Source organism: Novosphingobium sp. SG919 (assembly GCF_012932495.1).
GTDB classification, from domain to species: domain Bacteria; phylum Pseudomonadota; class Alphaproteobacteria; order Sphingomonadales; family Sphingomonadaceae; genus Novosphingobium; species Novosphingobium rhizosphaerae.
In genome coordinates, this window is record NZ_JABCNG010000001.1 from 1,262,629 (window position 1) to 1,376,926 (window position 114,298).

A 114,298-nucleotide genomic window follows, 5' to 3' on the forward strand; every position below is an offset into this window, starting at 1 on the left:
AGCGCGGCCAGCGCACGGGCGATCGCTGCCGGTTCGCGCGCGGCGATGCGGCCCGCAGCCGGCGCCGTCACCACTTCGCGCGCGCCACCGATATCGGGGATAACCAGCGGGGTGCCGCAGGCCAGCGCCTCGATCCACACGTTGGCCAGTCCCTCGCGCTCGGATGGCAAGACCACCGCGCTTGCCCCCGCCATCAGCACGGGGATGAAATCGTGGCCCAGTCCGCCCAGGAAATAGACGCGGTGTGCCACGTCGAGCTGGCGCGTCAGCGCGCGCAAGGCTGCTTCATCGGGGCCGGTGCCGGCCAGGGCCAGGGCAATGCCTTCCATGCCCGGCTCGGCCAGGGCGCGGATTGCCAGCGCCTGGCCCTTGATGCCGATCAGCGCGCCCACGCAGGCAACCAGCGGCCCGGCCGGCGGCAGGTGAAAGCGTTCGGTCAGGATCGCGCGGGCCGCCGCGCGAGGGCGGGGATGGAATCGCCCACGATCGAGCCCGGTATAGTGCACCGTGATCTTGTCTTCGGGCAGGCCCAGGTCGGCCATGTCGTCGGCCAGGGCCTGCGACACGCTGAGCAGCGCGCCTGCGCCCTGCGCGGCCGATGCCATCTGGCGCAGGGCTGCAGGGCGCTTGCCCCACACATGGATGTCGGAACCACGCGCCTTGATCGCAAACGGCAGGCCCAATGCGCGGGCAATCCGCGCCGCGGCGGGCCCATCGGGATAGAAGAACTGGGCGTCCACCATGTCGAACGGCTGCTCGGCATGGAGCCGCCGTACCAGCGGCAGGACTGCGCGCGCGATCAGCGCCGGGTTGAAGCGGCCCGAAAGCGCCGGAACCAGCGGAAAGCGCGGGTGATAGACCGGCACGCCGCTGCGCCGCTCCATCGGGGGAATCGTGCGCAACTGGGCATAGCTGCGCGGCAGCAGCAGGCCGGGCAAGGGCGGCAGGCCGATCGGGTTGATCACCGTCACTTCCCAGTCCGGCCGCGCCGCCAGCGCTTCCATCTGGCGGGCCACGAAACGCCCGAATCCCGGCCTGATCGAGGCGGGATAGAGGGTAGACAGGCTAAGCAGGCGCAACGTCATACCCCAGACCTAGCGTGAAAATGCTGCAAGTGCGAGGGCGTGCGTGTCGGATCGGGCAAAACGAAGCCGATCTGCCGTTGCGCCGGGAATGCCCGTCGATCAGAGCGTGCGCACCAGCACCTCGGCCACGGCGATCCACGCCGGGCGATCGATCACCAGTTGGCGCTGGCCCGGGCCCGGCGGCAACAGCGCCACGCGCCCGTCGCGATGGTCGATCATGCGGCCAAAGGCAAAGCGCCCGCCCGGCCGGGGAGCCAGGATGTCGCGGTTGAGCCCGCGCCCGATGTCGGCCGCGTCCAGCCGGCGCAACCACACCTGGTCGCCCGCACGCCAATCGCCGGCGCTGGCTTCCACGGCGAGGGCCAGCAACCCTTCGCGGCCCAGCAGCGTGTCGGGCAGTTGGGCAGGAACGGGGCTGGCAAGTGGCTCGGTTCCCGCAGGCGTCAGCCGCGCCACCAACTGGGCCTGGCTATCGTCTCCGGCGCGAACCAACAGCTCGGGATCGATGCCCAGCGCCGCGCCAATGCGGTTCATCCATTTGAGCGAGAGAGAGCGCGTGCCGGTTTCCAGGCGACCAATGGTCTGCGCCGTGGTCGGCGGCGCGCAACGCGCGGCCACATCGGCCAGCGTGAGCCCCTTTTGCCTGCGAATTTCGCGAATGCGGTTGATCATCGGGGAAGGCCCACAGCTACAGGCATCAGGTCTTGTTCTTTCTTACCCGTAATTTGCATGGCAGGGCAAGCATCCTTGCATAATTGTTCGCGTGGATTGTCATTCGTCGATCGAAATCGCGATTTGGTCGATCGCCGGTACATTTTCATTGTGGCCGGATGGGCCCCGTGGCACCTCGTCGCATCTGAAACAATCATACCGGGGAGCGACCCATTTGATGATGCACGGTTTGGAACGACGCGCTTTCCTTTCGCTGACGGGCGGGGCCATGGCCGGAACCTGGCTCTCCGGCCTGCCAACCGCGGCCTTTGCGCAAGATACTGATGACACAGCATTTGTATCCCTGCTAGACCGCATTTTCTGGTCGAGCCTGCTGATCGAGCCGGAACGCGCCACGGGCCTGGGGCTCGATAACGGGCCACGCGCCGCGCTGCGGCACCGCCTCGATGGCGCCGGGGCTGGCGCGCGCGAAGCGAGCCTGGCGTTTTACCGCGATGCCCGGGCTGCCGTTTCGGCGGTCGATCCGGCGGGCTTGAGCACCGCCGGCAAGCGCAATCGCGCTATCGTCCTGCACCGGTTGGGTGAGCAATTGGCCGGCGCGCCGTTCGATATCGACGATCCGCAGACCCCGTTCACCGTGGACCAGCAGCGCGGCGCCTATTTTTCGGTGCCCGATTTCCTCGACAACCAGCATCCGATCGAAACGCTCGACGATGCGCATGCCTATCTCGATCGCCTGGCCGCCTTCGCCCTGGTGCTCGACGACCAGACCTCCGAAGTGGCGCGCCAGGCTGGCCTTGGCCGCATCGCTCCGGCCTGGGCAATCGATCTCGCGCTCGGCCAGATGGGCAAGCTGCGCAGCCCCGCGCCGGGTGAAAGCGGGCTGGTCACCTCGCTGGTTCGCCGCACCCGCGAAAAGGGCCTGGGCGGCGATTGGCAGGCCAGTGCCACGGCGATCGTCAAGGACAAGGTCTATCCCGCGCTCGACCGGCAGATCGCCTTGCACCGGCGCTTGCGTGGCAAGTCTGCGCCGGGCGATGGGGTGTGGCGCCTCAAGCGCGGCGATGACATCTACGCCGCCGCGCTGGCCAGCGCCACCACCACCACGCTCAGCCCCGAAGCGGTGCACAAGATGGGGCTGGACCAGGTGGCCGATATCACGGCCCAGCTTGATGAAGTGCTCAAGGCCGCCGGCCACACCACCGGCACCGTGGGGCAACGCCTGGCCGCGCTCAACCGCGCAAGCGACCAGCTCTATCCCGATACCGCCCAGGGCCGTACCGACCTGATCGCCGGGTTGAACAAGGGCGTCGCCGCGATGCGGGCGAAACTACCGCGCGCCTTTGCCGACATTCCCAACGACCCGCTGGTGATTCGCGCCGTGCCCACCGAGATCCAGGATGGCGCGCCCAATGGCTATTACAACAGCGCGCCGCTCGATGGCTCGCGCCCGGCGATCTACTGGATCAACCTCAAATCGGTGAACGATTGGCCGAAATACACGCTGCCCTCGCTCACCTATCACGAAGGCATTCCTGGCCACCATCTCCAGGGTGGCTATGCCCAGGGCGGCGGGCAGCTTCCTTGGATCCTGCGCGACTACTTCATCTCCGCCTATGGCGAGGGCTGGGCACTCTATGCCGAGCAGCTGGGCGACGAGTTGGGCGGTTACGAAGGGATCGAGCGCGCCGGCTATCTCCAGTCGTTCCTGTTCCGCGCCGTGCGCCTGGTGGTGGACACCGGCATTCACCACTATCGCTGGAGCCGTGAAAAGGCGACGGCCTACATGGTGGAGAAGACCGGCTTCACCCAGGGGCGCAGCCAGCGCGAGATCGAGCGCTATTGCACGATGATCGGTCAGGCCTGCAGCTACAAGATCGGCCACACCGCCTGGGTCGCCAATCGCAAGAAGGCGCAGGCTGCGCTGGGCGACAAGTTCAGCCTGCCCTGGTTCCACGCCGTGCTCAAGGAAGGCTCGATGCCGCTTTCCATGTTGGAAGCGCGGATTGACGAGCGCATTGCCGAGCGCCTGCGCAGCGCCTGATCCCGGATCGCGGCGGGGGCTGCCGGTGCTGCCCCCGCCACGGCTTCAGGCAAATTGGTTGACGATCTGGCCGCTGGCGCCATTGCCGGCCTGGCTTTGGCCGCCCACGGCATAGGTATCCTGGTCTTGTCCCTGGCGCAGGTTGTGCAGGAACGCCTTGAGCGCGGACAGCTTGCCGTCGCCAGCACTGTTACTGTCGCTGTCCTGGCCGCCGGTGCTGCTGCCGCTGCTGGTGCTCGACACCGTCGACGTGTCGCTGACATTATAGACCGTGGGCTGGGCATCGATGTAGTCGGGAATGCCATCGCCGTCGCTGTCGGTGGTGGTATCGGAACTGCTGCTGTCGGCCCCGCCAGCGCCGCCGCCGCCGCGCGGGCCACCGGCCGGTGCGGACGATCCGCTCTCCGCTGTGGGCGCCGAGGCAGTGCCATTGGCCTGGTTGCCATCCTGGCCGCCCGGCCCTGCGGCAAAAAACGCTTTCAGTTCGTCGGCCTGGTCCTGGCTCAGCGTGCCATCCTTGACTTGCTGGTCGATCAACCCGTTGACCCGATCCTTCATCTGCTTGGGATCGAGCGTCGTGCCGGTCTGGTTGCTGGCGCCCGATTGCAGCGAACTGTCGATCTTGTCGAGCGCCGTCTCGATCGCGCTGGCGTCGGTCTGGCTCAGCACGCCGGCCTTGACGGCGGCGGTGATGTCTTCATCCATGCGGCTGCGCGGAGAGGGGCGCGGGCTGGCGCCGGCGGTGGAAAGGGCGGATATGGTGGACATCGGCGGAGTTCCCCTGTGGATACCCTGCCACTCTAACCGTGATTGTCTCCCATCGCCTTGCCGGGGGAATAGTCCTGGCTGCTTATGCCGCGAGCGGGCAAAGCAAACCATTGCTTCATCACAATTGCGCTTTGTTTCAGCCCTCGGCCTGCTCGGCCAGTTCCAGCCAGCGCTCCTCGGCCGCTTCCTTTTCGGCGCGCGCCTTGGCAATCGCGTCGGTCAGCGCGGCAAAGCGCTTGGGATCGCGGGTATAGAGCGCGGGATCGGCAAGCGCGGCCTCGTCGCGCGTGATGGCCGCGTCCAGTTCCTCGATCCGCTTGGGCAGCAATTCGTAGTCGCGCTGGTCCTTGTAGGTCAGCTTGGCTTTGCGCGTCGGCGGGGGAGGGGGCGGCGGTGCGGCCTCGGCCGCCTTGCTGGCGCCCACCTTGGGCTGGGCCGCCAGGCGCGCCTTGCGCTGGCGTTCCCAGTCGGCATAGCCGCCGACGACGATATCGACCTTGCCCGAACCGTCCATGCCCAGGGTGATGTTCACCGTGCGATCGAGGAAGTCGCGGTCGTGGCTCACGATCAGCACGGTGCCGTCGTAATCGCCGATCACTTCCTGCAACAGGTCCAGCGTTTCCAGGTCAAGGTCGTTGGTCGGCTCGTCGAGCACCAGCAGGTTCGACGTGCGGGCAAATTCGCGCGCCAGCAAAAGGCGCGAGCGTTCGCCGCCCGAAAGCGTGCCCACGCGCGCTTCCACCAGGCCGGGATCGAACAGGAAGTCCTTGAGATAGCCGTGAATGTGCTTGCGGACCCCGCGCACGTCGATCCAGTCGCCGCCTTCGGCCAGCACGTCGCGCACGCGCTTCTCCGGCGCCATCAGGCTGCGCTGCTGGTCGATCACCACCTCGCTCAGCGTCTGGGCCAAAGTCACCGTGCCTTCGTCGGGGGCCAGTTCGCCGGTCAGGATTTTCAGCAGCGTGGTCTTGCCCGCGCCGTTGGAGCCGACCAGTCCGATGCGATCGCCGCGCTGGATGCGCAGCGAAAAGTCCTTGATGATCGTGCGCTCGCCAAAGCGCTTGGTCACGTGGTCGGCCACGATCACCGACTTGGTCTTGCTGTCGTCGCTGGCGATGGCCAGCTTGGCGGCGCCTTGCGGCCCGGTCATCGCCGCGCGTTCGGCGCGCATTTCGTGCAGCTTTTCCAGCCGGCCCATGTTGCGCTTGCGCCGCGCGGTCACCCCGCGGTGCAGCCAGTGTTCCTCGATCTTGAGCTTGGCATCGAGCTTGTCGGCCGCGCGCGCTTCCTCGGCATGGACTTGTTCCATCCAGGCGTCATAGCCGCCAAAGCCCACTTCCTTGCGGCGCAGGCTGCCCCGGTCGAGCCACAGCGTGGCCCGCGTCAGCCGCGTCAGGAAGGTTCGGTCGTGGCTGATCACCACGAAGGCGCCGTTGAAGCGTTGCAGCCAGTCTTCCAGCCATTCGATCGCGGCGAGGTCGAGGTGGTTGGTCGGCTCGTCAAGCAGCAGCACGTCAGGGTCTTGCGCCAGCGCGCGGGCCAGCGCCGCGCGGCGCCGCTCCCCGCCCGAAGCGCTGTCGGCCTGGCGCGACAGGTCGATGCCCAACTGGTCGGCAATCGCTTCCACTTCGTGGGTTTCAGGGGCATCGGACCCGTGCAGCGCGAAATCGCGTAGGGTGGCAAAGCCCTTGAAGAACGGGTCCTGTTCCAGCGTCACTACGCGCGCGCCGGGCTGTACCGAACGCTTGCCCTTGTCGGCATCGATCGTGCCGGCAATCAGCTTGAGCAGGGTGCTCTTGCCCGCGCCGTTGCGCCCGATCAGGGCGAGCCGGTCACGCGGGGCGATCTGGATGTCCAGGTCCTGGAAAAGCCAGCCGGTGCCCTGATGCAGGCCCAGCCCTTCCCAACTCAAAATCGGTGCTGCCATAGGGGGCTGCGCTTAGCGGCCCATCTGCCACAGGTCCACCTGAACCTGCCGAAACCGCGCTATTCACAACTTGTTCAATAGGATTGTTGCAGGCAGAAGAAGTGATGATGCTCCGCCGCCTTCTTCTTGCTGCCGCCAGTGTGCTGGCGCTGGCTGCCACTGCGCCGCCGGCGTTGGCCCAGATTCGCAACGAACAGGACCGTGCCCGCCAGGACCTGGCGGCCGGCCATGTCCGCTCCCTGCGCGAGATCGAGGCGCGGGTGCTACCCATGATGCGCGGCGCGCAATACCTTGGCCCGGAATACGATCCGCAGGCGCGCGCCTATCGCCTCAAGTTCATTCGCGAAGGCCGCGTGGTGTTCGTCGATGTCGATGGCCGCACCGGCCAGGTGATGGGCGAATCGCGCTGAATGGCGGGGAAACGGCAGGGAGCGGGAACCGTTTCTTGACCGTTCAGGTTCCTGCCGTCATCTAGCCACCATCCAAGCACGTGTGCGCTGCCCGGTTTGACGGCTGCGCCAGAAGGGGCCAATTGCCATGCGTATCCTGATCGTCGAGGACGAACCGACCCTGGGGCGGCAGCTCAAGTCCACGCTCGAACAGAACGGCTATGCCGTGGACCTGTCCACCGATGGCGAGGACGGGCACTTCCTGGGGTCGACCGAAGACTATGATGCAGTGATCCTCGATCTGGGCCTGCCCGAGATCGACGGGCTGACCGTGCTGGGCATGTGGCGCAAGGAAGGCCGCAAGTTCCCCGTGCTGGTGCTCACCGCACGTGACAGCTGGTCGGACAAGGTGGCCGGGCTCGATGCCGGGGCCGATGACTATCTGGCCAAGCCGTTCCAGACCGAGGAACTCATCGCCCGCCTGCGCGCGCTGATTCGCCGCGCTTCGGGCAATTCCTCGTCCGAACTGATCGCGGGCGACGTGCGCCTCGATACCCGTTCGGGCCGCGTCACGCTGAAGGGCGAGCCGGTCAAGCTCACGGCGCAGGAATACAAGCTCTTGTCCTACCTCCTCCACCACAAGGGCAAGGTGGTGAGCCGCACCGAACTGATCGAGCATATCTACGATCAGGATTTCGACCGCGATTCCAACACGATCGAGGTGTTCGTCACGCGCATCCGCAAGAAGCTGGGTGCCGATGTGATCACCACCATCCGGGGCCTGGGCTACAGCCTCGACGATCCGGCAGCCGTGCGCGGCTGATAGGCCAGTGAACCGGCTGGCCCGCCTCCTGCTGCGGCTGGGCTTCGGGCGCCACCGCGCCGAAGCCGCCGCCGCCACGGCAGGCGGGCGCCAGCACACCGGCTCGCTGTCGCGGCGCATGCTGCTGATCGCGTTTGCGTGGGTCACCGTGCTGTTGCTGGGCGGCGGTATCGCGCTCGATCGCACATTGACTGGTCTTGTTACCCGCAATTTCGACGACCAGCTGGGCTACATGCTCACGGCGATGGTCGCCTCGGCCGAAATCGGCCCCGATGGCGAAGTGTTCTTCAACCGGCCCCTGGGCGATCAGCGCTTCCTTGAGCCCAACAGCGGGCTCTATTGGCAGATTTCGGGGCAGGGGCACGACGATTTCCCCTCGCGCTCGCTGTGGGACCGCACGCTCAAGCTGCGCGGCGACCATGTCGATACCGCGCCGCACATCTATGATTCCAACCAGTTCGGCAATGGCGAGCGGCTGCGCATGATCGAGCGCTCGGTGATCCTGCCGGGCAGCAACACGCTCTGGCAGTTTTCCGTGGCGGCGAGCAGGGGCGAGCTCGACGCCCAGATCAGCCGCATCCGTTCGATCCTGGTCTGGTCGTTCCTGGTGCTGGGCATGGGCCTGTTCATCATGGCCGGCTTGCAGACCTACTACGGGCTTGGCCCGCTGCGCCGCGTGCGCCGGGCGATTGCCGCGATGCGCGATGGCGGCGCGGCCCGCGTGAACGAGCCGCTGCCGCTCGAAGTCCAGCCGCTGGTGGAGGAAATCAACCTCCTGCTCGCCCATTCGGAAAAGCAGGCCGAAGAAGCGCGCACCCATGCCGGCAATCTGGCGCACGCGCTGAAAACCCCGCTGACCGTGGTGATGAACGCGGCGACGGCGCACGCCTCTGATCTTTCCGATACGGTGATCCGCGAAGCGGCGGTCATGCGCCGCCAGGTTGATCACCACCTTGCCCGCGCCCGCGCCGTGGGCCGCCGCGCCACCGGCCTTTCGCGCGCCACCGTGTGGGAAAGCGCCGATGCCGTGGTCCGCGCCGTTACCCGGCTCTATCCCCAGGTGCGGTTCGACCTTGATGGCAATCGCGACGCTGGCGTGGCGATCGAGCGCCAGGACCTTGACGAAATCCTCGGCAACCTGGTGGAAAATGCGGCCAAGTATGGCGGCGGCTCGGTGTTCATCACCATTGATGCGGTGCTTACCGATCCCCGCTTCTGCGACATCTGGGTGGAGGATGACGGCATGGGCATCCCCGAAGCCGAACGCGAACGCATCTTTGACCGCGGCGCCCGGCTCGATACCGGCAAGCCCGGCACGGGCCTGGGCCTGGCCATCGTGCGCGACGTGGCCGAACTCTATGGCGGCGCAGTGACACTGGGGGAAAGCGAAGACCTCGGCGGCCTCCTCACCACGCTACGCCTGCCGCGCGCGAAATAAGGATCCTCCCTCCGCAAAGCGGGGGGAGGGGGACCGCCCGCGCAGCGGGTGGTGGAAGGGGGGATCGCCTACTCTCCACGCTCCCGCGGATGCGCATTGCGATAGGCATCCAGCAAAGTCGCCGCATCCACCCGCGTGTAGATCTGCGTGGAAGACAGGCTCGCATGCCCCAGCAGTTCCTGCAGACTGCGCAAGTCCGCCCCGGCGCCCAGCAGGTGCGTGGCAAAGCTGTGGCGCAGCGCGTGCGGTGTGGCCGTGGCCGGCAGGCCCAACGCCACACGCGCGCGGGCCATCGCGCGCTGCACCATGCCGGGGGAAAGCGGGCCGCCCTTGGCCCCGCGAAACAGTGGTTCGTCGCGCGCCAGGCGCCAGGGCACTTGGCCGGCATAGTCGGCCACCGCCTCGCGCACCACGGGCAGCAGGGCGATCACGCGCTGGCGCCCGCCCTTGCCGGTCACGGTCAGCCGCTCGCCCAGGGGCAGCACACTGGCGGGCAGGGCCAGCGCTTCGGCAATGCGCAGGCCCGCGCCATAGAGCAGCAGCAACACGGCCCGGTCGCGCGCGGCGATCCACGGTGCGGCCTCTTCCGAAACCATTTCGGCCAGGGCCACGGCATCGTCGGGCGAGATCGGTCGGGGCAGGCCTTTCTTCACGCGTGGACCGCGCAGGCGGGGTGGCGCGGCATCGGGCAATCCGGCCTGCGCGCGGGCGAATGCAAGGAACGCCTTGAGCGCGGAAAGCTCCCGCGCGGCAGAGGTGTTGACCAATCCATCGGCCCGCCGCTCGGCCAGGTGCTGGCGCAGGCGCGGCGCGTCTAGCCGGGCAAGGCTGGCCCAGTCCTGACCGGGCGGCAAGGCGTCAAGCAGGCGTACCGCCGTCTTGTGATAGGCGCGCACCGTGTGGGGGGAGCGGCGCAGCGAGAGCGCCAGATGATCGTGCCAGGCGATGAGCAGGCCGGCCCTGTCGATGGCGCTTTCCATGGCCGGTCAGGCGACCAGGTCTGCCGGCACCAATTCGGCCAGCAAGGCATCGAGCAGCGGCATCCCCGCCTCGGTCACCACCAGCCGGGTGCCGGTTTCGCGCAGCAGGCCATTGCGGCCGTGAAACGCGCGCTTGGCCGGATCGATCAGCAGCGCTTCGGGCAGGCCGAAACGGGTGGCCAGCGCGCCCACGTCCACCCCTTCGGCCAGGCGCAGGCCCATAAGCAGCGCTTCGCTGGTCTGTTCGCTGCGGCCCAGCGCGCGTTCCTCCGCCAGGCCATGGCCTTGCTGCGCCACCGCGCGCAGATAGTTTTCGGGCTTCTTGTGGCGCACCGTGGCGGTGTGCAGCCGCCGGCCGTGGGCACCAGGCCCGATGCCGGCATAGTCGCCATAGCGCCAATAGGTCAGATTGTGGCGGCTTTCCTCGCCGGGCCGGGCGTGGTTGCTGATTTCATAGGCAGGCAAGCCGGCCGCGTTCATCCGCTCGCGTGTCAGCGCGAAGAGATCGCCGGCGGCATCGTCATCCAGCGGGGTGAAGCGCCCCTCACGCACCAGCGTGGCAAAGCGCGTGCCGGGTTCGATCGTCAACTGGTACAGCGACATATGACCGGTGCCGAGCGCCAGCGCGCGGTCCAGTTCGGCCAGCCAGCTTTCGGGCGTGTGGCCGGGGCGGGCATAGATCAGGTCGAACGTCACCCGCGCGAAATGGCGCTGCGCCACGTCTAGCGCGGCCAGCCCCTCGGCCGCATCGTGCAGGCGGCCCAGGAAATGCAGCGTCTCGTCGTCCAGCGCCTGGAGCCCAAGCGACACGCGGTTGATGCCAGCACCTGCCAGCGCGGCAAAATTGGCCGCTTCGACCGAGGATGGATTGGCTTCCAGCGTGATCTCGATGCTGTCGGACAGGCGCCAGTGCTGCCCGGCTGCCTCGATCAGCCGCGCCACCAGCGCGGGCGGCATCAACGAGGGCGTGCCGCCGCCGAAAAAGATCGAGGTCAACTCCCGCCCCGGCAACAGCGCCGCCTCGTGTGCCATGTCTGCCAGCAAGGCGGCTTCCCATGCGGCCATGTCGGTCTTGGCGCGGACATGGCTGTTGAAGTCGCAATAGGGGCACTTGGCGAGGCAGAACGGCCAATGGATGTAGAGGGCGAGTGGGGGCATTTTTACTCCAGATAGGGTTGTTTCAGGCTTCCACCACCCCCCGACCCCCTCCTCTGAAGAGGAGGGGGAGTAGTCGGCTTCCAAAGCCCCCTCCTCTTTAGAGGAGGGGGTTGGGGGTGGTGCGAACCCTAAAGCAACCTACCCCGCAAACTGCGCGGCGACCAGCTTGGCAAAGGCCCGCGCGCGATGGCTCACCGCGTTCTTCTGCGCGGGGTCGATCTCGGCAAAGGTTTGCGTCCCACCCTCCGGTACGAACACCGGGTCATAGCCAAAGCCCAGCGTGCCGCGCGGCGGCCAGGTCAGCGTGCCGTCGATCCGCCCTTCAAAGGTCTGCGCCTCGCCATCGGGCCAGGCCAGTGCCAGCATCGAGGTGAACCAGGCGTCGCGCGGCGCATCGGGGCCAAGCTGGGCCAGCTTGCCCTCCACTTTGCCCATCGCCATGTACCAATCGCGCCCGGGGCCGCCTTCCAGCGGGCTCGCTTCGGCCCAATCGGCGGTATAGACCCCCGGCGCGCCGCCCAGTGCCGCCACGCTCAGCCCGGAATCGTCCGACAGCGCCGGAAGGTTGGCGGCCTTGGCGGCGGCATGCGCCTTGATCAGCGCGTTTTCGGCAAAGGTTGTGCCGGTCTCGTCCGGTTCGGGCAGGCCCAGTTCCCCGGCCGACAGGCATTCCATGCCATAGGGCGCCAGCAAGGCCTGCATTTCCTTGAGCTTGCCCTTGTTGTGCGTGGCGATCACCAGCTTGCCGGGGGTGAGCTTGCGTGTCACCGCGCGACGGCCTTTTCCTGGGCGGCAAAGATGTCGTTGCAGCCCAGGCGCGCCAGACGCAGCAGGCGCAGTAGCGCTTCTTCGTCATAGGTCGCGCCTTCGGCGGTCGCCTGCACTTCGGCGATATGGCCGCCTTCGATCAGCACGAAGTTGGCGTCGGCATCGGCCGAGCTGTCTTCGATGTAATCCAGGTCGAGCACCGGGGTGCCCTTGACGATGCCGCAGGAAATCGCCGCCACCTTGCGCGTCAGCGGATCCTCGGCAATCGCGCCGGCATCCATCAGCTTCTGCACCGCCAGGCGCAGCGCCACCCAGGCACCGGAAATCGACGCGGTGCGGGTGCCGCCATCGGCCTGGATCACGTCGCAATCCAGGGTGATCTGGCGTTCGCCCAGCTTCTTGAGATCGGTCACGGCGCGCAAGGAGCGGCCGATCAGGCGCTGGATTTCCTGGGTGCGGCCCGATTGCTTACCCTTGGCCGCTTCGCGGCTGCCGCGGGTGTGGGTGGCGCGGGGCAGCATCGAATATTCCGCCGTCACCCAGCCTTCGCCCTTGCCGCGCAGGAAGGGCGGCACGCGTTCTTCGACCGAAGCGGTGACCAGCACCTTGGTATCGCCAAAGCCGATGAGGACGGAACCCTCGGCATGCTTGGTGAAATTGGTCTCGATAGTGATCGCCCGCATCTGATCGGCGGCGCGGCCGGAAGGACGCATGTAGAAATTCCTTGATGGTGGGTGCCTGAATTGGGCGCTGCCTTGGCCGATTGCGTGGCCAGTCGCAAGCAAATCCCTCCCGCAAGCAAATCCCTTGAGCCCCGGGCCAATGCTTCTACATAAGGGCGCGGTATGCATGGTCCCACGCTCACCGAACTGTCCAATCGCGCGCGCGACATTTTCCGTCTGGTCGTGGAAGGCTATATCGCGTCGGGCCAACCCGTCGGGTCCAAGACGCTGGCCGGCAGTGGCAGCGTCAATCTCTCGCCAGCCTCGATCCGCTCGGTGCTGCAGGAACTGCAGGATGCCGGGCTGCTTGCCGCGCCCCATACCAGCGCCGGACGCATGCCCACCGAAATGGGCCTGCGCTTGTTCGTCGACGGGATCATGCAAGTGGCCGAACCTTCGGCGGCCGAGCGTGCCCAAATCGAGCGCGGGCTGGAACGCAGCCGCGCGGGCGGCGGCACGATCGAGGCGGCCTTGGCTGCGGCCACCACAGCGCTCTCCGATCTTTCTGCCGGGGCGGCGGTGATCATGGTGCCCCGCCGCGAACCGCGCCTGGTGCAGCTTTCCTTCGTGCCGCTCTCGCCGTTGCGGGCGCTGGCCGTGCTGGTGGCCGAAGACGGCGCGATCGAGAACCGCGTGATCGACCTGCCGGCGCCGATCGCGCCGTTCGTGCTCGATCAGGCTTCCAACTATCTCACCGCGCGGCTGGCCGGGCGCACGCTGGGCGAGGCGGTCAGCGCCATTCGCGACGAGATCGCGGGCGGACGCAGCGCGCTCGATGCGGCGAGCGCGGATCTGGTGCAGCGCGGGTTGGCCGTGTGGAGCATGGACGCGGCGCAGCGCCCGGTCCTGGTGGTGCGCGGGCAGGCCAACCTGCTCGATGAAACCGCGCTGGGCGATATCGAGCGCGTGCGGCAATTGCTGGACGAGCTGGAAAGCGCCGAGGCGATTGCCGGCGTTCTCGATGCCGCGCGCGAGGCGCAGGCCACGCGCATTTTCATCGGCAGCGAGAACCGCCTGTTCTCGCTCTCGGGTTCCTCGGTCATCGCCTCGCCCTGGCGCGATGGCGAAGGCCGGGTGGTCGGCGTGGTCGGCGTGATCGGCCCAACGCGGTTGAATTATGCGCGCGTCGTCCCCATGGTGGATTTCACGGCCCAATCCTTGGGCAAACTTATCGGACAAGACGGATTTTCACGCAAATGAGCGATAACGAGACGCGCCCCCATGACGCCGAAGTCGAAGCCGAACTGGCCGGCGTGCCTGATGATCTGAAGGACGCGGGCGCTCCTTCGGCCGATCATGCGGCCGAACTGGCCGCCCTGCGCGAATCGCTGGAAGTCGCCAAGCAGGACGTGCTTTACGCCAAGGCCGAAACCCAGAACGTGCGCCGCCGCATGGAAAAGGACATTGCCGACGCGCGCGCCTATGCCGCCACCAGCTTTGCCCGCGATATCCTTTCGGTGGCCGACAACCTTGCCCGCGCGCTGGAATCGATCCCGGCTGACTTGCGCGAGGATGAGAAGTTCAAGAACCTGGTGACCGGGCTTGAGGCCACTGGCCGCGAGATCGAAAAGGTCTTTGGCAACCACGGCATCAGCCGCATCGCCGCACGCGGCCTGCCGCTCGACCCGCATCAGCACCAGGCGATGATGGAAGTGCCCTCGGCCGAGCATGAACCCGGCACCGTGGTGCAGGAACTCCAGGCCGGCTACACCATCAAGGACCGCCTGCTGCGTCCGGCGATGGTCGTGGTCGCCAAGAAGCCGGATTGACCCGACAGGTCGCTCCAGGCCTCGCCTCAGACAAAAGCCCCCGCCTCGGAACAGGTGGGGGCTTTTCGTTTCGACGCCTGATCTCGCTTGCCAGCAACACGCTAACACGGAACCAAACCTGCCCCTCCATCGTAACCTCTCGTGACAACGGGAGGCACATGGAGGATTTCTCATGGGTAGGAAGTTCCTGATTCCCGCTTCGATGGCTCTGGCGGCGCTTTCGCTGGCCGGGTGCGCGCGCAACTATGCGGGCGAAGGTGGTTTGGCTGGTGCCGGCGTTGGCGCGGCGGTGGCCGGTGTTTCCGGCGGCAATATCGGCACGGGCGCGGCCATCGGCGGCGCGGTGGGCGCGGCGGCCGGCTCGCAGGTCAAGAAGGATTGCTGGCGAACCGACGCCGACGGGCGCAACTACCGCGTCTGCTGATCAGAATGGCAGCACTGCCCGATAGGCTGGCAAGGGCGGCCGATCGGGCAGTTGCGCGCCTTGCTGCAACAAGAAGGCATGGCGCACGATTTCGGCCTGCTGTTCCAGGCCATAGCGGGCAAATCGCTTGCCCGGTTCCAGCCGATACTCATAGCGGCAGAACGGATGCCGCCGCAAAGGCAGGAAAATGCCTTGTTGCCATTGCCATACGTGGCAAAGCTCATGAATGAGCAAGCCCTGCAGGCTCAACCGTTCGTGCGAAAAGTCGGCTGACCAGAAATCGGCGCGCGGGTGAAAATGAATATGCCCGGCCGGCGCCATGACCACGTTGGTTTTCTGGAACGGCCACCAGCGCCGCCGGCGCAACTCCACGCGCGGCCAGTCTATGGCATCGCGAAAGATGCTGCGCCCCAGCGCCACTTCCCCGGCCGTGAGCGGGCGGGCATGCATCGCCGCCACGCGCCGCCCTCACATATGGTCCATGTGTCCCATGTCGCCCGCGGCTTCGGCGCCGCCGGGGCCCACCACCTTGGCCTTGGTAGTCGCCTTGTCGCCATTGTCGAGCGTGATCGTCAATTCGGTCACGCCGCCCGCCTTGAGGCTGGGCGCAAGGTCGAACAGCATGACATGGTTGCCACCCGGCTTGAATTCCACGCTCTTGCCCGATTGCAATGCGACCGTCTGCAAGGGTGACATCTGCATCATGCCATCCTTCATCGCGCTTTCGTGCATTTCCGCGCGGCCAGCGCCATCCACATGCACCGCCACCAGTTGGCGGTCAGGGCCGCTGCCCTGGGCCACGGTGAAATAGGCGACGCCGGGATTGCCGGCCACGGCGGGCAGTTGCACGGTGGCGTCGGTCAGCGTGGTGCCCGGTGCGTTTTCCGGCGTGGCATCGAGGCTTGCCGCCGCGCTCGGGCTTTCCTGCGGCGCAGGCTTGCTGCAGCCGGCCAGTGCCAGGGCGAGGCCAAGGCTCACGGTTGCAAAGGCACGGCGGGCAGGAACTTGTGCGCGCATGGCGGGCGATCCTTCTTTTCGATAAGCGTGAAAATGTGGGCCAGCCATAGCACGCGCGGGGCTTGTGCCAAGCGCAAGCGCACCTATATCCCGCCCGTAACGAGCCGCCAAGGTGGCGCCTGCCCACAAGGGGGACGCCCGAGTTAGCGGTGTCAACACGCAAGGATATGGGGAAACATGGCTAAAGTTATTGGTATCGACCTCGGCACGACCAACAGCTGCGTCGCGGTGATGGATGGGGGTACGCCCAAGGTCATCGAGAATTCGGAAGGCGCACGCACGACGCCTTCGATCGTGGCCTTCACCAAGGACGGCGAGCGCCTGATCGGCCAGCCGGCCAAGCGCCAGGCCGTGACCAACCCTGACAACACGATCTTCGCGGTCAAGCGTCTGATCGGCCGTCGCTTCGACGATCCGCTGACCCAGAAGGACACCGAACTGGTGCCCTACACGATCACCAAGGGCAAGAACGGCGATGCTTGGGTCAAGGCTGGTGGGCAGGATTACAGCCCGTCGCAGATTTCGGCCTATACCCTTCAGAAGATGAAGGAAACCGCCGAAAGCTACCTCGGCGAAACCGTGACGCAGGCGGTGATCACCGTGCCGGCTTACTTCAACGACGCACAGCGCCAGGCAACCAAGGATGCCGGCCAGATCGCGGGTCTTGAAGTGCTGCGCATCATCAACGAACCCACGGCGGCCGCGCTCGCCTATGGCCTCGACAAGCAGGACGGCAAGACCATTGCCGTGTACGACCTCGGCGGCGGCACCTTCGACATCTCCATCCTGGAAATCGGCGATGGCGTGTTCGAAGTGAAGTCCACCAACGGCGATACGTTCCTGGGCGGTGAAGACTTCGACACCGCGCTGGTCGAATACCTGGCGGACAAGTTCAAGAGCAAGGAAGGCCTTGACCTGCGTGGCGACAAGCTTGCCCTGCAACGCCTCAAGGAAGCGGCGGAAAAGGCCAAGATCGAGCTGTCTTCGGCCCAGACCACCGAAATCAACCTGCCCTTCATCACCGCGCGCATGGAAGGTGGCAGCACCACCCCGCTGCACCTGGTGGAAACCATCACCCGTTCGGATCTTGAGCGGCTGGTCGGCAAGCTGATCGATCGCACGCTCGAACCCTGCCGCAAGGCGCTGGCCGATGCCGGCCTCACCGCCAAGGACATCGACGACGTGGTGCTCGTGGGCGGCATGACCCGCATGCCCAAGGTGCGCGACGTGGTGAAGGACTTCTTCGGCAAGGATCCGCATACCGGCGTGAACCCTGACGAAGTCGTGGCCATGGGCGCGGCCATCCAGGCCGGCGTGCTCCAGGGCGACGTCAAGGACGTGCTGCTGCTCGACGTGACCCCGCTTTCGCTGGGTATCGAAACGCTGGGCGGCATCATGACCAAGATGATCGACCGCAACACCACGATCCCCACCAAGAAGAGCCAGGTCTATTCGACCGCGGAAGACAACCAGCAGGCCGTGACCATCCGCGTGTTCCAGGGCGAACGCGAAATGGCGCAGGACAACAAGCTGCTGGGCCAGTTCGACCTGCTCGGCATTCCGCCCGCACGGCGCGGCGTGCCGCAGATCGAAGTGACGTTCGACATCGACGCCAACGGCATCGTCAACGTTTCGGCCAAGGACAAGGGCACCGGCAAGGAACAGCAGATCCGCATCCAGGCATCGGGCGGCCTGTCCGACGCCGATATCGACCAGATGGTGCGCGATGCTGAAAAGTTCGCGGCCGACGACAAGAAGCGTCGCGAAGCGGCCGAGGCCAAGAACAACGCCGAAAGCCTGGTCCACGCCACCGAGCGCCAGCTCGAAGAGCATGGCGACAAGGTTGACGCTGGCCTCAAGGCCGAAATCGAAGCGGCCCTGGCGGAAGCCAAGACCGCGATCGAAAGCGGCAATGTTGAAGAAATGACCGCCAAGACCCAGGCTCTCACCGACAAGGCGATGAAGCTGGGCCAGGCGATCTACGAGAAGGAACAGGCCGGTGCCGCCTCGCCCGGCGCGGAAGCGCCCAAGGACGACGGCGTTGTCGACGCCGAGTTCTCGGAAGTGGACGACACCAAGGCTTGATCTGCAACATGACCCCCTCCCTTGCCCCGATACCGGGCAGGGGAAGGGGAGAGGGGACCAGGAACGCCTAATCATGGCTTTCGCCCAGGCCCTCTCCCCTTGTGGGGAGAGGGCTTTCTTATGGCAGTCGAAGCCGATTATTACGAATTGCTGGAAGTGGAACGCACGGCTGATGACAAGGTCATCAAGACGGCGTTCCGCAAGCTGGCGATGAAATACCACCCGGACAAGAATCCGGGTTGCCAGGATTCCGAAGCCAAGTTCAAGCAGATCAACGAGGCCTATGCCTGCCTCTCCGATCCGCAGAAACGCGCCGCCTATGATCGCTATGGCCATGCCGCGTTCCAGCAGGGCGGCCCCGGCGGCGGCGGTGCAGGCGGCTTTGGCGGCGGCGATTTCGGCGACATCGGCGATATCTTCGAAACGATCTTCGGCGGCGCCTTTGGCGGCGGCGGTGGCCGGCAGCAAAGCCGGCGCGGCGCAGACTTGCGCTATGACATGGAAATCACGCTGGAAGAGGCGTTCCATGGCAAGACCGCCGAAATCAAGGTGGAAGTCTCGCAGCCGTGCGAACCGTGCAAGGGCTCGGGCGCCACGCCCGGTACCTCTGCCCGTCGCTGCAACTTGTGCGGCGGCCATGGCAAGGTGCGGGCACAACAGGGCTTCTTCATGGTCGAACGCGCCTGCCCCAACTGCCATGGGCGCGGCGAAGTGATCGAAAAGCCCTGCCGCCATTGCCGCGGCGAAGGCCGGGTAGACATGCCGCAGACCCTGGCGGTGGACGTGCCCGCCGGCGTGGATACCGGCACCCGCATCCGCCTGGCTGGCAAGGGTGAGGCCGGGCCGAATGGTGCCCCGGCAGGCGATCTCTACATCTTCCTGCACATCGCGCGGCACAAGGTGTTCGAACGCGACGGCACCACGCTGCTGACGCGCGCGCCGATCAGCTTCACCACCGCCGCCCTGGGCGGCGAGATCGAGATTCCCGGTCTCGATGGCAGCCGCCATGCGATCGAGATTCCCGCCGGCATCCAGTCGGGCAAGCAACTGCGCAAGCGCGGCGCGGGCATGCCGGTGCTGCAAGGGCGCGGTTCGGGCGATCTCGTGGTGGAAATCCAGGTGGAAACCCCAAGCCGGCTTTCGGCCCGCCAGCGCGAATTGCTGCGCGAATTCCAGGCCACCGAAACCGGCGAGGAATGCCCCCAATCCAAGGGCTTCTTCGAACGCATCAAGGACGCCTGGACCGATCTGACGGACTAAGGTCGGGTAAACTCCAACACTACCCCAGCCCCCTCCTCTGAAGAGGAGGGGGCTTTTCTGCCTTTACTCCCCCTCCTCTTCAGAGGAGGGGGTCGGGGGGTGGTGGAACCCTGGCTCCCCCGTTGCAAACCGCGCCTCAACCTCCCCGCGAATCCCCGGCACCAACCCCCGCTCGGCTCGCAACCTCGGCTCTTCCTCATCCAGGATCGCCAGAAAGGCATCGCGCTTGAAGCCGTCCACCAGCGCGGGATCGAGCGGATCGTCCAGTGTCGAACAGACCATGTCGATCAGCCGCTCTGCGCCGTTGAGGCGACCCCACAAGTAGTCGTTCTCGCGCCAGGCACGACTGAAGAAGGCGCCAAAGTGGGTGAAGGCAATGCCCTTGAGGCAGGCGCGCGTGCCGCCATCGCGGATCGCGGTGGCGTCTTCGGGTGAAATGCGGTCCACTTTGACCGGATCGAATTCGCCCAGGCCATCGCCCTGGAAGAGCGGCAGCGTGGCCACGTCATAAAACGGAAAGCCCAGATAGGCGTGGAGGAAACGGCGGCGCAGCGCCTTGTCCATCGCGCCCAGTGCATGGACGAACATGCCATCCACTTCATCGTCCAGCCGCGCCAGATCGCGACGGGCGGCAATGGCCGCCAGCACCGCGCCGGGGTCTTCGCGCACCACGGCGGCGCTGGCGGCAAAGCCGGGGCCCAGCCCGTGCAGGCTGGCGCGCGCCTGGTACAGCGCCTGCGCGCGATAGACCACGTCGCGCGCCGCCTCGCGCGCGGCGGGCGCGATCTCGGCCGCCTCGTCCCAATCGGTGGTCAGCCGCCGGGCCAGCAGTTTCAGGCGGCGGATGCGAAATGACAGGTCGTGCGCGCGGAAAAAGGCAATGGCCGGGGTCGTTGCGCCGCCGCCTCGCGCGCTCAGGTTGTCCAGCCCCTGCTGCGCCAGGTGATGCCACAGGGCTTCTTCCACCCCGGCGTTGTCGTCGGCGGGCAGGGCCTGGGTGATCAACTCGGCCAGATCGGCCACGATTCCCGCCAGCTTGACCTGCGCATAGCCGTGAAAGGCATAGCCGGCCTGCTGGGCGGCGGCCTGCTGCGCCCGTGCGCGCCAGCCGATCAGCCGCTTGGGATTGGGCCAATCGAAGAACAGCGTGTGGCCGAACAGGCGCGCCACGGTATCCTCGATCTCGCCCTGCAGCGAATCGACGATGGCGCGCAGCCGCAGCCGCTCGCGCGATTGCCGTTCCAGCGCTTCCAGGTTGTCGCGGATCGGCTGCTCGCGGGGGATTGTGGAAAGCGCGCCAAAGATGGCAGAAAGAAAGCCAACCGGCGCGGCGGGCTGCGGCCCTTGCGCCGGGGCATGCGGCGCGGGATCGAGATAGACGAAGCGCCGGTCCACTTCGCGCCGGGAGGGCCGGCTGCCCAGCGCCGCCATCGCGGGCGCAAACGGCCGGTTGACCAAGACCGCCCCATCGACAAGCGCGGCCTGGTCCAGCGTCCCGCGCCGCCAACGCTGCGGCATGATGCGCTGCAGGAAAGCCGATCGGCTCGGCCAGGCCTCGCCCCGCTCGGCCGCCAGCATGTCGATCTCGGCCAGGGTCAGCGGCGGAAAGGCGCCGGGAAAACTCGCCGTCGCGCGCGCGGCCATGACCAGTTCGGGCACCGGCGCCAGGCCTTCGCCGGTATGCGCGCGCGCTTCGGCGCGAAAGCCGATGGCCAGGCGGTGTTCGTTTTCCTCCACCACTGGCGGGCTGTTGAGCCGCAGCGGGGCAGGGTGCCCGGCAAAATCGGTGGCCGTCACCATCAGGTCGATCGGGTGACCCGGCGGCAAGAGCGGCGCGGCATTGCCGCTGCGCGCCATCGCATCGAGTGCCTCGGCCAGCAGGCGGGAAAAGCCGATGCCGCTGAACGGCGGGGCAAACCAGCGCGCACGGATCAGCCGCGAAACCTTGCGGCGCACTTCCCCGCGCGTTTCAGGCCCCACTTCCTGTGCCAGTTCGCCGCCGCTGCGGCGCAAGGCGGGCCAGCGCAGCACGGCCCAGACAAGCGGCTGCGCCCAGAACTTGGCAAAGCGCCCCCACGGCCGCGCATCGGGATCAAGCAGCACGTCGCTGTCGGCCCGCGCCAGCCACAGCCGGGTCAGTGGCTCCAGGCTTTGCCCGGTGACCAGGGCCTGGGCCAGGAACACCGCGTTGATGCCTCCGGCACTGGCGCCGGAAAGAATGTCGACCAGCACGCGCAATCGCTGCCCGCGCTGGGCGTGGATGGTGTCGAGCAGCCGCATCCACACGTCTTCGATGCCGGGCTTGGGCGTCACCATCGGCAGGCCCTTGGCATGCACCGCGCAACTCGCGCGCGAGAGGTGCCACAACTCCTTGGTAACCCCATGCATATAGACCGCCAGGCTGATGCCGCCGGTGGAAACAAGGGCCAGGCGCAGTTCTTTCTGCCGCATGCGCGCCAGCATGGCAGGGATTGACGCACTCGGCCAGTAGGGAGGAGAGGCTGTAAGCCAAGCCGACGTTGTTAACCGTGACTTGTCAGATTCACCGACAATTTACCCACGCGGGCTTATGCCCCTGCTAACGATACGCCCGTTCACGCAATGCCAGTCAACGAAGCGCCCATGCCGGGCACAGTGGGATACCCTTGGCCTGATGATCCGCCTGTTCAAACACTATATCCCCAATGCCGTTTTCCTGCTGGGAATGATCGATTTCTGGCTGCTGATCCTGGCGGGTGAACTGGGCTGGATGGTGCGTGCGCACCAGATCGGCATCGATGTGGGCAGCCCGGCCGACCGGGTCCTGCCGCTGCTCACCTTTGCCGTGCTGGTGCACACCGCGATGGTTTCGGTGGGCGTCTATGGCTCCGATGCGCTGCGCTCGATGCGCTACGCCACGGCGCGGCTGATGGTGGCCGTCAGCCTTGGGATCATCGCGCTATCGGTTGTCTATTTCCTCATCCCGGGGCACACGCTGTGGCGCTCCAACCTGTTCTACGCCATGGTCATCTCGCTGGTGCTGCTGGTGGGCGTGCGCCTGGTGCTGGGCGGGTTTCTAGGCACCGCCGCGTTTCGCCGCCGCGTGCTGGTGCTGGGCGCCGGCAACCGCGCCGACCGGCTGCGCAAGCTGGGCGAGCGGCCCGAATCCGGCTTCGTCATCGTTGGCTATGTGGCGATGAGCGGCCAGCCCCCCGTGGTGGAAGAGGCGATCAGCCGTGACGCACTGCCCAATCTCACCCGCTTTGTCGAAAACCTGGGCGTGAGCGAAGTGGTCCTGGCGCTGGAGGAGCGGCGCAACGCCCTGCCGCTCAAGGACCTCCTGCGGATCAAGACCACCGGCGTCCACGTGAATGATTTCTCCACTTTCGTGGAGCGCGAGACCGGCCGCGTCGATCTCGATACGGTCAATCCCAGCTGGCTGATCTTTTCCGACGGATTTTCCTCTGGCCGGATGCTGTCGGGCGCGATCAAGCGGGCGTTCGATATCTGCGCCAGCGTGATTCTGCTGGCGCTTACCGCTCCGATCATCGTGCTGTTCGCGATCCTGGTAAAGCTCGACAGCAAGGGCCCGGCGTTCTTTCGGCAGACCCGCGTGGGTCTTTATGGCGAGACGTTCAATCTCATCAAGCTGCGCTCCATGCGCACCGATGCCGAAGTGGATGGCGCGCAATGGGCCGCCAAGAACGACCCGCGCGTTACCCGCATCGGCCGCCTGATCCGCAAGCTGCGCATCGACGAACTGCCCCAGACCTGGACCGTGCTCAAGGGCCAGATGAGCTTCGTGGGCCCGCGTCCCGAACGGCCCGAATTCGTGTCCGACCTGGAAGAGCACCTGCCCTATTATGCCGAGCGGCACATGGTGAAGCCCGGCATCACCGGGTGGGCGCAGATCAACTATCCCTATGGCGCCTCGATCGAAGATGCGCGGCACAAGCTGGAATACGATCTCTATTACGCCAAGAACTACACCCCCTTCCTCGACCTGCTGATCCTGCTGCAGACCCTGCGCGTGGTGCTGTGGCACGAAGGTGCGCGCTGAGGGGCTGCGCACGATGCTCGCCCCGGTGGGATGGATAGGGCTGGGCCAATGGGTCTTCGTGCTGGCGGCGTTCGGCGCGCTGGTGCTGGGCATGTGGCAGGTGGAACGGCAGCGGCGGGGCAAGCCGGTCAGCCGCGCCGCCGTGGGGGCCGTGCTGGTCAGTGCCGTCTGGGCGCTGCTCCAGGCTGCGCTCACCCCGGGCGATCCGCTGGCGCTGATGGCCGACGTGGCACGCAACCTGGCCTGGCTGCTGGTGGTCTATGCCCTGTTCGCGCGCGACGGGCGGCACGAATCGGTTGCGCCGGTGCGCCCGGTGCTGGTGGTGCTGGCCGTGGTGGAACTGCTGCAACTGGCGCTGATGGTGCTCGATTGGCGGTTCCGCATGGTTGCGCCGGCCGTGGCGATGATCTTCCAGATTTCGGTCATGCTGCGCCTGCTGGTCATCACCGGCGCGCTGGTCCTGGTGCACAATCTCTATGCAGGGGCCATGACCGCCCAGCGCGCGGCGGTGCGGTGGACCTGCGCGGCGCTGGCCCTGATCTGGGGCTACGATCTCAATTTCTATACCATCGCCTATCTGGTGCGCGGCACGCCGGCCGAACTCGTCGCCCTGCGTGCGCTCGCGGCGCTGCTCGGCGTGGTGCTGCTGGCCACCGGCGCGGCGCGAGAGCGCGCAACGGGGCGTTTTTCCCCCTCGCGCGCGGTGGCGTTCCAGTCGCTCTCGCTGCTGGTGATCGGTGGGTACATGCTGGTCATGGTGGGCGTGGCGCAGTCCGTTGCCTGGGCAGGGGGCAATGCCACCATGCTCACGCAACTGGGCTTTGTCTTTGCCACCACGGTGCTGGTGCTGGCGCTGATGCCCTCGGGACGGCTGCGCAGCTGGCTCAACGTGATGGTGTCCAAGCACTTTTTCCAGCACCGCTATGACTATCGCGCCGAATGGCTGCGGTTTACCAACACCATCGGGCGCGGCGGCGCGCGGGTGGGCGCCGATGGCGGCGCCGATGCCGTGCCCTTGCACGCCCGTGTGGTCCAGGCCGTGGCCGATATCACCGACAGTGCGCGCGGCGCGCTGCTGGTTCCGGCCGACGGTGGCGAGCTGGTCCTGGCTGCCCGCTGGCAATGGGCCACGCTCGATGTGCCGGCGCAAGCGATGGACGCGGCCGGCGCGGCCTTTTTCGAACGCGGTGGCTTCATCGTCGATCTCGACGAAGTGCGCGGCGGGATCGACCACCAGGGGGAGGCCGCCGTCACCCCGGCGTGGATGATCGCCGAAGAGTCGATCTGGGCGCTCGTCCCGCTGCTCCACTTCGATCGGCTGGTTGGCCTTGTCGTGCTGGGTCGCCCGGCCGTGGCGCGCAAGCTCGATTGGGAGGATTTCGATCTGCTGCGCGTGGTCGGCCACCAGCTCGCCAGCTATATCGCCGAAAGCAACGGGCAGCTTGCCCTGCTCGAAGCCAGCCGGTTCGATGAATTCAACCGCCGCATCGCCTTCGTGATGCACGATATCAAGAACCTGGCGAGCCAGCTTGGCCTGCTGGCGCGCAACGCGCAGCGCCATGCCGACAATCCCGAATTCCGCAAGGACATGCTCGTCACGCTGAGCAATTCGGCCGACAAGCTCAATGCCCTGCTGGCCCGCCTTTCGCGCTACGGCGCGGGCAATGTCGAGCAGCTTTCCCCGGTCGATGCCGGGGCCGTGGCGCAGGCGCTGGCCGCGCGCTGGCCCCAGGTGGCCGGCCACGCCCACGTGGCGCTGGTAGAGGCCGATCCTTGCGTGATCATGGCCCATCGCGAAACGCTGGACCAGGTTCTGGCCCATCTCGTGCAGAATGCCGTCGATGCCAGCCCGCCCGCGCGCACCGTGGTGATGCAGGTGCGCAGCGAAGGCCTGCACGGCTGCATCGACGTGATCGACACCGGCAGCGGAATGAGCGCCGAATTCGTGCGCAATGGCCTGTTCAAGCCATTTGTTTCCACCAAGCCGGGCGGCTTTGGCATCGGCGCGTTCGAAGCGCGTGAACTGGTCCGCGCGATGCGGGGCCGGCTCGATGTGGAAAGCCGGGAAGGGCTGGGCAGCCGCTTTTCCGTGCGCCTGCCGCTGGCCAGCACCGCCGCCCTGTCTAATCCGGACTCCCAGCAGGACATTGCATGATGACCGATTCCCGCCCCAAGCTGCTTATCGTGGAAGACGATCCGGGGCTTCAGGCCCAGCTCAAATGGGCCTACGAGGATTTCGAGGTGTTCATCGCCGGTGATCGCGCCACTGCGCTCACGTTGCTGCGCGCCGAGGAGCCGGCGGTCGTCACGCTCGATCTGGGCCTGCCGCCCGATCCCGACGGGGTGAGCGAGGGGTTTGCCGTGCTGGATGCGATCATGGCGATCAAGCCCGATACCAAGGTCATCGTCGCATCGGGCCATGGCGCGCGCGAATCCGCGCTGCGTGCCGTGGCGCAAGGCGCCTATGACTTCTATCCCAAGCCGGTGGATATCGATGCGCTGGGCCTGATCGTGCGCCGCGCGCTGCACCTGCACCGGATCGAGGCGGAAAACCGCACGCTCGCCACCCGCGCCCCGGCCGATAACCGCGTGCTGGGCAACATGATCACGGCCGCGCCGGAAATGGTGAAAGTGGCCCGCACGATCGAACGGGTGGCCAACACCAATGTCTCGGTCATGCTGTTGGGCGCCAGCGGCACTGGCAAGGAATTGCTGGCGCGCGGTTTGCACGAGGCGTCGGGCCGGGCCAGCGGTGCGTTCGTGGCGATCAACTGCGCCGCGATCCCGGAAAACCTGCTGGAAAGCGAGCTGTTCGGCCACGAGAAGGGCGCCTTCACCGGCGCGGTCAAGACCACCGAGGGCAAGATCGAGCAGGCCAGTGGCGGTACGCTGTTCCTCGATGAAGTGGGCGACATTCCGCTCCAGCTTCAGGTCAAGCTGCTGCGCTTCCTGCAGGAACGCACGATCGAGCGGATTGGCGGGCGGCGCTCCATCGCGGTGGACACGCGCATCGTCTGTGCCACGCACCAGAACCTGGAAGCGATGATCGCCGACGGGCGCTTTCGCGAAGACCTGTGGTATCGCCTCGCCGAAATCGTGGTGAAGATCCCTGGCCTGGCGCAGCGGCCAGGCGATGCCACTTTGCTGGCCAAGGCGTTTCTCACCCGGTTTGCCGCGCAGATGAACCCGGCGGTCAAGGGCTTTGCCCCCGATGCCCTGGCTGCCATCGATGGCTGGGGCTGGCCGGGCAACGTGCGCGAGCTGGAAAACCGGGTGAAGCGCGCGGTGATCATGGCCGATGGCAAGCTGGTGGCGGCCGCCGATCTCGATCTGCCCAATCCCGATGCGGCGGCGGACAATCCGCTCAATCTCAAGGCCGTGCGCGAGGCAGCCGATCGCAAGGCGATCCGCCATGCCCTGGCGCGCAGCGAAGGCAACATTTCCAGCACGGCGCGCCTGCTCGGGATCAGCCGGCCCACGCTCTATGACCTGCTCAAGCAGTATGACATGCATGGGTGATCGCGCCCGCGCCTTGCTAGCGCCCCTGCTCGGGCTGCTGCTGGCGCTGGTGCCGGTGGGGCAGGCGGTGGCCGATGGACCCCCGCTCGATGCCGTGCGGGCCAAGGCGCGCGCGGCCCTGGCGCGGCGTGACCCGATCTCTGCCGAAGTGGCCCTGCGCGAGGCGCTGCGCCATGGCGCCCCGGCCGATGCCCTGCGTGCCGATCTGGCCGCCGCGCTGCTGGCGCGCGGGGCGCGGGGGGATGCCCATCTCCTGCTTGATGGCGGCGCTGCCTTCACGCCCGATACGGCGGCTCTGGGTTGGCGCATGCGCGGCGAATTGGCCCTGGCCGATGGGCGCTTGCCCGACGCTGGCAAGGCTTTCGACCAGGCCTTGCGCCTGGCCCCGGCCGACGCAGACCTGTGGGTGTCGATCGCCCGCCTGCGCTTTGCCGGCGGGGAACAGGCCCAGGCGGTGGAAGCCGCCACGCGCGCCGTCGCGCTGGCGCCGCAGAACCCCCACGCCCTGGTGCTGCGCGGCATGCTGGTGCGCGAACAGTTCGGGCTGCGCGCCGCGCTGCCGTGGTTCGAACAGGGCCTGGCGATTCGGCCCCAGGATCCCGACCTGCTGGCCGAATATGCCGCCACGCTGGGCGACATGGGCCAGGCCCGCGCCATGCTGGTGGTGGTGCGCAAGCTGGCCGAGGTCGATCCCGGCAATGTTCGCGCGCTCTATTTCCAGGCGGTGATCGCCGCGCGCGCCGGGCAGACCGATCTGGCCCGCAGCATCCTGCAACGCACCGGCACCGCGCTGCGCGACATGCCCGCCGCCATGCTCCTGGGCGGCGTGCTGGAATTCCGGGCCGGCAATTTCAGCGTCGCGTCAGGCCTGCTGGCGCGGCTGGTGCGGCTGCAACCCGATAATCTCCAGGCCCAGCAGTTGCTGGCCCGCGCGATTGCGCGCGAGGGCGATGTGCGCCAGGTGGCGTGGCGCTGGGACGGCGTGGCGCGCCAGCCTTTCGCGCCGCCCTATCTCCAGGCGGTGGTGGCGCGCGCCTGGCAAAGGCTGGGCCAGCCGCGCCGGGCGCAGGGCTTGCTGGCGCCAGAGGCAAAGTCGCGCCCATTTGTTGCCATTCCGCCCGACTTGCCGCTCGGGGCGCTCGCCCTGCGCTATCAGGACGGGCCCAACTTCGCCGTGCTGGCCGTTCCCTATGCGCGCGGCCTGCTCGCCGCCCGGCAGTTCGACCAGGCTCGTGACGTGGCAGACCGCCTGCGCGCCGCCAATCCCGGCGCGGCCGAAGCCTGGCTTCTGGCGGGCGACACGCGCATGATGGCAGGCGACGCGCGCGGCGCGCTGACGCAATACGAAAACGCCGCCGCCATCCGTTTCAACGAACCCGTCCTGCGCCGCATGGACGCCGCACTGCGCGCGGCCGGGCGCGGCCGGGACGCCGACGCCATGACCGCGCGCTACCTGGTGCAAAACCCCGCCAGCCTCACCGCCATGCGCCTGCTCGCCACGGCATGGGCGGGCGAGGGGCGCCAGGCGGAAGCCCAGGCGATGGCCCAGGCGCTAAGGGCGCGCGATCAGGTGCTATGAGGTTCAACTCCCCTTCGTTTTCAGAGGAGGGGGGCTAACCCTCGTGCCGTTCGGGCTGAGCGTGTGGACGCTCCCCGCCGCCAAACGCAACCCTCACTTTGGCTGATAGGTCTGCTCCACGCCCGGAAACGCACGGGCCCGCACTTCCTGGGCATAGCGGGCAGCCGCTTCCTCGATGGTCGTCGCCACTTCGGCATAGCGCTTCACGAAGCGCGGCACGCGCTCGAACATGCCCAGCATGTCTTCGGTCACCAGAACCTGCCCGTCGCACTGCGCCGATCCACCGATGCCGATCACCGGGCAGGGAACGGCCTGCGTAATTGCGATCGCCAGTGGCTCCACCACCCCTTCGGCCACGATGGCAAAGGCGCCCGCATCGGCCAGGGCGCGCGCATCGGCCAGGATCTTGTCGGCTTCGGCCTGGCTACGGCCGCGCGCGCCATAGCCGCCCAGCACGTTGACCGCCTGCGGCGTCAGCCCCACATGGCCCATCACCGGAATGCCGCGCGCGGTGAGGAACGCGACCGTCTCGGCCATGGCCGCGCCGCCTTCCAGTTTCACCCCGGCGCAGCCGGTGTCCTTGAGCAGGCGCGCTGCCGCCTCGAACGCTTGGGCTGGCGAGGCTTCATAGCTGCCGAACGGCATGTCCACGATGACCACCGCGTGATACGAGCCGCGCACCACCGCCGCGCCGTGGGCCGCCATCATGTCCAGCGTCACCGGCACGCTCGATGGCAGGCCATAGATCACCTGGCCCAGCGAATCCCCTACCAGCAGCAGGTCGCAATGCGCGTCGAGCAGTTGCGCCTGGCGCGCGGTATAGGCGGTCAGCATCACGATCGGCTCTGCCGTATGGCCATCGACCTTGCGCTGGCGGATGGTGGGCACCGAAAGCCGCTTCATCGGCGCGGGCGTGGGATGCGCGCGGCTGGTCGCGGTATCGAGCTGAAACGTCGTGGACATGGCTGCCATTTCCCCGAAAAAGCCGGTCAGGTAAGGCGCTCGCCTCTATAGCATGGGGAAAAACCCGCAAGGGCGGGCCTCTTGCCGGCACGAGATGAAAAAAGCCTCTTTGACAAGGCAGGGGTTGCCGCTAGCGTTGCGGCCCATGACCTGGTTACCGGTGCAACGTCTTGGCGTGGGGGTTCCCGCCGCACCGGTCCAAGGCGGGAGATTTCAATGTTTGGACGCGTCAAACCACTCGACGCTATTCTGGCGACAGCCGAAAAGAAATCGCTGCACCGCTCGCTCGGTGCCTTCCAACTGACCATGCTGGGCGTCGGCGCCGTGATCGGCACCGGCATTTTCGTGCTCACGGCCGAAGCCGCGCAAAAGGCCGGGCCGGGCATGATGATCAGCTTCATCATCGCCGGCTTCGTCTGCGCCGTAGCCGCGCTGTGTTACGCCGAAATGGCAGCCATGGTGCCGGTTTCGGGATCTGCCTATACCTACAGCTATGCCGTGATGGGCGAACTCGTCGCCTGGATGGTGGGCTGGGCGCTGATCCTGGAATACGCGATTGCCGCCGGGGCCGTGTCCGTCGGTTGGTCGGGCTATATGATCGGCTTTGTCCAGAACAGCCTGCATATAACCGTGCCCCTGGAATTCGTGCGCGGGCCGTTCGATGGCGGGTTGATCAACCTGCCGGCCATGGCCATCGCGGCGGTGATCACTGGGCTGCTGGTGCTGGGCACCAAGGAAAGCGCCACGGTCAACGCGGTGCTCGTGGCGATCAAGATCGTCGCCTTGTCGCTGTTCATCGTCCTGACCATCCCGATGCTCAAGGCCGGCAATTTCGAACCGTTCGCGCCGCTCGGCTTCACCGGCATCTCGGGTGCGGCCGCGTCGATCTTCTTTGCCTACGTGGGGTTTGACGCAGTTTCGACGGCTGCGGAAGAAACCAAGAATCCCCAGCGCAACATGCCGATCGGCCTGATCGGCAGCCTGGCGATCTGTACCGTGTTCTACATGCTGGTGGCGGCCGGCGTGATCGGCACGGTTGGCGCGCAGCCGGTGTTCGGTCCGGGCCACGAAGCTCTTTCGCCCGGCTCGCACGATCTTTCGCAGGCGTGCAAGGCCATTGCCGACAATGCCGTGGTCTGCTCCAAGGAAGCCCTGGCGTGGACGCTGCGTTCGGTTGGCCATCCGATGGTGGGCTGGCTGGTCGGCCTTGCCGCCATCCTTGCGCTGCCCTCGGTCATTCTCATGATGATGTTCGGCCAGACCCGCATCTTCTTCGTGATGAGCCGCGACGGCCTGCTCCCGGAATTCTTTTCCAAGGTGCACCCGCGCTTCCACACGCCGCACGTGATCACGCTGATTACGGGCGTGTTCGTGGCGCTGTTTGCCGCGTTCTTCCCGGTGGGCCTGCTGGCCGACGTGTCGAACTCGGGCACGCTGTTTGCTTTTGCGGCCGTGTCGATCGCCGTGCTCGTGCTGCGCCGTACCGACCCGTCGCGCAAGCGCCCGTTCCGCACCCCGGCCGTGACCGTGGTTGCACCCATCTCGATCCTGGGCTGCCTCTATCTGTTCGGCAGCCTTTCGGCCGCCACGATCCAGCTCTTCGTGGGCTGGGCCGCGATCGGCCTGGTCGTCTACTACGCCTATAGCCGCAACCGCAGCCATGTGGGCCGCGGCCTCACCGAAGTGCACGAGGCCGATGCCGATCTGCCGCCCAGCTCGGTGCCGCCGATCGACTGACGCTTCTGCCTGTCAAACAGCAAAAGGCCGCCGTTTCCCCAAGGGAAGCGGCGGCCTTCGCTTATTGGAACGGTTTCGTTCTATTTAAAGGCCGGTCTCGGCATAGCCGCCCTTGAGGCTGTCTCCGATCGGCAGGCCCAGCGCCATCTTGACCACGCCGACGACGCCGACTTCGCCCGACCAGATTGCCGCTTCGCCCAAGTCCATGCGCAGGAACAGCAGGTTGGGGTCCGTCTTGCCCTGGGGATACCAGGATTCGACCGTCTTGCTCCAATGCTGTTCCAGCACGGCCCGATCGGTTTCCTCAGTCAGCGCGCCGGAAAAGCGGGCGAACAGGTCGTGCCCCTTGGCGGCATAAGTTGCCGTTGCCCCGCCTTGCGCGGCAAAGCGATTGTCGCGCGTGGTGAAGAACCAGATCGCGTGGTTGGCATGCTTGTCCAACTGCGCTGTCATCGGAGCCGCGCTTTCCGGATCGGCATCCAGTTGCAGCATGACAAAAGGCGAATGGTCCAGTGCCTTCCAGAACTTTTCCTTGAGTTCGGTGGGATTGCCTTGGTCGTAATGCATCAATTCTCTCCTGCTCAAGGGCGTTTTACATCATCGGGTTGGCGAGCATTGCCGCCGGCAATGCGTCGATCACGGCCTCGCGATCCTCTGGCCGCTTGCCAGCCAGGAAATCGATGAGATCAGCGATCAGGCGATCGGTGGCCGTGGCAAACACGCCGTGCGGCGCGCCGGAATATTCCAGCAACGTGGCATGGGGCACCGCACGGGCCACGGCGCGCCCGGTTGCTTCGATCGGCACGGTCTTGTCCGACGTGCCATGGATGACCAGGGTGGGCACGGTGAAGCTGGGCAGGTCACCCCGGAAATCGGTGGTGGCAAAGGCATTGGCCGCAGTGAGGGTGGGCAGCAGGCCCGCTTGCATGGTGTGGTTCCACGAAAGCTTGAGCTGTTCGTCGCTCACCGGCTGGGTCAGTAGCCCAACGCCATAGAAATCCTTGAGGAACTGGGCCATGAACTTGGCACGGTCGGTCAGCATGCCATCGGTCATTTCGGCAAAGGTTTCCGCCGGCACGCCTTCGGGATTGTCGTCGGTCTTGGCCATGTAGGGCACGACCGAGGAAACCAGCGCCACCCGGTTGATGCCATCGGCGCCATGGCGCGAGAGATAACGGGCGATTTCGCCGCCACCCATGGAAAAGCCCACCAGCGCAGCCCCCGGCCGTGCTTCGGTCGCTTCCAGAACATCGGCCAGGTCATCGGCAAAGGTATTGTAATCATAGCCGTGGCCGGGCTGGTCAGACCGGCCGAACCCGCGCCGGTCATAAGCGATAGCACGATACCCGGCCTGGGCCAGGGCATGCATGACGGGGTCCCAGCTGTCCGAATTGAGCGGCCAGCCATGGATCAACACCACCGCAGGGCCTTGGCCCCACGACTTGACATAGAGCCGGGTGCCGTCGCGCGTTTCGATCTTGGGCATTGTCGGAAAACTCCGCAAAAAGTCTTCCCCCTCCGCGCCTATAACCGGCGCGAGGCCCGGTCCGTTCCAACCCATTGCCCAAAATGCCGCTGGCGCCGGTGCGATATGGAACGTATAAGGAACAAATGTCGCAACCTACGGTGATGGAACGTCTGGGCATCCTGGCCGATGCCGCCAAATACGATGCCAGTTGCGCGTCTTCGGGCACGGCCAAGCGCAACAGCGCGGGCGGCAAGGGCCTTGGCTCGACCGAGGGGATGGGCATCTGCCATGCCTATGCGCCCGATGGCCGGTGCATCTCGCTGCTCAAGATCCTGCTGACCAACCACTGCATTTTCGATTGCCACTATTGCGTCAATCGCAAGAGTTCCAACGTGCGTCGGGCGCGGTTCACCCCGCAGGAAGTGGCTGACCTGACCATCGCATTCTATCGCCGCAACTATATCGAGGGGCTGTTCCTGTCCTCGGGCATCGTGCGATCATCCAACCATACGATGGAGCAGTTGATCGAGGCGGCGCGGATCCTGCGCGAAGAGCACGAGTTTCGCGGCTATATCCACTTGAAGACGATCCCTGAAGCCGATGCCGAACTGGTCGCCCGTGCGGGGCTCTATGCCGATCGCGTCTCGATCAACGTCGAATTGCCCACCCAGGCGGGCCTGGCGCGGCTGGCGCCCGACAAGTCCACCCCGGTGATCGAAGGGGCGATGGCGCATATCGGCAGCGCGATCGTGGAAGCCAAGGACGCGCGCAAGCGGTTCCGCCACGCGCCGCGCTTTGCCCCCGCCGGGCAATCCACGCAGATGATCGTGGGCGCGGACCAGGCCAGCGACGCTGATATCGTCGGCCGCTCGGCCACGCTCTACAGCCGCTTTCGCCTGCGCCGCGTCTATTATTCGGCGTTCAGCCCGATCCCCGATGCCAGCGCGGTGCTTCCGTTGCAGCGCCCGCCGCTGATGCGCGAGCACCGGCTTTACCAGTCAGACTGGCTGATGCGCTTCTATGGCTATGCCCCGCACGAGGTGCAGCAGGCCGCCGGAGCAGACGGCATGCTGCCGCTCGATATCGATCCCAAGCTGGCCTGGGCGCTGCGCTTTCGCGAGTCTTTCCCGGTGGATGTGAACCGCGCCGGGCGCGAGGCGCTGCTGCGCGTGCCGGGGCTGGGCGTGCGCGCGGTCAATGCGCTGCTGGCCGCCCGCCGCCAGCGCCGGCTGCGCCTGGAAGACGTGGGCCGGCTCACCGTTTCGCTGGCCAAGGTGCGTCCGTTCATCGTCACCGCCGATTGGCGACCCACTCTGCTGGTCGACCGGGCTGACCTGCGCAGCCGCCTGGCGCCGCCCAAGGCCCAGCAGCTCGAACTGTTCGGGGCATGACCCTTGCGCGTGTGCCTGCCTGCCCCTGACGACACCGAGGCCTGGCGCGATGCGGCGCGCAGCCTGATCCTGGCCGGCGTGGCGCCAGACGACGTGGTGTGGGAAGAGCCGGGGCAGGGCACGGGTGACCTGTTTGCGCAAGGCCCCACGCCGATCCCGCCACCGCGCCCAGGCGCAGCGCCGGTGCGGGCCAGCAAGGCGTTCCTTGGTCTGGTGCGCGTGGCGCTGTTGCATCGCGCGCCGCAGCGGTTCGACCTGGCCTATCGCCTGCTCTGGCGCTTGCAGGATCGGCCCCGCGCGGCGCAGGACGCGGCCGACCCGCTGGTGCGGCGCCTGGACCAGCTGGCGCGCCCGGTGCGCCGCGACATTCACAAGATGCGCGCCTTCCTGCGCTTTCGGGGCGTGGGCGATGGGCCAGGCCATGCCGAACGCTTCGTCGCCTGGTTCGAGCCGGACCATCACATCCTGCGCGCCAATGCCGGCTTTTTCGTGCGCCGCTTCGGCACGATGCGCTGGTCGATCCTGACGCCGGACGGTTCGCTGCACTGGAACGGTTCGGTGCTGGAAGAAGGGCCACCGGCCACGCGGCTCGACGCGCCCGGTGGCGACCCGCTGGAAGAGCTGTGGCGGACCTATTACGCCAACATCTTCAATCCGGCGCGGCTGAAAGTGGGCGCCATGCTCAAGGAGATGCCGCGCAAGTATTGGAAGAACATGCCCGAAGCGGCCCTGATCCCCGATCTGATCGCCGGTGCCCAGGCGCGCGAGGCGGCGATGGTCGATCTGGGCCGCCAGGATTTCGGGCCGGCGCCCGAAAGCCTGGCCGGTCTTGCCGATGGCATTGCGGCGTGCCGCCAGTGCGCCATCGGTTGCAACGGCACCCGCGCGGTGCCGGGCGAAGGCACCCGCCGCCGGGCCTTCATGATCGTGGGGGAGCAGCCGGGCGACAACGAGGAACGCGAAGGGCGCCCTTTCGTGGGCCCGGCCGGGCAAGTCCTGCGCGCGCAGCTCAAGCAGGCGGGCATCGATCCGGCGCAGGGCTGGCTGACCAACGCGGTGAAGCATTTCAAGCATGAACCCACCGGCAAACGGCGCCTGCACCAGACGCCGACAGCCGGCGAAATCGACACCTGCCGTTGGTGGCTGGATCGCGAGCGCAGCCTTGTTGCGCCGCGCCTGATCCTGGCCCTGGGCGCCAGCGCTGCCCGCGCCCTTATCGGCCGCACCGCCAGCGTGCAGCGCGAACGCGGGTTGCTGGCCCGGCAGGACGGGGCGGAAATCTGGCTGACCTGCCACCCCAGCTACCTGCTGCGCCTGGATGGCGCCGCGCGCGAGGCCGAGGAAGCGCGGTTCGCGGCCGATTTGCGGGGGTTTGCAGCGGCGTTGGCTTGAGGGTTCCACCACCCCCCAACCCCCTCCTCTAAAGAGGAGGGGGAGCTAACGAGCTGAAACAAAAGCCCCCTCCTCTTTAGAGGAGGGGGTTGGGGGTGGTGCGAAGCCTAACGCAAGCTCTCGCTCATGCTCACGCCCGCAGCCGCTCGATCCCCTGCGCCAGCGCGACATAGAGCTTGCCCATGTCGGACGAGAGCAGCGTCACGCCCAGGGCATTGCCATCGCGGGTGGATAGCAATTGGCGCAGCATGCCTTCGAAATCGTGGATATAGCGGTTCACGTGGCCACGAAACTCGGCGTCGCCGGCATAGTGCTGCTGCACGGCCTTGGCATCGGCGCTATCGAGCAGGCTGACCGCGCGTCGGGTGAAGATGCCGCGGTCGCCACGCAGATAGGAAGCCCAAGCGGTTTCCGAAACGTCGGCCGAAAGCGCCTGCGCAATGTCGATCGCGGCGGAATTGAGCGATTCGGTGATCAACGCGGTGCGGCGGGCAAAATCGTTGTCTACCTGCTCCTCGGCGCGCTCGCGGGCGCGCGCCACGCGATTTTCCAGGTTGGCGGCCAGTTCGTCCACCTTGGCCAACTGGTCGCGCATCTGCACGGCGCTGTCGCGGCTGGCGGCGGCGGCACTGTCGATCGCCTGTTCGAGCCGGGCGATCAATTCCGCCCCGCGCCCTTGCAGCACGCGCGCGATGGCGGCGTTGCCTTCATCGCCCAGGCGCGCGGCCAGGGCGTCGATCTCGGTGTGCAGCGTGCTGCCCATGGTTTCGCCGGCAGCGCGGGCTGCGGCGTTGAGCCGGTCGATCGCGGTGGCCATCGTGCCGGTCATGTCACCGGAAAGGGCCTCGGCCTCGCCACGCGCGGTTTCCAGGCTGGCGCGCAGTTCCTGCAACTGGGTGCGCTCGGCTTCGGCCTGCTCGGCAAAGGCCTGGTGCAGGCGGGCAACGTGGGCCAGCGTGGCGGCAATATCGGCGCTGGTGTCGCGCACGGTCTCGGCCAGGGCCGCGCCCTTGCTGCCAGCTTCGCCCAGGCCGGCGTGCAGCGCGGCCACGCGCTGGTCCAACTGGTCCAGCCCGGCCTCGCTGGCGCGCAGCACTTCGGGCAGTTCGGTGCGGCTGTGCTGGCCCGTCGCCTGGATCAGTTCGAGCAGGCGCACGGCGGCATCGGTGGTGCGCGCGATGTGATCGTCCTGCGCGGTCAGTTCGATGCCGGTTTCGGACAGGCGCGTGCGCAGCAGTGCCAGCGCGCGATCCACCGCCTGGGCCGTGGCATCGCCGGTGGCGGCCGATGCCGCCAGCGTTTCGGCCAGTTCGGCAGCGCGCGAGGCGGCGGTATCGCATTGCGCGGCCAGGCGCCGTGCCTCGTCCTGCTGGCGGTTGCGCTGGGTATCGAGCGCGCGGTCCAGATCGGCGAGCCTGTGGGCCAGCGTTTCGGTGGCTTCGTTGGCGGCGGCGGCCAGCGCGGTGCGGCGCTCGGCAATCGCGCGGTCGATTTCCACCATGCGGCGGGCGAGCGTCTCGCGCTGCTCGTCGGCGCCGGCGGCCAGGGTGGCGCGCCGTTCGGCCACGGCCGCGTCGATCGCCGCGCCTTCGCTATCGAGCGCGGCCACCAGGGTGCGGCTTTCCTCGGCAAACTGGGCGAGGCGGGCCTGCGCCTGTGCCTGGCTGCGATCCTGCGCCGCGGCCAATTCGTCCAGCGCAGCACGAAGGCTGCGCATCTGGGCTTCGCTGCGCGCCTGCCAGCTTGCCAGCGCGGCGCTTTCCTGCTCGGCCACCGCGGCACCCAGCGTGCTGCTGGCTTCCTGCAATGTCGCCAGCCGCTGTTCCAAGGCCGCCAGGCTTTCGCGCTCGGCGCGGGCGAGGGTGCGGCGCTGCTCCTCCAGGGTGTCGGCCAGCGCCTGGGCACGGGCGCGGATCGCGGCCAGCGCGGCATGCTCTTCCTGGTCCAGCGCGGCGCGGTGGCTGCCCACTTCCTCTTGCAGGGTGGCAAAGCGCGCCTCGGTCTGGCGGGCAAGGTCTGCCCCGGCAGCGTTCAATACGCCCAGCGCGGCCTGCACCTGCTCGCGCACGGTGCTGACCTGGCGTTCGCTGGCCAGGCCGAATTCATTCAGGCGCTGGAACCCTGCGACCATGTCTTCCAATTGCACGTGCGCATTGCGCCCGGCATTGGCGATGGAATTGGTCACGTCCTTGGCGCTGTTGGCGATCACGGGCAGCTGGCTGCGTAGCTTTTCCATGTTGTCCAGCGCATTGGCCGAAACGTCGGCAATCGCGTTTACTTGCGCGCCGTTGTCCTGGATCAGGCCGCGCAGGCTTTCCGCATGGGTGGAAAGCCGATCGGCCGCCATGCGGCCCAATGCGTCAAGGTCGCGTGCCTGGGCAGCGATGAAATCGCGGGCAAGGGCCAATTCGGTGTTGATCGTGCCGAGCCGGCCATGCAGCTGCGCCGATTCGCGCGAGAGACCGCTGGCAATGCTGGCAAAGCGCCGCGCCTCGCGCCCGCTGCCACGCTGCACCAGCAACAGTCCCACCAGCACGACGAGCACGGGGGCAGCCCACTGGCCGGTGGCCGAGGCCCAGGCCGCCGCGCTGTGCACGGCGATCAGGCCGGGCACGCTGGCCCATAGGTAGAACCCCGTCCACACGGCGATCAGCGCGCCGGCCAAGGCCAGCGGCCAAGGCGTTGGAGCGGCGGGCGCATCATCCTCGACATCGTCTTCGGATTGGGGTGCAAGTTCTGGCAATAACAGGGAACCTTCCGCGTGTTCGCGATCCAGCGCCAGGCCTTTCCCGCCGGATTCCGGCTGGTTGGCTTCGATCGGAATGATCCGTGGTCCCCCGTTCATGGCGGGCTTGTATCACGGAAAAGGCCACCGGTTAAACCCGCCTTAAGCCCTGATGCGACACTATCAACAGCATGGCCTATCTTGGTGACCCGATCGATGCCCAGCTGGCGGCCGTGGCCGGCAGCGATCCCGCGCTGTTCGTGGAACTGCGCAGCGCGTTTCTTGACAGCGCGCAGCGCCAGCTTGATCTGATGCGCCGGTCGCGGTGCGACGGAAACTGGTCGATGGCCGGCATGCGGCTCAAGGGTCTGGCGGCATCGTTCCATGCCGAGGGACTGATGGCCCTGGCCGAGCAGGCCCTGGCCGGGGCGCCGGGCGATCCGGCGGTGCTGCGGCGCATTGCCGCCTGGCTCGACGATTTTCGCGCCGGACCCGACATTCTGCCCGAGGGCGGCCAGCCGGCCTGAACGGCGACGCTGCCGGGCTTAACGGATTGCCGCACGTCGGCGCCGGACGGGCGCTTGGCATGTCGGGGCTGGCGCCCTACCATGCGGCGATCAGGAGGCATTCACTTGCGGGTCGCGCTCATTTCGTTGATGGAAAACATGCCGGTCGATCTGACGGGCGAGGGGGCCGGCCAGCCGGGCGGAAACCCCGGTTTCCTGCCGATCGCCGGCCACAGTATCGCCCGCCACCAGCTTGGCCTGGCCCTGGCGCTGGGCGCCACGCGAATCGTCGTCCATGCCGAAATGCTCTCGGCCGAGATCGTGGAGATCCAGCACGTCGCCGAACAGCGGGGTGCCCGCTTTCACGTGATCACCGCCGCCCGCGCCCTGGTGCCGCTGGTTTCGGCCGAGGACGAACTCTTTGCCTTTGCCGAAGGGTTCCTGGCGATGCCCGAGGACGCGCGCCGCATCCTGGACGAGGCGCCCGGCGTGCTGGCCCTGCCGGTGGAAGCGGGCGTTGCCGCCGGGTTCGAGCGGATCGACATCAACCACGCCTGGGCGGGTGCCTTGCGGATGCCCGGGCGCGTGGTTGCCGGGTTGGGCGATCTGCCGCCCGAATGGAATCCGGTGGCGGCGCTCCTGCGCCTTGCCACCCAGGCGCGCTTGCCATTGCGCAACGTCCCCCAGGCCTTGCTCGATACCGGGCGCTGGCGCCTGGTACGGGGCGAGGCCGATGCCCATGCCGCCGAAAACGATTGGCTGGCCCAGCATACTGCTGCCAGCCACGTCCGCTCTCCGGGTGAATGGCTGGCGGTGCAGGCCGTGCGGCGCGCCGGCCCGGCGCTGCTCCATGCGCGCACGCGGCCCTGGGTGGTGGCGATGGCGGCGCTGTTGCTGGTGTTCCTGGCGCTGGGCGCTGGGTGGTGGGGGCGCGCGGGCCTTTCCTTTGCCCTGCTCGGCCTGGGCTGGGTGGTGTTGCAGACCGCGCGGCTGCTGGCCAAGGTGGAGGAGGATTCGCTGCTGGAGCCGGCCGGCCACTTGCGCGGCGTGGCGATGTTCGGCCCGCTGCTCGATGCCGCGCTGGTCGCCACGTGTGCCTGGCGCGTCGCCGGCAGTGCCACGGCGCAGACGGCGTGGTTTCCGCCGCTCGTGCTGGTGCTGATCCTGTGGCTGTTCCCCGCGATCCTGCGCGATTTCCGCTGGACGACCTGGCTGTGCGACCGTCTGCTGGTGGCGCTGGCCTTGCTGGTGGTGGGCCTGTTCATGCCGCTGGAAACCGGGTTGCGCCTGATCGTTCTCGCCCTGCTTGCAACGGCTCTGGCACAGGCGCATGGTCTGTTTCCTAACCGCTTGCTAACCAATGGAACCTAGAACCACGGGCATGCAAAACCCTGCGCCCTATTCCCTTGGCGACGATGCCTGGTTCGCAGCCGGCTTGGCGCGCGCGTCTGCCGCGCTCGACAGCACGGCCCCGATCCTGCGCCATCTCGTGCTGGGGGAAGAGCGCGAAGTGTTTGGCGACGCGGTGATTGCCCATGTGCGCGGGATGGTGGACGACGTTGCCCGCCAGCTTGCCGTCGCGCTGGCCCAGGCCGGTGGTGCCGACGCTGGTGCCGCGCCCGATGTCGATGACGTGGCGGGATTTTCCGGCCTGCTTTGTGCCAACGGGGCGTTCCTTGCGGCTGTTCACGGCCAGGCGCTGGAATGGCAGATGGCCTGCCGGCTCGAGCAGGCGCACGGCGTGGACATGATCGTGCCGCCCTTGATCCAAGCGGCCATGGCCGCCGCCGACCACCCCGTCGAAGATGGTTCAGGCCAGCAGGGCGACCGGGCTGCCCTGGCCATGGCCGTGCTGGTGGCGCAGGCGCGGTTCTGCCAGGCGCAGCGGCGCATGGCTTTGCCGCTCGACGAATTGCCCCAGGATCTGCTGCGGATCGCATTGGGCACGCTGCATGCCCGCGCCCACGACGATGCCGAGGCGCAGAGCCGCGCGATCATTGCCGAGCGGTCGCTGCGCTTGCGCTTCGATGCCGAACGCGGCCGGCTGGCCCTGCTGCGCCGGCTGGTCGATGCCTTGCCCGATCCGGCTGCGGCGCTCGATCCGCTGCACGCCGGCCCGGCGCTGTTCCTGACGGCGCTGGCCCGCGCCATGGGCGCCCCGCGCGAGGATGCCGCGCTGCTGGCCGCGCCGGCCCAGGTCGCACGCCTGGCCCTGGTCCTGCGTGCAGCGGGGCTTGATGGCGATGCCGTGCGCGCGCACGTGGCGGTGTTCCATCCCGAGGCGCTTGTTCCTGCGAGCCTGGCAGCGCTGGCCCCCCAGGCGGCCGTGGCGCGGCTGGCGCAAGCCGGGCTGGGCACCTGACCTTGGCCGCGGCCGATCCGATCCGCGCCCGGTGCGATGCGGGCGACCAACTGGTTGCGGCCGACGAGGCACTGGCCCGCTTGCAGGCTGCTGCCGGTGGCACCCTGCCGGGCTTGCTCGCCATTCCCGCCCTTCTTGCCCTGGTGCGCCAGGTGCGCGCCACCGGCCTGGCCCAGGCGCGGCCGATCCTGGCGATGGACGGCGAATGCCCCATCGCGTTTCAGGCGCGCGCCGTGCCCGATGGCGACAGCATCGATCTTGTCCTGCGCGATTGGCGCCGCGCGCCCGCGCCGGATGCGGGCCTGCCACCGGCCGATGACGCCGCGCTGTGGCATCATCTAGCACAAGGACACGTGCTGCTCGATGCGCAGCAACGCGTGATCGCGGCCGATTGCCAAGCGCCAGACCTGGTCGAACTGGCCACCGATCTTGCCGGCGCCACCGGCCGGCATTGGACCGCCTGCGCGGCCCTGTCGCTCGGCCTGGGTGAAGATGGCCGGGACGGCGGCCGGAATGGCGGTCGTCCGGGCCGGGTCGACATGGCCCGGCTGCACTGGCGCCTGTTGGACGACATGGTGGTTGACGTGGCCGGATCGCCGCGCCGCTGGCGTGTGCGCCTCTTGCCCAGGGTGGGAAGCGGGTTCGACCTGCTGCTGCTGCCCGAAACGATCCTGGCCCTGCCGGCCGATCCGGCGCTGCTGCCCCAGGCCGAACCGGCGCCAGCGGGGGCCGGCGCCGCCCTGCCGCCCTGGACCGGCTTTCTCGGGAGAGATCTTGCCCCGGCGCTGCGCCAGCCGATCAGCCGGATCATCGCCAATGCTGAAACCATCCGTAGCCGCCTGGCCGGGCCGCTGGCCGATGCCTATGGCAACTATGCCGCCGATATCGCCGAGGCGGGGCGGCATCTGCTGGGCCTGGTGGAGGATCTGGCAGACCTCGACGCGGTGGAAGCCCCCGGCTTTGCCCCCGCGCCCGACCATATCGACCTGGCCGATTGCGCACGCCGCGCCGCTGGCATCCTCTCGGTCCGCGCGCGCGAGCGCGGGATCGTGCTGGCCCTGCCGGAAGAGGATTGCCATGCCCCGGCCATTGGCGAATTCCGCCGCGTGCTCCAGGTGCTGCTCAACCTGCTCAGCAATGCGATCCGCTATACCCCGGCACAGGCCACGGTCACGCTGGCCTGCGGGGTGGAAGGCGCCACCGCCTGGATCGCGGTGGAAGACCACGGCGAAGGGCTGACTGCCGAGCAGGCGTCGCGGGTGTTCGAGAAGTTCGAAAGACTGGGGCGCAGCGGCGACGGGGGCTCTGGCCTGGGCCTCTATATCTCGCGCCGCCTTGCCCGCGCCATGGCGGGAGACCTGACCGTTTCCAGCACGCCGGGGGCAGGGGCGCGCTTCATGCTCACGCTGCCGGCCGACGTGCCGAGTGCCGGGATCGTCAACGCGCGCTGAACCGCGCCATCCCGACCCCGCCTGTCCGAACGTGAACGGCAGATTTGCCGGCCATTCCAACCACATTCAGATCGCAACCGGTAAGCCTGCTGCCGTTGGGGACCACCTGGCGTCTTTCTGGAAAGGTTCGCGATGATCAGGATGATGGTAATGGCCGGCTTGGCCGGCGCATTGGTGGCCAGCCCGGCGCTGGCCCAGGCAGTAGATCCCAACCAGCCCTTCAACGACGGGTCGGCCGCAGCATCGGTGTCGTCGCCGCCGGGCGTGGTCGCGCCCGGCTATGATCCCGGCACGCGCGCCGCCAATGTCGACATGGGACAGGCTCTGGCTGCGGACATGGCCAGCGTTCAGGCCCGGCAGCACGCCGAATTGCAGCGGTACCACCAGGCCCTGAAGGGCCGCGCGCAGACGATCGCGATGATCCGCACCACGCAGGCGCGGCGCGAAGCAGCCTATGGGCGCGCGATGGATGCCTGGCATGCGCAAGTCGCAGCCTGCCAGGATGGGAACCGGCAGGCCTGCCTGGCGCCCACGCCCGATCCCGCCGCGTTCGAATGAGCAGCGCCTTGGGGATTGGATAATGCAATGAAGTGAGGCGGAAATGCCCGGGCGTCAGCGACGGCGCCCGGCGCGCCATACGGCGGCGATGCCAAGCAGCGCCAATGCCAGCCCGCGCCACGCCCACGGGCGCTGGTCGAGCATGAAACTTTCGCGGGGCCAGTGCACCAGGCCAAGCCCCTGGGCCATCCACAACAGGCCCATCAAAAAGGCGGCCACGCCAAAAATCCGCAGGATCATTGCCATGGCCGCCTTCCTTTTCATCTATCGATACCCGCTCAGCGGCTTTCGATCGGCACATAGTCGCGCTGCGTCGGCCCGGTGTAGAGCTGACGCGGGCGGCCGATCTTCTGGCCGGGATCGCTGATCATTTCGTTCCACTGGGCCACCCAGCCCACGGTGCGGGCCAGGGCGAACAGCACGGTGAACATGGTGGTCGGGAAACCGATCGCCGACAGGATGATCCCCGAATAGAAGTCCACGTTGGGGAACAGCTTCTTTTCGATGAAGTAGGGATCGTTCAGCGCGATTTCTTCCAGGCGCAGCGCGGTTTCGAACAGCGGATCGTTGACCTTGAGCGCGTCGAACACTTCGCGCACGGTCTTCTGCATCACCGTGGCGCGCGGATCGTAGTTCTTGTAGACGCGGTGGCCAAAGCCCATCAGGCGGAACGGATCGTTCTTGTCCTTGGCGCGCTCGATGTAGTGCGGGATCTTGTCGGGTGTGCCGATCTCGCGCAGCATGTTGAGCGCCGCTTCGTTGGCGCCGCCGTGTGCCGGGCCCCACAGGCAGGCAATGCCGGCCGCGATGCAGGCGAACGGATTGGCACCCGACGAGCCGGCAAGGCGCACGGTCGAGGTCGAGGCGTTCTGCTCGTGGTCGGCGTGCAGGATGAAGATGCGATCCATCGCGCGTTCGACTTCGGGGATCACTTCATATTCCTCGGCCGGAACGCCGAAGGTCATGCGCAGGAAGTTGCCGGTGTAGGACAGGTCGTTGCGCGGATAGAGGAACGGCTGACCGACCGAATACTTGTAGGCCATCGCCGCGATCGTGGGGATCTTGGCAAGCAGGCGATGCGAGCTGATCGTGCGGTTCTGCGGATCGGCGATATCGGTCGAATCGTGATAGAACGCCGAAAGCGCACCGACCACGCCGCACATCACGGCCATGGGGTGGGCGTCACGGCGGAAGCCGCTGTAGAAGCTGCTGAGCTGTTCATGCACCATGGTATGGCGCGTGATCGTGCGGGTGAAGCTGTCCAACTCGTCCTTGTTCGGCAGTTCGCCGTTGAGCAGCAGGTAGCTCACTTCCATGAAGCTGGAATGCTCGGCCAGCTGGCCGATCGGATAGCCGCGGTGCAGCAGGACGCCTTCGTCACCATCGATATAGGTGATCGCGCTGTCGCAGCTGGCAGTGGAGGTAAAGCCCGGGTCGTAGGTGAACTTGCCCGACTGGCCGTAAAGCTTACGGATGTCGAGGACGTCCGGCCCGATGGTGCCGCTCTTGACCGGAAGGTCGATGGTCTTGCCATCAATGGTCAAAGTAGCCTGATTGTCGCTCACGCTAGGCTCTCCTGTACAAAGAAACAGTGTGTTCTGTGTGCTGCCCTCGTCAGGCAGCGTGGTCACGCAAACGGGCCAGGCTCTCCTCCTTGCCGAGGAGAACCAGGACATCGAAAATTCCAGGTGAGGTCGCTTGTCCCGTCAGGCTTGCGCGCAAAGGCTGGGCGATCTTGCCCAATCCCACTCCCAGCTCCTCGGCCATTTGCTTGAGATTGGCCTCCAGCGCCGGCGCTGTCCAGTCGTTTGCGCCCTCAAGCCGCGTCACGACTTTGGCAAGGATTGCCCGCGCATCCGCGGTCAGCAACCCTTGCGCCTTTTCATCGAGCGCCAGCGGGCGTTGGGCAAACAGGAACACCGCGCCCTTGGCCAGTTCGTTGAGATCGGCGCTGCGCACCTTGAGCACCGGCATGGCCTCGACCAGCTTGGCGCGATCGTGCGCGGGCACGAGCGATTCCAGGCGCGGCGCAACCAGATCGGCCAGGCGCGCATCGTCGGCTTCGCGCAGATAGTGCCCGTTGAGGTTGAGCAGCTTCTTGAGGTCGAACCGCGAGGCGCCCTTGTTGACATTGGCGATGTCGAACCATTCCACCGCCTGGTCGCGGCTGATGATTTCCTCGTCGCCATGGCCCCAGCCCAGGCGCAGCAGATAGTTGAACACCGCTTCGGGCAGCAGGCCCATCTCGTCGCGATAGGCGTCCACGCCCAGCGCGCCGTGGCGCTTGGACAGCTTGGCCCCGTCGGCGCCATGGATCAGCGGGATATGGCCATAGACGGGGTCGGGCCAGCCACCCTCGATCGCGTCCATCGCGCGGATCACCACGAGCTGGCGGAAGGCATTGTTGATGTGATCATCGCCCCGGATCACGTGGGTCACGCCCATGTCATGATCGTCGACCACCACGGCCAGCATATAGGTGGGCGTGCCATCGCCACGCAGAATGACGAAATCGTCGATTTCCACGTTCTGCACGGTGATCGTGCCCTGAACGGCATCCTCGATCACGGTTTCGCCCTCGCGCGGCGCCTTGACGCGGATGACATAGGGCTTGTCCGCCGGCCAAGTGGCCGGATCGGCATCGCGCCATTCGCTTTCGAGGCGGAAGGGGCGGCGCTCTTCCTGCGCCTTGGCGCGGCGGGCGGCGAGTTCTTCCTGCGTCAGATAGCAGCGATAGGCGTGGCCCGCGTCCAGCAACTGGTTGGCGACCTGCGCATGGCGATCGGAACGGGCGAACTGGAACACCGGATCGGCATCGCCGCCCAGGCCCAGCCAGTTGAGGCCGTCGAAGATCGCGTCGATCGCTGCGTCCGTGGAACGCGCGCGATCGGTATCCTCGATGCGCAGCAGATAAGTGCCGCCGTGATGGCGGGCATAAAGCCAGTTGAACAGAGCGGTGCGGGCACCACCGATATGCAGGAAGCCCGTGGGCGATGGAGCAAAGCGGGTGACAACGCGTGCTGCCGGGCTGGCGCTGGCCGTGCCCGATCCTGCAGAAACGGTGTCAGTCTGGCTTGCCATCGAGGGCGCATTCCTTCCTATTCGGCGCATGGCCGGTTCTCTCGCGACACCGCTTGTTCGTCCTGCGCCGCAAGGCGAAGGCGCTGGTGCCGGCCCGGTTGAAACCGGTCTTGATATGGGACCGAACGGGCTCGGGCGCCATTGGGCCAAAGCGGCGCGTTTGTCCAGCATGCTCGCGCATGCGAATGCGTGGATCGATCAGCGCGGGACTGAGCGCGGTCCCTGGCTAAGTGTAGCGTTTGCGGCGGGAATCTGCGCTTGGGTGGTGCTCCCAGGGGTGTACCACTGGGTTGCTTTTCTGGCTGGAATCGGTGGAATTTTGCTGCTGGTGCTGCCTCGCGATCGAGACGGCCGACTCGCCCATTTGCGACTGGCCGTGCTTTCGCTGGGGCTGATGGCGGCGGCCGGCTGCGCCACGATCTGGGTCAAGTCTGCCTTTTTGGGCACGCCGCCGATTCCCCGGCCCATGCTCGCCATGCTGGAAGGCACCGTGGTCGATCGCCAGGTTCAGGCCGCGCAAGGCCGCATGCGGGTGACGCTGGCCACCCAGATCCTGTTGCCGTCGGGCATGGTGAGGGCCGGGCAGGTGCGGATCAATGTACCGCTGCCGCCGGGCGATTCGGCCGGCAGCGACACCAGGCTGGGCGATGGCGCGCGGGTGCGCCTGCGTGCGCGCCTGATGCCGCCCGCCCCGCCGATGGTGCCCGGTGGCTTCGATTTTGCCCGCAGCGCATGGTTTTCGGGATTGATGGCGACGGGCAGCAGTGTGGGCCCGCTCACGCTGATCGCGCCCGCCCCGCCGGGCACGCGGCTCGATGCCGTGCGCCAACGCCTGGCCGATCATATCCGTGCGCAACTGGGCGGATCACCCGGCGCGATCGCCGCTGCCTTTGCCAGTGGCGATCGCGGCAGCATTGCGCCGAGCGACGAAGACGCGATGCGCGACGCGGGCCTGACGCACCTGTTGTCGATCAGCGGCTTGCACGTCAGCGCCGTGGTGGGCGCGGTCTATTTCATCACCGCGCGATTGCTGGCGCTGGTGCCGTTCCTTGCCCTGCGCCTGCGCGTGCCGCTGGCGGCCGCGGCAATGGGTGCGCTGGCCGGCATTGGCTATACCCTGCTGACCGGCGCGGAAGTGCCCACGATCCGCTCGTGCCTGGGGGCGCTGCTGGTGCTGCTGGCCTTGGCGCTGGGGCGCGATCCGCTCTCGCTGCGCATGCTGGCGGTGGCGGCGTTCATCGTCATGCTGTTCTGGCCCGAAGCCGTGGTGGGCCCCAGTTTCCAGATGAGCTTCGGCTCGGTCATCGCGATTATCGCGTTCGACAGTTCGGCTCCGGCGCGGCGGTTCCTGGCCCACCCGCACGAAGGCTGGCCGATGCGGCTGGCGCGGCACCTGGCGCTGGTGCTGGCCACCGGCCTGGTGATCGAACTGGCGCTGATGCCGATGGCGCTGTTTCATTTCCACCGCGCCGGCATCTATGGCGCGGCAGCCAACGTGGTGGCGATCCCGCTGACCACGTTCGTCACGATGCCCCTGATCGCGCTGGCGCTGTTTCTCGATCTGGCCGGCTGGGGCGCGCCGGCCTGGTGGGCGGCGGGCAAATCGCTCGATGGCCTGCTGTGGCTGGCCCATGTCACCGCCGCGCAGCCGGGCGCGGTGACGCTGATGCCGGGCATGCCGGGATGGGTGTTCGGCCTGCTGGTGGCGGGCCTCCTGTGGCTGGCGCTGTGGACCGGCAAAGTGCGGCTGTGGGGTTTCGTGCCCATATGTCTCGGCGCCATGCTGACAGTGTTGCAGCCCACGCCCGATGTGCTGGTGACCGGCGATGGGCACCATGTCGGCCTTGCGGGCGAAGGGCCCGACCTGCTGATGCTGCGCGACACGCGCAGCGACTATACCCCGTCCACGCTGCTGGAAAACGCCGGGCTGGAGGGTGAGGCGCGCAGTCTCGACACCTGGCGCGGCGCGCGGTGCAACGAGGATTTCTGCCGCGCCGTGCTGGTGCGACAGGGCCAGGCCTATACCGTGCTGATGAGCCGGGGCCGCGACCGCGTTGACCTTGGCGACCTCGCCCGCGCCTGCGCAGAGGCGGATATCGTCATCGCCGATCGCACCCTGCCGGTCACGTGCCACCCGCGCTGGCTCACGGCCGATCGCCGCCTGTTGCGCCAAACCGGCGGGCTGGCGATCTACCTCGCCAGAGGCAAAGTGGTGACTGTTGCCCAAGGCGAAGGCCAGCACGGCTGGTTTCCGGCGCCGGAGCCGTGGGTGAGGCGCCCTGCCTTGACGGGGACGCAGCCCTGTTGCCAGGCGAAGGTGGCTGGGCGGTGATGCCGGCGCTGGCAGCGCTGGACGGCTGCGTGGATGATCTGATGCAAAGCTGGGGCTGTAAGCGACGATGGCGGAAGCCCCGCCATCCTCGGGGTTAGTGTATTGATCCTGGCGATTTTCCCGGCGGTCCGTTGCAGGCGGGGAGCAAGCCCAACTGCACTTTCGGCTCGGCGTGGACGCCGATGGAAGCCCGAGCGCTTGGCGGACAACCGGATCCACCGTGGATTCCGATAGCAAGTTTGCCCATTCCAGTCGCGCTGCCCTGACGCGGCGCGCCCGCTTCCGGCCGTTATGCGATGCAGCCGGCCAGTCGACAAAGGGCTGGTTTTTCGGCCAGGTGCACTACTTTTCCGGCGAAGGTGAAATTCTGCGGTCTAGCGGGCGGAGGAAACAGCCAGCTTCAGGCCGAAGCCCACGAAGACCCCGCCCGTCAGACGATCGAGCATGGTAACAAGGCGAGGTTTCTGCAGGGCCGTGCCCAGTCGCGCGGTGGCTGCGATCAGCGCCGCGAACCAGGCCAGTCCCAGCACGACATGGACGCAGGCCAGCCCGAACGAATAGGCCGCCACGTTCGCGCCAGGCGGTACGAACTGGGGCAGGAAGGTGACGTAGAACACACCCACCTTGGGATTGAGCAGGTTGGTGAGGAAGCCGCGCCAGAACGCGTTTGTCGCCGTGTTGGCGCGGGTTGAACCGGCGCCGCTATCCAAGGAGCCGCGCGGTTTCCACAAGAGCTTGATGCCCAGCCACAGGAGGTAGGCCGCGCCCGCCAGTTTCACCACGGTATAGGCGATCTTTGAGGCGCCCAGCACAGCGCCGAGGCCGAGCGCGGCCGCCGCGCCCCAGGCCAGGCAGCCAAGCGCGATCCCCAGGGCAGCGCGCGCGGCGGCAGGCTTGCCTTCCACCGCTGCTGCGCGAAGCACCAGTGCCGTGTCTACACCCGGCGTGATCGTCAGGATGGCAACAGCTGCGAGAAACGCGAGCAGCAAGGTGATTTGGGCCATGTGCGCTTCTACCATGCTGGCCGATCGCGAGCCAGTTCTTGCCGTGCCGGTTGTCCCGGCGCCGGCGGCGTGGGGCGGGCGGCCGGCTCGTCCCACGCCAGCGGTGCTCAAGCCGTCAGGGCTGGCCGATCATAATTGTTGGCATAGGCGTTCTCGACGCCGGGCAGGATTTCGACGATCGAGAAATATCGGTCCCAAAACGGCGTTTCGCGCAGGCTTTCGACCAGCAACTCGTAGCTGTGGTGATCGACTGCTTCCCACATCCACACGTCGGTGACGCGCGTGGCGTAGAATTCCACGTCGAAAAAGCGCAGCGACACCCTGTCGGCATATCTTTCGAGTATCGGGCTGACATGCTCGCCCAGCAGGGCGAAGCGGCGATCGATGGAAAAGCCGAGCCATTCGAGCGAAGTTTTCACCAGCATGAAGACGGTGAGCGCGGGGGTAAATTGCTTGGTCATGGTGCATCCTTGCATCGTGCAGTGAGGCCCCTAAAATGCGAGCAGATCATCACATTTGGCTACTCGCATTCCCGCCATGCCCGAACCGTCTCCCCCACCGCGCCAGGTCCCCCGGAAACTGCCGAGACAGGCGCGGGCGGTGGAAACCGTGGCGGCCATCGTCGAGGCGGCGGCTCGCATTCTGGAGCAGGGGGGAATCGCCGCGCTGACCACCAACGCGGTTGCGGCGCGGGCGGGCGTCAGCGTGGGTTCGCTCTATCAATATTTCCCCGGAAAGGAGGCGCTGGTTGGCGCGCTGATCGTGCGCGAGACATCGATCCTGATTGCCGAGTGCGAAGAGGCGCTGGCGCGCGTTTCAGGCCAGGAGGCACTGGTCCGGATGATCGGCGCGGCCGTGGCCCATCAATTGCGACGGCCCAAGCTGGCGCGCCTGCTCGATGTGGAAGAGGCACGAATGCCGCATGACCCGGAAACGCAGCGCGTATCGCGCCATCTCCATGGGATTTTGCGCACTGTGCTGATTCAGACCGACCTTGGCACGCAGAGCGATCTGGACGAAGCAGCGCACGATGTGATGGCCATCGTCAAAGGGATGATCGATGCCGCCGGCGAGCGGCAGGAACAGGACCAGGCCGCGCTCGCCGGGCGGGTGTGGCGGGCGGTCCATGGCTATCTTGCCACTGCCGCCCCGCCTGTTGCGGTCATCCCCATGGCGGATGCATGATCATCCGCCGCGTCGGGCATCAATGATAGCGGCGCAGCAGCCCGGCGAGTTTGCCTTGCACTTCCACTTCATCAGGCGCGTAGAACTGCGGGTCATAGGCCGCGTTGGCAGGATCGAGCCGGATCTGGCCCTTTTCGTGGTGGAGGTATTTCAGCGTGGCTTCCTCACCACGCACCAGGGCGACGACGATTTCACCGTCGCGGGCGGTGTTGGTGCGGCGCACCAGGGCATAGTCGCCATCGAGAATGCCCGCCTCGATCATGGAATCGCCGGACACTTCAAGCGCGTAGTGCTCGCCAGAGCCGAGCAGGGCGGCGGGCACGGGCAGCATGGCCGAACCTTCCAGCGCTTCGATCGGGGCGCCGGCGGCGATGCGGCCGTGCAGCGGGATTTCGATCACGTCGTTCGCCGCCACCGGAGTGGGGCGGGCCGCCGCAGGAGCGGGGCGTGGCGTGGCATTGCGCGGGGCAGCCTTGGTGGCCAGGCTTTCCGGCTCACGGATCACTTCAAGCGCGCGGGCGCGGTTGGGCAGGCGACGAATGAAGCCGCGCTCTTCCAGCGCGGAGATCAGGCGGTGCACGCCAGACTTGGACTTGAGATCGAGCGCTTCCTTCATTTCTTCAAACGAAGGGGAAATGCCGGAATCATCAAGGCGCGTCTGGATGAACGAGAGCAGCTCGTGCTGCTTGCGCGTGAGCATCCGCAAGTCTCCTTTGGCGAACGAATGCGGAACGAATAAGCAACCAAACCGAACCCGTCAAGCAAATCCGCCAAAATCGAGCAGATAGATCGGCACAAGGCTCCCTTCCGGTTGCATCGGTGCGCCGGGTTCGCGCCGCACCAGGCAATTGGCCCGCGCGATGGGGGAAATGGCGCCGGAATCCTGCAGCGGATCGAGCGTCACGCCGTGGCCATCCCATGTGCCACGCAGGAATTCGGTGCGGCTGCCGCCAGCGGGCAACGCCTGGGCCAGCGCGGCATGGAGCGGCGCGGGCAGGGGTTGCGCTGCGCCCAGGGCCGCGCGCAGCAGCGGCAGCAGGAACAAATGCGCCGTGACATAGGCCGAGGCCGGATTGCCTGGCAGGCCAAGGATCACCTGCGGGCTGGCGAGCGAGGTTGCGGCGCGATGGCCCACCAGCAGCGGCTTGCCCGGCTTGATCGCCACGCGCCAGAAATCGATGCGCGCGCCGACCGCTTCAAGCGCCGGACGGACGAGATCGTGATCGCCCACCGAAGCGCCGCCGCTGGTCACCACCACATCGGCGTCGCGCACGCCATCGATGGCGGCGGCCAGGGCATCGAGCCGATCGGGCACGGGGCCGATGCGCCGCACGTCAACCGGCAGGGCCGCGGCCATGGCGGCCAGCATCGGCCCGTTGCTGGCCGGGATCTGGTGCGGCAGCAGGGGGTGGCCGGGGGCGGCGAGTTCATCGCCGCTGTCGATCACCGCCAGGCGCAGGCGGCGGCGCACCGGCACATGGCCGTGCCCGGCGCCGATCGCCAGGGCAATCTGCGCGGCGCCAAGCCGCGTGCCGGTGGGCAACAGCGGATCGTGCGTGGCAAAATCCATCCCGGCCGGGCGGATGTGCCGCGACGGCGGGCTGGGCGGGGTGCCGGTGAGCATGAGCGCATCGCCCTGGCGCGCGGCGTCTTCCTGCAAGAGCACGCAATCCGCGCCGGCCGGCATGGCCGCACCCGTGCTGATCCGCACCGCCTCGCCATGCCCGACATTGCCGGCAAACGGATGGCCCGCCGCGCTTTCGCCCAATACCGTCCACGGCCCGGGCAAATCCGCGCCACGCAGGGCATAGCCATCCATGGCGGAAAGCGCAGTGGCCGGTTGGGTGCGCGCGGCCAAGAGCGGGGCGGCAAGGTAATGCCCCAGCGCTTCGGCGGTGGCGCGATGTTCTACCGAAAGATGTGGCGCCATGGCGACCAGGCGGGCCTGCGCGTCTTCCAGTTGGAGCGGAGGCTGGCGGCCGTTGCTAACCGGGCTGGTCATGGCGCAGACCAATCGCCTGACTTGCCGCCGCGCTTGGCCACCAGGCGGACCGCGTCGATCACCATGCCCTTGTCCACCGCCTTGGCCATATCGTAGATTGTCAACAAGGCCACGCAAGCGGCTGTCATCGCTTCCATTTCCACGCCGGTCTTGGCGGTGAGAGAGGCTGTTGCGGTGCATTCCACACCCTGTTCGACGAACGCGAATTCCACCGCCACGGCATCGAGCGACAGGGGGTGGCACAGCGGGATCAGTTCACCGGTCTTCTTGGCCGCCATGATCCCGGCGATGCGCGCGGTGGCCAGCACATCGCCCTTGGGCACGGTGCCATCGCGGATCGCGGCAAGGGCGGTGTCTGACATGCGGATCATGCCGCGCGCCACGGCCACGCGCTGCGTGGGCTGCTTGGCGCCGACATCGACCATGCGTGCATGGCCCTGGGCATCGAGATGGGTAAGCTGCGTCATGCCCTGCTCATGCCATGTGCGGGAAAACGCGCAAGTCCTCTTGCTCGGCCAGTGGCTGCGGCGGAGCCAACCCGGCGCGCAGATGGTCCAACGCGATGCCGGCCAGGTTCTGCGCGCGGCCGACATGGCGCACCCGCACGTGGGAAAATGAAACGAGGCCGTTCCGATAGGCTGCCAGGCAATCGGCCGAGGCGGGATGGGCGGCGGTGCGACCCCGGATCTGATCGATCACGAAGGCGGAATCGCCGCAGAGGATCACATCGTTTTCGCCCAGGCGGCGGGCCAGGTCCAGCGCGCCAAGCAGGGCCAGCCATTCGGCGCGATTGCTGTCCCCCTTGCCGCAATCGGGCGCAAACCAGGTTTGGCCGCACGCGACGACGGCCATTTCCATGCGGCCGGGGTTGGGCCGGCAGCCGCCATCGAACCACAGCTTGCGCGCCAAGGCGCCCTCAGCCCTGGAGCAGGGCCTGGGTTGCGGCCGTCACGTCGGGCTGGCGCATCAGGCTTTCGCCCACCAGGAACGTGCGTGCCCCGCAGGCGGAGAGGCGCACCAGATCGGCGTGGTGGTTGATCCCGCTTTCGGCCACCAGCAGGGTGCCCTCGGGCGCGCGCGGGGCAAGCCGCTCGGTGTTGGCGATGTCGGTCACGAAGCGCTTGAGATCGCGGTTGTTCACCCCGATCAGCCGCGAATGGAGCTGCGCGGCGCGGTCCATTTCGGCCTCGTCATGCACTTCGACCAGCACGTCCATGCCGTGCTCGCGCGCGGCCGCCTCGATCTCTGCCATCTGCGCATCGCTGAGCGCGGCGACGATGATCAGGATCGCGTCGGCGCCGATCGCGCGGGCTTCGGCCACTTGCCAGGGATCGACCATGAAATCCTTGCGCAGGACCGGCAGCGCGCAGGCGGCACGCGCGGCCACGAGGAAATCCTCATGTCCTTGGAAATAGGGCGCGTCGGTGAGCACCGAAAGGCAGGCGGCGCCGCCTGCCTCATAGGCACGGGCATGCTCGGCGGGCTGGAAATCGGGGCGGATCAAGCCCTTGGAGGGACTAGCTTTCTTGATTTCGGCAATCAGGGCAAAACCGCTGGCGGCGCGGGTGCGCAGTGCGGCTTCGAATCCGCGCGGCGCGGTTTGCGTGGCGGCGCGCGCGGCCAGGTCTGCCAGCGACGTGGCGGCCTTGCGCCGGGCCACTTCGGCGCGGGTGGTGTCGCAGATTTCGGTGAGCTTGTCGGTCATTCCAGGGGCCTTACTTCAGCGCGTCGATCCAGCAACGCAGCAGGGCAAGGGCCAGGCCCTTGTCGATGGTTTCGGCGGCTTCTTCCACGCCTTCGTGCCAGTCGGTCACTTCGCCCGCCACGATCAGCGCGGCCGCGGCGTTGAACAGCACGGCATCGCGATAGGCTCCGTGCTGGCCATCGAGCAGGGCCTGGAGCGCGGCGGCGTTGTAGGCCGCGTCGCCGCCGCGAATGGCGTCGACGGGCGCAACGGCAAGGCCGGCGTCGGCCGGCGCGACCCGGTGCATGAGGATCGCTTCGCCATGCACATCGGCCACTTCGTTGCCGCCGGCCAGGCTCAGTTCGTCCAGCCCTTCGTCACCCGAGACGACGAACGAGCGCGCCGTGCCCAGGCGCGCCAGGGCATCGGCATAGATCGGCACATAGGCCGGGCGCGCGATGCCGACGAGCTGGCGCTGCACGCCGGCGGGATTGGCCAGCGGGCCCATCAGATTGAAGATCGTGCGGCGGCCGATGGCGCGGCGGATCGGCATGATCCGCCCCATGGCGGGGTGATGCTTGCCGGCGAAGAGGAAGCAGATGCCCAGGTCGGCCAGCGTCTCTTCCGCCGTTTCCACCGCGCGATCGAGATTGAGGCCCAGCGCTTCCAGCGTATCGGCCGCGCCCGCCTTGGAACTGGCGGCGCGGTTGCCGTGCTTGGCCACCGGCACGCCGCAGGCCGCGACGACGAGGCTGACGGCGGTGGAGACGTTGAGCGTGTGGTGTCCGTCGCCGCCGGTGCCGCAGACGTCGATGGCGTTTTCCGGTGCGGCAACGCCGATCATGCGCGCGCGCATGGCCTGGGCGGCGCCGGCAATCTCGCTGGCACTTTCGCCACGATCGGATAGCGCGACGAGGAAAGCGATGGTTTCCTCGTCTGGCACCTTGCCGTCGAGAATGGCGGCGAAGGCAGCTTCGGCTTCGTCCTGCGGCAGCGGGGTTTCCGCCACCTGCGGCAGCAGGTTCATGCCGGCATCCGCACGTTCACCCCGCACAGCGCCAGGAAATTGGCGATCAGCGCATGACCATGTTCGGTGGCGATGCTTTCGGGATGGAACTGCACGCCGTGGATCGGCAGGCTGGCATGGCGGAAACCCATGGTGTGGCCATCATCCGAGCGGGCATTTACTACCAGGCATTCGGGCACCTGTTCCACCACGAGTGAGTGATAGCGCGTGGCGGTGAACGGCGAGGGCAGGCCAGTGAAGACGCCGGTGCCATCGTGGGTGACGGGCGAGGTCTTGCCGTGCATCAGCCCGCCGCGCACGACCTTGCCGCCGAAATGCTGTCCGATGGACTGGTGGCCCAGGCACACGCCGAGCAGCGGGACGCCCGCCTGCGCCGCCGCACCGACCAGATCGAGGCTGACGCCCGCTTCGTTGGGGGTGCAGGGGCCGGGCGAGAGCAGGAAGCCCTTGGCGCCGCTGGCCAGCGCTTCGGCGGCGGTGAGCGCATCGTTGCGGACCACGTTAACCTCGGCGCCCAGTTCCATCAGGTAGTGGACCAGGTTCCAGGTGAAGCTGTCGTAATTGTCGATGACGAGGATCATGATCGGTCTTCTACAACCCCTGTTTCACGCCGGCTAGGTTGAGACATTGCTTGAGAGCGGCCAAATTGGCTTCGCCGAGCTGGGCCTTTGGCAGGCAGAAAAAGGTCAGCCTGGTCTTGCACAGCAGGAGCAGCCGATCGTTTTCCAACCAACCGCTGATGTGGGACCAGGGCAGGTTGGCGGTTTCGAACGGGCCGACCGAGTGCAAACCCTCGCTGTCGAAGCTGAACTGGTATGGCGAACTTGCCGATGGCTGTTGCGCATAGAGCTTTTTGGCCGTGCGCGGAAGGAGCAACAACACCGAGAGGAGAAGACCTGCGTATGCGCCTGTTGCGGCAGCGAAGGCGATTATCGCGTCATCCAGCAACTTCGTCCACGAAAACGCGGGGTATTCTGACGTCAGAAAAATGATCGCCAGATAGACAGCGCCGACCGGCAGGATAAAGCGCAGGCTGGCAGCAACAGTCCATCTGCTTTTCGCTCTGAGCCGATTGGCCGCGAGATAATCCGCGTAAGTCATCGTGATGGTGACTTCGTTGCTCACTGCCCAAACGCCGGTTCGGCCGCGACGCGGATGGCTTCCCGGGCGGCGGCGAAGAGGGCGCCGGACTTGTGCTCGCATTCGCGTTGTTCGGCGGCGGGGTCGCTGTCGGCCACGATGCCGGCCCCGGCCTGGACGTGCATCACGCCTTCCTTGAGCACGGCGGTGCGCAGCACGATGCAGCTATCGACCGAGCCATCGGGCGCGAAATAGCCGACGCCGCCGGCATAGGCGCCGCGCGTTTCGGGTTCGAGTTCGGCAATGATCTCGCAGGCACGCACCTTGGGCGCGCCGCTGACGGTGCCGGCGGGGAAGCCGGCGAGCAGGGCATCGACCGAGTCGGCGCGGCTCGTGTCGAGCTGGCCGATCACGTTGGAAACGATGTGCATCACGTGGCTGTAGCGTTCGATGGTGTAGCTTTCGGTGACTTTCACCGTGCCGGCGGCGGCCACGCGGCCCACGTCGTTGCGGCCGAGGTCGAGCAGCATCAGGTGTTCGGCGCGTTCCTTGGGATCGGCCAGCAGGCTTTCCTCGTTGGCGCGGTCTTCGGCCGGGGTGGCGCCGCGCGGGCGAGTGCCGGCGATCGGGCGGATCGTCACTTCCCCGTCGCGGATGCGCACCAGGATTTCCGGGCTCGACCCGATCAGGGAAAAGCCGGGCAGATCGAGGAAATAGAGGAACGGCGAGGGATTGATCCGGCGCAGCGCGCGATAGAGCGCCATTGGCGGGAGGGGGAACGGCGCGGTGAAGCGCTGCGCCAGCACGACCTGGAAGATATCGCCGGCGGTGATGTAGTCACGCGCGCGGGCGACCATCTGGCCATAGCGTTCGGGTGCCATCTGCGGTTCGCGCACCAGATCGACCGGCTCAGGCAGGCGCGGATCGGCCGGCAGCGGGCCGTGCAGGCGGGCAAGCGCGGCATCAATCCGGTCGGCCGCGCGGGCCAGCACCACCTCGGGCGTGCCTTCACCGGCCCAGACCGGTGCCACGGCGGTCAATTCGTCGGTCAGCCGGTCGAACACCAGCAGCACGGTGGGGCGGACGAACAGCATGTCGGGCAATTCGAGCGCGCTTTGTTCGGCACGCGGCAATTTTTCCACCAGGCCGATGGTTTCATAGCCGAAATAGCCCACCAGGCAGGCGAGCGTGGGCGGCAGGCCTTCCGGCACGTCGATCCGGCAGCGTTCTACCAGCGCGCGCAGTTCTGCAAGGCTGTTGCCGGGCAGCGCGGCAAAGGCCTCGCGGTCGGTCTGCCACGTGATGTTGACCTCGGCCGCGGGACCAGTGGCGCGGAACACCAGGTCGGGATCGAGCCCGACCAGGCTGTAGCGCCCGCGCACTTCGCCACCTTGCACCGATTCCAGCAGGAAATCGCCGCGTTCGGGCACGAACAGCTTGCGCGCGGCGCTCACCGGGGTTTCGCTGTCGGCAATCAGCTTGCGCCAGACCAGCGCCGGCTTTCCGGCCGCCAGCGCGGCGAGGGCCTCCGCGCTGTTTTCGGGCTGGGCGCCGGTGGGCGGCGCGGGACGCGACAAGGTCTGGGTCATGGTCTTACTGGGCACCGACAAGCTTGGCATTGAGCGCACGCAGCGCGGTTTCATTGCGGGAAACGCCCACGCTCTTGCGGATCGCGAGGCGCAGTTCCTCGGCGAGCTCGCGGCCCATGTCGAGGCCGAACTGCTTGCCCGCCTGGCCCAGGAAGGGATCGCCGGCCGGGATCGTGCCGGGCGTCACGTTCTTGAGCGCGATGACATAGAAGCCGGCCTTGTTCGGTGCTTCGAGCGGCTTGGACGTGCCCTTGGACATGGCGAAGAGCAGCACCAGCGGCGGCGGCAGCTGGCGTCCGCTCTGCTGCATGGCGGCCAGCTGTTCGCGGGTGATGCTCACCGGCTGGGCCGGGGGCAGCGTCACGCCCAGGGCCTTGAGCGCATCGGCCAGCGAAGCACCCTTGGCCATGGCATCAAGCACCTTGGTCGACGCTTCCTTGGCCTTGGCCACGCCCTGTTCGGTGGCGAAATCACGCGCGACCTGGTCCTTGATCTGCGCCAGCGGAGCAGGGGATGCCGGGGTGATCTGGCCAACGTCATAGATCGCGATGCGCTTGCCGTCGGCCAGCGGGGTTACCTGGCCTTCGCCTTCGTGTTCCATGGCAAAGGCACCCTGGAGCAGTGCGGCGACATCGGCGGGTGCCTTTTGCCCTGCTTGGCCGAACACGGTGCCATCGGCGGTCAGCGCGGGCGTGGTGGCCAGCGTCAGCCCCTGGGCCTTGGCCACGTCGGCGAGGCCGGTGTGGTTTTCGAATTCTTCTTCCAGGCGGGTCGACAGGTCGAGCAGCGCGGCGTGGCGCTTTTCCACCGTCAGATCCGCCACGATTTCGGACCGGGCCTGCTCCAGCGTCTTGCCGGGCTTCTTGACCACGGCATCGACGCGGATCACGTGCCAGCCAAGGCCGCTCTTTGCCGGGGTGGCGACTTTGCCCTGGGCCGCGGCAAACACGGCATCGGCCACGGCGGCAGACGTCTGCCCAGCCAGCTTGTCACGCGTAAGATCGGCGATCTTGCTGGCGGCAAGGCCCTGGGCACGGGCGGCGGCCTCGATGCTGGTGCCACCGGCCACTTGCGCGGCAAGCGCCTGCGCGGCGGCCTGGGTCGGCACGACGACCTGGGTCACGGTGCGCGTCTCGCTGGGCGCATAACTATCGGCCTTGGCCTTGTAGCGGGCGGCGATATCCGCGTCGCTGGGGGCGGGCACATTGGCCAGCGTGGCTTCGTCGATCACGGCATAGCGCACGGTGCGGCGTTCGGGCTGCTGGTAGCGCGCGGCGTTGGCCTTGTAATAGCCGGCCAGCACGTCATCCGAAGGCTTGTCCTTGCTCGCAAAGGCCAGGCTGGGCAGGAAGGCGATGTCGCCGTCGCGCTTTTCCTTGAGCATGGCCGCATAGCGCGCGGTGGCCGAAGCGGGCAGCGCCGTGCCGACGGAAACCGGCGAGAGCACCTGGCGCACGATCAGGCTTTGCGTGATCGACTTGCGCACGGCCGCGTCGGTCAAGCCGCGCTGGGCCAGGAACGCGCGATAGACCGCATCGCTGAACTTGCCATCCGGGCCCTGGAACGCGGGCTGCTTGGCGATTTCGCTGTCGACCAGGCGGTCGGAGACACCCATGCCAGAGCGCGCGGCCCATTCCTGCAGCGCGGCGCGGTCGGCCAGGCCGGTGAGCGCATCATTGAGCACGCCCTGGGCGAGGAACTGCTTCATCGTCAGCGTCGGGTTCTGCTCCCGTTCCTGATCGAAGGCAGTGGTGATGGTCTTTTCCAGCTCTGCCACGGCCACCTGGCTGCGGCCGACAGTGGCCGCCGCTTCGCCGCCGCCGGTCTGGCCGACGCGAAGGCCGGTCACGTCGGCGCCGGCAAAGGCCAGGGCAAGGAGACCGATGAACACCAGGGCGAAAAGCGCGCCGATGCGGGAATGGATCAGTTTACGAAACAGCGAGAGCATGGGATGCGATCAAATCCGCCATATATCTTGGTTGGCCTGCCTTAGGAGGCTTGCGCCGATCCCGCAATGCCTGTGGCGGGTGCCGGGGCGGGGCGTTTGGCCTGCCCGGCGCACGGCACTTCATCGCGCGGGCCTTGCGCTGGCGGGCCAATTGCAGGCAAGGGGATTGCAAGGAATCGGGATTCTGCAATCCGCCGGCCGGCAGGTGCCGTGCCGGCAGGGGCGGATTGCCAGCACCCGGTCACGGGGCAAACAGCACGAGGGACAAGGCCTGCCATGGCACAACGACCATACATCGTCGGGAACTGGAAGATGAACGGAAGCCGGGCCATGATGGCCGAGGCCCGCGCAATCGACCGGGCCGCGGCGCGCCATCCCCAGGTGGATATCGCGCTGGCCCCGCCCTTTCCGCTGATCGGCCTGCTGCGCGAAGCGGTGACCGGCATCGGCGTGGGCGGCCAGGATTGCCATACCCAGGCCAAGGGGGCCCACACTGGTGACGTTTCGGCCGCGATGCTGGCCGATATCGGCGCCGACTTCGTGATTCTGGGCCATAGCGAGCGCCGCCGCGACCATGGCGAAAGCGATGCCCTGGTGCGTGCCAAGGCCGATGCCGCCCTGGCCGCCGGGCTGGGCGTGATCATCTGCGTGGGCGAAACCCTGGAAGAACGCGACAGCGGCCGGGCCGAGGCCGTGGTTGCCGGGCAAGTCGATGGCTCGCTGCCGACGGGCGACGCCGCGCTGGAAGCGGCCAATGCCGGCAAGCTCGCCGTCGCCTATGAACCCGTCTGGGCGATCGGCACCGGCCGCGTGGCCGACGTGGAAGACGTGGTGGCGATGCACGCGGCCGTGCGGGCGCGCCTGGTGGCGGCCTATGGCGAGGCCGGCAGCCGCCCGCGTATCCTGTATGGCGGTTCGGTCAACGCCGGGAACGCCGCGGCGCTCCTGGCTGCGCCCGAAGTGGGCGGCGCCCTGGTGGGCGGCGCAAGCCTGACTGCCGATGCCTTTCTGCCGATCGTGGCAGCCGCCGGCGCGGGCGAGGGCTGAGAGTCGGGAAATCGGCCCCTTGCGCAAGGGGCCGGCGCGCCCTAAGTGCGCCGCAACAGTTTCAGGCGGAACCTCATGTCGCTCTTTATCTTCCTCACCGTCATCCAGGCGCTTGTCGCAGCAGCGCTGGTCGGCGTGATTCTCATCCAGAAGTCCGAAGGCGGCGGCCTTGGCGTGGGCGGCAGCCCGGCCGGCTTCATGTCGGCCCGTGGCGCGGCTGATTTCCTGACCCGCATGACCTCGATTCTCGCCGCGCTGTTCGTGGGGCTGAGCATCGTGCTGGCGGCCATGGCGGTGAACACCGGTGGCACGCGCAGCCTCGACACCTCGTTGCAGCGCACGGCCGATCCGCTGGCCGGGCAAAGCCAGCAAGGTGGGGCACAGCAGCCCGCGGCCCCGGCCGCTGATCCTTCGGCGGCGGCGGTTCCGGCTGCACCGGCCGATCCTTTGGGCGGCGCCGCCAAGCAGTAACACCGTGCAAGCATGAAGCCAGGCGTTCCCGCCGCACAGGCGGGGGCGCCGGTTTTGTTTTTGCGCACCCATTTCGTGACGGTCCCCGCGCCCGCAGGTGGCACGGGGACGGCCACGGTTCGTCTCGCGCTTGTGGATTGCCATGCCATTCGGCGTCGGTTCCGCTTGCGCTCCTGTCCCTTCTGACGCTAAGGCCCAACTCCCATGGCGCGGTACATTTTTATCACCGGCGGCGTGGTCTCCTCGCTCGGCAAAGGTCTCATGGCGGCAAGCCTCGCGGCGTTGCTCCAGGCTCGTGGCTATCGGGTGCGGATCCGCAAGTTCGACCCTTATCTCAACGTCGATCCGGGCACGATGAGCCCCTATCAGCACGGCGAAGTCTTCGTGACCGACGATGGCGCCGAGACCGACCTCGACCTTGGGCACTACGAGCGCTTTACCGGGGTTTCGGCCCGCCAGGCCGACAACATCACCTCGGGCCGCATCTATCGCGACATCATCGCCAAGGAGCGCCGCGGCGATTACCTGGGCGCAACCGTGCAGGTAATCCCGCACGTGACCGACGCGATCAAGGACTTCGCCCAGACCGAGACCGAAGACCTCGATTTCGTGCTGTGCGAAATCGGCGGTACGGTGGGCGACATCGAAGGCCTGCCATTCATCGAGGCGCTGCGCCAGCTGCACAACGAGCTGGACCGTGACCAGACCTGCTTCGTCCACGTCACGCTGGTGCCCTATATCGCGGCGGCGGGCGAGCTGAAGACCAAGCCCACGCAGCACTCCGTGCGCGAGCTGACTGGCCTTGGCATCCAGCCCGACATCCTGCTGTGCCGCTGCGAAAAGCCGCTGCCTGAGGGCGAGCGCGCCAAGATCGCGCAGTTCTGCAACGTGCGCAAATCGGCGGTGATCCCCGCGCTCGACGCCAGCAGCATCTATGCCGTGCCCTTGCAGTACCATGCCGAGGGGCTGGACGCGGAAGTGCTGCGCCACTTTGGCATGACCGCGCCCGAACCGAACCTGGCGGTGTGGGACGATATCGTCGACCGCTACCAGAACCCGGAAGGCGAAGTGACCATCGGCGTGGTCGGCAAGTATGTCGGCCTGCAGGACGCTTACAAGTCGCTCAACGAAGCACTGGCGCATGGCGGCATGGCCAACCGCGTCAAGGTCAACGTGCGCTGGATCGACGCCGAACTGTTCGAGCGCGAAGACAGCGAGATCGCCGCCCATCTTGAGCCGATGCACGGCATCCTCGTGCCCGGCGGCTTTGGCGAGCGCGGCTCGGAAGGCAAGATCGCCAGCGTGCGCTTTGCCCGTGAGCGAGGCGTGCCGTTCTTCGGCATTTGCCTGGGCATGCAGATGGCCTGCATCGAAGGTGCGCGCAACACGGCCGGGATTGCCGAGGCTTCGTCCACCGAATTCGGCCCGACCAAGGAGCCGGTGGTGGGCATCATCACCGAATGGATGACCGCCGAAGGCCTGGAAAAGCGCGAGGCTGGCGGCGACCTGGGCGGCACGATGCGGCTGGGCGCCTATGAAGCGCACCTGGCCGGCAACAGCCACGTATCGAGCATCTATGATGCCACCACGATCAGCGAGCGCCACCGCCACCGTTATGAAGTGAACGTCGCCTATCGCGATGCGCTGGAGCAGGGCGGCCTGCGCTTTTCCGGCATGTCGCCCGATGGACTGCTGCCCGAAATCGTCGAGCGGCCGGACCATCCGTTCTTCATCGGCGTGCAGTTCCATCCCGAACTGAAGAGCCGCCCGTTCGATCCGCACCCGCTGTTCAAGGGCTTCATCGCGGCGGCGGTGAAGCAGGCACGGCTGGTTTGATCCTGGCCTCGTTTCAGGGTTTCAACGCATGAAAAAGGGGCGCTGGCCGCATATGGCCAGCGCCCCTTCGTGTGTCAGGCTCTCAGTGGATCAGGCGGCCGCGCTGGCGTCGCCGCCGTCCACCACCGAAAGCGCCTTCTGGTTGCCGATCAGCACCTTCTTGGGCTTCATCGCTTCGGGCACTTCGCGCACCAGGTCGATGGTCAGGAGGCCATCGGCAAGGTCGGCCGCGCTCACCCGCACGAAATCGGCGAGTTCGAAGCGGCGTTCGAAGCTGCGGTTGGCGATGCCAAGATGCAGGTACTGCTTGTCGGCCAGATCGGCCTTGCTGCCCTTGACCACCAGCAGGTTCTGCTGCGCGGTGATATCGAGTTCCTCCGGCTTGAACCCGGCGACGGCCAGCGTGATGCGATAGGCATCGTCGCCCTGGCGCTCGATATTGAAGGGCGGATAGTTGTCACCGGCATTGGCGCGGGCCTGGCGTTCGAGCAGGTCGAACAGGCGATCGAAGCCCACGGTGGTGCGGCGATAGGGGGTGAAATCGAAACGGTTCATGGCAATATCCTCTTGTCGAGCAATCTGCACGTGCCCCGGCCCGGGAAACTCCGGCGCTGGAGCGGGTTGAAAGTGATGCGCCCGGCTTGCGGCGCGCCTCACGAACAACCATGTGTGGGCTGCGTCGCGCATTTCAAGGCCCCCATTTCACCATTTCAAGCGGAGCGAGCATGAGCCAGAGCCCAACCCCCAAGGTCGAAATCTACACCAAGTGGGGCTGCCCCTATTGCGTGCGTGCCAAGGCCCTGCTCGACGCCAAGGGCGTTGCCTATGAAGAGCATGACGTGACCATGGGTGGCCCGAAGCGCGCCGAAATGCTGGAGCGCGCGCCCGGCGCCGCCACGGTGCCGCAGGTCTTCGTCAACGACCAGGCGCTGGGCGGTTCCGACGATATCCACGCCCTCGATCGCGCCGGCAAGCTCGACGCGCTGCTCGGCCTCGCATGAGCGAAGCGGTAAAAGTCGCCCTGTTGCAGATGACCAGCGGGATCGACCCGCTGGCCAATGCCGCCACCATCGCCGATGCCGTGGCGCGCGCGGCGGGGGAGGGGGCGGCGATGCTGTTTACGCCCGAGATGGCCGGCCTGATCGATCGCGATCGCGCGCGCGCCGCGCCGCATATCGTGGCCGAAGAGGCCAACCCCGTGCTTGCTGCCGCGCGCGAGGCGGCGGCACGCCATGGTATCTGGGTGCACCTTGGCTCGCTGGCGGTGAAGCCCGATGGCGCCGCCAGCGCTTCGGGTGATGGGCGATCGGCCAACCGCGCTTTCGTGATCGACGCGGCAGGTGACATCGCCGCGCGGTACGACAAGATGCACATGTTCGACGTGGACCTCGCCACGGGCGAAAGCTGGCGCGAATCGGCCGCCTATCGACCGGGCGAAGCCGTGGTGACGGTGGCAACGCCGGTGGGGCGGCTGGGCCTGGCGATCTGTTACGATATCCGTTTTCCCGCTCTGTTCGAGGCACTGGGCCAGGCGGGCTGCGATTGTATCGCGATTCCCGCCGCGTTTACCGTGCCCACGGGCAAGGCGCACTGGCACCTGATGCAGCGCGCCCGCGCTGTGGAAGCGAGCGCTTTCGTCATTTCCGCTGCGCAGACCGGCCGGCATGAAGACGGGCGCGAAACCTATGGCCACAGCCTGGTGGTCGATCCGTGGGGTGATGTGGTGCTCGACATGGGGGCCGACGCCGGCCTGGGCTTTGCCGAAATCGATCCGGCGCGCACCGCGGCCGTGCGGCAGCAACTGCCGAGCCTTGCCAACAAGCGGCCCGTGCCCATATCGCACGTGTCATGATTGTCTTCGATCTGCAATGCACCGGCGGCCAGCACCGCTTCGAAGGATGGTTCGCCTCGTCCCGCGACTATGCACAGCAGCAGGAACGGGGGCTGGTTACCTGCCCGGTGTGCGGCAGCGACGACGTGGTCAAGGCAGTGATGGCCCCGGCCGTGGGGCGCAAGGGCAATCAGGCGCCCGCCATGCCTACGGCCGCGCCCGCGCAGAGCGCTGCGCCGGGCGGGGCAGCGGCACCAAAGAGCGCGCCGGCCACACCACCCCCATTGCCGCCCGAAGCAGTGGCCATGCTGCGCGCCGTCGCGCTGGCCCAGGCCGAGGCGATCAAGAGTTCGACCTGGGTGGGCGATTCGTTCGCCCAGGATGCCCGCGCCATGCATTATGGCGACAAGGATGTTGCCCCCATCCATGGCCAGGCAACGCCCGAGGAAGCGCGCGATTTGCTGGACGAAGGCATTGCCATCGCGCCGCTGCTGATCCCGGTGGCGCCGCCTGGCGAAGTCAACTGAACCGGGCCAAACGCACATTGCCTTGCCGCCACCACGCCCTTAAGAGAGGCGCGGGCGCCCGTAGCTCAGCAGGATAGAGCACCAGATTCCTAATCTGGGGGCCATGGGTTCGAATCCCGTCGGGCGCACCAACAAAATGCCCGGTCTCGTAGAGGCCGGGTTTTTTGTTGATGGGTCACAGGCAGGATTAGAAGTTCGAGCCGGAGCGCAGCGGAGGCCACGGGGCTGCAAGCCCCGTAATCCCGTCGGGCGCACCAACAAAATGCCCGGTCTCGTAGAGGCCGGGTTTTTTGTTGATGGGTCACAGGCAGGATTGGAAGTTCGAGCCGGAGCACAGCGGCGGCAACCGCTGGCGGGTTCAGCCAATCAGGGCACCCAGAGTGAGAATCGTGCGGGCGTGGCGGCGGGCCACGGCCTGGCGGTCTGCGCCGTAACCGCCGCCCAGCGTGCTGGCGAGGGGGATGCCGCGTCGCCAGGCTTGCGAGGCGACGAAGCGATCGCGCGCGGCAAGGCCTTCGTCGGTGAGGGCAAGGCGGCCCAGGCGGTCGTCCGCATGGGCATCGACGCCCCCCTGGAGCAGGATGAGGTCGGGGGCAAAATCATCGAGCACCGGCACGAGGGCGCTGTTCAGGGCTTCGAGATAGTCAGCGTCGCCGGTCTGGTCGGGCAGGGCCACGTCGAGCGAGGAGCGCGCCTTGCGGGTGGGGAAGTTCTTTTCGGCGTGGAGCGAGAGGGTAAAGATGTCCTGGCGCCCGGCGGTGAGCGTGGCGGTGCCATCGCCCTGGTGCACGTCGAGATCGAGAATCAGGACGCGCGCCACGTCGCCTTCCGCGATCAGCCGGTTGGCGGCCACGGCCAGATCGTTGAACACGCAATATCCCGCGCCGCTCTCGGCCAGGGCATGGTGGCTGCCGCCAGCGCTGTTGGCGGCATAGCCGTGGCGCAAGGCCAGCTTGGCCGCCAGCCAGGTGCCACCGGGCGACAGCTGCGACCGGCGCGCGATCGGCGGATCGATGGGGAAGCCGATGCGGCGCTGCTTTTCGGGCGGGACGGCGCAGGCCAGCACTTCCTGGACATAGGCCGGATCGTGCACCGCTTCGAGCCAGGCGGGCGGCATGATCTCGGGCGCGTGGACCGTCATCGGCGTGCCGCTTGCGTGCAGTGCCTGCATCACCAGCGCGTATTTGTCGTGCGCAAAGGTGCCAGGCCGATCGGCATGCACGACATAGCCGGGATGATGGACGACATGCAGCATGCCGGCTGCGTTACCGGCCCTGGTCGCGCGGGTCGAGCCGTCTTGCCCCAGTGGGCAGGCGCCAAACCCAGACCGGCCCACCGCGTGCGTTTTGCATCACGCGCTCAGGCAGCAAGGGGTGCCAGCGGTTTCTGCAGGAAAAAGCGGCTTTGCCCGCGCGGGTGGTCTGCCAGGGTGCCGAACACGGCAAAGCCGAGCTTTTCGTAAAAGCCGCGTGCCTGGAACGCATAGGTATCGAGCCAGATGCCGGCGCACCCGTGCGTGCGGGCAAGGGCTTCGGCCCGCGCCATCAGGGCTTCGCCATGGCCCTGGCCGCGATGGCTTGCGGGCACGGCGAGGAGTTCGATGAACAGCCAGTCGTAGGCGATCTTGCCCCACAGGCCGCCCAGTTCGGCGCCATCGGCATCGGTCAGCAGCAGCGCGACCGGGACGAGGCCGGGGTCGCCCCCTTCGCGCAGGTTATAGGCGCGCAAGGGGGCAAGGATGGCTTCGCGCTGCGCGTCGGTGGGGTGGGCGGCGTGGGTGATGGTAAGCGTCATGGCGCCGTTCTTGGCCGCAAACCGCGCGGGCGGCAACGGCCAAGGCTGGCGCTACGAGCGGCGTTGGGCGGTTCAGAACGGCTGGTTGAGCCGGTCGAGCGCGCCTTCCAGGATATGGGCATGCTCGGCCGGGCTGCCATGGGCAAGTTGCAGGCGGCCCACCGCGATCGAGCTATCGATCACGTCCTGGCAGCGCGGATAGCGGCGTTCCTGATAGGCATGCAGGCCGGCAGCCACGTCTGCCCCGGCGCGGGCGAGTTCCTCGGCCAGGACGATGCCGCTTTCCACCGCCATGCCCGCGCCAGAGGCGAGATGCGGAGTGGTGGCGTGGACGGCATCGCCGAGCAGGACCACGCGACCGGTGTACCACGGGCGCGGCTGGAGCGCGGCGGCAAGCGGGCGATAGTTGATCCAGTCCGCCGGGGTCATCGTATCGCGAATCCAGCCGGCATGGCCGCCGAAATCGGCCAGCAGGGCCTTGAGATCGTCGAACAGTTCCTGCTCGGTACGGAAGGTTTCGCGCTCTTCATGCGCGGTGAGCATCCACATGTAGATGCTGTCGGGGCTGCACGGCGTGATGCCGCAGGGGTTTTCGTGCCCGAGGTAGAATTCGCCCATGTCGAGCGTGGGCGGCTTGCGCATCGAGATGCGCCAGCAGCCCTGGCCGGTGGGCAGGGCGGGCGCCATGTGGGGGAATGCCAGGGTGCGCATGTGCGAGAAAACGCTGTCAGCGCCCACCACCAGGTCATAACGCCCGGCACTGCCGTCGGAAAACGTGACATCCACGCTATCGCCGCTTTCCGTGAGGTTGCTGACCGTCAGGCCCAGGCGCACCGGGATGGCCAGTTCGCGCACGCGGCCCTGCATGATCTTGTGCAGCACCGGGCGCATGATGCCCCCGGTGGCAGGCAGGCCTTCCTCGATCACCGGCTCGTCCAGGTCCTTGATATGCGCGCCGTCAAAGCGGAACAGCCGGGTCTTGTTGGTGATTGCGCCCTGCGCCTTGATCTGGTCGAGCAACCCCAGGCGGCGATAGGCCCGCAAGGTTGGCCCGGTAATGGTGATGCCCGCGCCATAGACGCGCCATTGCGGGTCCAGGTCGATCAGTTCGACCGACACGCCGCGTTCTGCCAAGGCGATGGCTGCGGCCATGCCGCCGATGCCGCCGCCAACGATCAGCGTCTTGGTGACGCCGGTGATGTTCTCCCGTTCCATGCCGCCATGGCTAGAGCGCAGCGCGAAGGACGCAAATCCGAAGCATGGATAGGCGCCCATCCACACAATCGGTAAGACGGGCCGGCATGATTGCCTTACGTGACGCCCCATGAGGTTTGCCGCGCCAAAGATGCGCGGAAATGCTCCGGGGAGGACTTGTACATGACAAAGATGCGCGCATGCGCCGGCTTTTCGGTTTCCGTTCTGGCTCTGGCCGTGGCTGCAACAGCGGCACGGGCACAGGACGCAGCGCAGCCGGTGGCACCCCAGCAAGCCACGCAGGGCGCCGCGAGCGGCGATACCGGCCTGGGCGAGATCGTGGTGACGGCACAGCGCAAGTCGGAAAGCATCCAGAAGGCGGCGATCGCGATCGATGCCGTTTCCGGCAACGACCTGATGCAACGCGGCGTGACCAACGCCCAGGACATCACCAAGCAGGTTCCAGCCATCAGCGTGACCAATGGCGGCGGATCGAACACCTCGATCTTCCTGCGCGGCGTGGGCAACGTGACCAACAGCTCGTACAACGATCCGGCCGTCACGCCCAGCTATGACGGCGTGGTGCTGGGCCGTGCGGCGGGCGCATTCTCGGCCGCGTTCTACGATCTCCAGCGGGTCGAAGTGCTCAAGGGGCCGCAGGGCATTCTCTATGGCCGCAACGCCACGGGCGGTGCCGTCAACATCATCCCGGCGCGCCCGGAACTGGGCAAGAACGGGATGGGCTTCAACCTGTCTTATGGCAATTACGACGCGGTCAACGTCGATGGCCACGTCAACCTGGCGCTGGGCGACAGCACGGCGCTGCGCGTGGCCGGCACCCGCCAATACCACAAGGGCTATAACCGCGATGGTTCGGACGATCTGGATCGCAGCGGGGTGCGTGCGCAACTGCTGTTCGAACCGAGTTCGGATTTCAGCCTGCGCCTGGGCGCGGACTGGACCAAGGTGGGCGGCGTCGGCACGGGCAGCAGCTATGTCGGCTCGTTCGATCCCAGCTACAATTTCATCCCCGCCGGGTTTGATACCAGCGAAGGCCTCAACACCAAGGCCGCCAATGCCTGGCGCCAGCAGCAGCTGGCGGCGCCGGGCTTCGGCTTCCTGAACGCGATGAACCGGCAGCAGTCGATCGACTTCACCTATTGGGGGGTGAATGCAGAGCTGAACTGGAACACCGGCCTGGGCAAGCTGACGATCATTCCGGCCTATCGCAAATCCAGCGGGGAAAGCTATTTCTATGGCCCCGCGTTCAACACTGCCTATGCCAATGAAACCGACAACCAGTTCAGCCTGGAAACCCGCCTGTCGGGAAGCAAGGGCATGGTGGACTATGTGCTGGGCGGGTTCTTCTTTGACGAAAAGATCAAGTCGGTCAGCGAGTACAACCAGGAATTCGTGCTACCGATCCAGTCATACACGCACAAGACCACGAGCTGGGCTCTGTTCGGCCAGTTGACCGCCCATGTGACCGACCGGCTGCGCCTGGTGGGTGGTGCGCGCTATACGCACGACCACAAGGACATGAACGGGATGATCAACAATTTCATCACGTTCTGCGGCGGTGCCCCCGATGGCGTGGCGCCCGAACTGATCACGCCGCCAGCTTCGTTCGCCTATGGCTGCGCCAGCCCCAGCGCCTTGCCGCGCTACCCCAACCTGCTCAGCACCGGGGCGACGATCGACTGGCTCAAGTCCAACGGCTGGATCTCGTCCAGCGCCACCGACCAGGCGAACGTGCAACTGTTCGACCTGACCACCGGCAAGGGGCAGATCCTCAAGACCTACAATCCGGTGGTGGCGCAGGGCAGCTATTCGCGCGTGACGTGGAAGGGCGCGGTGGAATTCGACGTGGGGCCGCGCTCGCTGCTCTATGCTTCGGCCGAAAGCGGCTATCGCGCCGGCGGGTTCCAGCTGGCCGAGGGGCGCCCCAGCTACAAGCCGGAATTCATCACGGCCTATACCATCGGTTCCAAGAACCGCTTTTTCGACAATCGCGTCCAGCTGAACCTGGAAGGCTTCCTGTGGAAGTACAAGGACCAGCAGATCACCTATTTCACCTATGATACGTCGGGCACGGTGATCAATTCCAACGAGAATGCCGGCCGTTCGACCATCAAGGGTTTTGACATCGACGCCATGGTGCGCCCGTTTGCCGGCACCACGCTGACCGGCAAGGTGCAATACCTCGATGCCAAGTACAACGATCTGCACCTCTATACCGCCGCCCCGCGCGACAACATCGGTTGCCCTTATACCTATACGGGGGCTTCGGCCGGTGGCGCGCCGGTCAAGGATTTCAACTGCTCGGGCAAGCCGCTGCTGTTTGCGCCCAAGTGGACGGTGAACCTGGGCGCCGAGCAGGTGGTGCCGGTGGGCCAGGAACTGGAACTGGTGGGCAACGTCAACACCGCCTGGCGTGCCGACCAGTGGGGCGCGTTCGAATACCTCGATTTCGAGCACATTCGCGCCTATTGGACCACCGACCTCGCGCTTACCCTGCGCAAGGCCGATGGCGGCTGGTCGCTCGGCGGCTTTGTCAGCAATCTGGAGAACAAGCGCCGGGTGGCAATGCCGCAGCTTTCGCCGATCGGCATGGCCGTTTCGCACTATGGCGCGCCGCGCACCTATGGCGTGCGGTTTTCGGCGAACTTCTGATCCGCAAGGCTGCATCGCATTTCCGGGCGCCGGGGGCCACACTGGCCCACGGCGCCCGTCTACCGTTATCCGTTTGACCGCGTTATCCTTCCGCACGAGGAGTTGCCATTCCATGACCATTCTCATCACCGGTGCCGGTGGCTTCGTTGGCCGCGAAATCGTTGCGCGCTTGCTGGCACAGGGACGGGGCGTGGTGGCCATGGACACCGTGCCCGACGGCATTCCCGACGGCGCGCGGGTGGTGGCGGGTGACCTGGGCGATGCGGCGGTGCGTGCAGCGGCGCTGGGCGAGGGGGTGAGCGCGATCATTCACCTGGCCACGGTGCCGGGCGGTGCGGCGGAAGCCGATCCGGCCGCCTCGCGGCGGATCAACATCGATGCCATGTACGATCTTCTGCTGGAAGCGACCGCGTTGGGCCGGCCGCGCTTTGTCTATGCCAGCTCGATCGCGGTCTACGGCGATCCGCTGCCCGCGCGGGTGGACGATGCCACGCCGCTCAGCCCCAAGATGATCTATGGCGCGCACAAGGCGATGATGGAGCATGCCGTCGCGCTGTTTGCCAACCGTGGCGCGATCGAGGGCGTGACGGTGCGGCTGCCCGGTATCCTGGCGCGGCCCAAGGGGCCATCGGGCATGAAAAGTGCCTTCATGTCCAACCTGTTCCATGCGCTCAAGGCCGGCGAAGAGTTCGTCTGCCCGGTTTCGGCCGGCGCGACCATCTGGGCGCAATCGGTGGCGGCCTGTGCCGACAATTTCCTGCACGCCCTGGCGCTCGATACCGCGCTGCTGCCGCCCACTTATGCCGTGACATTGCCGGCATTGCGGGTGACGATGGGCGATCTGGCCGCCGAAGTGGCGCGGCAATGCGGCGTTCGCGCCGATCTGGTCAGCTATGCGCCCGATGCTGCGCTGGAAGCGGCGTTCGGGGCACAGCCGCCGCTGGAAACGCCTGCGGCAGAGCGGGCAGGCTTTGCCCATGACGGTGATATTGCTAGACTGGTGGAAAGCGCGTTGGCGACACTGGCCTGACACAACAAGAAAACGGGCCGCCAACGCCGGGAAGAGGAACAAGCCATGCGTTTCCAACGACTGGATCTCAATCTGCTGGCGGCGCTTGACGTGCTGATGCAGGAAAAGAGCGTGAGCCTGGCGGCCGACCGGCTGTGCCTGTCGCAATCGGCCACGTCGAGCGCTCTGGGCCGCCTGCGTGAGTATTTCGGTGACGAACTGCTGGTGATGAAGGGCCGCTCCATGGTCCTGACCGCGCGGGCGGAGGAGCTGATCGAGCCGGTGCGCGCCGTGCTCGACCAGATCCGCACGACCATTGCCATTGCCCCGCCATTCGATCCGGCAACGTCGGATCGGCAAGTGCGGATCATGGCTTCGGACTATTCGACGCAAGTGCTGCTGGCGGGGGCTTTGGCCGAACTGGCCGAGCGGGCGCCGGGCATGCGCTTTGAAATCCAGCCGATGGGAGACAATCCGGTCGACGTGCTGGAGCGCGGGCAGATTGACCTGCTTCTGACCATCGACCTGGCGATCAGCGCCGATCATCCCAGCCAGTTGTTGTTCGAAGACGATTATGTGGTGGTGGGCGACGCGGCAAATCCGGCCCTGCACGGCGAGATGACGCGCGAGCGCTATTTCGAACTGGGCCATGTCACCGCGCGCTTTGGCAAGACGCGCACGCCGGCGTTCGATGACTGGTTCGTGCGGCGGCAAAAGACGCAGCGGCGGATCGAAGTGATCGCGCCGTGCTTCCTTTCGTTGCCTGGGCTGGTGGTGGGAACCCGCCGCGTGGCAACGATGCACCGCCGCCTGGCGCGCCAGATGGTCAAGACCCAGCCGCTGGTGATGCGCGAACTGCCTTTCGACATGCCGACCATCCGCGAAGCGGTCCAATGGCACATTTCCAACAACAACGACCGCCCGTTGCGCTGGGTGGTGGAGCAACTGGCTGCTTTCGCCAACGACGGCGAACAGTGCGACAGCAGCAACGTGGTGCCGATCGCCGAATTGCGCCGCGATGAAATGGCCATGGAATTCCAGCAGAAGCACGGCCACCTGGCGAGCAAGCCAAACGCCTGAGCGGCAAGGGCAGGCGTTCACGCAGGCGCGGCGGTCGCCTCAATCCTCGTCGCGCGTGTCGAACGCGGCGCGCGCGGCCGCGATGGCGGGGCCGCGCGCATTGACCCAGTCGATCAAGGCGCGCACCTGGCCGGCGAGATCGTGACCCAGCGGCGTGAGCGCATAGGACACGCGCGGTGGCACGTCGGCCGTGACGTGGCGCTCCACAAAGCCATCGCGTTCCAGCGCGCGTAGCTTGAGCGTGAGCACGCGCTGTGAAATCGCCTGCTCGGCCGATAGTTGCGAAAGCGCACGGCGCAAGTCGGCATGGCGCCAGGTGCCGATCATCAGCACTTGCAGGATAAGTGCGGTCCAGCGATCGCCCATCATGGCCATGACCGCGCGCGTGGGATCGGATCGCTGCGTGCCGTGGGCGGCCATGTCGGCTGCCAGGGCGATCAGGCCGGGGCGCAACGCGGCGGGAAAACGGGCGGTTTCCACTGTCACCTCAAGATCGCGTCCCATGGCCGGCCCTTCATGCCGGGACGGGCACAAAAATGTGCCTTCTTCCGGTTTGATGCATGACGATTAAGACCATCCCCAACACGACGATACAAGGGGAGAGAACACGTGTCTGTGGATGCAATCCGCATGGACGGCAAGGTTGCGATCGTCACCGGCGGGGCCGGCGGCATTGGCGCAGCGACGGCCCGCCTGCTCACCGCCCGCGGCGCCCGCGTGGCTATTGCCGACATCGCCTTTGATCGCGCGCGCGAACTGGCCGATGCGATCGATGGCGCGCTGGCGATCCACCTCGATCTGGAACGCGAGGACAGCGTGGAGGCGATGATCGCCGACACCGTGAAAGCATTCGGCCGGATCGACGTGCTGCACAACAATGCTGCACTGCTCGGCCCCGATATTGCGCAAAACGACGGCGACGTGGAGCACATGGCCACGGCGCTGTGGGACCGCACCTTTGCCGTCAACGTGCGTGGCACGATGATCGGCTGCCGCGCCGCGCTGCCCCACCTGCGCGCCACGCGCGGGAATATCGTCAACACCGTCAGCAACCTGGCGTTGCAGGGCCACATGATCCAGGCCGCCTATTCCAGCAGCAAGGCCGCGATCATCCAGATGACGCGCGCGATTGCCGCCAGCCATGGCGTGCACGGGGTGCGTTGCAACGCGGTGGCGCCGGGCATGACGATGACGCCGGCATTGCGCGAAGCCTTTCCCCCGGCGCTGCGCAAGGTGGTGGAAGACGAAACCCTGCGTGACCGCCTGGGCGCGCCGGAAGACATCGCCGAGGCGGTGGCGTTCCTGGCGAGCGATGCGGCGCGCAACATCACGGGACAGGTGCTGGTGGCCGATGGTGGTGGCGCCAGCCACGTGCCCGGCCTGGCCGGTTTCCGCGCCTTCTTTTCGGGAGAACACGCATGAGCCAATACGACATCGTGGTGATGGGCGGCGGGCACAATGGCCTTACCGCCGCAGCCTACATGGCCAAGGCCGGCAAGAAAGTGCTGGTGCTGGAAAGGAAGCCGCACTTTGGCGGCGGCGTTTCCACGCGTGAGTTGATCCAGCCCGGCTTCTGGCATGACGAGCACTCCAACGTGCACATCATGATCCAGGGCAATCCGATGCTGCGCGAAGACGAACTGGGCCTGCTCGGCCGGTTCGGCCTTGAATACATCTATCCCGAACTGCCGCACGCCTCGATCTGGGAAGATGGCACGATCGTGAGGTCGTGGAAGGATCTTGATCGCACCTGCGAGGAAATCGCCAGCTTCAGCCCGCGCGATGCCGAGGCCTATCGCAAGTTTGCCCGCGCCAGCATGGCAGCCCTGCCCATGTTCATGGGCGGCCTTTATGCCCCGCCGTTCCCGATGGGCGCGTTCGTGGCGATGATGGACCAGTCCGACGAAGGGCGCTTCCTGCTCGATGTGATGAGCCGCAGCGCGCTCGACGTGGTCAACCAGTATTTCGAAAGCGACCTATTGCGCCTGCACATCGTGCGCATGGTCACCGAGAACCTGCAGATGCCCGATGAACTGGGCACCGGGATGGGCGCGTTCCTGATGCCGGGCATCATCCACACCTATGGCTGTTCGATGCCCAAGGGTGGATCGGGCCAGCTCTCCAAGGCCTTGGTGCGCGCGATCGAGCATTTCGGTGGCGAAGTGCGCTGCAGCGTGGAAGTGAAGCGCGTGCTGGTCTCTTCGGGCAAGGCGGTGGGCCTGGAAACCAGCGAGGGCGAGACTTTCATGGCGCGCGACGGGGTGATCGGTGCGATCCACCCGCATGTGCTGCGCAAGTTCGTGGCGGAAACCCCCGAACCCGTGCTTGAGCGCGCCGAGCGGGTGACGCAGTCGACCTTCTCGATCAATCTCACGCATCTCACGCTCAAGGAGCGGCTCAAGCTCAAGGTTGGCAACGACACCAACGCGATGATGACCGAGCTGATGGATTTCTACACCATCCGCGACATGCTGCTGGAATACGACAAATTGCGCCGGGGTTTGACCGCGCCGCGCCTCATCGCCGGGGGCGACAACACCATTTTCGATCCCAGCCGGGCGCCTGCCGGGGCAGGGGTGTTCTATGGCGTCAACTTTGCGCCCTATGACTTGTTCGATGGCGGCCCGGCCGCCTGGGACGCGCGCAAGGAAGAAGTCGCCGATGCGGCCCTGGCGCAATATCGCAAGTTCTATTCCAACCTGACGGATGACAACATCACGGGTCGCCTGATCCGTTCGCCGATCGATCACGAGCGCGACAGCCCGGCCAGCTTCGTCAAGGGAGACATCCACGGCTGCGCTCCGTTCATGTACCAGTCGGTGGCGCACCGGCCCACGCCCGATCTCGGCTCTTTCCGGGTGCCGGGCATCGAAAGCCTCTATCTGGTGGGGCCGTTCATGCATCCGGGCGGCGGCGTGTTCGGTGCCGGCCGCGCCACGGCGATCCAGATGATGGACGACATGGGGATCGATTACGACAAGGTTTGCGGGAGGGACGTGCAATGAATGCTGCAGTGAACGCCGCCAAGAAGCCGCCGCAGATGCGGGTGCTCGACGCCAGCGACAAGGAACTGATGACCGTGCGCAAGATCGAGCGCGACGGCAATGCCCTGGTCATTCGCGGCAAGATCTTCGGGGCCATGCCGATGGTGGCCAAGCTGACCCCGGCAGAAGCACGCGCCGCGCTCAGGCTGCTCGATGCGCGCACCATCTGGTTCCTGTTGACCCTGCTGTTCCGCAAATGAGGGATCGGCCGCTGGTATCGATTTTGGTGATGCCAGCGGTCGATTTAATCCATGCGATCGAATTGCGGTGGATCAACAAACCCGCCGCGCCACCTCCGCATCATCCGGTCATGAACCAAAGGGAGATGTGCGGATATGGCGATTACCGGAATTCGGCGGCTGGTGTTCCTGGTCGATGACCTTGAGGCCACGAGCCGCTTTTTCGCAGACTATGGACTGAAGCCACAAGCGGCCGATGCCCATAGTGCCCAGTTCGAAGTGCTCAACGGGGCGCAAGTGCATCTCTTGCGCCGGGGGCATCCTGATCTGCCCAAGGGCAGCGTGCAGACCGGCATCGGCGTGCACGAGTGCGTGTGGAGCGTGGATACGCCAGAGGCGCTCGCCGCGCTGACCGCCGACCTGGCGCGTGACCACGAACTGACCGTGGATGCGCAGGGCGTGGTCCATTTCGTCACGCCGTTCGGCCAGGCCATCGGCCTGCAAGCGTGGCAGCCGCGCCCCGTGTTCGGCGCGCCCAGCCCGGCCAACACGCCGGGCCACATCGGCCGGCTCAACCAGCCGCGCAAGTGGCTGGCGCGCGCCTGCCCCAAGCGCATCCACCATTGCGTGTGGACGTTCTCCGATGTGCAGGAAGCGCTGGAATACTATCGCGACCGGCTCGGCTTTCGTCTCACCGATGTCCAGAAGGGCTTTGGCGTCTATATGCGCGCCGACGGCGCCTATGAACATCACAACATCTTCATCGCCAATGCCCATGCCGGGATGCCAGGCTTTGACGGCACGCTGAAGTTTCACCACGCCAATTTCGAAGTGGAAGACATCGACGAGATGATGGTGGGCAAGAACCATCTCGATCGGCTGGGCTATCGCTTCGAGGGCGGATGGGGGCTGGGCCGCCACCGCCTGACCAGCGCGGCGTTCCTCTACCTGCGCGTGCCCGAACTGGGCGGGGAGATGGAATATGGCGCCGATTGCGATTGCGTCGATGACAGCTGGAAAGTTCGGGTGTGGGACGGCGCCTTTGGCACGTTGATCTTCATGCACGATCTGCCGCAATGGCTGATGGCCGAACCGCGCTGGGACGTGGCCTATGCCGCGGCCGAACAGCTGCGTTACCTGCCTGCCGACCCCAAGCCGGTGGCGGCCGAAAACCTGGCCGAAGCGGCCGAATGAGGGAGAGGGGAACCATGGCACAAGCACGGAAGATTTGCGTGATCGGCGGCGGCGTGGCGGGTCTTGCCGTCGCCATCGGCCTGCACCAGCGCGACATCGCGGTAGAGGTGGCAGAGCGCGACAAGGACTGGCGCGTCTATCACGTGGGCATCATCGTCCAGGCCAATTTCGTTCGCGCGCTCAATGCCCTGGGCGTGGGCGAGGCGGCGATGCAGGCCGGCTATGCCTATCGCGGCGCGCGCTTCCTCGACAGTACGGGCGTGGTCCTGGCCGAACTGCCGGGTGAAACCGCGGTCGATGGCCTGCCGTCGGACCTCGGCCTCACCCGCCCGGCGCTGCACAAGGTCTTGACCGACAAGGTGCGCGAACTGGGCATCCCGGTTAAGCTGGGGGTGACGTTCACATCGATCGAGGACGCCGGCGATCATGTCGACGTGGCGTTCAGCGACGGCAGCACGGGGCGCTATGACCTGGTCATCGGCGCCGATGGCAACTATTCGGCGGTGCGCGGGGTGCTGTGGCCCGAAGCCCGGCCGCAATACACCGGGCAGGGCGTGTGGCGCTACAACGTGCCGCGCCCGGCCGGCCTCGAATGGTCCGACATCTATATCGGCGATCCCAGGAACGGCTATAACGGCAAAGCCGGCTATTGCCCGCTTACGCCCACCGAAATGTACATCTTCGCGGTGGTGGAAGAACGCGGCAATCCGCGCTTTGCGCCGGAAACCCTGGCCGATGAACTGCGCAAGCGGCTGGCCGGCTATGGCGGGCTGCTGGGCGAGGCGGCGCGGCATGTCACCGATCCCAAGCTGGTGGTCTATCGCCCGCTCGAAGCCTGCATCATGCCCGATCCCTGGTACAAGGGCCGCGTGGTGTTAATCGGCGATGCGGCCCATTCGGCCACGCCGCACCTGGGCCAGGGCGCAGCCATGGCGGTGGAAGACGCGGTCGTGCTGGCCGAGGAACTGGCCGGCAAGGATACCGATGCGGCGCTGCGCGCCTTCATGGGCCGTCGTTTCGAGCGGGCCAGGCTGGTCGGCACCTCGTCGATCCAGCTGGGCGAATGGGAAATGCATCCCGAACAGGCCGGCGATCCGGTGGAAGTGACCGATCGCATTCGCCGGAAGCTGGCCGAACCGGTCTGATCCGGGTTGCCCAAAGGTGCGCGCGCTCTTTCCCGGCCTTCTCTCCCGTCCGGGGCGGGGCGCGCGTCCCCATCTGCAAAACAGATAGCGACCATCCTGTGCAATGCGTTTTCGCCCCGCGCCCCGCGCGATCATAACTCCCCTTCAAATGTGGGGAGAATCCATGACAATTCTGGGTGTCGAAAGCGTGGTGTTCGGGGTGGCGGATGTTGCCGAACACGCCCGGTTCTGGGCCGATTTCGGCCTGAGTGCGGAAAGCACCAGCGCGCAGGAGGTGGTGTTTCGCCTGCCTTCGGGCAGCCGCCTGATCGTGCTGGCGCATGGCGATGCGCGCCTGCCTTCGCCCGATCCATTTCCGGGAGACGGGCTGAAGGAAACCGTGTGGGGCGTGGATACCCCGGAAAACCTGGAGCGCATTGCAGCGAGCCTGGCGAGTGAAGTGGCGGTAACGCGCGACGCGGATGGCACCGTGCATTGCGTGTGCCCGGATGGCCAGCCGATCGCCCTGCGCGTCTGGGCCAAGCGGCCGGTCGTTTCCGAAGCCAGCCCGGTCAACACGCCGAGCAGTTATCCGCGCTTCAACCAGCACCGCATCTGGCGCCACAAGGCGATTCCCAAGACCATCAACCACGTGGTGTTCTTTTCGCCAGATTATGTCGGCAGCTTCGAATTCTACGAGCGCCACCTGGGCTTCCGCTATGTCGACCACACGCGCGGCACCGGCATCTTTGCCCGCGCCGCCGGCACGTTCGAGCATCACTCGATCTTCTGGGTGAACTGCGACCTGCCGATCGCCCCCGATCACTTCAAGTTCATGCACATCGCCTTTGGCATGGACGATATCGACGAAGTGATGCTGGGCGCCAACCTGATGGAAAAGAAGGGCTGGAAGAACCAGTCGATGAATTCGAGCGGCGGCATCTCGCGCCACCGCATCTCAAGCGCGATCTATTACTATTGCGATATGCCCGGCCATGCGGGCGAGGCGGAATACCACGCCGATACCGATTATCTCGACGACAACTGGGTGCCGCGCGCCTGGGATTTCCGCTTCGGTTCCTTGCTGTGGGCCAACAATGCCCCGCCGATCTTCCGTGGCGACAACATTCCCTGGGACATGCAGTTCGACGCCGACCGCAAGAGCTTCGAACCCTTTCGCAAAAGCAAGCCGGGCAAGTTGCCGGTCACCGGCAAGCTGGCCGAGATCACCCAGGACGACGAGCACGCGATCTGAATTTGGGGGAGGGCGCTTGCCGCCCTCCGACACGGTCAGGGCGAACGGGGCATGGAGATTTTCTCCGGTCCCGTTCGCCCTGAGCTTGTCCAAGCCTCTTGCGCGCCAGTCCCCCGTCAGTCTGCGGCTTCTTCCACGAATTCGATCAGGTTGCCCGCGCAATCGCGGATGAAGCAGCCCTTGCCGAACGCCTCGCGCACCACGAAAGCCACGTCGGCGCCCTTCTGTTCCATTTCCGCAAGAAACACCTCCAGATCGGGCACGCGAAAGGCCACGTGCTTGTTGCCGTGGGTTTTCACGTCACGCGGGGGATGGCGGCGGTCTTCGGGGAGCGGCGCGGCGCCTTCCACTTCGAAAATCTCGAACCGCAGCGGCCCCTTGCGCACCATGGCGGCGTGCGAGCGGGCCGCCTCGATATAGAAGCGGCGCTCAAGCTCGAAACCCAGGACGCGGCCATACCAGGCGATCGCCTCGTCCAGGCTTGGCACGGAAACGCCGCCGTGGTGAAAGGTGAAGTCAGCCATGGCCGTCAACCCATTTCAGCAAACGTCTGCGCGCACCAATCGGCGATGTAGTCGCGCATACCGGTGCCGTTGTCGGCGCCGCAATGCTCCACTTCGAAATCGGCCTTGGTGAACATGCGCAAGTGGCGCTTGGGGCTGTTGACCGCCTGGTCATAGGAAAGCTGCGCGTTGAACGCCGGGATCTGGCGGTCGTTTTCGCCATGGGTGATCAGGAACGGCACCTTGATCTTCTCTACCTGCCCATCAAGCGTGATCTGGTCGGCATAGTCGAGGAACGCGTCGCGATCGTCGAAGCCGAAGACCCATTGCACGTGGTCCCAATAGTGCGGCACGGGGTTTTCGCCCTCGTTCTTCACGCGCTCGCGCTGGCGCTGGCCCCATACGTGGTTGGCGCCCATCACCGCGCACAGCGCATAGCGGGGATCGTTGGCGGCGATGCGCGGCGCGTGATAGCCGCCGAACGAGAGGCCGAAAATGCCGATCTTGGAATGGATCACGTCGCTGCGCGTGAGCAGGTAATCGAATGCCGGGCTGCCCCAGCGTTCGGCGTCGAACACGGCGGGCAGGTTGCGCTTGCGGATCGCCTCGCCGGTGCCGGGCTGGTCCACGAACAGGGTGTTCATGCCGCGCTCCAGGTTCGACAGCCCATGGCCGGCCATGTTGACCTGTTCCTTCATGGAATCGAGGCCGTTGACCGAAACCAGCGTGGGGCGGGGCGTGCCGCTGCCGTCGTGCACGAAGATCGCGGTATAGGCGGTGCCTTCGTAGGGAATCTCGACCTTGTCGACATGCAGCCCGCGCAAGGCGCTGCCCTTGTGGTACAGGTCCAGGCCCTTGTCATAGGCTGCCCAGCGCGGGGCATAGTCGCGGCTCTGCATGCGTTCGGCAGCCAGGTAGTAACCGCTCGCGCGCAAGTACTTGGCCCCGGCTGAAAGGGTGAAACCTTCGGCCAGATCGGCATCGGCATTGTGCGTGACCTGGTCGGCAACGGCGATCCAGCTATCGAACAAGAGCGCCGATCCGGCGTCCGCCCCGGCCTTGGCGGCCTCGCGCACCGGGCGGCAGGCCTCGTCGATCTCGCCGTGGTTGCCGCCGCATACCAGCGCCAGGTTGGTCGCCAGGTTCCACACATAGTTGCCGGGGAAAGGCTCGAACATCGTTGTCTGTCCTTTGGAAAAATCAGTCTGGGGTGCAGCCGGCATCGCGGATGCGGCCCGCTCCCGTGATCGCGGCGCGCGCTTGGCAGGCGGGAGGCACGGCTTTGCGCGGCAGGCCCGACACCGGGGCCTTGAGGCCGCACCGGTGCCTGCCGGCACGCATTGTGGGCCGATGGGCCATGTGTAAAATCTCCCTGGCACTGCCGTTTTGCGGCGGTTTGGCATGGGGGGCAGGGCGCGACCATCGCATCTTGTCGATAGCTGCCTATCGACGCAAAGCCGTTGCCCGAAGCGCGGGCGGAAGGCATCACGCTGCCCGACATAATCTGGTTGTGACGATCTGGGAGAATGAACGGCATGCGTCTGGCAACGCTCGATGCGAGCGCGCAAACCGGCAAGCGCGACGGTGTGCTGGTGGTGGTTTCGCCCGATGGCGCGCGCTTTGCGCCAGCGCCCGTGGCCACTTTGCAGGAAGCGCTGGAAAATTGGGGCAGCGTGGCGCCGCGCCTGGCCGCGATTGGGGAATTTCCCGAAGCGCTTGATCCCGCCCGCCTGGCTGCCCCCTTGCCGCGCGCCTGGCAGTGGCTCGATGGCTCGGCCTTTGCCAGCCATGGTGACCTGATGGACAAGGTCCTGGGCGTGGTGCCGGAAAAAACCGGCAAGCCGTTGATGTACCAAGGCGTATCGGACTGGTTCTATGGCCCGAACCAAGACGTGCGTTTCCCCTCCGAAGAATTCGGCATCGATTTCGAGGGTGAGTTCGGGGTGATCGTCGATGCGGTGCCGATGGGCACCAGCGCTGCCGATGCCATGGCCCATATCAAGCTGGTGGTGCAGATCAACGACTGGTCGCTGCGCAAGCTGGCCGGCCCCGAAATGAAGACCGGGTTCGGCTGGGTCCAGGCCAAGCCGCCTTGCACGATGGCGCCCTTTGCCGTCACGCCCGACGAACTGGGCACGGCGTGGCACAATGGCAGGGTCTGCGCCGATCTGCTGGTCGACTGGAACGGCCAGCGCTTTGGCGCGGCGAATGGTGCACCGATGGGGCATGGCTTCCACGAACTGGTGGCCCATGCGGCGGCCACGCGCGATCTGGTGGCCGGCACGGTGATCGGTTCGGGCACCGTATCGAACGAAAACTTCCGCGAAGTGGGCTCATCGTGCATCGCCGAACGCCGCGGGATCGAGATCGTGGACGAAGGCGCGCCGCGCACCGATTTCATGAAATTCGGCGACAGCGTGCGCATGGAAGGGCGTTTGCCCGATGGGCGGAGCCCGTTTGGCGTGATCGAACAGAAAGTGGTGAAGGCATGAGCGAGGTGATTTCCGACAGCGAGCTGGTCTCTGATAGTGGTTTGCCGGCCGTGCAGCGCGTGGTGACCGGGCACGACGAAAACGGCCGCGCGGTGTTCAAGAGCGAGGATGTGAGCCCGACGAAGATGATCCCGTCGGGCGATGCGGCCATGCTGTTGATCTGGACCACCGCGACCGTGCCGGCCGACAACAACGACGAGACCGATGGCCGCGCGCGCGAAGCCGGGGTCACGCTGGAAGGTGGCTCGGTCATCCGCATCGTCGATATGCTGCCGGGCCAGGCCAGCCCGTTCCACCGCACCAATTCGATCGACTACGGCATCGTGCTGGACGGCGAGATCGAACTGGAACTGGATGATGGCGCCAAGACCACGATCCGCCAGGGCGGCATCATCGTGCAGCGCGGCACCAACCACTTGTGGCGCAACACCAGCGACAAGGTTTGCCGCATCGCGTTCGTGCTGATCGAGGCGCCCGCCTATCTGCACCAAGGCAAGCCGCTGGATGAAGACCGGCCAGAGCACAAGTGAGCGCTGCGCGAGTGAGCGACCCGTTCCGCCTGGATGGCAAGGTGGGGCTGGTGACCGGCTCCACCCGTGGCATCGGCCGCGCCATTGCCGAGGCGATGATCACGGCCGGTGCGCGGGTGACGATTTCCAGCGAGGATGCTGCTGATACTGCAGCCGTGGCGGCGGAACTGGGCATGCCCGGCGTGCCCTGCGATGTGACCGATGCCGCTGCGATCGAGCGCTTGGTGGAAGCCACCGCCGCACCCGATGGCGGGTTGGACATTGTGGTGTGCAACGCCGGGATCACCGGGCGGCCCGGCGGTTTTGCCGATATCGCCATGGACGATTACGACCGGGTGATGGCGATCAACCTGCGCAGCCAGGTGATGCTGGCCCGCGCCGCGCGGCCGCATCTGCGCGCCGGCGGCAGCCTCGTGCTGATTTCCAGCCTTTCGGCGCTGCGCGGCAATGGCGCAATCAGCGCCTATGCCCTGGCCAAGGCCGGGGTATCGCAACTGGCGCGCAACCTGGCGGTGGAATGGGGGCCGCATGGGCTGCGCTGCAACGCCATCGCCCCTGGCTTCATCGCCACCGAACTGTCGCGCCCCCTGCTGGAAAACCAAGCGTTCATGGCGCGGCGGATGCAGATGACCCCGCTGCGCCGCCCTGGGACGCCTGCCGAAGTGGCCGGCGCGGCGGTGTTCCTGGCATCGCCCGCAGCCGGTTTCATCACCGGGCAGACGCTGGTGGTGGATGGCGGCACGCTGATCACCGACGGCAGTTGAAGGCTCAGCAGGTTGCGGCCGTGACCGTGGGCGCCGGGTTGTAGATCTTCGTCAAGTCGCGATCGTCGCGGACATACATGGCCGCTTCCTTGCGGATGACGGTGGTCTTGAAGATCGTGCCGAAGAACAGCGGCTGATATTTGTATGCCACCTCCACGAACATGATCGCATAGGGGCTTTCCACGGTAATGACGTGGCCGGTCTGGCCCATGCCGGCAAACGAGGTGCCCGTGGCGCCCGTGCCTTGCACGCCATAGCGCGAGACATAGGCGGTGTTGCCCCAGCAGCGCTGCCACTGGATCCATTGTCCGCCCGAACTGTTGGTCTGCAGGCTGGAAAGGATCACGCGGCCATTGTCGGCGAAATCGAGATCGCCGACCGAGATGCTGGCGCCGGTGAACACCTGGTTGACATCGTATTCGCGGAACATCGGCGCGCCGCCAACCACCGATTGCTTGGCGCGCGACGCGTTGTCGGCCACCGCGATCGCCAACTGGTTGAGACGCACGTGGAGGATCGCGAGATTGACCATTTCCATCGATCCCAGCGACAGGACCATCAAGAACGGCAGGCTGACGCCCAGTTCCACCACGGTAACCGCGCTGGTATCGCGGCGCAGGCGTTGCAGCAGGCGCCCGATGGGCATGTGCCGGAGGGACAGGCGCTTCAGCATATCTTGGTGACCGTGCGGGTGGTTTGGGTGGCGAACGGCTGGTTGCGCATGATCGTGCTGGAGCTGGCATGCATCGTGGATGGCAGGCCCAGCATCGAGGAAAAGCCGAACAGCGGCGCGTAGCTGACGGTGACGGTGTAGACGACCACGTCGTTGGCGCCGCCCAGGCCGGTCGCGCCCATGTCGGAATCCCAAACGCCGTTGCCATTGGCATCGTTGAAGCATTCGCCCAGGTCGTACTGCCCGTTCTTGTTGGTGTCGGTGAAGTCTTCCGGTTGGCCGACATTGGTGAAATCGGAGTAGTTTTCACGGTTGAATGCGACCGTGGCCCAGGGGATCACATGGTGGATGCGCGCGGTCACCTGGCTGTCGATGGTGCTTGAGGTGGTCTGCGCGCTTTGCATCGACGAGGCGCGCCCGGCAGCGTTGATCGTGCCGACCAGGACCGTCTGCAGATAATAGGACATGCCCAGTTCGATCAGCACCGCCATGATCATCAGCAGCAGCGGTGCGGCCAGGGCGAATTCCAGCGCCGTTACCCCTTGCGCATCGCGCCGCAGCCGGCGGGCCATATGCACGAGCGCGCGCCGCATCACTTGTTCAACCGCAAGTCGGCCACCTGGCCGGCGATGTACTGGAACGTGGTGGTCAGCGTCGTGGTGTTCGAGGCGTAGAACGCCTTGTCGGTGGTGGTGGCGCAGCTTTGCATCGGGGTGGTGAGAGTCTGGCCAAAGCCGATCACCCAGATGGTGTAGCCCATGCTCTTGGCAAGGGTGCAGGCGGCGAGGAAGCGGTTGTTGTGATAGTTGACCAGGTTCGCAGCCGTGGTCGACGTCGGCGCGTCACGCCCATCATACTGCGTCACGCCCCAGGCGGTGTAGTTGGCCGGATAGTTTTCCATCGTGCCGTCGGTCATGAAGATGATGTGGCGGCTGACCGAGGGCAGATCGCCCGCGTTGACGTTGCTGGCAAAGATGCCGTTGGGATTGCCCAGCCGCGCGCCCCAGATCATGCCGATGTCGTGATAGGTGCCGCCGTTGGCCACCAGGCTGTTGACGTACGTGTTGAGCCAAGTGGGGACAGTGTTGGGCGCGGTGGTATCGACCGTGGTGAACAGGCTCATCGGCTGGGGGCAATAGCCGGTCTGGTTGGACATCGCCGTCGAGGTGTTGAGCGGCATGGAATAGCCGTTGAGATAGAATTCCAGGCTTTCCAGGTAGGGCTTCCATCGCGTGGCATCGTTGGTGGGCGCACTGGTGACGTCCATGTCATAGGCACCGCTGGGAATGGGCGACATCGAGAGCTGGTTGACGGTGTTGCGCTCTTCCAGGCAGCCGCTCCACGTGTAGTTCGTGGTGGTGATATTGCCCACCGTGCCCGTGGCCGAGGTGCCCGTGGCCAGGTCGCGCAGGTTGTAGTACGGATTGGAAGACGACGGCTGGACCGAAACGTAGCTGGCGCTCGACGGGTTGCTGCCGGTGTAGAGCGTGATCCCCGTGGCCAGCGCGGTGGCGCCAAAACCCTTGAAAGCCGACACGTTGACCGTGCTTTGCGTGTAGCGATAGGACGTGGCGAGATAGCGCGTCTGGTACGTGGTGGTCGTGACCGACTTGTTGCGCACGCAGGTGCCAAGGGCGGACGTGCCGCTGCCAGACTTTTTCGTCCACGAGTTAGAGGAATAGGTCGTCGTCGTCACATTCGACGGCGGGGTCCCGCTGGTCACCGGCGAACCCGCCGAACCGCTGGGATAAGTGTTGCTGCCATAATTGGTGCAGTTGGCCGACGTGATGTTGGAGCCGTAAGTCTCGGTCGTTACCGTGGGTGACCCGGTGGTACCGATGTACGTGGGCGACGTGCTGAACTGCACCAGCTTGGTGATATAGGGCGAACTGTCGACGAAATAGCTGCTTGGCATGGCGCCGGATGTCAGCAGGTTCGATGCGTTGACCGTCATGGCATAGGGCACGAAGCCGAAGCGGATGCGCGTGTTGGTCTTGTCGGTCACGGCGGTGGCGACGGTCGTGTAGAACGACTTGATCGCGTTGCGCAGGCCCACGATCTTGGAATCCGAGCCGCTGACGCAATTGCTGCCCGAGGTGTTGCAGGCCATCGAACCCGTCGTGTCGAGCACGAACATGACGTCGGCGTTGGCCATCTGCAATTCGGCGCTGCACTGCACGGACAGCGGGATGCTGGTATAGCCCATCAGCTTCATCAGCGTGGTGGGCATCGTCGTGCTGGCTGTGGCCGTGACGTGGCCGGTGGTGTCAGCCGTGCTGGTGAAAACGGCAGTCGAGCTGTCGGTGGCGTTTTCGTTGATGTTGAAATTGAACATCTTGTTGGCCTTGGCCTGCTCGGTCGAACCATAGGTTCCCGAAGCCGCCATGGCCTTGCGCCCGGCCAGCACGCCGGCGTCGCAGGCGTTTTGCAGGCTGGTCTTGGTGAGATAGGCGCGCGCCATGTCGGTGCCCAGGCCCGCCAGCGTGATCACCATGAACGCCGTGAGCGTCACGATCGCCAAGGCATTGCCGGCGCGATCGGCGGCCAGGCGGCCGAGGAAACCCGGCGCACGGCGTTTGTGGCCTTGGCCGCGAAGGAGTCCCAAGCGTTGACGCAACCACCCGAAACGCATGATCGAAACCCGAACCTTCCGTTGCCGTGGCGCATCCACGCACCACACCCCGGCTCGATCATGCATCGGCAAGTGCTGCCGACCGGTTAATGTCTCGCGAAATTTTCCAACGCATTGCTACGCAGTGGCGCGCGATCGGCAGGCGCCACGGCCGCTGTGGTGGTTAACGCGCCCTCTGCCAACGGCCTGGCGCAGGGATCATACGTATTGGCCGAATTGCCCGCATTTCTGCGGTTTTTCTGCCGCACCGCGCTTGCAATGGGCCGACAAATGTGATTCTCCTTGGATCATGAAGCGGCGTCGTCCCAATCTCAAGTTGCCCCGCAACAGCGTGACGGAGTCCCTGGCTCTGGTTGCGCTGCTGCTGATGGGTGCCTGGGCGGTGGCGGGGCCCAGCGGCCTGCTGGCGTGGAGCGAGAATGCCCATGTGCTGGAGCAGCGCCAGCACGAAGTGGCGCAATTGACGGCCGAGCGCGATCGCCTGCAAAACCGCGTCAACCTGCTCGATCCGCGCCACGCCGATCCTGACCTGGTGGGCGAACTGCTGCGGTCGGACCTCAACGTTGCGCATCCCGACGAACTGGTCATTCCGCGCCAGGAAGCCGTGCCGAACCAATAGGTTCAGACCCCGAAAAGAGCGCTGCAACAATCATTTTCGCACTGCGGAACCAGTGGGGCCTCCCGGCGTTTGCGCCGGTATGAATGCATCAGAGGGGCCAAGCGATCCCGCGCCCGGCACGCCACAGTCCATTCCCGCCGATATGGCCGATGGGGAGGGCAAGGGGGAAGGTAGCGTGGAGGAGGGCGTCTGGCGCTATGCCCGTGCCACGCGCGCCCACGCGGTGGTCGACGCGGCGGATTACTTTGCCCTGATGCGCGATGCGATGCTGGCAGCACGCCAGCGCATCCACCTGATCGGCTGGGATTTCGACACCCGTATCCTTATCGGCGATGGGCGGCGCTGGTGGAACCTGCCGCGCAAGCGCGTGGCGCCGGCCCGGCTAGGCGCCTTCGTGGTGTGGCTGGCCAACCGCCGCAAGGGGTTGGAAGTCCTGGTGCTGAAGTGGAATTTCGGCGCGCTCAAGGCCTTGCTGCGTGGATCGATGGTGTTCGACCTGATCCGCTGGTGGCGCCATCCACGCATCGGCTACAAGCTCGATTCCGCCCATCCGCTGGGGTGCAGCCACCATCAGAAGATCGCCGTCATCGATGATCGCTTTGCCGTGTGCGGCGGGATCGACATGGCCGGCGATCGCTGGGACACGCGCGCCCATCTCGACAATGATCCCCGGCGGCGGCGGCCGGGCGGCAAGCCCTATGGCCCCTGGCACGATTGCACCATGCTGTTGGAAGGGCCGGTGGCCGCCACGCTCGGCGAATTCGGGCGTACGCGCTGGCACCAGGCCGGTGGGCGTGCGCTGGAGCCATGTGCGCCCCAGGCCGAAAGCCCATGGCCCAACGGCATCATCGCGCAGTTCACCGATGTGGAAGTGGGCATCGCCCGCACGCGGTCTCCCTATGGCAACATTGCCGAGGTGCGCGAGGTCGAGGCGCTGTTCTGCCGTCAGATCGCCGCGGCACGCCAGTTCATCTACATCGAAAACCAGTACTTCGCCTCGCGCCGGGTAGCCGAGGCGCTGGCCGCGCGGCTGGAAGCGCCCGAGCCGCCCGAAGTGGTGCTGGTCATGCCCCAGGCCTCGGACGGATGGCTGGAACAGGCGGCGATGGACCTGGCGCGGGTGACGCTGTTCGAAGCGGTGAAAAGCCATGACGTGGCAGACCGCTTTTCGATCTGGCACCCGTTCACCAAGGGTGGCACGCCGATCTACGTGCATGCCAAGCTGATGATCGTGGATGACACCGTGCTGCGCATCGGTTCGGCCAACATGAACAATCGCTCGCTGGGGCTGGACAGCGAGTGCGACGTGTTCATCGATGCGGCGCGCCCTGGCAACGCCCACGCGCAGCCCGCCATCCGCGCGCTGCGGCATTCGTTGTTGGCAGAGCATTGCGGACTGGCGATAGAGCGGGTAGCGGCGGCCTTGGCCGATGCTGGCGGGATGGCCGCGCTGGCGGTTGAGTCGGCCAAGGGAGGCGGGCGGCACTTGCGGCCTTTCGCGCCCCGGCCATTGACCGAGGCCGAACTGGCCCTGGCCGATTCCGAAGCGCTCGATCCCGAGCGGCCCGAGGAGATGCTGGCGTTCTACCGCCGCGGGCGCCTGTGGCGCGGCGGCCTGGGCAGGCGGCTGGCGCATTTTCGGGCGCGGCACGGCGGCGCGGCAAAGCGTTGAGGCCTGGACGAACCAGGGCTGGCCACGAATTGAGGATAGCACGACCATGACCAACCTGCCCGGCTGCGGCCACGACCATGGGGACGACGAAGACACCGCGCGCGGCAAAGTGCCGGTGCCGCCCCACGTGCAAGCGGCCATCCGCACGCTGATCGAATGGGCAGGGGATGATCCCACGCGCGAAGGGCTGATCGACACGCCCAAGCGCGTGGCACGCGCCTGGCTGGAATATTGCCAGGGCTATACCGAAGACCCGTCGGTGCACCTGACGCGCACTTTTTCGGAAGTGGGCGGCTATGACGAGATCGTGGTGCTCAAGGACATTCCGTTCCAGTCGCACTGCGAGCACCACATGGCGCCGATCACCGGCAAGGCTTCGATCGCCTATCTGCCGCAGAACCGCGTGGTGGGCATTTCCAAGCTGGCGCGGGTGCTGCACGGCTATGCCCGCCGCTTGCAGATCCAGGAGCGGCTGACCGCCGAAGTGGCGCAGTGCATCTGGGACCATCTCCATCCCCAGGGCGTGGCCGTGGTGATCGAGGCGCAGCATGGTTGCATGACCGGGCGCGGCGTGCGCACGCCGGGCGTGGGCATGGTGACGAGCCGGCTGCTGGGCTGCTTCCTGGCAGATTCGCGCAGCCGCAAGGAAGTGATGAGCCTGATGGGCTATTGACGCCCGCCTTGGCGCCGGCCCCTCGCATGGCGAAGGGCCGGTACGCTTTGGATCAAAGCTGTTCGAGCAGGTATTCGGCCGAGCTGACCTTGAAATCGCCCGGCGCTTCGACGTGGAGCTGTTCGACCACGCCATCGTTGATGACGGCGGCAAAGCGCTGGCCACGCAGGCCCAGGCCAAAGCCGGTGCCATCCAGGGTAAGACCCAGCGCCTTGGCGAAATCGCCGTTGCCATCGGCCAGCATGGTCACGTCGGGCGAACCGGACGCCTGGCCCCAGGCCTTCATCACGAAGGGATCGTTGACCGCAGTGCAGGCGATCTCGTCGATGCCCTTGGCCTTGAGTTCTTCCGCCTTGTCGACATAGCCAGGCAGGTGGCGGGCCGAGCAGGTGGGTGTGAAGGCGCCCGGCACCGAGAACAGCGCCACGCGCTTGCCCTTGAAATAGTCTGCGGCCTGAACCGCTTCGGGGCCGTCCTGCGTGGCCTTGACCAGCTTCACATCGGGCAGGGTTTCGCCAACCGTGATCGTCATCCCCAAGTTCCTTTCATGTCGCGCGCGCCATCAGGGCGCGGCAGCCACGCGGGATATAGGAGGCGGGCAGGGCCGTGCAACCGCCGCGCGCGGCAAGACTGGTGAATTTTAGGGCGTGGTGAATTTCGCTTTACCGCGCCTGTTGAAGGCCGGGTAAAGTCTGCCTGTCAGATCTGCGTATGGGCAAATGGTGTGCGCATACCCAAGGAGTGGGGACCATGAGGTATCTCGCCAAGGGGTGCTGCGCCGCGTTGGCGTTGGCCGCCCAGATTGCCGCCTTTGTCGCCCCGGCTCACGCCGGTGCCTGCTGGACCGAGCGGACGATGCCCGCAGCGGCGCTGCGCCAGCTCGATGTCATGTTGATGGTCGGGTCTTTGCAATGCCGCACCGGCGCCGATGATTATCGTGCCGAATACGATCGCTTCCTGTCGCGCCATCGCGCCTATCTGGGCGGCGCCAACCACCGCATTCTCGACGAGTTTTCTGCGCGCCTGGGGCCGCTTGCGGCGATGGACGCGCTCGATCATGCCAGCGTGCGCATGGCCAACCACTATGGCATCCGCCGCACGTATGGCTGCCATGAACTCAAACTGGTTGCCGCCGCGCTGGCCAATGGCCCGGATGAAGAGCTTGATCATGCGGCCGATGTGCTGGTCGGCCCGGAACTGGAGGATGGCGGGTGCCCCGGTGCCGGCGTGGCCGTGGCCGCTGCCGCGCCGGTGGCGATCCCCGGCAATCGATAAGCGGCACTCGGTAGAAATGCCGATATAAAGACATCTTTATATTAACATTGCCCTGCGCACAGGGACCCGCTAAGAGCGGCCCATCAGCGGCCTGCCTCCTGGCGGGTCTTTTGCGTGAAAACGCCCATTTATACGGAGATGCCTCGTGGCCAGCGCGCTCGAAGCGAACAAGGACTATGTCATCGCCGATCTCGGCCTGGCCGATTTCGGCCGCGCGGAAATCGCCATTGCCGAAACCGAAATGCCCGGCCTGATGGCGCTGCGGCAGGAATTTGGCGCGGCGCAGCCCTTGAAGGGCGCGCGCATCACCGGCTCGCTGCACATGACGATCCAGACCGCCGTGCTGATCGAGACGCTGGTTGCCTTGGGCGCCGACGTGCGCTGGGCCACCTGCAACATCTTTTCGACGCAGGACCACGCCGCTGCCGCGATCGCCGCTGCCGGCATTCCGGTGTTCGCCGTGAAGGGCGAAAGCCTGGCCGATTACTGGGACTATGTCGGCCGCATCTTCGACTGGGGCGATGACACCGCCAACCTGATCCTGGACGATGGCGGCGATGCCACGATGTTTGCGCTGTGGGGCGCGCGCGTGGAAGCGGGCGAAGACCTGTTCGAACCCAGCAACGCCGAGGAAATCGAATTCTGCCGCGCGCTCAAGGCCTTCCTCAAGGGCAAGCCCGGCTACCTGACGCAGAGCGTGAAGGCCATCAAGGGCGTTTCGGAAGAAACCACCACCGGCGTGCACCGCCTGTATCAGATCGCCAAGGACGGCAAGCTGCCGTTCCCTGCGATCAACGTGAACGATTCCGTCACCAAGTCGAAGTTCGACAACCTCTATGGCTGCAAGGAATCGCTGGTCGACGCGATCCGCCGCGCCACCGACGTGATGCTCGCCGGCAAGGTCGCTTGCGTCGCCGGCTTTGGCGACGTGGGCAAGGGTTCGGCCGCCTCGCTGCGCAACGGCGGCGCGCGCGTGATGGTCACCGAAGTCGATCCGATCTGCGCGCTGCAGGCGGCGATGGAAGGCTATGAAGTGGTGACGATGGAAGAAGCCGTCACCCGCGCCGACATCTTCGTGACCGCCACCGGCAACGAAGACGTGATCACCGCCGAGCACATGAAGGCGATGAAGCCGATGAGCATCGTGTGCAACATCGGCCACTTCGACAGCGAAATCCAGATTTCGGCCCTGTCGAACTACAAGTGGAACGAAGTGAAGCCGGGCACCGACCTGGTCGAATTCCCCGATGGCAAGCAGATCATCATCCTGGCCAAGGGCCGCCTGGTCAACCTGGGCTGCGCCACCGGCCACCCCAGCTTCGTGATGAGCGCCAGCTTCACCAACCAGACGCTGGCCCAGATCGAGCTGTTCACCAAGAGCGAGCAGTACAAGAACGACGTCTATGTGCTGCCCAAGCACCTGGACGAAAAGGTGGCCGCGCTGCACCTGGAAAAGCTGGGCGTGAAGCTGACCAAGCTGAGCGAAAAGCAGGCCAGCTATATCGGCGTGACCCCGCAGGGTCCGTTCAAGCCGGATCACTATCGCTACTGATCGGCCGATTTGCGGTTTTGGTTGCAAGCGCCCTGCATCCCCAGTGGATGCAGGGCGTTTTGCTGCGCGGTGATTGCGCGGGATCGGGCGAAATTGACGGGCTTCCCGGTTGTATTTCGGCCGGTTGCGGCCTAGCCATGGGGCGATGCTGTCCCATTCGCCCGCTGGTGTTGCCGTGACCGTTGCCGTGGCGCTGCTGCTGGCAGGCTGGACTCTGGCCGCGGGCTGGGCGGTGTTGGCCGCAAGGGCACGCATGGCCCGCGCGCAAGGCGCTGAGCGGCTGGCCCGCAAGCTGACCCGTATGGTCGATGAAGCGCCGGCACTGCCCCTGCTGGTGCGGGCCGATGGACGGATCGAGGGGGCTTCGCGCCTGGCTGGATGGATGGGCCTGGACGCGATGCCCGGTTACCTGACCGAGCTGGACGGCGGGGAGGATGGGCGCGGCCTCGATCCCGAAAGCCTCGCCGCACTGACCGAGGCGGTGCGCCATACCCAGAAGACCGGCGCGCCGCTGTCGCTCTCGGTGGTGCCGCGCGGGGGCGTGACCGCGCTGACCGTGCGCGGCAGCCTGGCCGATCCGCAGATCGCGCCGGGCGGTGCGGCCCTGCTGTGGTTCTTCGACGCAACCGAAAGCGTTGCGGAAATCCGCGCGCTGCGGGCCGAGGCAGAGCAGGCCCATGCCGATTTTTCGGGCCTGGCCGGCCTGATCGAGGCAGCGCCCCTGCCGATGTGGTTTCGCGACGCGGCTATGCGCCTGCGCCTGGTCAACACCGCCTATGTCCGCGCGGTGGGCGCGGCCAGCGCGGCCGAAGTGGTGGACAACGGCATCGAACTGGTCGAGCCGGTGGAGGGCCTGAGCGCCGCGCACATCGCCGCCGATGTCTTTGCCCAGCGCCGTCCGACCGAGCGCGTGGTTTCCGCCACGGTCAACGGCCAGCGCCGCACCCTGCGCGTCAGCGACTTGCCCATCGCGGGCGAGGGTGTGGCCGGCTATGCCGTGGATATCGAGCAGATGGAGGAATTGACCCGCCAGTTCCGCCGTTTCCGCGATGCCCAGCGGCAAATGCTCGATACGCTCTCGGCCGCGATCGCGCAGTTCGATGCGGGCCGAAATCTCGTCTTTGCCAACCAGCCGTTCCTGCGCATCTTTGGCATCAGCCCGAACTGGGTGAACGACACGCCGCCCTTCGACCGCGTGCTCGACCGCCTGCGCGATGGCGGAAAACTGCCCGAAGTGCGCGATTTTCCCGAATGGCGGCGCGAGCGGCAGGCTTGGTTCCTGGCGCGCGAACCGCGCGAGGAACCCTGGCACCTGCACGATGGCACGCATCTGCGCGTGGTGGGCCAGCCGATGCCAGATGGCGGGCTGCTGCTGATCTTCGAGGATCAGACCGAGCAGTTGCAGCTTTCGGCCACGCGCGACACCCTGCTGCGCACGCGCACCGCCACGTTCGACAACCTGTTCGAATCGCTCGCCGTGTTCGGGCCGGACAGCCGCCTGCAATTGTGGAACCGCCGCTTCACCCACGATTGGGGTCTGGACGAGGAATTCCTCGGCACCCATCCGCGCGCCGACCTGCTGCTCACGCGGCTGGCCGGATCGCTCAAGCGGCCCGCGCAAGTGGGCACGATCGGGCAGGTGATCCAGGCTGCCACGCTGGAACGCAAGCAGACCAGCGGGCGCCTGGCGCTGGCCGATGGGCGCCATCTGGAATTTGCCGGTGTGCCGCTGCCCGATGGCAACGGTCTTTTGACGGTGCTGGACATCACGGATTCGCAAAAGGCCGAATCCGCGCTGCGCGAACGCAATGCTGCCCTGATCGAGGCAGACGCGGTGAAAACGCGTTTCATCGCCAACATGAGCTATGAATTCCGCAATCCGCTCAACTCCATCGGCGGCTTTGCCGAAATGCTGCAAAGCGGGCTGGCTGGCGAATTGACCCCTCAGGCGCGCGACTATGTGGCGGCGATCCTCTCCTCGGTGGAGCGGCTGGGCGAGCAGATCGAGAACGTGCTCGACCTATCGCAAAGCGAGGCGGGCATGCTGCCGCTGGCGCGCGACCCGGTGGACGTCTTCCCCCTGCTGGCCGACGTGGTGCGCGAGCGGGCGGACAAGATCAGTGCGGCGGGTCTGGCGCTCGATCTGCGGGGCAGCCAGGCGGTGGGCAAAGTGACCGGGGACGTGCGCCGGTTGCGCCGCGTGTTCGGGCAGTTGATCGACAATGCCATTGCCGCCACGCCCACCGGCGGGCGCATCCTGGTCGAATGCACGCGGCGCGCGCACGATCTGCGCGTGGTGATTTCCGACAACGGCCGGGGCATGGATGCCGCCGCGCTCGCCCGGGCGATGGAAGGGCTGAAAATGGCTGCCGATGGCCGCACGGCCGAACGGCGCCAGGGCCTGGGCCTGCCGCTGGTGCGCCAGTTGATCGACGCGCATGGCGGCCAGTTCGAATTGCTGTCAGAACCCGGCGCCGGCACCAGCGCCATCGTGACTTTGCCTTGATTTCTTCGCCACCTGCGGACTTGATCCGGGGGCCCGCTTCTCTTTATCGCCACGCCCGATGACCATCATTCCGCTTCCCGACATTGCCGCCACCCAGGCCCTGGCCACCCGCATCGCCGCGCGATTGCGCCCCGGAGACGTTCTCGCCCTGGAAGGCACGCTGGGCGTGGGCAAGACCACACTGGCGCGCGAATTGCTGCGCGCGCTGGGGCACGAGGGCGAGGTGCCATCGCCCAGCTTCACCATCATCGAAACCTATGATCCGCCAGCGGTTCGCCTGCCCGTGGTCCACGCCGATTTCTATCGCCTGGAAGACCCGGCAGAGGCCGAGGAAATCGGGCTGGACGATTATCGCCATGGCGCGGTGCTGATCGCCGAATGGCCCGATCATGCCGGCGGTTTCGGGCACGAGGCCGATTGCCTGACGCTGCGCCTGGAAATCGCGGAAAACGGGCGGCAGGCCATTGTCTTGCCCGGCAAGGGATGGTTAGAGCGGCTGCCATGACCAGCAATCTTCCTGCCGGAATCGATGCGTTCCTGGCCCGCGCGGGCTGGGCAGGCGCCCAAATCGAACCCTTGCCGGGCGATGCCTCGTTCCGCCGCTATTTCCGCGTGCGGCGTGGCGACGAGGCCGCCATGCTGATGCACGCGCCGCCGCCGCAGGAAGACCCGCAGCCATTCCTGCGCGCCGCCCGCTGGCTCGACGGCAATGGACTGCGCGCGCCGCAGATCCTGGCCGAGGAAGCGGGCGAGGGCTGGGTCTTGCTGGAAGACTTTGGCGACACGCGCATGCGCGAATATGTCGATGCCTGGCCGCAGGACGAAGACACCGTCTATCGCGCCGCGATCGACACGCTGGTGCAACTGGCCAAGCTGCCCGCCGGGCCGTTCACCGCCTATGGCATGGCTGAATACTTGCGCGAAGTGCGCCTGTTCATCGATTGGTTCTGCCCGGCGCGCGGCCTCTATGTCGATGGCGCGGGCTGGCAGGCGGCGTGGGAACAAGTGCTGGCGCCGCTTCTGCCGGCGCAGCGCCCGGGGGTGACCGTGCTGCGCGATTATCATGCGGAAAACATCATGCTTCTGGGCGGGCTGGATGCGCAGGGCCTGCTCGATTTCCAGGACGCGTTGACCGGGCATCCGGCATATGACCTCGTTTCCTTGTTGCAGGACGCGCGGCGCGAGGTTTCGCCCGAACTGGAAGCGCGCATGTTCGATTACTATGTGCACAAGGCCCAGCCGCAGGGCGATTTCCTGGCTGACTATGCGCGGCTGGGTGCGCAGCGCAACACCAAGATCGTGGGCATTTTCGTGCGCCTGTGGAAGCGCGACGGCAAGCCGCGCTATCTCGATTATATCCCGCGCGTGTGGGCCATGCTGGAACGCGATCTGGCGCATCCCGCGCTCGCCCCGGTGGCGGCGTGGTTCGATGCCAATATTCCGGCCGACTTGCGCGATCCGGCCGGGCGCCTGGGCGGGAGCTTTGCCGTATGAGCCGCGATCCCCGCAAACCGCTGGTGTCCGACACCGCGATGGTGTTGGCCGCCGGGATCGGCAAGCGCATGCGCCCGCTCACCGTTACCCGGCCCAAGCCGCTGGTGCGCGTGGCGGGCAAGGCGTTGATCGACCACGCGCTCGACAAGCTGGCCGAAGCCGGCGTGACCCGCGCCGTGGTCAACGTGCATTACCTGGCGGACCAGCTGGAAGCCCATGTCCTGGCGCGCGAGGTGCCCAAGGTGCAGGTTTCCGACGAGCGCGAGACGCTGCTGGAAACCGGGGGCGGGCTGGTCAAGGCGCTGCCGCTGATCGACCGTGACACCTTCTTCTGCCTCAACAGCGACAACATCTGGCTCGATGGCCCGCGCAACGCCTTTGCCGCGCTCAGCGATTTCTGGGACGAGAGTCGGATGGACGCGCTGCTGCTGCTGGTCAGCCATGCCCAGGCGTTCAACTACACCGGCATGGGTGATTTCCACATCGACCAGATGGGCGTGATCTCCCGCCGCAAGCCCGCGCGCGTCGCGCCCTATATCTTCACCGGCATCCAGATCGTGTCGCGGCGCCTGCTGCGCGATGCGCCCGAAGGCAGCTTTTCCACCGGCCGCCTGTGGGACCGTGCGATTGCCGAAGGACGGCTCTATGGTTTGCCGCACACCGGCCTGTGGTATGAAGTGGGCGCGCCCGAGATGATCGCCCCCACGCAAGAAGCGTTGACGCATTTCTGATGGCCAGCATCGGATGACCGCGAAGACCCGGCCCAGCGTTTACAGCATCGCCGCACACCGGGGCTTTGCCGACGCACTGGTGGCCGGGCTGATACCCCGCTATCGCGAAGACACGTTCGGATTGGCGCGGCTGACACTGCTGTTGCCCAGCCAGCGTGCGGTGCGGGGCCTGACCGAGGCGTTCATTCGCGCGTCGGGCGGCGGCTTGCTGCTGCCGCGCATGGCGGTGGTGGGCGATCTCGATCTGGACGAGACGCTGGGCGCACTGCTCGATCCGCTGGGCGGCGGGGCAGTGGCGCCGCCGGCCTGCGATCCGGTGCTGCGGCTGTTGCGGATCGCAGAGATTTTGCGCGAGGAATTGGCCGCGCTGGGCATCGAGCGGGGCGAGGCCGGCCTCTTGCGCCAGGCGCGCAGCCTGGCGCAGTCGCTCGATCGCCTGGCGGCGGAGGAAGTGGCGCCCGAGCAGTTGTTGACCATCGACATGCTGCCCGAACTGGCCGAGCACTGGCAGGACAGCCTGCGCCTGTTCGCCCGGGTGCAGGTGCGCTGGCAGTTCGAACTGGACGAGCGCGGGCAGGTGGATGCCCCGGTGCGCCGCAACCTGCTGCTGGCCCATGCCGCGCAGAGCTGGCGTGCCAATCCGCCGCCCGGCCCGGTGATTGCCGCTGGCGTGACCTCCGCCGCGCCGGCGATCGCGCGCTTGCTGCGCACGGTGGCCGATCTGCCGCAAGGCGCGGTGGTGCTGCCTGATCTCGATCTGGCGCTGGAAGCCGAGGTGTGGGATGCGCTGGGCCAGGCCGGTGCCAGCGAGGAGCCGGGCGGCCCGCCGTTCGGCCGGGGCGACCAGGTCACCCATCCGCAGTATCACTTGAAGCTGTTGCTGCACCGCATGGGCCTGGCGCGCGAGGAAGTGCGGCCGTGGCATCGCGCGGGGATCGCGGCGGCCCCTCCGGCGCGCAGTCGGGCGATTTCCAATCTGTTCCTGCCGCCCGAGGCGAGCACGGCCTGGGTCAAGTTGCCGGCGGCGGACCGGCGTCTTGCCGGCGTGCGCCTGATGCACAGCGCGCATCCCGAAGAGGAGGCGCAGGCGATTGCCGTGCTGGTGCGCGAAGGGCTGGCCGTGCCGGAGCGGCGCGTGGCGGTGGTCACGCCCGATCGCGCCCTGGCGCAGCGCGTGATTGCGCATCTCGGCCGCTGGAACATTGCGGCGGACGATACCGCCGGCCGCCCGCTGCCGCAGACCGTGGCCGGGCGCCTGCTGCTGCAACTCGCGCAGGCCTGGGCCGAACGCGCCGCGCCGGTTGCGCTGCTGGCGCTGTTGGGCCATCCGCTGGTCATGGCGGGGGAGCCGCGCGCGGGCTGGCTGGAACGCGTGCGCCAGCTTGATTTCGTGCTGCGCGGGCCGCGACCGGGGCCTGGGCTGGAGCCGATCCGCGATGCGGTGCGCGCGAAGGAAAAGCGCTTTCCCGGTCTTTCCGCCTGGTGGGACGAGGTAGAACTGTTGCTCGCCCCGCTGCTGGCCGGGCACGATGCCCTGCCGCTGGCCGCCACGCTCACTTTGCTGGCCGAGATGGCCGAGGCGTTGTGTGGGCCCGCACTCTGGGCCAATGCCGATGGCCGCTGCCTGGCGCAGTTTGTGGAACAATGGCGCGATGCGGCGGCGCAGGCCGGAGAGCAGACAGGCGGATTGCCGGTCGATCCCGCGCAAGTGCCCGCCCTGCTGCGCGACGCGATGGACGAGGTTTCGGTGCGCCCACCTTATGGCGGCCATCCGCGCCTGGCGATCTATGGCCTGCTCGAAGCGCGGATGAGCCGGGCGGACCTGGTGATCTGCGCCGGCATGACCGAGGGGACATGGCCCGCCGCGCCCGCGCCCGATCCGCTGCTGGCGCCAGCGGTCTTGCGCACATTGGGCATTCCCGGCGCCGATTTCCGCATTGGTCTGGCTGCGCACGACCTCGCGGCGATGCTCGGCGCGCCCGAAGTGGTCCTGAGCTTTGCCGAGCGGGATGCGGCGGGGCCGGCGATCCCCTCGCGCTTTCTGCTGCGCATCCGCGCGATGCTGGGCGAAGACGGCGTGGTCTGGGAACAGGAAGCGGTGAACCTGGCCCAGGCGCTCGACGCCGCGCCGCAGGCGCCCGCCTATCCGCGCCCGCGCCCGATGCCATCGCCGCAGCAGCGCCGGGTGGACATTGCCGTGACCGCGCTCGACCGCCTGCGGTCAGACCCCTATCAGTTCTATGCCTCCGCCATCCTGGGCCTCAGGAGCCTGGACCCGCGCGATGCCGATCCCACCCCGGCCTGGCGCGGTACAGCGGTGCACGAAATTCTGGAAGAGTGGCACAAGATTGGGGCACCTCCGGGTGAACTGGTGCCCCTGGCCGAGCGCAAGCTGGCCGAAATGAGCGCGCACCCGTTCATGCGCAGCCTGTGGCGCCCGCGCCTGACCGCCGCGCTGGCCTGGATCGAGGCGGAGCAGGAGCGCTTGCTCGACGAAGGCCGCGCGGTCGCCGCGTTCGAATGCTGGGGCGATACGACCGTCGATGGCATCCGCATTTTCGGCCGCGCCGACCGGATCGACCGCTTGCCCGATGGCACGCTGGCCGTGGTCGATTACAAGACCGGCACGCCGCCATCGGGGCGCATGGTGCAGGAAGGCTTTGCCCTGCAACTGGGGCTAATCGGCCTGATCGCGCAAGCCGGTGGCTTCAAGGACAAGCAGGGCCGCGTGACCGTGGAGGGCGAGCCGACCAGGTTCGAATACTGGTCCCTGGCGCGCAACCGCGAGCGCGGCTTTGGCTATTGCGAAGAGCCGATCCTGGAGGGGCGCAAGAAATCGGGCATCCCGCGCGAGGATTTCCTGCCCGAGACCCGCCGCTTCCTGGCCGAGGCTATTGCCCGCTGGATTTTGGGCAACGAGCCTTTTGTAGCGCGGCTGAACCCCGATCTGCCCAGCTATGCCGATTACGACCAGTTGATGCGGCTGGAAGAATGGCAGGGGCGGGGAGGGAACGCCGAGTGAGCAAGGTCTATCCCCTGCAAGGCAACCAGGCCCGCGCCGTAGCGCCGCACCGCACGGTGTGGCTGTCGGCCTCGGCAGGCACCGGCAAGACCCAGGTGCTATCGGCGCGCGTGCTGCGGCTCTTGCTGCAGGACGGGGTGGAGCCGGAGAACATCCTCTGCCTCACGTTCACCAAGGCGGGCGCTGCGGAAATGGCCACCCGCGTCAACGATGTCTTGGCGCGCTGGGTGCGGCTCGATGATCTGGCGCTGTTCCGCGAACTGGAGGCGATCGGCGCCGACGGCCGGCCCGAAACGCTGGAGCGGGCACGCAGCCGCTTTGCCGCCGTGCTCGATTGCCCGGGCGGGGGCCTGCGGATCGAGACGATCCACGCCTTTTCGCAATGGCTGCTGTCGGCCTTTCCGGTGGAATCCGGCCTTCTGCCCGGCACCCGCGCGATGGAAGACCGCGACCGCGAACTGCTGGTGCGCGAAGTTCTGGCGCAGATGCTGGTGGAGGCTGAAGAAAGCGGCGAGGAACGCCTGCTCGATGCCCTGGCCGACATGGCGCTGCGCATGGACCAGGGCGCGGTCATCGGCTTCCTGCTGCGCTGCGCCAAGGCGATAGACCTGTGGCAGGAGCCCGGCGCCTGGCGCCCGCCGCTGCGCCCGCGCATCAACCAGCTGCTGGGCTTGGCCGCCGATGAAGACGGCAGCGGCGTGGCAGAACTCTGTGCCGACGACGCGTTCGATATCGGCTCTGTCCGCCGCTGCATGGCCGCCAACGCGGCCTGGAATACCAAGAGCGGCATCGATGCCGCCAACATGATGGGCGATTGGCTGGCGGCCAACCCGCAGGCGCGCCTCGCCGGACTGGACGACTTTGCCAAGCTGTTCATGACCGCCAAGGGCGAGGCCAAATCCGCCCGCAATCTCGACAAGCACGAGCCGGCCTATGGCGAATACCAGGCCCGCGTGATCGCCGGGCTTGCCGCCGTGCGCGACCGCATCGCGCTGGTGAACCTTGCCGCGCTGCTCGATCCTGCGCTCACCGTGGGGCGCCGCTTTGCCTTGGCCTGGGAAGCCGCCAAGGCGCGCGAGGGCTTCATCGATTTCGACGACCAGATCCGCACCGCCGCCGCGCTTTTGACCGAGCGGACGACGGCGGACTGGATCCGCTACAAGCTCGATCGCCGGTTCGACCATGTCCTGGTGGACGAAGCGCAGGACACCAACGAGGCGCAATGGCGCATCGTGCTCGACGGGCTGGTGCAGGACTTTTTCTCCGGCCAGGGGCAAAGCCAGCGCGACCCGCGCACGCTGTTCGTGGTGGGCGATTACAAGCAGGCGATCTTCCGCTTCCAGGGCACCAGCCCCGAAAACTTTGCCAAGGCGCGAGGCCGCGTCCAGCGCGAACTGGCCGGCCTTGCCCAGGCGATGGACGAGCCGGAGCGCGAATTGCTCTCGCTGGGGCTGGGGCAATCCTATCGCACCGCCATGCCGATCCTGGCGTTTGTCGATCGCGCGATTGCCGCCATTGGCCCCGATCGCTTTGGCCTGCCCGAAGCGCCCGAGCCGCATGTGGGCGACCTGCGCCCCGGCCTGGTGCGGCTGTGGCGCCCGGTGGGCGATCTTTCGGGAGCCGAGGACGATCTGCCCGAAGCCGGCGACGAGGGCGGCGAAAACTGGCTGTCGCGCCCCGATCGAGACCTGGCCGACCGGTTGGCGCGGCAGGTGCGCGAATGGCTGGATACCGGTTTCCCGTTGCACAAGGGCAAGCCGCGCAATGCCCGCGCCGGCGACGTGATGATCCTGGTGCGCAAGCGCAAGGATCTGGCCGGGCTGATCGTGGCGCGGCTGCACGCACGCGGGGTGCCGGTGGCAGGGGTGGACCGCTTGCGCCTGGGCGCGCCGCTGGCGGTGAAGGACCTGATGGCGGCGCTGCGGTTCTGCGCACAGCCGCTCGACGATCTCAATCTGGCCAACCTGCTGGTTTCGCCGCTGATCGGGTGGAGCCAGGAAGACCTGCTTGCGCGTGGCTATCGCAAGGATGGCGTGCGGCTGTGGACGCACTTGCTGCACAGCCGGGAGCCCGGCACCGTGCAGACGGTGGAGCAATTGCTCGACCTGTTGCGCCGTGCCGATTACGAGCCGCCCGCGCCATTGCTGCACTGGCTACTGGTGGGGCCATGGGCCGCGCGGTTCAAGCTGGTGGCGCGGCTGGGGCGCGAGGCGAACGACCCGATCGATGAACTGCTCAATGCCGCCATGGCCTATGCGAGCGGGCAGGTGCCGAGCCTGGTCGGCTTCCTGCAATGGTTCGACAGCGGCGATGGCGAGTTGAAGCGCGAGGCGGGGCAGGCCGCCGATCTGGTGCGGGTGATGACCGTGCATGGATCGAAAGGCCTGCAGGCGCCCATCGTGATCCTGGCCGATGCCGCCGACGATCCCGATGCGTCGATGGCGCGCGGCGCCGAACTGGTGGAGCAGGGGCCGGGCCAACGCCCGCGCACCGTGCCGCTGCCGGCCTTGCGCAAGGAAGAAAAGGGCGCGCCGATCCGCGCGGCGGAGGAAAAGGCGGCGCTGGAAGAGCGGGCCGAGCATTGGCGCCTGCTCTATGTGGCGCTCACCCGCGCGGAAGAGGCGCTGTTCATTGCCGGGGCCTGGCCGCCCTCGCGCAAGGAATTGCCGGGCGACAGCTGGTATGCGCGGTTGGCGCCGCTGTTCGGCGAAGAGGAGGGCTGGGCGCCCGATCCGATATGGGATGGTGCGCGCGATATCGGCGCGCTGGGGGCGCCGGTGGCCGATGTCGGCCGCGCCGCGCAAACCGTGGCTTTGCCGCTGCTGCCGCCGTGGCTGACCACGGCGATCGGACCCGAACCGCGTCCGCCGCGCCCGCTGGCGCCGTCCTCTCTGGGCGAGGACGAGGCCCCTGATCCGCCGACACGGCCCGGACCTGGCGCGATGCAGGCGGCGCGACGCGGCACCCTGATTCACAAGCTGATCGAGCGATTGCCCGCCGCGGCGCATGGCGAACGCGCGGAAGCCGCGCTGGCCTGGCTGGCACGGCAAGGGGCGGAATTCGATGTCGCCGCGCACGAAGAGATGTTGCGCGCCGCGCTGGCCGTGCTCGACCATCCCGATTGGCAGGCCGTGTTCGGCCCTGGCTCGCTGGCCGAGGTGCCGCTGGCTGCGGTGGTGGAAGGGCGCGTGGTTTCCGGCACGATCGACCGCTTGCTGATCACGCCAACCCAAGTGCTGATCGTGGATTTCAAGACCGCGCGGCGCCCGCCGGAGTCGTTGGCCCAGGTGCCGTTGGCCTATCTGCGCCAGATGGCCGCCTATGCCGCCGCGCTCGCCGCGATCCACCCCGATCGCGCGGTGGAAGCCGCGCTGCTTTATACCCACGCGCCGCACCTGATCGCCATTCCGCCGCAGGTTCTGGCGCTGCACCGCCCGCAGCCGGCATAGCTTTGCAAGGGACCAGCGCAGCAAACCTTTCGCGCCTTGCCGGTTGCCAAGCCGCCAGCGCATCCTAGATACCGTCTCAACTGATCAACGGAGTTTCGTTCATGTCCACCAAAGCCGTCACCGACGCCAGCTTCTCTGCCGAAGTCCTCCAGTCCGACAAGCCCGTGCTGGTGGATTTCTGGGCCGACTGGTGTGGCCCGTGCAAGATGATCGCCCCCGCGCTGGAAGAGATCGCCGAGGAACTGGGTGACAAGGTGACCATCGCCAAGGTGGACATCATGGAAAACACCACGACTGCCAGCGATTTCGGCGTGCAGTCGATCCCGCTGCTGATCCTGTTCAAGGATGGCAAGCCAGTCGCGCAGAAGCTGGGCGCCGCGCCCAAGAGCCAGCTCAAGGGTTGGCTGGAAAGCGTTCTGTAAGAGGCTTGTGGCGCGCGCTTGCGCCCTTCGACAGGCTCAGGGCGAACGGAGGTGGGGAAGATTACCTCAAAATCCCGTTCGGGCTGAGCTTGTCGCAGCCCCTTGCAGTCAAGCGCACGTTACAAGGCAGCCAGCCGCTCCGCCATGGCATCGAACAGCACCGGGCTGCTGGCCGCGACCAGGCCCTTTTGCCCCACCTGATCGACGCGATAGGGCCGGCCATCGGGCCGTGCAGCCTTGCCGCCGGCTTCGTTGACGAACAAGACGCCGGCCGCATGATCCCACGCGAGCGTGCGCTCGAAAATCGAGACATCGTTTACGCCGAGCACCAGGCGGGGGTATTGTTCCGCGGCGCAGCGCGGAATATCCACCACGCTATAGTGCGGCAGGATGTGCTGGCGCATCGCCTCGCGCTGGGCCATGTCCATGAAGACGGTGGAAATCGCGGCCACGGGCGGCACTTGCCCGGTGGCCTGCGCGCGCACCGGCATGCCGTTCACAAAGGCGCCACGCCCCTTTTGCGCGGTGCACAGGCGGCCTGACAGCACATCGTAGATCCAGCCCGCCACGCATTCGCCATGTTCGGCGAGCGCGATCAGCACGCCGAACGGCGGCTTGCCGGCGGCGAAATTGTTGGTGCCGTCCAGCGGATCGATGATCCAGCACAGCCCATCGCCCAGCCGGTCGAGCAAGGCGGGATCGGCATGGGCGGCTTCCTCGCCCACGATCGTCGCCTTGGGCAGCAGGGCCGCCAGGCCTTCGCTCAGCAGCCGTTCGGCGTGGGTGTCGGCTACGGTCACCACGTCGTCGGCGGCCTTGGCGGTCACGTCGTCATCGGCCAGTTGGCGATAGCGCGGGGCAATGGCTTCCTGCGCCACGCGGGCGATCAGGGTGCCCACGGCGGCGTCAAGCTCTGCGGTCCAACTCATGTGAAGGGAACCGCCGCGATTTCCTGAAAGCCGGGGCGGGTGCGCAAACGAGCCATCCAGGCCTCCACATGGGGCAGCGTTGGCCGTTCGATCGGCAGGCTGAACCACGTGTGGGCATATGTGCCCATCGGAACGTCAGCCACGCCGAATGCATCGCCGGATAGGAACGGCTGCCGGGCCAATTGTGCGTCCAGCATGGCCATGAGTTCAGCGCAAGCAGCGGCAGACTTGGCCACAACCGGATCGCTGCCGTCCTTGCCGCCGCGCACGCAGCCCAGGAACGCGTCGCGCTGGGCATCGGCATAGAGGAATTGCCAGTCCATCCACTGGTCCCCCTGCGCGCGTGCCGCCGGATCGGCAGGCCACAGCTGCGGGGCATGGGCGGCAAACAGATAGCGCAGGATCGCGTTGGATTCCCACACCACCACGCCGTCATCCTCGATCATCGGCACCAGGCGATTGGGATTTTTGGCGAGGTAGTCGCTCGAATAGCCGAACGACCCGCCCATATCGTGGCGCTCGAAATCCAGCCCGCACTCGCGCGCGCCCCAGACCACTTTCTTCACGTTGTGCGAATTGATCCGGCCCCAGATGGTCAGCATGGTGGCTCAGCTCCGGTAGTCGGCGTTGATCGAGATGTAGCCATGCGTCAGATCGCAGGTCCACACCGTGGCGCGGCCCTGGCCAAGGCCAAGGTCCACCTCGATCGAAATTTCGCGGCCCTTGAGATGCGCCGCCACCGGCGCTTCGTCATAGTCGGCCAGCGGCTGGCCGTCCCTGGCCGCCCAGGTGCCGCCAAAGCCGATCGACAGGCGGTCGCGGTCGGCGGGTTCGCCGGCCTTGCCCACGGCCATGACCACGCGGCCCCAGTTGGCGTCTTCCCCGGCGATCGCGGTTTTTACCAGCGGCGAATTGGCAATGGCCAGGCCCACGCGGCGCGCGCTTTCGTCCGAAACCGCGCCGGAAACGGCCACGGCGATGAATTTCTGCGCGCCTTCGCCATCCTTGACCACCAGATGCGCAAGGTCGCGGCAGACCTGCTCCAGCGCGGCGGCAAAGGCTTCGCCGCCCACGCTATCCAGGCTGGTCAGTGGCGCGTTGCCCGCCTTGCCGGTGGCAAAGGCCAGCACGGTGTCGCTGGTGGATGTGTCGCTATCGACCGTGATGCACGAGAACGTGCGCTTGTTCGCGGCCGAGAGGCATTCCTGCAGGAACGCGGGCGAAACTGCTGCATCGGTAAAGACATAGCCCAGCATCGTCGCCATGTCGGGCGCGATCATGCCCGAACCCTTGATGATCGCGCTAAGCGTCACGGTCTTGTCGCCCACGATGGCCGTGGCGGTGGCGCCCTTGGCAAAAGTATCGGTGGTGCCGATGGTGTTTGCCGCCTCTTGCCAGGTGCAGGGCGGGGCCAGCAGCGCGGCCTCGATCCCCGCGCGGGCCTTGTCCTTGGGCAGCGGCACGCCGATCACGCCGGTGGAGGAGACGAAGACCGCTTCGCGCGCGCAGCCCAGATGCGCGGAAACCTGGTCCATGATCGCTTCCACCGCCTCGCGCCCGCGATAGCCGGTAAAGGCATTGGAATTCCCGGCATTGACCACAAGCGCGCGCGCGGCGCCTTGCGCCACGTTCTGCCGCCCCAGTTCCACTTCGGACGAGCAGCACAGGTTGCGGGTGAACACGCCGGCCACCGCCGTGCCTTCGTCCAGCTCCACATAAGTCAGGTCGCAGCGGCCCCAGTCCTTGTACCCGGCGCGCGCCACGCGCGGGGTGACGCCGGCAATCGCGGGCAGGGCGGGGAAGGGCGAGGCGAGCGGGGAAACGGCGTCAGACATGGCCGCGTTCCCTAGCGATTCGGCTGCGCCGCGTCCATGGCTCAGCTTGCGCCAAAGCGGTGGTGCGCATGGTTGACCCTGGCGCGGGCAATCGGCATCACCGGGAGCGGTAAGAGGGGAAGCACCAATGACTTTTGCACCGCGCAACCTTGCCTGGCTGGGCCTGACGGCGGGATGCGCCATGGCAGCGCCGGCGGTGGCCCGCGCGCCGGCGATCGTTCCGGCTCACCCGCTCGGCAATCCGGGCGATTGGGTGACTCCGAACGACTATCCCGCGCGCGCCTTGCGCAATGGCGAAAACGGAACCGTGGGATTCGCGCTGAGCTACGATGCCCAAGGCAAAGTCACGGCGTGCGAAGTCACCGCCAGCAGTGGATCGGCCGATCTTGACGAGGTCACCTGCCAATCGCTGATGGCCCGCGCCGGCTTCAAGCCGGGCACGAAAGGCGGCAAGCCCGAGGCGGGCGTCTATCGCAGCTCGGTGCGCTGGCAGATTCCCGACGATGGCAACGGCGATGTGCCCGTGCCGGGCAGTATGTCGTTATCCTACACGATCAACGCCGATGGCCATGTCTCGGATTGCGTGGGCATCGATGAAAAGGGCGTGCAAAATCCGATTCCGGCCGGCAGCGGTCCGCCGGCCTGCGCCAGTGGCGCGTTGTTGAAGCCGGCGAAGGACGCCAGCGGCAAGCCGGTGAGCAAGCGCGTGACGCTGATTTTCACCACCAAGGTGGACGACGTACCCTGAGCTTTGCGCCCAAATCTGCCGATTGCGCTTTACGCGCGGCGAGCCGTTCCCTATCTCCCGTCGTAATGCGCTTTCTGCTCGTCCTGTTTGCCCTGCTCAGCGGCCTTTCGCTGCCCGAGGTGGCCAATGCCACCACGCGCACCGAAGTGGCCGGTGCCGCGCAGGCCGGATTGGCCGTGGCCCCGGTGGCCGCGCATTGCGTGGTGCAGGCCGCCCGCGTGCGTGCCGCGCGCCCGGCTTTCGATGTGGCGCAACACGCTGCATCCGCCCCGCTGGCGCCGCTGGTGCTGGCCCACGCAACGACCTTCCGCTGCGACCGCGCGCGCGAATAAGCGCCGCATTGCCCGCGTTCCGCCGGGCACCAATCCGTGATTTTCGCGTTGCCGGCCCCATGCACGCATGCTGCGCGCGGCACAAGCCAGGCCCCTTTGGCCACACCCATTTGCACAACAGGAAACACCGCCATGTTCGGCGCCCTTGCCAAGTCCATTTTCGGTTCGTCCAACGATCGCTATGTCAAGTCGCTCGACAAGCAGGTGAAGAAGATCGCCGCTTTCGAGGCCGAGATGCAGGCGATGAGCGATGAGCAGCTTGCCGCCCAGACGGTGAAGTTCCGCGCCGCGCTCGAAGCGGGCGCCAGCCTTGACGATCTGCTGCCCGAAGCCTTTGCCACCGTGCGCGAAGCATCGGTGCGGACCATGGGCATGCGCCATTTCGATGTGCAGATGATCGGCGGCATGGTGCTGCACCGGGGCGAGATCGCCGAAATGCGCACCGGCGAGGGCAAGACCCTGGTGGCGACGCTGGCGGTTTACCTCAACGCACTGGAAAGCAAGGGCGTTCACGTGGTGACCGTGAACGACTACCTGGCCAAGCGTGACGCCGAAACGATGGGCGTGCTTTACAAGTTCTTGGGCCTGACCGTGGGCGTGATCGTGCCCAACCTCAACGAGTACGAGCGGCGCCAGGCCTATGAAGCCGACATTACGTATGCCACCAACAATGAGTTGGGCTTCGATTACCTGCGCGATAACATGAAGCACGAACGCTTGCAGATGGTGCAGCGTCCCTTCAATTACGCCATCGTCGACGAAGTGGACTCGATCCTGATCGACGAGGCGCGCACGCCGCTGATCATCTCGGGCCCTACCGACGACAAGAGCGATCTCTATCTCTCGGTCGATGCGGTGGTGAAGACCATCGATCCCAAACACTACGAAGCCGACGAGAAGACCAAGAGCATCACCCTGACCGAAGACGGCGTGGAATGGGTGGAGCGCGCGCTGGAGGATGCCGGGCTGCTGGTCGGCACCAACCTCTATGACATGGAAAACACCATGGTGGTCCACCACCTGGACCAGGCGCTGAAGGCCAATGTCATGTTCAAGCGTGACATCGACTACATCGTCAAGGACGGCAAGGTGGTGATCATCGACGAGTTCACCGGCCGCATGATGGATGGCCGGCGCTGGTCCAACGGCTTGCACCAGGCGGTGGAAGCCAAGGAAGGCGTGCGGATCGAGCCTGAAAACCAGACCATGGCCTCGATCACCTTCCAGAACTACTTCCGCATGTATCCCAAGCTTTCGGGGATGACCGGGACGGCCGCGACCGAGGCGACCGAGTTCTTCGAAATCTACAAGATGAACGTGGTGACCATTCCCACCAACGTGCCGGTCATGCGCATCGACGAGGAAGACGAGTTCTACAAGAACACCACCGACAAGTTTGCCGCCATCGCCCGCCTGATCCGCGAAAAGAACGAGATCGGCCAGCCCGTGCTGGTCGGCACCGTGTCGATCGAGAAATCGGAACTGCTGAGCGAGTTTCTCAACCGCGAGGGGGTCAAGCACGCGGTGCTCAACGCCCGCTTCCACGAGATGGAAGCCCACATCGTGGCCCAGGCGGGCCGCCTGGGCGCGGTGACCATCGCCACCAACATGGCCGGCCGCGGGACCGACATCAAGCTGGGCGGCAACCTGGAATTTCGCATCGACGATGAACTGCGCGATGTGCCCGAAGGGCCCGAGCGCGATGCCGCAATCGCCCGCATGTCGGCCGAGATCGAGGCGGAGAAGGCCCAGGTGCTGGCCGCTGGCGGCCTGTGCGTGATCGGCACCGAGCGGCACGAAAGCCGCCGCATCGACAACCAGTTGCGCGGCCGTTCGGGCCGCCAGGGTGACCCGGGCCTGTCGAAGTTCTACCTGTGCCTGGAAGACGATCTGCTGCGCATCTTCGGGCCGGACACGCTGTTTTCGCGCATGATGAATTCCAACCTGGCCGATGGCGAGGCGATCGGATCGAAGTGGCTGTCCAAGGCCATCGAGACCGCGCAAAAGAAGGTGGAAGCGCGCAACTACGACATCCGCAAGCAGGTCGTCGAATACGACGACGTTATGAACGACCAGCGCAAGGTGATCTACGAGCAGCGCGCCGACATCATGGATGCCGACGCGGTGGACGACGTGGTGGTGGACATGCGCCACGACACGATCAATGCCATGGTCGGCGATGCCTGCCCGCCGGGGTCCTATCCCGAGCAGTGGAACGTGGCCGGCCTCAAGGAGCGCGTGGCCGACGTGCTGGGCCTGACCCCGCCGATCGACGATTGGCTGGAAGAAGACGCGGTGGAAGCGGAATTGATCAGCGAGCGCCTGATCGCGCTGGCCGATGCGCACATGGCCGCCAAGCTCGACACCGTGGACCGTGCTTCGTGGGGCAATCTCGAAAAGTCGATCCTGCTCGAGCGGCTTGACCACCATTGGAAGGAGCACTTGGCCACGCTCGACGCGCTGCGCCAGGTGGTGTTCCTGCGTGCCTACGCACAAAAGACCCCAATCAACGAATACAAGCAGGAAGCCTTCGGCCTGTTTGAAAAGATGCTCGACGCGATCCGCGAGGACGTGACCCGCATCCTGATGATCAGCGAAATCCGCATGCAGCCGATGGAAGATTTCCAGTTGCCCGAACTGCCCGATTTCCTCACCAGCCACATCGATCCGTTCACCGGCGAAAACGATGCGCAACCGCAAGTGCCGGGCGCCGCGGCGATGCTCGGGGCCCTGGGCGGGGCGCAGGCGAGCGCGCCGGTGGCGGCGGGCGAAGACCCCTATGCCGGGCAGGGCATCAGCCGCAACGCCCCGTGCCCCTGCGGCTCGGGCCAGAAGTACAAGCACTGCCACGGGCTCGCGGCCTGATCGCCAGCCCTGCCGACTATTCCAGCCCCGGCCAGCCCACGCGCCGGCCGGGGCTTTCTATTGCAATCCAAGGAGCCCGTTGTGGACAAGACTATCAAGCTCACGCTGAGCGAGGATGAAGGCGAAATGATCGTGGACGCGTTGGAGGTGGACCTGGAAGGCTACCTTGAATCCGCCAAGGAAGCGCGCGGCAACAACAACCGGGCCGACGTGGAAACCTTCACCGAAGCGGCCGAACGCATCAGCAAGCTGATCGCCAAGATCCGCGCCAAGCTGGACTGATCACCCACAAAAAAGCCCCCTCCTGAAGAGGGGGCTTTCTTTTTTCCGTCAGTTCACCACAGCTTGGCGCGCTTGTCGGCGGGAATGTACATCGCATCACCCGGCTTGACGCCAAAGGCCTGGTACCATGCCTCGATATTGGGCAGCGGGCCCAGGATGCGGAAGCGGGCCGGGCTGTGCGGGTCGGTCGTCACCTGGTTGCGCAGGGCATCCACGCGCTGGTTGGCGCGCCAGGCCTGGGCGAACGAGAGGAAGAAGCGCTGGTCGCCGGTCAGCCCGCCGATCACCGGCGCAGGCTTGCCGCGCAGCGACTTGTGATACGCGTCGAGCGCCACCTGCAAGCCGGCAAGATCGGCGATGTTTTCGCCCATGGTCAGCTTGGGATTGATGAACGCGCCAGGCGCGGCTTCGAACCGCGCATATTCGTCGCCAAACACTTTCGCTTCGGCTTCGAACCGCTGCGCATCCTGCGGCGTCCACCAATCGGCGATGGCGCCCTTGGCGTCAATCTTGCGGCCCTGGTCGTCAAAGCTGTGGCTGATTTCGTGGCCGATGATCGCGCCCGTTGCGCCATAGTTTACCGCGTCATCCGCGCGCGGATCGAACAGCGGCGGCTGCAGGATGCCGGCCGGAAACACGATCTGCAGCTTGGCCCCGCCGTTGTAGGCGTTCACCGTCTGCGGGTTCATGCCCCATTTCTTGCGATCGACCGGCTTGCCCAGGTCTTCCTTCGCATAATCGGCGTTGAAGCGGGCCACGCGTACGACATTGCCGTAAAGATCATCGGGCTTGATCGTCAGCGCCGAATAGTCCCGCCACTTGTCGGGATAGCCAACCATCACGTCGATCCGCGCCAGCTTGGCCAGCGCGGCTTGCTTGGTCGGCTCGCTCATCCACGGATTGGCCTGGATACGGGTTTCGAAGGCGGCGCGCAGATTGGCCACCAGCGCCTGCATCCGCGCCTTCGATTGGGGCGGGAAATACTTGGCGACATAAGCCTGGCCGGCTGCTTCGCCCAATTGGCTGTTGACCAGTTCCAGCCCGCGCTTCCACCGGGGCTTGATCTGGGCAACGCCGGTCAAGGTGCGGGAGAAGGCAAAGCGGCTGTCGACCATCGCCTTGGTGAGGAAGGGCGAGGCCTGGTCGGCGACATGGAATGCCTGCCACAGCTTGAGCGTTTCGAGCGGGGTTTGCGCATAGAGCGCGGCAATGTCGCGGATCGCGGTGTTTTCGCGCACGATGATGCGCGGTTGCGGGGCAACGCCGGCGCCGTCGAAATAGGCTGCCCAGTCCAGCCCCGGCGCATAGTCGGCAAGCTGGGCTGAAGACATCGGGTTGTTGGTGGCGCTGCGATCGCGGCGGCGGGCAATATCCCAGCTCAGCGTGGCAATCTGGGTTTCGAACGCCATGATCTTGCTGGCCGCGTCGGCGGGCTGGGGCACGCCCAGGGTTTGCAGGGTGCGGGTGATATAGGCGACATAGGCTTCGCGCTGCGGCGCGAATGCGGGCTTGAGGTAATAGTCCCGCTCGGGCAGGCCCAGGCCGCCCTGGCCGAGCGAAAGGACGTTGAGCCCGGCATTGGCCGTATCGGGCCCCACGCCATAATCGATCATGCTGATGCCGAAGGTGCCTTGGGCCGCGCCCATATAGCGGGCAAAGGCGGCCTTGTCGGGCAGGGCCATCACTTTGGCCACATCGGCCTGAAGCGGCGCGATCCCGCGCTGTTCGACCGCGGCTTCATTCATGAAGCTGGCATAGAGCGCGCCGACCTGGCTGTCTGCTGGCATGCCGGCCACCAGGTCTTTCATCTGGGCCTGCACGTGCTCGTCGATCAGGGCCAGCGTGCCGATGTTGGGCCGATCATCCGGGATCGGCGTGCGCGCTTTCCATTTGCCGTTGGCATACGTGTCGAAATCGTCGCCCGGCTTGACCGAAAGATCGCGGCCGGAAAGATCCACACCCCACCCACCGATTGCTCCCTTCGCCACCGGGGCGGCGGCGGGCCTGGCTGCGGGCGCCGCCAGTGTCGGCTGCAGCGCTGCCACCATGGCCGTGGAAGCGAGAACCATTATCCGCAATGTCACAGTGC

Annotated in this window: 102 protein-coding genes and 1 tRNA gene (1 of these 103 cut by a window edge); 58 read left to right on the plus strand and 45 right to left on the minus strand. The window is 66.6% G+C overall.

What is annotated here, in order from left to right; all coding sequences use genetic code 11:
• Together FHT19_RS05665 and FHT19_RS05670 are read right to left on the minus strand one after the other, a co-directional pair.
• Positions 1-1,085 carry the 5' portion of a glycosyltransferase gene (locus FHT19_RS05665; protein ID WP_179504548.1) on the minus strand. The gene continues 115 nt to the left of window position 1, outside the view, so 1,085 of the gene's 1,200 nt are visible here — the first part of the coding sequence; it begins with the start codon at positions 1,083-1,085; the stop codon falls past the left edge of the window.
• A 99-nt stretch (positions 1,086-1,184) separates the two neighbouring features.
• Complete coding sequence (locus tag FHT19_RS05670) at positions 1,185-1,757, minus strand: helix-turn-helix transcriptional regulator (protein WP_168554639.1); 573 nt, start codon at positions 1,755-1,757, stop codon at positions 1,185-1,187.
• A 217-nt stretch (positions 1,758-1,974) separates the two neighbouring features.
• Here FHT19_RS05670 and FHT19_RS05675 point away from each other — a divergent pair, with 217 nt between their 5' ends.
• Positions 1,975-3,801, plus strand: coding sequence for a DUF885 family protein (locus tag FHT19_RS05675; RefSeq protein ID WP_248290280.1), 1,827 nt, complete (start codon positions 1,975-1,977; stop codon positions 3,799-3,801).
• 45 nt (positions 3,802-3,846) lie between these two features.
• Here the strand turns inward: FHT19_RS05675 and FHT19_RS05680 are convergent, their stop codons facing one another.
• Entirely contained in the window at positions 3,847-4,569 is a 723-nt protein-coding gene (locus FHT19_RS05680; protein WP_169474244.1) for a hypothetical protein, read from the minus strand.
• 136 nt (positions 4,570-4,705) lie between these two features.
• Positions 4,706-6,496 carry an ATP-binding cassette domain-containing protein gene (locus tag FHT19_RS05685; RefSeq protein ID WP_169474245.1) on the minus strand — a complete coding sequence of 597 codons (1,791 nt, stop codon included), beginning with the start codon at positions 6,494-6,496 and terminating at the stop codon, positions 4,706-4,708.
• A 107-nt stretch (positions 6,497-6,603) separates the two neighbouring features.
• On the opposite strand from FHT19_RS05685, the gene FHT19_RS05690 reads away from it, so the two are divergent.
• From FHT19_RS05690 to FHT19_RS05700, 3 genes are all read left to right on the plus strand, one after another.
• On the plus strand, positions 6,604-6,906 hold the full coding sequence (locus FHT19_RS05690; RefSeq protein WP_246865998.1) for a hypothetical protein: 303 nt from the start codon (positions 6,604-6,606) through the stop codon (positions 6,904-6,906).
• 127 nt (positions 6,907-7,033) lie between these two features.
• Positions 7,034-7,708: a response regulator transcription factor gene (locus tag FHT19_RS05695; protein ID WP_168554643.1), complete on the plus strand. Its 675-nt coding sequence runs from the start codon at positions 7,034-7,036 to the stop codon at positions 7,706-7,708.
• Between the two features lie 118 nt (positions 7,709-7,826).
• On the plus strand, positions 7,827-9,146 hold the full coding sequence (locus FHT19_RS05700) for a HAMP domain-containing sensor histidine kinase (RefSeq protein ID WP_169474943.1): 1,320 nt from the start codon (positions 7,827-7,829) through the stop codon (positions 9,144-9,146).
• Between the two features lie 68 nt (positions 9,147-9,214).
• Here the strand turns inward: FHT19_RS05700 and FHT19_RS05705 are convergent, their stop codons facing one another.
• From FHT19_RS05705 to rph, 4 genes are all read right to left on the minus strand, one after another.
• On the minus strand, positions 9,215-10,126 hold the full coding sequence (locus FHT19_RS05705; RefSeq protein ID WP_169474246.1) for a tyrosine recombinase XerC: 912 nt from the start codon (positions 10,124-10,126) through the stop codon (positions 9,215-9,217).
• 6 nt (positions 10,127-10,132) lie between these two features.
• On the minus strand, positions 10,133-11,284 hold the full coding sequence (gene hemW, locus FHT19_RS05710; RefSeq protein WP_169474247.1) for a radical SAM family heme chaperone HemW: 1,152 nt from the start codon (positions 11,282-11,284) through the stop codon (positions 10,133-10,135).
• 138 nt (positions 11,285-11,422) lie between these two features.
• Entirely contained in the window at positions 11,423-12,052 is a 630-nt protein-coding gene (gene rdgB / locus FHT19_RS05715; protein ID WP_169474248.1) for an RdgB/HAM1 family non-canonical purine NTP pyrophosphatase, read from the minus strand.
• Positions 12,049-12,765, minus strand: coding sequence for a ribonuclease PH (gene rph, locus FHT19_RS05720; RefSeq protein WP_168554647.1), 717 nt, complete (start codon positions 12,763-12,765; stop codon positions 12,049-12,051). The genes rdgB and rph overlap by 4 nt, the downstream gene beginning before the upstream one ends.
• A gap of 132 nt (positions 12,766-12,897) precedes the next feature.
• Here rph and hrcA point away from each other — a divergent pair, with 132 nt between their 5' ends.
• The 3 genes from hrcA (at position 12,898) to FHT19_RS05735 (ending at position 14,967) form a co-directional block, all read left to right on the plus strand.
• Positions 12,898-13,974 carry a heat-inducible transcriptional repressor HrcA gene (gene hrcA, locus FHT19_RS05725; protein ID WP_168554648.1) on the plus strand — a complete coding sequence of 359 codons (1,077 nt, stop codon included), beginning with the start codon at positions 12,898-12,900 and terminating at the stop codon, positions 13,972-13,974.
• Positions 13,971-14,543: a nucleotide exchange factor GrpE gene (gene grpE / locus FHT19_RS05730; protein WP_169474249.1), complete on the plus strand. Its 573-nt coding sequence runs from the start codon at positions 13,971-13,973 to the stop codon at positions 14,541-14,543. Before hrcA ends, grpE begins: the two co-directional genes overlap by 4 nt.
• A 172-nt stretch (positions 14,544-14,715) precedes the next feature.
• Positions 14,716-14,967 (plus strand): glycine zipper domain-containing protein, encoded by a 252-nt coding sequence (locus FHT19_RS05735; protein ID WP_179504556.1) that lies wholly within the window; start codon positions 14,716-14,718, stop codon positions 14,965-14,967.
• On the opposite strand, the gene FHT19_RS05740 is transcribed toward FHT19_RS05735, so the two are convergent.
• The gene (locus FHT19_RS05740; protein ID WP_168555485.1) at positions 14,968-15,417 is read right to left on the minus strand and encodes a vgr related protein; all 450 of its coding nucleotides are present in this window, start codon (positions 15,415-15,417) and stop codon (positions 14,968-14,970) included.
• An 18-nt stretch (positions 15,418-15,435) separates the two neighbouring features.
• Positions 15,436-15,984 (minus strand): copper chaperone PCu(A)C, encoded by a 549-nt coding sequence (locus FHT19_RS05745; RefSeq protein WP_168554650.1) that lies wholly within the window; start codon positions 15,982-15,984, stop codon positions 15,436-15,438.
• A gap of 177 nt (positions 15,985-16,161) precedes the next feature.
• On the opposite strand from FHT19_RS05745, the gene dnaK reads away from it, so the two are divergent.
• Together dnaK and dnaJ are read left to right on the plus strand one after the other, a co-directional pair.
• A complete protein-coding gene (gene dnaK / locus FHT19_RS05750; RefSeq protein ID WP_169474250.1) occupies positions 16,162-18,069 on the plus strand; it encodes a molecular chaperone DnaK in 1,908 nt (635 codons plus the stop codon).
• Positions 18,070-18,189: 120 nt separating this feature from the next.
• On the plus strand, positions 18,190-19,329 hold the full coding sequence (gene dnaJ, locus FHT19_RS05755; protein ID WP_169474251.1) for a molecular chaperone DnaJ: 1,140 nt from the start codon (positions 18,190-18,192) through the stop codon (positions 19,327-19,329).
• Positions 19,330-19,392: 63 nt separating this feature from the next.
• Here dnaJ and FHT19_RS05760 read toward each other — a convergent pair whose 3' ends face one another.
• The gene (locus FHT19_RS05760; RefSeq protein WP_169474252.1) at positions 19,393-21,780 is read right to left on the minus strand and encodes a patatin-like protein; all 2,388 of its coding nucleotides are present in this window, start codon (positions 21,778-21,780) and stop codon (positions 19,393-19,395) included.
• Between the two features lie 202 nt (positions 21,781-21,982).
• Here FHT19_RS05760 and FHT19_RS05765 point away from each other — a divergent pair, with 202 nt between their 5' ends.
• From FHT19_RS05765 to FHT19_RS05780, 4 genes are read left to right on the plus strand one after another with little or no spacing between them, the layout of a single operon-like run.
• On the plus strand, positions 21,983-23,368 hold the full coding sequence (locus FHT19_RS05765; protein ID WP_169474253.1) for a TIGR03013 family XrtA/PEP-CTERM system glycosyltransferase: 1,386 nt from the start codon (positions 21,983-21,985) through the stop codon (positions 23,366-23,368).
• On the plus strand, positions 23,358-25,523 hold the full coding sequence (gene prsK, locus FHT19_RS05770) for an XrtA/PEP-CTERM system histidine kinase PrsK (RefSeq protein ID WP_248290281.1): 2,166 nt from the start codon (positions 23,358-23,360) through the stop codon (positions 25,521-25,523). Before FHT19_RS05765 ends, prsK begins: the two co-directional genes overlap by 11 nt.
• Positions 25,523-26,887 (plus strand): PEP-CTERM-box response regulator transcription factor, encoded by a 1,365-nt coding sequence (prsR, locus tag FHT19_RS05775; RefSeq protein WP_168555487.1) that lies wholly within the window; start codon positions 25,523-25,525, stop codon positions 26,885-26,887. Before prsK ends, prsR begins: the two co-directional genes overlap by 1 nt.
• A complete protein-coding gene (locus FHT19_RS05780; RefSeq protein WP_169474254.1) occupies positions 26,880-28,466 on the plus strand; it encodes a tetratricopeptide repeat protein in 1,587 nt (528 codons plus the stop codon). Before prsR ends, FHT19_RS05780 begins: the two co-directional genes overlap by 8 nt.
• Before the next feature lie 93 nt (positions 28,467-28,559).
• Here FHT19_RS05780 and panB read toward each other — a convergent pair whose 3' ends face one another.
• Complete coding sequence (gene panB / locus FHT19_RS05785; RefSeq protein ID WP_169474255.1) at positions 28,560-29,429, minus strand: 3-methyl-2-oxobutanoate hydroxymethyltransferase; 870 nt, start codon at positions 29,427-29,429, stop codon at positions 28,560-28,562.
• 216 nt (positions 29,430-29,645) lie between these two features.
• Between panB and FHT19_RS05790 the strand changes: the two genes are divergently transcribed.
• On the plus strand, positions 29,646-31,166 hold the full coding sequence (locus tag FHT19_RS05790) for an amino acid permease (RefSeq protein WP_168554657.1): 1,521 nt from the start codon (positions 29,646-29,648) through the stop codon (positions 31,164-31,166).
• A gap of 84 nt (positions 31,167-31,250) precedes the next feature.
• On the opposite strand, the gene FHT19_RS05795 is transcribed toward FHT19_RS05790, so the two are convergent.
• Positions 31,251-31,733, minus strand: coding sequence for a pyridoxamine 5'-phosphate oxidase family protein (locus FHT19_RS05795; RefSeq protein WP_168554658.1), 483 nt, complete (start codon positions 31,731-31,733; stop codon positions 31,251-31,253).
• A 25-nt stretch (positions 31,734-31,758) separates the two neighbouring features.
• A complete protein-coding gene (locus FHT19_RS05800; RefSeq protein ID WP_169474256.1) occupies positions 31,759-32,652 on the minus strand; it encodes an alpha/beta hydrolase in 894 nt (297 codons plus the stop codon).
• Positions 32,653-32,777: 125 nt separating this feature from the next.
• Here FHT19_RS05800 and FHT19_RS05805 point away from each other — a divergent pair, with 125 nt between their 5' ends.
• Positions 32,778-34,025 carry a putative DNA modification/repair radical SAM protein gene (locus tag FHT19_RS05805; RefSeq protein WP_169474257.1) on the plus strand — a complete coding sequence of 416 codons (1,248 nt, stop codon included), beginning with the start codon at positions 32,778-32,780 and terminating at the stop codon, positions 34,023-34,025.
• Between the two features lie 9 nt (positions 34,026-34,034).
• Entirely contained in the window at positions 34,035-35,417 is a 1,383-nt protein-coding gene (locus FHT19_RS05810) for a UdgX family uracil-DNA binding protein (RefSeq protein WP_248290282.1), read from the plus strand.
• Positions 35,418-35,547: 130 nt separating this feature from the next.
• On the opposite strand, the gene FHT19_RS05815 is transcribed toward FHT19_RS05810, so the two are convergent.
• Positions 35,548-38,262 carry a hypothetical protein gene (locus FHT19_RS05815; RefSeq protein ID WP_169474259.1) on the minus strand — a complete coding sequence of 905 codons (2,715 nt, stop codon included), beginning with the start codon at positions 38,260-38,262 and terminating at the stop codon, positions 35,548-35,550.
• A gap of 71 nt (positions 38,263-38,333) precedes the next feature.
• Here FHT19_RS05815 and FHT19_RS05820 point away from each other — a divergent pair, with 71 nt between their 5' ends.
• The 5 genes from FHT19_RS05820 (at position 38,334) to FHT19_RS05840 (ending at position 43,019) form a co-directional block, all read left to right on the plus strand.
• A complete protein-coding gene (locus FHT19_RS05820) occupies positions 38,334-38,669 on the plus strand; it encodes an Hpt domain-containing protein (protein ID WP_169474260.1) in 336 nt (111 codons plus the stop codon).
• A gap of 105 nt (positions 38,670-38,774) precedes the next feature.
• Positions 38,775-40,019, plus strand: a complete 1,245-nt coding sequence (locus FHT19_RS05825) for a hypothetical protein (RefSeq protein ID WP_246865889.1) — start codon at positions 38,775-38,777, stop codon at positions 40,017-40,019.
• A gap of 10 nt (positions 40,020-40,029) precedes the next feature.
• The gene (locus tag FHT19_RS05830; protein WP_169474261.1) at positions 40,030-41,010 is read left to right on the plus strand and encodes a hypothetical protein; all 981 of its coding nucleotides are present in this window, start codon (positions 40,030-40,032) and stop codon (positions 41,008-41,010) included.
• 2 nt (positions 41,011-41,012) lie between these two features.
• Positions 41,013-42,461 (plus strand): HAMP domain-containing sensor histidine kinase, encoded by a 1,449-nt coding sequence (locus FHT19_RS05835; RefSeq protein ID WP_169474262.1) that lies wholly within the window; start codon positions 41,013-41,015, stop codon positions 42,459-42,461.
• Positions 42,462-42,611: 150 nt separating this feature from the next.
• The gene (locus FHT19_RS05840) at positions 42,612-43,019 is read left to right on the plus strand and encodes a hypothetical protein (protein WP_168554666.1); all 408 of its coding nucleotides are present in this window, start codon (positions 42,612-42,614) and stop codon (positions 43,017-43,019) included.
• A gap of 54 nt (positions 43,020-43,073) precedes the next feature.
• Here FHT19_RS05840 and FHT19_RS05845 read toward each other — a convergent pair whose 3' ends face one another.
• From FHT19_RS05845 to gltX, 3 genes are read right to left on the minus strand one after another with little or no spacing between them, the layout of a single operon-like run.
• On the minus strand, positions 43,074-43,265 hold the full coding sequence (locus FHT19_RS05845; protein WP_168554667.1) for a hypothetical protein: 192 nt from the start codon (positions 43,263-43,265) through the stop codon (positions 43,074-43,076).
• A gap of 32 nt (positions 43,266-43,297) precedes the next feature.
• Positions 43,298-44,584, minus strand: coding sequence for a citrate synthase (locus FHT19_RS05850; protein ID WP_168554668.1), 1,287 nt, complete (start codon positions 44,582-44,584; stop codon positions 43,298-43,300).
• Positions 44,585-44,633: 49 nt separating this feature from the next.
• A complete protein-coding gene (gltX, locus tag FHT19_RS05855; protein ID WP_169474263.1) occupies positions 44,634-46,100 on the minus strand; it encodes a glutamate--tRNA ligase in 1,467 nt (488 codons plus the stop codon).
• Between the two features lie 169 nt (positions 46,101-46,269).
• Between gltX and FHT19_RS05860 the strand changes: the two genes are divergently transcribed.
• Positions 46,270-48,432: a ComEC/Rec2 family competence protein gene (locus FHT19_RS05860; RefSeq protein ID WP_169474944.1), complete on the plus strand. Its 2,163-nt coding sequence runs from the start codon at positions 46,270-46,272 to the stop codon at positions 48,430-48,432.
• Between the two features lie 374 nt (positions 48,433-48,806).
• Here FHT19_RS05860 and FHT19_RS05865 read toward each other — a convergent pair whose 3' ends face one another.
• Complete coding sequence (locus tag FHT19_RS05865; RefSeq protein WP_169474264.1) at positions 48,807-49,436, minus strand: LysE family translocator; 630 nt, start codon at positions 49,434-49,436, stop codon at positions 48,807-48,809.
• A gap of 107 nt (positions 49,437-49,543) precedes the next feature.
• Positions 49,544-49,897, minus strand: coding sequence for a darcynin family protein (locus FHT19_RS05870; protein WP_169474265.1), 354 nt, complete (start codon positions 49,895-49,897; stop codon positions 49,544-49,546).
• Positions 49,898-49,973: 76 nt separating this feature from the next.
• Here FHT19_RS05870 and FHT19_RS05875 point away from each other — a divergent pair, with 76 nt between their 5' ends.
• Positions 49,974-50,621 (plus strand): TetR/AcrR family transcriptional regulator, encoded by a 648-nt coding sequence (locus FHT19_RS05875; protein ID WP_168554673.1) that lies wholly within the window; start codon positions 49,974-49,976, stop codon positions 50,619-50,621.
• Between the two features lie 19 nt (positions 50,622-50,640).
• Here FHT19_RS05875 and lexA read toward each other — a convergent pair whose 3' ends face one another.
• From lexA to FHT19_RS05925, 10 genes are read right to left on the minus strand one after another with little or no spacing between them, the layout of a single operon-like run.
• Entirely contained in the window at positions 50,641-51,321 is a 681-nt protein-coding gene (gene lexA / locus FHT19_RS05880) for a transcriptional repressor LexA (RefSeq protein ID WP_168554674.1), read from the minus strand.
• A 57-nt stretch (positions 51,322-51,378) separates the two neighbouring features.
• On the minus strand, positions 51,379-52,623 hold the full coding sequence (locus FHT19_RS05885; protein WP_169474266.1) for a molybdopterin molybdotransferase MoeA: 1,245 nt from the start codon (positions 52,621-52,623) through the stop codon (positions 51,379-51,381).
• Positions 52,620-53,090: a cyclic pyranopterin monophosphate synthase MoaC gene (gene moaC, locus FHT19_RS05890; protein ID WP_169474267.1), complete on the minus strand. Its 471-nt coding sequence runs from the start codon at positions 53,088-53,090 to the stop codon at positions 52,620-52,622. The genes FHT19_RS05885 and moaC overlap by 4 nt, the downstream gene beginning before the upstream one ends.
• A gap of 7 nt (positions 53,091-53,097) precedes the next feature.
• Entirely contained in the window at positions 53,098-53,532 is a 435-nt protein-coding gene (locus FHT19_RS05895; protein WP_248290284.1) for a reverse transcriptase-like protein, read from the minus strand.
• Between the two features lie 7 nt (positions 53,533-53,539).
• Positions 53,540-54,328, minus strand: a complete 789-nt coding sequence (gene trpC, locus FHT19_RS05900) for an indole-3-glycerol phosphate synthase TrpC (protein ID WP_169474268.1) — start codon at positions 54,326-54,328, stop codon at positions 53,540-53,542.
• Between the two features lie 10 nt (positions 54,329-54,338).
• A complete protein-coding gene (gene trpD / locus FHT19_RS05905; protein ID WP_169474269.1) occupies positions 54,339-55,334 on the minus strand; it encodes an anthranilate phosphoribosyltransferase in 996 nt (331 codons plus the stop codon).
• On the minus strand, positions 55,331-55,915 hold the full coding sequence (locus FHT19_RS05910; protein ID WP_169474270.1) for an aminodeoxychorismate/anthranilate synthase component II: 585 nt from the start codon (positions 55,913-55,915) through the stop codon (positions 55,331-55,333). The genes trpD and FHT19_RS05910 overlap by 4 nt, the downstream gene beginning before the upstream one ends.
• A gap of 10 nt (positions 55,916-55,925) precedes the next feature.
• Positions 55,926-56,459: a YcxB family protein gene (locus FHT19_RS05915; RefSeq protein ID WP_169474271.1), complete on the minus strand. Its 534-nt coding sequence runs from the start codon at positions 56,457-56,459 to the stop codon at positions 55,926-55,928.
• Positions 56,456-58,003, minus strand: coding sequence for an anthranilate synthase component I (gene trpE, locus FHT19_RS05920; protein ID WP_169474272.1), 1,548 nt, complete (start codon positions 58,001-58,003; stop codon positions 56,456-56,458). Before trpE ends, FHT19_RS05915 begins: the two co-directional genes overlap by 4 nt.
• Before the next feature lie 4 nt (positions 58,004-58,007).
• The gene (locus FHT19_RS05925; protein WP_168554680.1) at positions 58,008-59,951 is read right to left on the minus strand and encodes a peptidylprolyl isomerase; all 1,944 of its coding nucleotides are present in this window, start codon (positions 59,949-59,951) and stop codon (positions 58,008-58,010) included.
• 276 nt (positions 59,952-60,227) lie between these two features.
• Between FHT19_RS05925 and tpiA the strand changes: the two genes are divergently transcribed.
• From tpiA to FHT19_RS05940, 3 genes are all read left to right on the plus strand, one after another.
• Positions 60,228-60,998 (plus strand): triose-phosphate isomerase, encoded by a 771-nt coding sequence (gene tpiA / locus FHT19_RS05930; RefSeq protein ID WP_168554681.1) that lies wholly within the window; start codon positions 60,228-60,230, stop codon positions 60,996-60,998.
• 75 nt (positions 60,999-61,073) lie between these two features.
• Positions 61,074-61,469, plus strand: coding sequence for a preprotein translocase subunit SecG (gene secG, locus FHT19_RS05935; protein WP_169474273.1), 396 nt, complete (start codon positions 61,074-61,076; stop codon positions 61,467-61,469).
• 204 nt (positions 61,470-61,673) lie between these two features.
• Positions 61,674-63,305, plus strand: coding sequence for a CTP synthase (locus FHT19_RS05940; protein WP_168554683.1), 1,632 nt, complete (start codon positions 61,674-61,676; stop codon positions 63,303-63,305).
• 90 nt (positions 63,306-63,395) lie between these two features.
• Here the strand turns inward: FHT19_RS05940 and FHT19_RS05945 are convergent, their stop codons facing one another.
• Positions 63,396-63,860: an Hsp20 family protein gene (locus FHT19_RS05945; protein ID WP_168554684.1), complete on the minus strand. Its 465-nt coding sequence runs from the start codon at positions 63,858-63,860 to the stop codon at positions 63,396-63,398.
• A gap of 170 nt (positions 63,861-64,030) precedes the next feature.
• Between FHT19_RS05945 and grxC the strand changes: the two genes are divergently transcribed.
• From grxC to FHT19_RS05965, 4 genes are all read left to right on the plus strand, one after another.
• Positions 64,031-64,306: a glutaredoxin 3 gene (gene grxC, locus FHT19_RS05950; protein WP_179504576.1), complete on the plus strand. Its 276-nt coding sequence runs from the start codon at positions 64,031-64,033 to the stop codon at positions 64,304-64,306.
• Positions 64,303-65,157 (plus strand): carbon-nitrogen hydrolase family protein, encoded by an 855-nt coding sequence (locus FHT19_RS05955; protein ID WP_169474274.1) that lies wholly within the window; start codon positions 64,303-64,305, stop codon positions 65,155-65,157. The genes grxC and FHT19_RS05955 overlap by 4 nt, the downstream gene beginning before the upstream one ends.
• The gene (locus tag FHT19_RS05960) at positions 65,154-65,663 is read left to right on the plus strand and encodes a DUF1178 family protein (protein WP_169474275.1); all 510 of its coding nucleotides are present in this window, start codon (positions 65,154-65,156) and stop codon (positions 65,661-65,663) included. The genes FHT19_RS05955 and FHT19_RS05960 overlap by 4 nt, the downstream gene beginning before the upstream one ends.
• Positions 65,664-65,717: 54 nt before the next feature.
• Positions 65,718-65,794, plus strand: a tRNA-Arg gene (locus FHT19_RS05965).
• Between the two features lie 227 nt (positions 65,795-66,021).
• Here the strand turns inward: FHT19_RS05965 and FHT19_RS05970 are convergent.
• The 3 genes from FHT19_RS05970 to FHT19_RS05980 form a co-directional block, all read right to left on the minus strand.
• Entirely contained in the window at positions 66,022-66,918 is an 897-nt protein-coding gene (locus FHT19_RS05970) for a histone deacetylase (RefSeq protein WP_169474276.1), read from the minus strand.
• 104 nt (positions 66,919-67,022) lie between these two features.
• Positions 67,023-67,457 carry a GNAT family N-acetyltransferase gene (locus tag FHT19_RS05975; RefSeq protein WP_168554689.1) on the minus strand — a complete coding sequence of 145 codons (435 nt, stop codon included), beginning with the start codon at positions 67,455-67,457 and terminating at the stop codon, positions 67,023-67,025.
• Between the two features lie 72 nt (positions 67,458-67,529).
• Complete coding sequence (locus tag FHT19_RS05980) at positions 67,530-68,672, minus strand: FAD-dependent monooxygenase (protein ID WP_248290285.1); 1,143 nt, start codon at positions 68,670-68,672, stop codon at positions 67,530-67,532.
• 162 nt (positions 68,673-68,834) lie between these two features.
• Between FHT19_RS05980 and FHT19_RS05985 the strand changes: the two genes are divergently transcribed.
• The 3 genes from FHT19_RS05985 to FHT19_RS05995 all read left to right on the plus strand — a co-directional run bounded on the left by FHT19_RS05985 (position 68,835) and on the right by FHT19_RS05995 (position 73,413).
• Positions 68,835-71,324, plus strand: a complete 2,490-nt coding sequence (locus tag FHT19_RS05985; RefSeq protein WP_248290286.1) for a TonB-dependent receptor — start codon at positions 68,835-68,837, stop codon at positions 71,322-71,324.
• A 112-nt stretch (positions 71,325-71,436) separates the two neighbouring features.
• Positions 71,437-72,354, plus strand: coding sequence for an NAD-dependent epimerase/dehydratase family protein (locus FHT19_RS05990; RefSeq protein WP_169474278.1), 918 nt, complete (start codon positions 71,437-71,439; stop codon positions 72,352-72,354).
• A gap of 45 nt (positions 72,355-72,399) precedes the next feature.
• On the plus strand, positions 72,400-73,413 hold the full coding sequence (locus FHT19_RS05995) for a LysR family transcriptional regulator (RefSeq protein WP_168554692.1): 1,014 nt from the start codon (positions 72,400-72,402) through the stop codon (positions 73,411-73,413).
• A 39-nt stretch (positions 73,414-73,452) separates the two neighbouring features.
• Here FHT19_RS05995 and FHT19_RS06000 read toward each other — a convergent pair whose 3' ends face one another.
• Positions 73,453-73,917 carry a helix-turn-helix domain-containing protein gene (locus FHT19_RS06000; RefSeq protein WP_169474279.1) on the minus strand — a complete coding sequence of 155 codons (465 nt, stop codon included), beginning with the start codon at positions 73,915-73,917 and terminating at the stop codon, positions 73,453-73,455.
• A gap of 105 nt (positions 73,918-74,022) precedes the next feature.
• On the opposite strand from FHT19_RS06000, the gene FHT19_RS06005 reads away from it, so the two are divergent.
• From FHT19_RS06005 to FHT19_RS06030, 6 genes are all read left to right on the plus strand, one after another.
• Positions 74,023-74,835 (plus strand): SDR family oxidoreductase, encoded by an 813-nt coding sequence (locus FHT19_RS06005; RefSeq protein ID WP_169474280.1) that lies wholly within the window; start codon positions 74,023-74,025, stop codon positions 74,833-74,835.
• Complete coding sequence (locus tag FHT19_RS06010) at positions 74,832-76,418, plus strand: NAD(P)/FAD-dependent oxidoreductase (protein ID WP_169474281.1); 1,587 nt, start codon at positions 74,832-74,834, stop codon at positions 76,416-76,418. Before FHT19_RS06005 ends, FHT19_RS06010 begins: the two co-directional genes overlap by 4 nt.
• Entirely contained in the window at positions 76,415-76,657 is a 243-nt protein-coding gene (locus tag FHT19_RS06015; RefSeq protein WP_246865893.1) for a hypothetical protein, read from the plus strand. Before FHT19_RS06010 ends, FHT19_RS06015 begins: the two co-directional genes overlap by 4 nt.
• A 135-nt stretch (positions 76,658-76,792) precedes the next feature.
• Positions 76,793-77,830, plus strand: coding sequence for a VOC family protein (locus tag FHT19_RS06020; RefSeq protein WP_169474282.1), 1,038 nt, complete (start codon positions 76,793-76,795; stop codon positions 77,828-77,830).
• Positions 77,831-77,844: 14 nt separating this feature from the next.
• Positions 77,845-78,975, plus strand: coding sequence for an FAD-dependent monooxygenase (locus FHT19_RS06025; RefSeq protein WP_169474283.1), 1,131 nt, complete (start codon positions 77,845-77,847; stop codon positions 78,973-78,975).
• Positions 78,976-79,138: 163 nt separating this feature from the next.
• On the plus strand, positions 79,139-80,209 hold the full coding sequence (locus tag FHT19_RS06030; protein WP_246865894.1) for a VOC family protein: 1,071 nt from the start codon (positions 79,139-79,141) through the stop codon (positions 80,207-80,209).
• Positions 80,210-80,325: 116 nt separating this feature from the next.
• Here FHT19_RS06030 and FHT19_RS06035 read toward each other — a convergent pair whose 3' ends face one another.
• A complete protein-coding gene (locus tag FHT19_RS06035; RefSeq protein WP_169474284.1) occupies positions 80,326-80,733 on the minus strand; it encodes a VOC family protein in 408 nt (135 codons plus the stop codon).
• A gap of 5 nt (positions 80,734-80,738) precedes the next feature.
• A complete protein-coding gene (locus FHT19_RS06040; RefSeq protein ID WP_169474285.1) occupies positions 80,739-81,890 on the minus strand; it encodes an alpha/beta hydrolase in 1,152 nt (383 codons plus the stop codon).
• 357 nt (positions 81,891-82,247) lie between these two features.
• Here FHT19_RS06040 and FHT19_RS06045 point away from each other — a divergent pair, with 357 nt between their 5' ends.
• From FHT19_RS06045 to FHT19_RS06055, 3 genes are read left to right on the plus strand one after another with little or no spacing between them, the layout of a single operon-like run.
• Positions 82,248-83,204, plus strand: a complete 957-nt coding sequence (locus FHT19_RS06045; protein WP_169474947.1) for a fumarylacetoacetate hydrolase family protein — start codon at positions 82,248-82,250, stop codon at positions 83,202-83,204.
• A complete protein-coding gene (locus tag FHT19_RS06050; protein ID WP_169474286.1) occupies positions 83,201-83,734 on the plus strand; it encodes a cupin domain-containing protein in 534 nt (177 codons plus the stop codon). Before FHT19_RS06045 ends, FHT19_RS06050 begins: the two co-directional genes overlap by 4 nt.
• 11 nt (positions 83,735-83,745) lie before the next feature.
• Entirely contained in the window at positions 83,746-84,498 is a 753-nt protein-coding gene (locus tag FHT19_RS06055) for an SDR family oxidoreductase (RefSeq protein WP_169474287.1), read from the plus strand.
• Positions 84,499-84,502: 4 nt separating this feature from the next.
• Here the strand turns inward: FHT19_RS06055 and FHT19_RS06060 are convergent, their stop codons facing one another.
• From FHT19_RS06060 to FHT19_RS06070, 3 genes are read right to left on the minus strand one after another with little or no spacing between them, the layout of a single operon-like run.
• Positions 84,503-85,144 (minus strand): hypothetical protein, encoded by a 642-nt coding sequence (locus FHT19_RS06060; protein ID WP_169474288.1) that lies wholly within the window; start codon positions 85,142-85,144, stop codon positions 84,503-84,505.
• Between the two features lie 20 nt (positions 85,145-85,164).
• Entirely contained in the window at positions 85,165-85,743 is a 579-nt protein-coding gene (locus FHT19_RS06065; protein WP_169474289.1) for a TadE family protein, read from the minus strand.
• A 20-nt stretch (positions 85,744-85,763) separates the two neighbouring features.
• Positions 85,764-87,776: a pilus assembly protein TadG-related protein gene (locus FHT19_RS06070; protein ID WP_169474290.1), complete on the minus strand. Its 2,013-nt coding sequence runs from the start codon at positions 87,774-87,776 to the stop codon at positions 85,764-85,766.
• Between the two features lie 316 nt (positions 87,777-88,092).
• Between FHT19_RS06070 and FHT19_RS06075 the strand changes: the two genes are divergently transcribed.
• From FHT19_RS06075 to folE, 3 genes are all read left to right on the plus strand, one after another.
• Positions 88,093-88,422: a septum formation initiator family protein gene (locus FHT19_RS06075; protein WP_168554706.1), complete on the plus strand. Its 330-nt coding sequence runs from the start codon at positions 88,093-88,095 to the stop codon at positions 88,420-88,422.
• Positions 88,423-88,501: 79 nt separating this feature from the next.
• The gene (locus FHT19_RS06080) at positions 88,502-90,094 is read left to right on the plus strand and encodes a phospholipase D-like domain-containing protein (protein WP_248290287.1); all 1,593 of its coding nucleotides are present in this window, start codon (positions 88,502-88,504) and stop codon (positions 90,092-90,094) included.
• A 46-nt stretch (positions 90,095-90,140) separates the two neighbouring features.
• On the plus strand, positions 90,141-90,767 hold the full coding sequence (folE, locus tag FHT19_RS06085; RefSeq protein WP_168554707.1) for a GTP cyclohydrolase I FolE: 627 nt from the start codon (positions 90,141-90,143) through the stop codon (positions 90,765-90,767).
• Positions 90,768-90,819: 52 nt separating this feature from the next.
• Here the strand turns inward: folE and FHT19_RS06090 are convergent, their stop codons facing one another.
• Complete coding sequence (locus FHT19_RS06090; protein WP_168554708.1) at positions 90,820-91,299, minus strand: peroxiredoxin; 480 nt, start codon at positions 91,297-91,299, stop codon at positions 90,820-90,822.
• Between the two features lie 218 nt (positions 91,300-91,517).
• On the opposite strand from FHT19_RS06090, the gene FHT19_RS06095 reads away from it, so the two are divergent.
• The 9 genes from FHT19_RS06095 (at position 91,518) to trxA (ending at position 105,218) form a co-directional block, all read left to right on the plus strand.
• Positions 91,518-92,042, plus strand: a complete 525-nt coding sequence (locus tag FHT19_RS06095) for an S-adenosyl-L-homocysteine hydrolase (protein ID WP_168554709.1) — start codon at positions 91,518-91,520, stop codon at positions 92,040-92,042.
• A gap of 145 nt (positions 92,043-92,187) precedes the next feature.
• Positions 92,188-93,594 carry an adenosylhomocysteinase gene (gene ahcY / locus FHT19_RS06100; RefSeq protein ID WP_169474291.1) on the plus strand — a complete coding sequence of 469 codons (1,407 nt, stop codon included), beginning with the start codon at positions 92,188-92,190 and terminating at the stop codon, positions 93,592-93,594.
• 145 nt (positions 93,595-93,739) lie between these two features.
• Entirely contained in the window at positions 93,740-96,100 is a 2,361-nt protein-coding gene (locus FHT19_RS06105) for a PAS domain-containing sensor histidine kinase (protein ID WP_169474292.1), read from the plus strand.
• 58 nt (positions 96,101-96,158) lie between these two features.
• Entirely contained in the window at positions 96,159-96,605 is a 447-nt protein-coding gene (gene tsaE, locus FHT19_RS06110) for a tRNA (adenosine(37)-N6)-threonylcarbamoyltransferase complex ATPase subunit type 1 TsaE (RefSeq protein WP_169474293.1), read from the plus strand.
• A complete protein-coding gene (locus tag FHT19_RS06115) occupies positions 96,602-97,594 on the plus strand; it encodes a phosphotransferase (RefSeq protein WP_169474294.1) in 993 nt (330 codons plus the stop codon). Before tsaE ends, FHT19_RS06115 begins: the two co-directional genes overlap by 4 nt.
• The gene (locus tag FHT19_RS06120) at positions 97,591-98,325 is read left to right on the plus strand and encodes a nucleotidyltransferase family protein (RefSeq protein ID WP_168554714.1); all 735 of its coding nucleotides are present in this window, start codon (positions 97,591-97,593) and stop codon (positions 98,323-98,325) included. The genes FHT19_RS06115 and FHT19_RS06120 overlap by 4 nt, the downstream gene beginning before the upstream one ends.
• A 13-nt stretch (positions 98,326-98,338) precedes the next feature.
• Positions 98,339-101,347, plus strand: a complete 3,009-nt coding sequence (addB, locus tag FHT19_RS06125; protein ID WP_169474295.1) for a double-strand break repair protein AddB — start codon at positions 98,339-98,341, stop codon at positions 101,345-101,347.
• Complete coding sequence (addA, locus tag FHT19_RS06130; protein WP_169474296.1) at positions 101,317-104,796, plus strand: double-strand break repair helicase AddA; 3,480 nt, start codon at positions 101,317-101,319, stop codon at positions 104,794-104,796. The genes addB and addA overlap by 31 nt, the downstream gene beginning before the upstream one ends.
• 101 nt (positions 104,797-104,897) lie before the next feature.
• Complete coding sequence (gene trxA / locus FHT19_RS06135) at positions 104,898-105,218, plus strand: thioredoxin (protein WP_110760936.1); 321 nt, start codon at positions 104,898-104,900, stop codon at positions 105,216-105,218.
• A 119-nt stretch (positions 105,219-105,337) separates the two neighbouring features.
• Here trxA and FHT19_RS06140 read toward each other — a convergent pair whose 3' ends face one another.
• The 3 genes from FHT19_RS06140 to argJ are packed head-to-tail and all read right to left on the minus strand — an operon-like array spanning position 105,338 to position 107,982.
• Positions 105,338-106,147 carry an inositol monophosphatase family protein gene (locus FHT19_RS06140; RefSeq protein ID WP_169474297.1) on the minus strand — a complete coding sequence of 270 codons (810 nt, stop codon included), beginning with the start codon at positions 106,145-106,147 and terminating at the stop codon, positions 105,338-105,340.
• Complete coding sequence (locus tag FHT19_RS06145) at positions 106,144-106,749, minus strand: glutathione S-transferase (protein WP_169474298.1); 606 nt, start codon at positions 106,747-106,749, stop codon at positions 106,144-106,146. Before FHT19_RS06145 ends, FHT19_RS06140 begins: the two co-directional genes overlap by 4 nt.
• A 6-nt stretch (positions 106,750-106,755) precedes the next feature.
• Positions 106,756-107,982, minus strand: a complete 1,227-nt coding sequence (gene argJ / locus FHT19_RS06150) for a bifunctional glutamate N-acetyltransferase/amino-acid acetyltransferase ArgJ (RefSeq protein ID WP_169474299.1) — start codon at positions 107,980-107,982, stop codon at positions 106,756-106,758.
• A gap of 127 nt (positions 107,983-108,109) precedes the next feature.
• Here argJ and FHT19_RS06155 point away from each other — a divergent pair, with 127 nt between their 5' ends.
• From FHT19_RS06155 to FHT19_RS06170, 4 genes are all read left to right on the plus strand, one after another.
• Positions 108,110-108,730, plus strand: a complete 621-nt coding sequence (locus FHT19_RS06155; protein ID WP_169474300.1) for an energy transducer TonB — start codon at positions 108,110-108,112, stop codon at positions 108,728-108,730.
• A 65-nt stretch (positions 108,731-108,795) separates the two neighbouring features.
• The gene (locus FHT19_RS06160; protein ID WP_169474301.1) at positions 108,796-109,062 is read left to right on the plus strand and encodes a hypothetical protein; all 267 of its coding nucleotides are present in this window, start codon (positions 108,796-108,798) and stop codon (positions 109,060-109,062) included.
• Between the two features lie 132 nt (positions 109,063-109,194).
• Entirely contained in the window at positions 109,195-111,927 is a 2,733-nt protein-coding gene (gene secA / locus FHT19_RS06165) for a preprotein translocase subunit SecA (RefSeq protein WP_169474302.1), read from the plus strand.
• A gap of 81 nt (positions 111,928-112,008) precedes the next feature.
• Entirely contained in the window at positions 112,009-112,209 is a 201-nt protein-coding gene (locus FHT19_RS06170; protein WP_110760943.1) for a hypothetical protein, read from the plus strand.
• Between the two features lie 53 nt (positions 112,210-112,262).
• On the opposite strand, the gene FHT19_RS06175 is transcribed toward FHT19_RS06170, so the two are convergent.
• Entirely contained in the window at positions 112,263-114,278 is a 2,016-nt protein-coding gene (locus FHT19_RS06175) for a M13 family metallopeptidase (protein WP_169474303.1), read from the minus strand.
• Positions 114,279-114,298: the final 20 nt, after the last annotated feature.

Coding starts and splice junctions, on each gene's coding strand:
- FHT19_RS05670 (WP_168554639.1), bottom strand. CDS start 1,757: ATGATCAACCGCATTCGCGAAATTCGCAGGCAAAAGGGGCTCACGCTG.
- FHT19_RS05675 (WP_248290280.1), top strand. CDS start 1,975: ATGATGCACGGTTTGGAACGACGCGCTTTCCTTTCGCTGACGGGCGGG.
- FHT19_RS05680 (WP_169474244.1), bottom strand. CDS start 4,569: ATGTCCACCATATCCGCCCTTTCCACCGCCGGCGCCAGCCCGCGCCCC.
- FHT19_RS05685 (WP_169474245.1), bottom strand. CDS start 6,496: ATGGCAGCACCGATTTTGAGTTGGGAAGGGCTGGGCCTGCATCAGGGC.
- FHT19_RS05690 (WP_246865998.1), top strand. CDS start 6,604: ATGCTCCGCCGCCTTCTTCTTGCTGCCGCCAGTGTGCTGGCGCTGGCT.
- FHT19_RS05695 (WP_168554643.1), top strand. CDS start 7,034: ATGCGTATCCTGATCGTCGAGGACGAACCGACCCTGGGGCGGCAGCTC.
- FHT19_RS05700 (WP_169474943.1), top strand. CDS start 7,827: ATGCTGCTGATCGCGTTTGCGTGGGTCACCGTGCTGTTGCTGGGCGGC.
- FHT19_RS05705 (WP_169474246.1), bottom strand. CDS start 10,126: ATGGAAAGCGCCATCGACAGGGCCGGCCTGCTCATCGCCTGGCACGAT.
- hemW (WP_169474247.1), bottom strand. CDS start 11,284: ATGCCCCCACTCGCCCTCTACATCCATTGGCCGTTCTGCCTCGCCAAG.
- rph (WP_168554647.1), bottom strand. CDS start 12,765: ATGCGTCCTTCCGGCCGCGCCGCCGATCAGATGCGGGCGATCACTATC.
- hrcA (WP_168554648.1), top strand. CDS start 12,898: ATGCATGGTCCCACGCTCACCGAACTGTCCAATCGCGCGCGCGACATT.
- grpE (WP_169474249.1), top strand. CDS start 13,971: ATGAGCGATAACGAGACGCGCCCCCATGACGCCGAAGTCGAAGCCGAA.
- FHT19_RS05735 (WP_179504556.1), top strand. CDS start 14,716: ATGGGTAGGAAGTTCCTGATTCCCGCTTCGATGGCTCTGGCGGCGCTT.
- FHT19_RS05740 (WP_168555485.1), bottom strand. CDS start 15,417: ATGCATGCCCGCCCGCTCACGGCCGGGGAAGTGGCGCTGGGGCGCAGC.
- FHT19_RS05745 (WP_168554650.1), bottom strand. CDS start 15,984: ATGCGCGCACAAGTTCCTGCCCGCCGTGCCTTTGCAACCGTGAGCCTT.
- dnaK (WP_169474250.1), top strand. CDS start 16,162: ATGGCTAAAGTTATTGGTATCGACCTCGGCACGACCAACAGCTGCGTC.
- dnaJ (WP_169474251.1), top strand. CDS start 18,190: ATGGCAGTCGAAGCCGATTATTACGAATTGCTGGAAGTGGAACGCACG.
- FHT19_RS05760 (WP_169474252.1), bottom strand. CDS start 21,780: ATGCGGCAGAAAGAACTGCGCCTGGCCCTTGTTTCCACCGGCGGCATC.
- FHT19_RS05765 (WP_169474253.1), top strand. CDS start 21,983: ATGATCCGCCTGTTCAAACACTATATCCCCAATGCCGTTTTCCTGCTG.
- prsR (WP_168555487.1), top strand. CDS start 25,523: ATGACCGATTCCCGCCCCAAGCTGCTTATCGTGGAAGACGATCCGGGG.
- FHT19_RS05780 (WP_169474254.1), top strand. CDS start 26,880: ATGGGTGATCGCGCCCGCGCCTTGCTAGCGCCCCTGCTCGGGCTGCTG.
- panB (WP_169474255.1), bottom strand. CDS start 29,429: ATGTCCACGACGTTTCAGCTCGATACCGCGACCAGCCGCGCGCATCCC.
- FHT19_RS05790 (WP_168554657.1), top strand. CDS start 29,646: ATGTTTGGACGCGTCAAACCACTCGACGCTATTCTGGCGACAGCCGAA.
- FHT19_RS05795 (WP_168554658.1), bottom strand. CDS start 31,733: ATGCATTACGACCAAGGCAATCCCACCGAACTCAAGGAAAAGTTCTGG.
- FHT19_RS05800 (WP_169474256.1), bottom strand. CDS start 32,652: ATGCCCAAGATCGAAACGCGCGACGGCACCCGGCTCTATGTCAAGTCG.
- FHT19_RS05805 (WP_169474257.1), top strand. CDS start 32,778: ATGTCGCAACCTACGGTGATGGAACGTCTGGGCATCCTGGCCGATGCC.
- FHT19_RS05815 (WP_169474259.1), bottom strand. CDS start 38,262: ATGAACGGGGGACCACGGATCATTCCGATCGAAGCCAACCAGCCGGAA.
- FHT19_RS05820 (WP_169474260.1), top strand. CDS start 38,334: ATGGCCTATCTTGGTGACCCGATCGATGCCCAGCTGGCGGCCGTGGCC.
- FHT19_RS05830 (WP_169474261.1), top strand. CDS start 40,030: ATGCAAAACCCTGCGCCCTATTCCCTTGGCGACGATGCCTGGTTCGCA.
- FHT19_RS05840 (WP_168554666.1), top strand. CDS start 42,612: ATGGCCGGCTTGGCCGGCGCATTGGTGGCCAGCCCGGCGCTGGCCCAG.
- FHT19_RS05845 (WP_168554667.1), bottom strand. CDS start 43,265: ATGGCAATGATCCTGCGGATTTTTGGCGTGGCCGCCTTTTTGATGGGC.
- gltX (WP_169474263.1), bottom strand. CDS start 46,100: ATGGCAAGCCAGACTGACACCGTTTCTGCAGGATCGGGCACGGCCAGC.
- FHT19_RS05860 (WP_169474944.1), top strand. CDS start 46,270: ATGCTCGCGCATGCGAATGCGTGGATCGATCAGCGCGGGACTGAGCGC.
- FHT19_RS05865 (WP_169474264.1), bottom strand. CDS start 49,436: ATGGCCCAAATCACCTTGCTGCTCGCGTTTCTCGCAGCTGTTGCCATC.
- FHT19_RS05870 (WP_169474265.1), bottom strand. CDS start 49,897: ATGACCAAGCAATTTACCCCCGCGCTCACCGTCTTCATGCTGGTGAAA.
- FHT19_RS05875 (WP_168554673.1), top strand. CDS start 49,974: ATGCCCGAACCGTCTCCCCCACCGCGCCAGGTCCCCCGGAAACTGCCG.
- lexA (WP_168554674.1), bottom strand. CDS start 51,321: ATGCTCACGCGCAAGCAGCACGAGCTGCTCTCGTTCATCCAGACGCGC.
- FHT19_RS05885 (WP_169474266.1), bottom strand. CDS start 52,623: ATGACCAGCCCGGTTAGCAACGGCCGCCAGCCTCCGCTCCAACTGGAA.
- moaC (WP_169474267.1), bottom strand. CDS start 53,090: ATGACGCAGCTTACCCATCTCGATGCCCAGGGCCATGCACGCATGGTC.
- trpC (WP_169474268.1), bottom strand. CDS start 54,328: ATGACCGACAAGCTCACCGAAATCTGCGACACCACCCGCGCCGAAGTG.
- trpD (WP_169474269.1), bottom strand. CDS start 55,334: ATGAACCTGCTGCCGCAGGTGGCGGAAACCCCGCTGCCGCAGGACGAA.
- FHT19_RS05910 (WP_169474270.1), bottom strand. CDS start 55,915: ATGATCCTCGTCATCGACAATTACGACAGCTTCACCTGGAACCTGGTC.
- trpE (WP_169474272.1), bottom strand. CDS start 58,003: ATGACCCAGACCTTGTCGCGTCCCGCGCCGCCCACCGGCGCCCAGCCC.
- FHT19_RS05925 (WP_168554680.1), bottom strand. CDS start 59,951: ATGCTCTCGCTGTTTCGTAAACTGATCCATTCCCGCATCGGCGCGCTT.
- tpiA (WP_168554681.1), top strand. CDS start 60,228: ATGGCACAACGACCATACATCGTCGGGAACTGGAAGATGAACGGAAGC.
- secG (WP_169474273.1), top strand. CDS start 61,074: ATGTCGCTCTTTATCTTCCTCACCGTCATCCAGGCGCTTGTCGCAGCA.
- FHT19_RS05940 (WP_168554683.1), top strand. CDS start 61,674: ATGGCGCGGTACATTTTTATCACCGGCGGCGTGGTCTCCTCGCTCGGC.
- FHT19_RS05945 (WP_168554684.1), bottom strand. CDS start 63,860: ATGAACCGTTTCGATTTCACCCCCTATCGCCGCACCACCGTGGGCTTC.
- grxC (WP_179504576.1), top strand. CDS start 64,031: ATGAGCCAGAGCCCAACCCCCAAGGTCGAAATCTACACCAAGTGGGGC.
- FHT19_RS05955 (WP_169474274.1), top strand. CDS start 64,303: ATGAGCGAAGCGGTAAAAGTCGCCCTGTTGCAGATGACCAGCGGGATC.
- FHT19_RS05960 (WP_169474275.1), top strand. CDS start 65,154: ATGATTGTCTTCGATCTGCAATGCACCGGCGGCCAGCACCGCTTCGAA.
- FHT19_RS05970 (WP_169474276.1), bottom strand. CDS start 66,918: ATGCTGCATGTCGTCCATCATCCCGGCTATGTCGTGCATGCCGATCGG.
- FHT19_RS05975 (WP_168554689.1), bottom strand. CDS start 67,457: ATGACGCTTACCATCACCCACGCCGCCCACCCCACCGACGCGCAGCGC.
- FHT19_RS05980 (WP_248290285.1), bottom strand. CDS start 68,672: ATGGAACGGGAGAACATCACCGGCGTCACCAAGACGCTGATCGTTGGC.
- FHT19_RS05985 (WP_248290286.1), top strand. CDS start 68,835: ATGACAAAGATGCGCGCATGCGCCGGCTTTTCGGTTTCCGTTCTGGCT.
- FHT19_RS05990 (WP_169474278.1), top strand. CDS start 71,437: ATGACCATTCTCATCACCGGTGCCGGTGGCTTCGTTGGCCGCGAAATC.
- FHT19_RS05995 (WP_168554692.1), top strand. CDS start 72,400: ATGCGTTTCCAACGACTGGATCTCAATCTGCTGGCGGCGCTTGACGTG.
- FHT19_RS06000 (WP_169474279.1), bottom strand. CDS start 73,917: ATGGGACGCGATCTTGAGGTGACAGTGGAAACCGCCCGTTTTCCCGCC.
- FHT19_RS06010 (WP_169474281.1), top strand. CDS start 74,832: ATGAGCCAATACGACATCGTGGTGATGGGCGGCGGGCACAATGGCCTT.
- FHT19_RS06015 (WP_246865893.1), top strand. CDS start 76,415: ATGAATGCTGCAGTGAACGCCGCCAAGAAGCCGCCGCAGATGCGGGTG.
- FHT19_RS06020 (WP_169474282.1), top strand. CDS start 76,793: ATGGCGATTACCGGAATTCGGCGGCTGGTGTTCCTGGTCGATGACCTT.
- FHT19_RS06025 (WP_169474283.1), top strand. CDS start 77,845: ATGGCACAAGCACGGAAGATTTGCGTGATCGGCGGCGGCGTGGCGGGT.
- FHT19_RS06030 (WP_246865894.1), top strand. CDS start 79,139: ATGACAATTCTGGGTGTCGAAAGCGTGGTGTTCGGGGTGGCGGATGTT.
- FHT19_RS06035 (WP_169474284.1), bottom strand. CDS start 80,733: ATGGCTGACTTCACCTTTCACCACGGCGGCGTTTCCGTGCCAAGCCTG.
- FHT19_RS06040 (WP_169474285.1), bottom strand. CDS start 81,890: ATGTTCGAGCCTTTCCCCGGCAACTATGTGTGGAACCTGGCGACCAAC.
- FHT19_RS06045 (WP_169474947.1), top strand. CDS start 82,248: ATGCGTCTGGCAACGCTCGATGCGAGCGCGCAAACCGGCAAGCGCGAC.
- FHT19_RS06050 (WP_169474286.1), top strand. CDS start 83,201: ATGAGCGAGGTGATTTCCGACAGCGAGCTGGTCTCTGATAGTGGTTTG.
- FHT19_RS06060 (WP_169474288.1), bottom strand. CDS start 85,144: ATGCCCATCGGGCGCCTGCTGCAACGCCTGCGCCGCGATACCAGCGCG.
- FHT19_RS06065 (WP_169474289.1), bottom strand. CDS start 85,743: ATGGCCCGCCGGCTGCGGCGCGATGCGCAAGGGGTAACGGCGCTGGAA.
- FHT19_RS06075 (WP_168554706.1), top strand. CDS start 88,093: ATGAAGCGGCGTCGTCCCAATCTCAAGTTGCCCCGCAACAGCGTGACG.
- FHT19_RS06080 (WP_248290287.1), top strand. CDS start 88,502: ATGAATGCATCAGAGGGGCCAAGCGATCCCGCGCCCGGCACGCCACAG.
- folE (WP_168554707.1), top strand. CDS start 90,141: ATGACCAACCTGCCCGGCTGCGGCCACGACCATGGGGACGACGAAGAC.
- FHT19_RS06090 (WP_168554708.1), bottom strand. CDS start 91,299: ATGACGATCACGGTTGGCGAAACCCTGCCCGATGTGAAGCTGGTCAAG.
- FHT19_RS06095 (WP_168554709.1), top strand. CDS start 91,518: ATGAGGTATCTCGCCAAGGGGTGCTGCGCCGCGTTGGCGTTGGCCGCC.
- FHT19_RS06105 (WP_169474292.1), top strand. CDS start 93,740: ATGCTGTCCCATTCGCCCGCTGGTGTTGCCGTGACCGTTGCCGTGGCG.
- tsaE (WP_169474293.1), top strand. CDS start 96,159: ATGACCATCATTCCGCTTCCCGACATTGCCGCCACCCAGGCCCTGGCC.
- FHT19_RS06115 (WP_169474294.1), top strand. CDS start 96,602: ATGACCAGCAATCTTCCTGCCGGAATCGATGCGTTCCTGGCCCGCGCG.
- FHT19_RS06120 (WP_168554714.1), top strand. CDS start 97,591: ATGAGCCGCGATCCCCGCAAACCGCTGGTGTCCGACACCGCGATGGTG.
- addB (WP_169474295.1), top strand. CDS start 98,339: ATGACCGCGAAGACCCGGCCCAGCGTTTACAGCATCGCCGCACACCGG.
- addA (WP_169474296.1), top strand. CDS start 101,317: ATGGCAGGGGCGGGGAGGGAACGCCGAGTGAGCAAGGTCTATCCCCTG.
- trxA (WP_110760936.1), top strand. CDS start 104,898: ATGTCCACCAAAGCCGTCACCGACGCCAGCTTCTCTGCCGAAGTCCTC.
- FHT19_RS06140 (WP_169474297.1), bottom strand. CDS start 106,147: ATGAGTTGGACCGCAGAGCTTGACGCCGCCGTGGGCACCCTGATCGCC.
- FHT19_RS06145 (WP_169474298.1), bottom strand. CDS start 106,749: ATGCTGACCATCTGGGGCCGGATCAATTCGCACAACGTGAAGAAAGTG.
- argJ (WP_169474299.1), bottom strand. CDS start 107,982: ATGTCTGACGCCGTTTCCCCGCTCGCCTCGCCCTTCCCCGCCCTGCCC.
- FHT19_RS06155 (WP_169474300.1), top strand. CDS start 108,110: ATGACTTTTGCACCGCGCAACCTTGCCTGGCTGGGCCTGACGGCGGGA.
- FHT19_RS06160 (WP_169474301.1), top strand. CDS start 108,796: ATGCGCTTTCTGCTCGTCCTGTTTGCCCTGCTCAGCGGCCTTTCGCTG.
- secA (WP_169474302.1), top strand. CDS start 109,195: ATGTTCGGCGCCCTTGCCAAGTCCATTTTCGGTTCGTCCAACGATCGC.
- FHT19_RS06175 (WP_169474303.1), bottom strand. CDS start 114,278: ATGGTTCTCGCTTCCACGGCCATGGTGGCAGCGCTGCAGCCGACACTG.